The following is an 89,011-nucleotide window of genomic DNA, read 5'->3' as shown; positions in this document are numbered from 1 at the left end:
TGGTTTACCAGAGCCGCGAGTATTGCTGTGGCTTCATTGAAGCCAGCTTCGCGGCTGACGCCGCTCCCACAATACTTCGGGGCTGCCGGTGTAACGCCGCTGCCGAGCATGGCTCGGCACTACCGGTGATGCCACCTGCACGCCTCGGCGTGTAGGATCAGTTCCATGGCAGGCGCACTCTCCCGCATCGATCGCATCCCCAGACTCAGCCGTCTCGGCTGGTTGATGGGCTTGTACGCGGAAAACCACGATCATTTGATGCGTCTGTTTGCACCAGACCGGTTGCAGGTGGGCAGCCACCTCTCCAGCATCGGCGACGGGCTTGATCTACGCCTGGATGTGATCGAATGCCACCGCTATACGGTGGAACTGCGCATGACCTACGACCTGTGCGATCCGGTCACCGGCGAGCCTGATCCATCGGCATTCGTTCGGCTGTACCGCGATGCGCGTCAGGCTGAAACCACGCATTGCTACGTGGGCCGACGCTGGCAGGACGTGATGGGCATGTATCCGCCGCCGGAAGCGCTGATCAGCCACCGCATGCGCATGAACACCTTCCTTGGGAAATGGCTGGAATACCTGGCCGAGCGCGGTCACGGTGTGGCCACGCTGCGTCGGGTTGACGAAACGGTAGTGCCAATCCGGCGCATGGATGTACTGCCCGGCTGAGGCGCGAGCTGCTCATCGGTCATACTGCACGCCCCTTGGTTCCGGTTGTCGCTATGCCGTACACCCCGATTATGGCCACGCTTGGCTATGTGCTGTCTGCCGATGGCAGCAAGGCCTTGATGATTCACCGCAACACCCGGCCCGGTGACATGCACCTGGGCAAGTACAACGGGCTGGGCGGGAAGATGGAGGCCGATGAGGACATCCTCGCCTGCATGCATCGCGAGATCCGCGAAGAAGCTGGCATCGAATGCGGCACGACGCGCCTGCGCGGCAGCATCAGTTGGCCGGGCTTCGGCAAGAACGGTGAGGACTGGTTCGCCTTCATCTTCGTCATCGACGACTACACCGGCACGCCGATGGAGGTTAATCGGGAGGGCACGCTGGAATGGGTTGCAGTGGACCAGCTGGAATCGCTGCCGCTGTGGGAGGGCGATCGCCACTTCCTGCCACTGGTGTTCGACGCGGACCCGCGCCCGTTCCATGGGGTAATGCCGTACCGCGACGGGCGCATGCAGTCATGGAGTTACACGCGCCTGTAATGGCTTGCTGCAGTGGTGTCATGTAGCCCGCTCCGGCGAGCAGCACTGGCTTCGAGGCCGTTGGAGTGATCCGGACACGAACGTGTCCGGGTCCAGCGCTGGCGTGTCGCACATCGGGCACGCTGGCCAGGCGCGGGTACTGTCCACTGTTCAGGTGCTCGCGGTACCCTGTTGCGGTCCATGTACCGTGAGTTCCCATGAAACGCCATTTCTCGATGCTCCGTGAGTTCCAGCTCGCGGACTGGTTCACCCTCGGCAACGCGTTCTGCGGCACCGGCGCGGTGTTCGCGGCGATGCGCTTCCTGCAGGACGGTGAGCGCGGCTTCCTGATGTTCGGCATGGCCTTGATCCCGCTGGCGTTTATCTTCGATGCGCTGGATGGCCGGGTTGCGCGCTGGCGCCAGTCCTCGTCCACGTTGGGGCGCGAGCTGGATTCGCTGGCCGATGTCATTTCCTTCGGCGTAGCGCCGGCTGCCCTGGCTTATGCCTGCGGCATGCAGGGCGGTTGGGACTGGTTGATCCTGAGCTATTTCGTCTGCTGCGGCGTCAGCCGGCTGGCCCGTTACAACGTCACCGCCGTGGAAATCGCCGGCGAGTCGGACAAGGTGCCGTATTTTGAAGGCACGCCGATTCCGACCAGCTTGGCCTTGGTCATTGTGTTGGCCTTGGCGGCCCATTTCAGTGCGATCGGCCCGGCGCTGTGGGGCGGCAGCTGGCAGCTGGGGCCGTGGCAGCTGCATCCGCTGGTGCTGCTGTTTGCGCTGTCCGGCTCACTGATGATCAGCAAGACGCTCCGGATTCCCAAGCCCTGACGCCGATGGGTCGATCGCATTGCTATCATCACCGGGCATCCCGGGAGTAAGGCAATGGCGGCGGCAGGCAACAACGACAACGCGGATTTCGAGGCCAGCATGCGCGGCGCCTGGGAGGCATGGTCACAGGCCATGCAAGGCCCTGGCGCAGCGGCAGGCGGTGATTTCCCCTGGCGTGAAAGCATCGCCCAATGGACCCGCCTGGTCAGTACCGATACGCCGCCGGAAGTGCAGGCGCTGGGCGCGCGCTTCCAGCATCAGGCCGGCGACTGGCTGGGCATGATGCAGCAGGTAGCCGCGCGCTTTGCCGGCCGTGATACCTCGGCGGCGGAAGTGGCCGGGGCGTGGCGCGAAGCGGTGCAGGCGGGGCAGGGTGACGATCTGCTGCAGTGGATGCTGGGCGCTGCACGCGGTGGCAATGCACTGAACGATCAACCCTGGCTGCGCGAGTTCGCCAAGGCAGCACAAAGTGGCTTTGGCGGCGGCGATTGGTTGAATGCGCCGGCATTCGGTCCGGCGCGTGAGCATCAGGCGCGTTGGCAGGCTCTGCTCAAGATCCAGCAGGACTACCAGGCGCGCGCCGAAGCCTATGTGGATACGATCCGCAGTGTTCTGGACGATGCCTTCAAGCGCTTCGAGGCCAAGCTGGCTGAGCACGAAGTGCCCGGCAGTCAGTTGACCAGTGCGCGGGCGATGTTCGACCTGTGGATTGATGCTGCCGAAGAAGCGTATGCCAAGGTGGCGCTATCCGAAGATTTCCAGCGCATCTATGGCGAGTTGGCCAACGCCCAGATGCGTCTACGCGCGGCGTCGCAGAGTGAACTGGAGCGTGCCTGCGATGCGATGGGCGTGCCTACCCGCACGGAGATGGATGCGGCGCATCGGCGCATCGCCGAGTTGGAGCGACAGGTGCGGCGTCTGATCGCGGCGACGCAGCAGAACAGTGCGCCTGCGCAAGCCGCACCTGCGACCAAGCCGGCAAAGCCCTCGGCAGGCAAGGCAGCCGGCAAGCCAGTGAAGCCTCTACCACAGCAAACGGCGACACAGCAGGCGAAGAAAGTCAGCAAGAAAGCTTTGAAGAAGGTCGCACAGAAGACCGCGGTGAAGAAACCTGCTGCAAAGAAGCCCGTTGCCAAGAAAGCAGTTGTTGCCACCAAGTCGAAGCCCGCGCCTGCCCGTCGCAGGAGCGCCAAATGAAGGGGCCGCTTGGTTTTGGCAACGATGACCTGCTGCAGGAAACACTGCAATGGCAGCGCAAGCTGGTAGATGGTTTGAAGCTGCTGCCCGGCGTTGAAGACGTGGACTACGGGGTCACCGAACGCCAGGAAGTGTGGAGCGATGGCAAGGTCAAGTTGTATCGCTTCGTCAACGATCAAGCCGATACCAGCAAGCCGCCGTTGTTGATTGTCTATGCGCTGGTCAACCGGCCATATATGGTCGACCTGCAGGACGGCCGCTCGCTGGTGCAGAAGCTGCTGGCGCTGGGTCAGGACGTGTATGTGCTGGACTGGGGCTACCCGGATCGCTCGGAGCGCTTCCTGACCCTGGAAGACTATCTACTGCGCTACATCGATGGCGCGGTGGATCACCTGCGGGCACAGCGAGATGGCGCGCCGGTCAACCTGCTCGGCATCTGTCAGGGCGGCGTATTCGCGCTGTGTTACAGCGCGCTGCGCCCGCACAAGGTGCAGAACCTGATCAGCATGGTGACGCCGGTCGATTTCCATACTGCGGACAACATGCTCTCGCATTGGGCGCGGCACGTGGATGTGGACCTGTTCGTCGATACGCTGGGTAACATCCCGGCCGATCTGATGAATGCCAGCTACCTCATGCTCAAGCCGTTTCGCTTGAACGTGCAGAAGTACGTGGGCTTGATGGACATCCTCGACGACAAGCAGGCCTTGGAAGACTTCCTGCGCATGGAGAAGTGGATCTTTGATTCGCCGGATCTGGCGGGCGAGACTTTCCGCCAGTTCGTCAAGCAGTTCTATCAGGCAAATGGTCTGATGAATGGCAGTATTCGCATCGGCGACGAGGCGGTGGATCTGGCCAAGGTGCAGATGCCGATCCTGAACATCTATGCCGAGCAGGACCATCTGGTGCCGCCGGCTGCATCCAAGGCGATGCAGGCGCAGGTTGGCAGCACCGATTACACCGAGCTGGGTTTCCGCGGTGGGCACATCGGCATCTATGTATCCGGGCGCGCCCAACGTGAAGTGCCTGGTGCCATCAACGATTGGTTGAGTAAACGCGTATGAAGCTGATCTGCAATTTTTTGCTCGCTGCAAGCTTGGCTGTGGTGGCCTTGCCGGCAAGTGCTGCTCCCAGCGCGGCAACCCAACGCGAGATCACCGGTTTGATGCAGGCGCTGGAAACCTCCGGCTGCCGCTTCCAGCGCAATGGCACTTGGTACGACGCAGTTGCCGCGCGTGGTCATCTGCAGCGCAAGTACGACTATCTGCTCAAGCGGGACATGGTCGACAGCAGCGAACAGTTCATCGAACGCGCCGCCAGCCGCAGCAGCATGAGCGGCAAGGCTTACAAGGTTTCCTGCAGCGGTGCGCCGGAGCAGGATGCCTCTGCGTGGTTCCTGCAGCAGCTGCACCGCCTGCGTACACCGGCTCGCTGATGTCAGCGCTGGCGGCCAGATCGACAGCGCAGGTCTGAGTCTCATGCGGCTCGAGATGGCCCCGATGTGGTTGCGAATCCTGGGCGGGGTCTGGACCTCGCCCAATAGCTTGATCGGTCTGATCGCTGGTTCGCTGGGCAGCCTTGCTGGCGCACGCCCGTATTGGAGCCGCAAGGAGTGCGCACTGGTATTCCGGCGCTGGCCTTGGGGGCCGGGCGGCGCGATCACGTTTGGCATGGTGATCCTGCACACCGGCGAAGATCTGAATGGTTTGTGCCAAACCTACGAGCATCGCGCTGGCCGCTGCGAGCACCCGCGCGTTCGCTTGGGCGATCATGAGCGCGCGCATGTCTTTCAATACCTGGTGCTGGGCCCGCTGTTCCTGCCGGTCTACCTGTTGTGCGGCGGTGTGAGCGTGCGTAATCCGTTTGAACGTGCGGCGGATTACTACGCCATGCATGGCCGGGGTTGGTGGCCTGGTCGCAACTGAGAGTGCAGTCATCGATGTTTATGCGGCGAGTGCTGACATCAAACGACAACCTTTTATGTACATCTCTGTAACGTGACCCCGCGTATCGTTGCACCTGTTACAGATCCAACAGGAGCACGAACCACCATGGCAGTTGTTCTTTATATCGGTGGCAGCAAGGATGGCGATAAGGGTGTGTTGCCGTACGGCTTCAGCAAAACCCGCGCAGATACCGAGCATGGCCCGGAAATTTACGTCGAACGGATGATGAGCGTGACCGGCAGGGGCGCGATGCGGGTCATGGTGCTGGAAGACCTGCGTGACGACATCGCCAGCCAACGGCTGTATCAGCATCTAGCCTGAGTATTCAGGCGCGCGCGCCGGGCGGCAGGTCCGGCGCGTGCTGTCAACGGCTTTCCCCCGGGCCCGCGCATTGCCAGAATGGCAGCTTCCGTCACCGTGGTTACCGCACCGGCAATGCAAGACATCAAGCTCGCGCAGCAGATCGCGCAGACAATCGCCGACGAGATCGGCGCACAAGCCACTCAAGCCAAGGCAGCCATCGCGCTGTTGGATGAAGGTGCCAGTGTTCCGTTCATCGCCCGCTACCGCAAGGAAGTGACCGGTGGCTTGGATGATACCCAGCTGCGCAATCTCGAAAACCGCCTGACCTATCTGCGCGAGCTTGAAGATCGCCGCCGTGCGGTGCTGTCCAGCATCGACGAGCAGGGCAAGCTCAGCGATGCGCTGCGCGAGCAGATCATGGGCGCCGATACCAAGTCGCGACTTGAAGATCTGTACCTGCCCTATAAGCAGAAGCGTCGCACCCGTGCGCAGATTGCCCGCGAGGCGGGGCTGGAGCCACTGGCCGATGGCCTGCTCGGCGATCCAATGCTGGATCCGCAGACTTTCGCTGCAGGCTTTGTCGATGCCGAGAAGGGCATCGCCGATACCAAGGCCGCGCTGGAAGGCGCACGCGCGATCTTGATGGAGCGTTGGGGCGAAGACGCTGCACTGGTTGGCGAACTGCGCAACTGGCTGGCTGGCAACGGCATCATTCGGGCCCGCGTTGCTGAAGGTAAAGAAGCCGAAGGCGCCAAGTACCGCGACTACTTCGAGCATGCCGAAGCATTGGCGAAGATTCCTTCGCATCGCTTGCTGGCCTTGTTCCGCGCGCGTCGCGAAGAATTCCTGTTCCTTGAGCTGGACCCCGGCAATGATGCCGAAGCCGGGCATCAGTATGCGGAAGGCCGTGTCGCGTTTAACGCCGGCATCGCCAACAAGGAGCGGCCGGCTGACCGCTGGCTGCTGGATGCCTGCCGCCTGACCTGGCGCGCCAAGCTGCATATGCATCTGCTGCTGGACCTGTTCAATCAAGCCCGCGAAAAAGCCGAGGCCGAGGCGATTGCGGTGTTTGGCGACAATCTGAAGGATCTGATGCTGGCAGCGCCGGCCGGCCCGAAGGCCGTGCTCGGTCTGGATCCGGGTATCCGCACCGGTTGCAAGATCGCCGTGGTCGATGCCACCGGTAAGCTGCTGGCTACCGATACGGTGTATCCACATGAGCCGCGCCGGCAGTGGGAGCAGTCGCTGCAGACGATCAAGCAACTGTGCATCAAGCACAACGTCGAGTTGATCGCGATCGGCAACGGCACTGCAAGCCGAGAAACCGACAAGCTCGCAGGCGAGGCAATCGCTGCCTGCGCCAATCCCAAGCTGCAGAAAGTGGTGGTCAGCGAGGCCGGTGCGTCGGTGTACTCGGCCTCCGAGTTTGCCGCCAAGGAGTTCCTTGGATTGGATGTATCGCTGCGCGGCGCCGTTTCCATCGCGCGTCGCCTGCAGGACCCATTGGCTGAGCTGGTCAAGATCGAGCCCAAGGCCATTGGCGTGGGCCAGTACCAGCACGACGTGGATCAGTTCCGCCTGGCGAAGGCGCTGGACGCGCGAGTTGAAGACTGCGTGAATGCCGTCGGTGTGTTCGTCAATACCGCCTCGGCAGCGCTGCTGACACGCGTGTCGGGTTTGTCATCGACGGTGGCTGAAAACATCGTTCGCCATCGTGATGAGAACGGGCCGTTCAAGCGCCGCAAAGACCTGCTCAAGGTCGCGCGCTTGGGCGACAAGACCTTTGAACAATGCGCGGGCTTTCTGCGGATTGCTGACGGTGACGAGCCGCTGGATGCCTCCGCCGTTCACCCGGAAGCATACCCGGTGGTGCAGCGCATCGTTGCGGCCGCCGCGCGACCGATCAAGGCGCTGCTGGGTGACGGCAGTTACCTGCGCAGCTTGAAGGCCGAGCAGTTCACCGACGAGAAGTTCGGCGTGCCGACCGTGCGCGACATCCTCAAGGAAATGGAGAAGCCAGGCCGCGATCCGCGTCCCGAGTTCAAGGCGGCCCGTTTCGCCGAGGGCATCGAGGACATCAAGGATCTGCGCGAAGGCATGATTCTGGAAGGCGTGGTCAGCAATGTTGCCGCGTTCGGTGCGTTCGTCGATATCGGTGTGCACCAGGATGGCCTGATCCATATCTCGGCGCTGTCCGACACCTTCGTCAAAGACCCGCGCGACGTGGTCAAGGCCGGCGACATCGTCAAGGTCAAAGTCCTGGAAGTGGATGTGGCGCGCAAGCGCATCGCACTGACCCGGCGCCTGGAAGATGCGCCCGCGCCGGCCAAAAAGCCCGAGCGTGACGAGCGTGGTGCAGGGCAGGGACGTGCTGCTGGCGCTGGGCGCGACAACGGTCAACGAGGCCAGCGCAACAATGCGGGCAATGGTGGCGGCCGACCGGCAGTGTCTGCAGCGCCCGCCAACAACGCCCTGGCCGATGCATTTGCACGGGCAAAGCGCGGCAGCTGAGTCAGCTGCCGCAGGACCGCATCAATCTTGTAGGAGCGGCGTAAGCCGCGAAGCTGACAATGCTGAGGCACCGGGCGCCACATTGCCCGATGACGTTTCTGCTTCGCGGCTTGCGCCGCTCCCACAACGCATGAATACAGAAGGCCAGCTCAAGCCGGAGCAAGCGCTCGTTGCAGTGCCTGGCTGAGATCGCTGCCGGTATAGGGCTTGGACAGCTTCACGCCGGCATCGAACACCGCAGGCAGCTGATCGATATCCATACCGGTGGCTACCAGGAACGGAATACCGCGCTGCCTCAGGCATTCAGCAACCGGGCTGCTGTTCTCGTTGCATGCCAGCCAATAGTCCAGGAACACGAGCTGAGGCTGCAGCTCCTCGATCATCTGCAGAGCAGTGCTGACCGAGGCGGCGACGCCGCCTACCTGCATGCCTTCCATCTCAAGCTGCATCTGCAGCAGCATGGCGTTCAACTCGTCGTTCTCGACGACCAGCACTCTCGTACCTTCGAGCGAGCCCATCGCTTTCCCCTGTATCCGGATCGATCGAAGTATAGCCAGTCGCCGAAACAGGCATTACACAAATATTTTCAGTCAGGGTCTGCCCAAGCGCCGAAAGCTCCGCTATAATTCCGCTCCTGCCAGCCGAAGTGGCGGAATCGGTAGACGCAGCGGATTCAAAATCCGCCGCCCTTAAAAGCGTGGGGGTTCGAGTCCCCCCTTCGGCACCAGAGAAAACAGGCACCCATGGGTGCCTTTTTCTTTGTCTGGAGTTTGTCGGGCATTTCCATTTTCTTGGCGTACGGCACTGTAGTGCCGAGCCGAGCCGAGCCGAGCCGAGCTTGGCGGGGGTTTTGTCAGTAATGCTTGATCCTAGTCGTTGATGTGGGAGCGGCGTAAGCCGCGAACCCCTGCAGTCGTGCGGCTATCCGGGTGTCTCACTGTCACTCGGGTGGATCTGTTGCTTCGCGGATTGTGCGGATCTTACAAAAACCGCGTGGCTGGCCGCGTTGATGCAGTCAGTGCTGACGCTGTCCCCGGCTTCGCTGTAGTGCACCACCCTTGGCGCCCAGCAAGAACAGTAAAATCCCGGCGCCGAGGATCGACCAGTGCTGCATGCGATCGCCGCTGGTGACGTAAACGGTGCGATCCGATCCTTTTACCTTGAACTCAATCACCTCGCCTTTGGCGGGGTTGGGTGATTGCGAGCGCTCGGCAAAGAGATGGTTGGCGTGCAGCGTAGTCCCGGCGAAAGAGAGAAGTGCGCCAGCCAGCAGAATGGCAAGTGCTTTCATGTTCATTGGATGGCCCTTGCCGGTTATCGGCACCGCTCAGCACAGAAGTATGTTGTCCCAGGGGACCGGCTGTCGATGAAGGTTCGACTGCCTACCGACTGCTTTCTCAGCCTTGGCGGGTAGGGCAGCAGTACCGTAAACGCCAGGCAAGAAAAAAGCCCCGATTGCTCGGAGCTTTTTAGAAATGGCGTCCCCACGGGGATTCGAACCCCGGTCGCCACCGTGAAAGGGTGATGTCCTAGGCCTCTAGACGATGGGGACGCGTATTCTTCAAATCTCAAATTGTAGATTCAGGCGGCCTAAGGCCTGAATTGGTGGAGCCAAGCGGGATCGAACCGCTGACCTCCTGCATGCCATGCAGGCGCTCTCCCAGCTGAGCTATGGCCCCACGTTGTTACTAGCCCGCCATTATAGCGGTCTTTTATCGAATTGGAAGCTTTTTCTTCTTCCGTGCAATCTCTTGGGAAGATTGCTTCGATAAAAAAAGACCCGATACGGCTGGGTCCGTTTGTACCTGATGAATGGCGTCCCCACGGGGATTCGAACCCCGGTCGCCACCGTGAAAGGGTGATGTCCTAGGCCTCTAGACGATGGGGACGCGTTATACTCATCAAATTGTCGACAATCCAAACGGCCTAATGTTTGGATTTGGTGGAGCCAAGCGGGATCGAACCGCTGACCTCCTGCATGCCATGCAGGCGCTCTCCCAGCTGAGCTATGGCCCCGGTGTTGCGTTGTTACGTCGTTGCCGAGAAAGAAATAATAGCGGGGCTTCACATTTCCCGCAAGCGATTTGTGAAGAAATTTCTTCATCCAATGAGATTGGGCTGAAAGAGGTTGCGATCTGCTCCCAGCGCTCCCAGCGGACAATGCTGACGCTCGCCAGCGTTGGCGCCCTGCAGCCTTGGCGACGAGGTAGTGCCAACCTGAGGCTGGGAATAAGGCCTGCCAGGGGTGTCGTTGTGCAACTTCTCTCATATGTAGTGCTGGGCTGCCTCTTGAGTGGCAGCGAAGACCCAGTGGTTTACAAGTGCGTTGGTGCAGAGGGGTACTCCTATCAATCGCTGCCGTGCGCGGGCACTGAGCTGAAGCGCTGGAGTGTTGTGTCTGACCCGGCAGATGAACAGACGCTCAGGCGCCGGGCTGAACTGCGTGCTCAGCTGCAGCGGGGCAGGCTGCAGTCGAGCCGCGGTGTCAGGCTCGAACGTAGGCGCGGTGACGTGGCGCCAAAGATGAGCGCCTGCGAGAAAGCACGACAAGGCCGGGATCGTGCCTATGCCAAAGCGGGCCTGAAACGGGATTTTGCGATGTCGAGCTTGTGGGACAACAGGGTTCATCAAGCCTGCAAATAGCTGGTCTGCAATGACGCTGCAGCTGTTCTGCTGTCGATGCGAGGTGCGCGCGCATCTATCAGTCGGCGATGTGGGGTCTGTGCGACGGTATTTAGTTCTGGGAGTTCTGGCGCGATGCGGCAACAGTGCTTGTGGGTCCCCGGTTGCCTGCGGGAAATCGGTTGCACCGCACTGCAGCGGCGGAACATCGATCGCGGATAGGCTCATTCAACGTATTTTTGCCCGCGGATGAGCGCAATGAGGCTGGCCTGAGCTCTCTCCGGCCTTATACCCGCTCATCACGTGTGCTGACGAGAGTCTATTGGCGCCTGCGCTCAAGGGCTGTCCGAGCAGCGGTGTGAAACTCAGCGAGTGCGTCTTCCAGACCGCGCAGAGCTTGTTGCTCCAGAAGTCGCTCCAGTGCGGCAGCCTTCTGCGCAATTTCGGCTTCGTGTATGAAGGCGAATGCGCCGCGAAGAGAGTGCAGGTGCCTCCCGATGACGTCGCTTTGTTGGCTGATGCTGTGTGCTGTCGCGTGTTGAAGAGCTTGTTGGATCGCGAGTATGGAATCTTCCAGTGATGTGATCAGTGGGAGATGCACTTCAGGGGGTAATGCGCCGGTGGCGATGTCACACGGCATCTGCGCGCCTTGCTCGGGAGGGGCGCGTTTGCCGATTGCAGCCAATGTTGTGCGCAGTGCTTCCAGCAGTACTGGCTTGATCAGGATGCTGTTGATGCCCGCCTCTTTGCTACGCGACCTGTCGCGGTCCGAGGCGTGGGCTGTAACCGCGATGATGGGAGTGGCAACCCCGCGCTTGCGCAGGGTGCTTGAGAAGGCGAAGCCATTCATGCCAGGCATGTTCAGATCGGTCAGTATCAAGTCGTAGTTCTGACTATCGAAGGTGGCGATCGCCGCAGCGCAGTCTTCGAACGTACTGGCGCTGCAGCCCAGCGTCTCGAGCTGCAGCTGCAGCAGTTTCCGGTTGGCAGGGTGGTCATCGACCACCAGCACATGCAGCGCGGTGTGTTGCGGTGCCCCCGTAGTGTCTGGGCGCGAGTTTTCATTCAGCCTGACAGGGCCTGCTGCTGGCAGTGGCAGGGTGACAATGAAGGTGCTGCCATTGCCAGGGGTGCTCTTCACTTCGATGCTGCCTTGCATCAGCTCCGCCAGGCGCCTGCAAAGCGCAAGCCCGAGTCCAGTCCCGCCGTAGCGTCGAGCGATCGTGGAGTCTGCCTGCGAGAAGGTAGTGAACAGAGCCGCTTGCTGCGCCACACTCATGCCGATGCCGGTGTCGCTCACCCCGAGCACGATGGCAGAGTCGCTGGCTGAGTCATTCTGCAGATAGACCTCGACCAGAACATCGCCGGATTCAGTGAATTTGATCGCGTTGCTGATGAGGTTGAAGATGACCTGCCGAATGCGTGTTGGGTCACCCATGTAGCGAGGGTGCAGGCCATCATCAACAATGAGTTCGATTCCCAGTCCTTTGGCATGGGCCATGGGTGAGAACATGTCGATACATTGTTGCGCGACTTCATTCAGGTCGAAAGGTATCGACTCAATCGTCATCTGTCCGGACTCGACCTTGGAGAAGTCCAGAATGTCATTGATGATGTTCAGCAAGGCAGAGGAGGATGAGGTGACCGCGTGTAGTCGACTGCTTTGTTCTGTAGTCAACGTAGTGCGCTCCAGCAGCTCAAGGTTGCCCAGGATTGCGTTCAGCGGTGTGCGGATCTCGTGGCTCATGATGGCCAGGAAGGTCGATTTGGCTTCGTTCGCGGCCTCCGATGCGGCCCGGGCGTTCTCCAGCTCCTGCTCAACCTTTTTGCGCAGGGTGATATCAGTGAAGTTGCACAATAGAACATCCATTCCCTGGTACTTGGTGGGGACGATGCTCGCCAGCAATGCGCATTGGTTGCCGTCGCGGGTCTGGATGTCCAGCTCGATGCCCGGCGAAGCTATCGCCTCGGTGTCATGCGTATTGAATGCATCAAGAAAACGCAGGTGCAAAGGCTGTGCTGCATCGCTTATCGCCGATGCATAGGAGACCATGACCGAATTCTTCAGCAACACTTCGCCTGTTGAAAGCGATAGAAGTGCTTGCCCGAAGGGGGCGGTTTCGACCATTGTCCGGTTCAGGTTCTCGCTCTCGATGATACGTTCCGAGCGTAAATAGCCAGGCCGGAAAACCTTGTGTTCAATCAACAACAGCACTGCCCAGACAAAACTTATTGCGAGCAGCATCGCAGCGATGTAGGCCAGCAGGGTGGGCCAGAGCGCGGCGATGATGGTCCTCCATGAAAAGGTGTGAATCAGATGCCAGCCAGCGTTGGCGGAGGAGACTGGGTCGGTTGCGACAAAACGCCCATCCTTCCTCTCGAATCTGCCACGTTTGTCCGCGGGTGCCCCAGCGGCCCAGCGATGGATCGGGAGTTGCGATATCTCGCGGGCATTTGGTTGCTGCGCGCCAAGAAAAAGATCGCCCTGAGGGCTGGCAATCAGCCAGAACTCATCGGTCTGCGTTGAGGCGAGCGATGCGGCCACCAACTCCACAGGGTAGGACGCCACAAACAACGCAAACGGCTGCGTTTCAGAAAAGGCCTGTTGCTGCAGAAACAGCGAAGGCCTGCCAGTAAGTGGGTCATTTGCAATGGGAAGCCACACCGGCCCGGCAGATGTTGGCTGCTGACCGCCTGTTGCGGGGGGGCGCGGCTGATGTGGTGTCAGTCGCTGGATGAGAGTCGCGGTAGGCTCGTTCTCGTGCGTGGCCAGCAGGTTGCCGTCGGGCAGAGGGCCTACCCCGAGGAAGGTTCTGTGCGGGTTGAAAAAGTAGATGGATGCCGTCAGCGCCCGGGCGAAGGTGCCGGCCTGATGGCTGACTTCATCGGCCAACTTCAGATAAGGGGCGAAACTCTCCATTGGTTGCCCTTGATCCGCGTCGCCAAGAACAAGTACTCGCGGTGAATTGGCAGAGCGCTGGATCGTCATGCGGCCGCGGTTGTCGGCGAATCTGCTGACAAGCGCGTCGTCGGGTTCCTGCCGAGACTCCCAGGCGTACTCTTCCTGTGCGGTAGTGATCCGCATTGCCCCTTCGCGTATCGCAAAAACCGATTGCAGCGCGACCAGGCGACTGGTCTGGTCGGCGTGCCTTTCCGCGATGTAGTCCCTGATCTGTGAGTGGATTACCACTGCGGTCACCGCGCCCAGGATCAATGTCGTGACGATGCCGCCGACATAGAGAAGGCCGCGCTGGTGCCGGCTCAGCAGTTTCAAGGCATTTGCTCGGGAGGGCGTATCAGGGCTCGTATGTTCTTTTGCGGCGCCTGTCTCAGAGGCCATTTGAGATCTCACTCGCGTTTGGTTGCTGCCCGTTGATGTAGCGAAAAGCCCAGTTCCAAGGCGTGGTCTGAAGGTTGAGAGGTGAATATTCGGACTGGGCCGATGTAGGCCGGACGGCTGCGCTGGAACAATGACCTCGTCGAAAACAGCCCCTTCCCTGATACCGCCGCTCCTGGCGTGGAGACATCACCCATGAACGCTCTTGCCCAGTTTGTATCACGACGACCGGAAGCCCGGATGATCCAGAATGCGCTGGTGGTTGATGGCAATGAATTGCAGCATCTTCCGATGGTCAAGGTATTGCGTCAATCAGGTGTGTCTGAAGTTGTATCGGCCCTGGATGGGGCCCGTGCCGTGGCTGCACTGCGCGACCGAAGCTGGGATCTGGTCGTGCTCGATCTGGATATCGTCGACCTTACCGGCCTGCAGGTGATCGACCTGCTGGCCGAGCGTTGCCGGACCGCCCGTCTGGCCATCGTGAGCAGCCAGCCGAGCCGGATTTTGAACGCGGCATCGGCCTATGCCGCCCACCGAGGGCTTACCGTGGTTGCTGCGCTGCGCAAGCCGCTGAAGGCGGAGCAGATCAGGAACATCATTGCAGTATCGGTCGAGCAGACGATTACAAGTCAAGACGCTTTGGCACCAGCCAAGCCCGGTACGCAGGAGTTCTCCCGCGACGAGCTGCGGGGCGCGCTGCTGGAGCAGCAGATCCAGGCCTATTACCAGCCGCAGCATTGCGCCATCACCGGCGTTCTGCGCGGTGCTGAAGTATTGGCACGGTGGCACCGGGTCGATGGCTCGGTGTTGGCGCCGGCCGAGTTTCTCCCCGCAATCGAGCGCGAGGGGCTGCTTGAGTCGCTCACCAGCTACATGTTGTCCTGTGCGTTCGACTGCATCGCCGGTGAAGATTCGGGTTCATCGTTGTTGATGGCCGTCAACGTTCCTGCGCGCGTGGCGACCGGTGTGCATTGGGCGCAATCTGTTGCCGACCATGCCTACCATGCAGGTGTTGATCCGAGCCGGGTGGTGATCGAGATCACCGAGGACGGCGGGGAGTTGTGCAACCCGGCATTGGCCGGGGCGGTTACCCAGCTACGCCTGCGTGGTTTCAACTGTGCCATTGATGATTTTGGCAGCGGCGACTCCTCGTTGGACAGATTGTTGCAGGTGCCGTTCAACGAGCTGAAGATCAACCGCAGCATGTTGGTGGAAGCACGCGATCATGCCCATGCCCGCTGTCTGCTTGCCAGCACCATTGCCATGGCCCGGCAGATGGTTGCCACTGTCGTCGTCGAAGGCGTCGAAACCTACATGGATCTGGACATGGTGCGCAGTTTGGGCTGTCACACTACCCAGGGATACCTGCACGGTCGTGCAATGCCCAAGGCCCACTACCTGCACTACATCGGCCTTCAGCACTGAATCGATTGGGGGCGCTGGCACTCGGGTCGGGCACAGCCTGGACGATGCCAAGCGTGAATCCTTGGCTTTGTCAGTAGTTTCTGTGCCCAGCACCGATGCCGATAGCGTGTATTTGCTCCCCCCTGGCCGCACGGCCGGGGTATTGGTATTGAGTCGGTAGTGGTAACGCTGCTTTGTGGGTGATCGCCTTGCTGCGGTTGCATGCCAAGCCGACGCATGCCTTTCGGCCACCTACGACGGAGCTGGATGTTTACGCACTGGCTGCAATGGTGGCTGGGTTCGGGGTGGTAGAGAGGGGTGATCAGTCCCGCCTTCCGTATGGGGCTCAGCGGGTCGCAGCATCCGGGAGGCGCGGTGCTAAGGGGGGGGGGCAGTATCGGGCTGCGGGCAGCGGCTCCGCCGGTCCGAGTGCAGCCGAGCCTCAGCCGTGTGTAGAGTTGGCTAAGTGCTTGGCTGCAAGGAGTTAACCCTCCGTGCAACGAAGGGCTAAATTTTTACTCAGAAGTCTTTGTCTTTGAGCGTGATGTGACATAAATTCTGTCCAGAAGTGCCTCGCAGGGTAGGGGATGCCTCCTCAGCCTGGATTGGCCAGCTGTCAGCGCACTTCACGGAGAGCCTTGCCATGAGTGGTTTCAAGATCAGAGTGATCTTGGCTGACGATCACCCGGGCATGATCGCTGGGGTGAAGTACGAGCTGTCATCGGTCGGCACCCTGGAGCTTGTCGGGACTGCCGCCGATTCGACTGAGTTGATGGCCCTGCTCAGCGGCGTTGCATGCGATGTTGTGGTCTCCGACTACGCAATGCCGGCGGGCGACTTCGGGGACGGGATCGCTCTTTTCGGAATGATCGCCAGGCGCTACCCGCAAGTAAAGCTGGTAGTGCTTACCATGCTTGATAATCCGGCAGTGCTGCACACTTTGCTGACGCAGGGGGTGACGTGCATTGTCAGCAAGTCGGATGCGCTGACGCACCTGGTGCCTGCTGTCCATGCCGCGCAGAGTGGCGGCAAGTACTACTCGCCTACCATTGAGAAGGTAGTTCAGGGCATCGAACTTAACAGGCGCAGCCGCAACCCTGCGGGCATTTTGAGCATCCGGGAGTCCGAGGTAGTGCGGCTCTATGCATCGGGATTGACGGTCAACGAGATTGCCGAGCGCCTGCATCGCAGCAAGAAAACCATCAGCACACAGAAGGCCAGCGCGATGGAGAAGCTGTCCATCGAGAAAGATGTTGATCTGCTGCGTTACGCCATGGAGAACGGGCTGGTCACTTCTTCAGGTGGCAATTCGGCCACGTCCGAGGCAAGTGAAAGCTGAGCGCTTTGGGGTATAGAGCCGCTGCGCAATCCTTATCAAAGCCCGGGCTGGGTCATTCGACGTCCAGCCCGGTTTTGCCGGACTCCCACTGCAGCATGATCTTGCGCCTGCGCTGTGGCGAGGCATACATGAATAAATTGAGTGTCTCCAGGAACTGATTCTTCTGGAGGGTGGATAGTCGGGCGAAGCCGATCAGCAGCCGTTTCACGTCTGCGGTTTTCTTGTCCATCTATGTATGTTCTCAGCCGCAGCTCAAAAGCAAAGCACGCATGCGAGCGCCACATTGGCGCCGCACAGGGAATTTGCTCATGTTGTGTCAAGCGGTCTGGCGCAGCCATAGGACCTGTCCCAATAAGGCGGAGATATCTTGCCTTTTGGTTGGCCCTTAGATTTCGGAATTGACTCCCAAGTTGACTGTGGCGGCTGACTTGTGGCGGTTGTCGGCGTGAGCTCGCGACGAAGAAAACGGCGGCATACGATCTGCTCGGCTCAGGACGCGCGGGCGATTGAAGGGCCAGCTTCGGCGTCGGCCAGGCCGGATTCGATGCCGTACCTCAACAAGTCGACATCACGCTTCAAGCCCAGCTTCAACATTGCGGCGCCTTTTTGGGTGCTGATGGTTTTTTTGCTGCGGCTCAAGCGCTCTGCGATCTCGTTGACCGTCAATCCAGAGACAAAGAAGCGGATGACTTCCAGTTCCCGGGTCGTCAGTGTCTGCACACCCGAGCTTCCAGAGGTGACGGTTCCGGCGATCTCGGTGATGGTTGGAGACAGGTAGCGACCGTTGGCAAATGCGCCATGCACGGCGGGCATAAGGTGATTGAGCGAGTCGGACTTGCTCAGGATGCAGGAAATGCCCAGGGTCAAAAGTGAGTGCACGATGCCGGGATTCTCCAACATGGTGAGCACTACGATCTTTATGGATGGATAACGTTTTTTGACCAGCTTCAACAGCGCTATGCCGTCGCCGTAACGCCCCCCGGGCATGGAATAGTCGGAAATGAGAACGTCACATGGACTGCGCGCAAGCACATCCATAAGCTCGGTCGAGTTTCGTGCCGATCCCGTAACGGAAATGGTGCCAGCCGTTGTAAGCACGTACTGAAGGCCGGCACGCACGGCTGAGTGATCGTCCGCGAGAACAACGCGGAGGCTGAGTGGCTTCATGGCGGATCGGCTTCAGTTGTTGAAGGGGGAGAAACCTCTGCAGAGCAGACAGCTACGCCGCAGATAGCCGGCGCATGGCATGAAGGGGCAAAGAGGTTGTGGGGTGCTATGCGCCTGTTGTTACTTTATTTGCGTAGTGCCCGCAAAGTAAGCACCACGGGTCTTATTCAATGCGCTGGCTTCGTAGGACATGTCTGATCTTTGGGCAATGGTGGGGCAGGTTTGAATTTGCAACCAGCTTGCTCTGGTAGCTGCTTCAGGTGTTGCCGCGGCTAGGTTTGGAGCTTGGTTTCTCGGGGTTTTGTACGCCGACGCGGACGTCGTGGCGTACGCCGGAGACGCGGCCGCACTATGGAATGTGGTGGTTTTGAAACTGTGGTTTCATTGAAGGAAATCACGGCACGTTAGATGAACGTTTCCCGATGATCGCTGAGCAAGAGCGGCTGGTGGCGAAAGTGCGCGCAATAAGTGATGTATCACATTAATATTGAGTGCAATCTTGTAGGGAATGATGATGGTTGATGATCAAAGTACAGTGGAAGACGACGCTCCTGCGCCCGTAAAACGGCGCGGGCGGCCACGTCTTTACGCTGCGCCGCTATCCCAGGCTGAGCGTGCCAAGCGCTATCGCAAAGCCCGGCAGTGGGATGACAGCAGCTTGGATGATTGCCGTGACCCGGTGCTGATGGATCGGCTGAATTGGGCGTTGAAACATAAAGAGACTTCCCAAGATGCCAAGGCAGCGCTGGATATCTATCTGGAAGAGCTGGTGCGTCGGCATCACAGCAAGGGCAAATCGCTGTTGAAGTAGCTGGAGCGAGCCCGGGCATTGCCAAGAAGATGTTGGCTCGGCTGTACTTGCCCGGCTTCGCTGGGGAAAGAGTTCCCGCTTTGAGTGATCCGCGTTGGATTGGATCAGCGGTCATGCCGCTGTTGCCGGTTGTTGGCGAATGTGGGTTTCGGTCATTCCATTCCAGTGAGGCTTGACTACGCTGACTGCATGACCACGTTGACGGAACTGCAGGAAGCAATTGCCCTGCATAGTGATGCCGGCTTTACGCCTACTGCCATTCCACGCCTGGCGCTGATGCGCTCCGACGATGTCAGCGCCGCCTCGGACGCTGTCTACGAAGCTTGGCTGCTGGTGGTCGCGCAGGGGCATGTGCGATTGACGCTCGGCGAGGCATTTCTCGAACTGCCCGCCCAAGGCTATGCGGTGACATCGGTGGACCTGCCGATGTCCGGCGAAATCTGCCAAGCCAGCCGCCCTTTGCCGTTTCTGGGAGTCGCGCTGAGCTTGGACCCCACGATTCTGGCGGCTGTGCTGTTGGACATGGGGGAACAGCTGCATGATCTTCCGCCATCTGTTGGTATGGCCATGGGGGCGCTTGGAGAGGTATTGCTGGATCCACTGACGCGTCTGGTCCGGTTACTGGCCCAGCCGGGCGATATCGCGATGCTCGCCCCCCTTTATGAACGCGAGGTACTTTACCGGCTATTGCTTGGCGAGCAGGGGGCGATGCTGCGGCAGCTCGCACTGTCTGACAGCAGGCTGTCGCGGGTCAGTAGTGCGATCAGCCACATCCGACGTGAGTACACGTGCCCGATGCGGGTAGAGGTGTTGGCCAGGAACGTGGGCATGAGCTTGTCTTCATTGCACCGGCATTTCAAAGCGGTAACCGGAATGAGCCCCTTGCAGTACCAGAAACGATTGCGCCTGCAGGAAGCACGGCGGCGTTTGGCTGCGCAGCAGCAAAGTGCAGCAAGTATTGCGTTTGCTGTTGGTTATGAAAGCCCATCGCAGTTCAGTCGTGAGTACAAGAAGATGTTCGGCGTACCTCCGTCACGCGATGCGGTGGAGTTCCGCGACAGCATTCTGCGGCCAGCTCGCCCGAGTGAAGTGCTGCAAGCGTCGAACCTGGTATTGAGCGGTCACGAGCATTGAGAGGAACAGGCAAGAACTTGCCGATATCTGGCTACCCGGTCGAGTTCGAACGCTCCTAATCTTCCGCGTCATGCGCTGAGCAGATAGTCATCACACCGCGTGTCGTGGGGCTGTGTACCTGCCAATGCGTGGTGCACTGTCGCGATCGTCGTCTTGAAAAATGGACTGTTGGACCAAGGGATGCCCTGGATCAATCGCGTCGTGAGATGGATCTCGCAATGGCGCAGTGATATGGCTGGTGCATGCAGCTTTATGGAAAGTGACTTGGCCAAGAGTTCAGCATTGGTCGCTTTCTTCCACGCTTCCAAGGCAGCCGTTGGCGAATCAATCCGAGCTGCAGCGAGATTTTCCTGGACATTCGCGACATCCACGCCCACCGCGGATCGGGTTTCCCATTTACTACGCAATGCAACACCATCTGGAGGGTATTTCAATGAAGGCATCCGTCGTCAGTTCATTGGGCGGGCGGTTCGATGTGCGGGACATCGAGCTGGATCAACCCCTTGGCAGGGAGGTGCTTATCGATGTCAAGGCCTCGGGCCTGTGTCATAGTGACCTGACAGTCGCCGCTGCGGGCATTGGCTATGCGCCGCCGGTAGTGCTTGGGCATGAGGTCGCCGGGATTGTGGTGGCCATTGGTGATGCTGTGTCCGACGTGAGTGTCGGCGATCATGTCGTCGCCAGCTTGATTCAGTTCTGTGGGAGATGTGTGCAATGCCTTTCCGGACACACCCACGGTTGCCTGCACCCTGAGGCGACACTGCGCGGCGAAGGCGAACCAGCGCGCTTGCGCGCCACGGACGGTAGCGTAATCAATCAAGGCTATGGACTGGGTGGCTTTGCCGCACAGGTGTTGGCGCATGAAAACCAGATAGTTTCAGTACCGAAAACGCTGCCCTTCGAGCAGGCCGCGCTATTGGGGTGCGGGGTGCTGACCGGGGCAGGGGCGGTGCTTAATACGGCCAAGGTGCAGCACGGGCAGACAGTGATCATCATCGGTGCCGGTGGCGTTGGGCTGAGCGGCATTGGCGGTGCGGTACTTGCCGGTGCGTCGCGGATCATCGCCATCGATGTGGCCGAAGGAAAACTCGTGCGCGCCAGTAGTTTTGGTGCGACCGACTTGATCAACTCCAGCGAGGTTGACCCGGTACAGGCGGTGAAAGCGTTGCTTCCAGGTGGCGCTGACTATGTATTTGACTTCGTGGGTATCCGCAGCGTGATCGAGCAGGGATTACGGATGCTGGCCAAAGGCGGTGGGTTGTACCTGGTTGGCGTCGGTAGTGCTACAACCATCGACCTTCATACCCTCGGTCTTCAATTCAATCAGAACCGGATTGAAACGGTCTATATGGGCTCGTCAAACCTGAAGCGTGACATTCCTTTCTACGCGGATATGGCGCTTGCGGGGCGCTTGAGTTTGGAAGGATTGGTGTCGAAGAAGATCGCGCTTTCGCAGATCAACGAAGGTTTTGATTCGCTGAAGGATGGCGCAATTGCCCGTGTTGTCGTAACAGACTTTGAGAACTGATGGCTCGACACACCAGCTATCACCGCTGCAGATACGTTATGTCAGCCCGCTACTCGCAACGCATCCACCACCAGCGCGAACGCAGCCGAATGTTGCCGGCGGCTGGGGTAGTACAGATGGTAGCCAGGGAAGGGCGGGCACCAGTTCTGCAGCACGCGGACCAGTCGGCCTTCTTCAATGTGCGGGCCGAACTCTTCCTCCGGCAGGAAGGCAATGCCCAAGCCATCCAGTGCCGCCTCTACCATTGGTGGGGAGGTGTTGAATACCGCTTGACTCTCAACACGCACATTCACCTGTCTGCCGTTGCGTTCAAACTCCCAGACATACAGGCCGCCTGAAGTGGCGAAGCGGATGTTGATGCAGCGGTGCTGGGTCAGGTCTGCGGGAACCTTCGGGATTGGGTGCTTTTCGAAGTAGGCCGGCGAGGCGGCAGCGGCCATGCGCACCTTCGGGCTGATCGGTAAGGCGATCATGTCCTTGTCGATACTTTCGCCAAGGCGTACGCCGGCATCGAAGCGATCGGCGACGATGTCGCGCAGCGCGTAGCTGACGTCGAACTCGATGCGGATGTCGGGATAGCGGTGCATCAAGGGCAACAGTTTGGGTAGCAGGATGGTTTGCAGCGAATGATCACCACAGGTCAGGCGCAGGGAGCCGGCCGGCTTGTCACGCAGTTCAGTGAGGGCGTCCAGTTCGGCTTCGATTTCATCGAAGCGATTGCCAATGGCCAGCAACAGGCGCTCACCCGCCGGGGTAGGCGAGACGCTGCGGGTGGTGCGGGTGAGCAGGCGGATCTGCAGCCGTTCTTCCAAGGCCTTGATGGCCTGGCTGAGCGCGGACTGCGAGACGCCCAGCAGCGCACCCGCGCGGGTGAAATTCCCTTCACGCGCCACGGTGACAAAGGCCAGCAGATCATTGAGGTTGCGTCGTGCCATGGCTGCAGTGTGGCACGGTTGATTGATTAGTTCAGCTAATAGTGGCTAGAAGCATTGATTACCTTATCAGCCGAGTCATCGCGGTGGACAATGGCCACCTTCCCCAAACACTGCCGGAGTTCCCATGTCTGTCAAAGCCTATGGCGCCTATGCCGCCGACAAGCCGCTCGAGTCGATGGACATCAGCCGCCGCGCGCCGGGGCCGCACGATGTGCAGATCGACATCGCCTATTGCGGCATTTGCCATTCCGACCTGCATCAGGTGCGTGCCGAATGGGCGGGTACCCAGTTCCCCTGCGTGCCTGGTCACGAAATCGTCGGCCGGGTTGCTGCGGTCGGCGCGCACGTGAGTGGCTTCAAGCCTGGCGATCTGGTGGGTATCGGCTGCATCGTCGACAGCTGCAAACAGTGCGAAGACTGCGATGCCGGGCTGGAAAACTATTGTGACGGCATGGTCGGCACCTACAACGGCACTACCGCGGATGCGCCGGGTTGGACGTTGGGAGGCTACTCCCAGGAAATCGTGGTTCATGAGCGCTATGTGCTGCGTATTGGTCACCCCGAAGACCAGCTGGCTGCGGTAGCGCCGCTGCTGTGCGCCGGCATCACCACCTATTCGCCGCTTAAGCACTGGAATGCCGGTCCTGGCAAGACGGTAGGCGTGGTCGGCATTGGCGGTCTGGGCCATATGGGCATCAAGCTGGCCCATGCCATGGGCGCACATGTCATCGCCTTCACCACGTCCGAGTCCAAGCGCGAGGCTGCCCTGGCGCTGGGTGCGGATGAAGTGGTTGTTTCGCGTGATGCTGCAGCGATGGCAGCACAGGGCAAGCGCTTCGATCTGATCGTCAACACGGTTGCCGCGCCACACGACCTGGATGCTTTCCTGGCACTGCTCAAGCGTGACGGTGCGATGGTGCTGGTGGGGGCGCCGGCCACGCCACACCCGTCGCCGAATGTGTTCAACATGATCACCAAGCGCCGCACCCTGGCCGGTTCGATGATTGGTGGCATTCCGGAAACCCAGGAGATGCTGGATTTCTGCGCGAAGCACCAGATCGTGGCGGATATCGAGTTGATCCGTGCCGAGGAGATCAACGAAGCCTACGAGCGCATGCTCAAGGGCGACATCAAGTATCGCTTCGTGATCGACAACGCCACCATGGGCGGCTGAGGCGGTTCGCCGAGTCGGTAGTTGCCTGCAGCGTTGGCCCTGACGGCCAGCGCTGCAGTGAAGGCGCAGCATGGTCTGCTGGCGGCTTTCACTGCTGTTGCCGCCATGTCGCGTCGCCTAGCATGTATTGCTTATCAAGCGGATCAGCTCAGGGCAGCCGTATCTTTCATGGGAAACCAGCCAGCCCATCATCCTGATGGTTGCTGGACGCTTCCCGACCGTCCAAAGCCTTGGGGGGCCGGTCTTTCAAGGAACACCTATGCAGGATTCACTGAAGAGCCTTGGGCTCATTGCGGTGGCTGTGCCGATGGCCGCGATCGCGGAAGTGCCGGTATCCGCAGCTTCAACAACGCAGCATGTTTCGGAAGCTGGCAGTCGGCCATCGCTCGCAGGCGCTGCGGAGTATTTCACCGGGCGCGTACGCGTCGACCCGGTGTGGTCTGCCGACCCAGTGCTCACTGCCTCCGGCGCCTGGGTCACCTTCGAGCCTGGCGCGCGTTCGGCCTGGCATACGCACCCGGCAGGACAGCGTCTGGTGGTGATGTCCGGGGTTGGGCTTACCCAGGAATGGGGCAAGCCTGTGCAGCAGATCCGGCCGGGCGATGTGATCACCTGCCCGGCGGGCGTCAAACACTGGCATGGTGCCGGGCCGACAACGGCCATGACCCATCTGGCGGTCACCGGCGTGCTCGATGGCAGCAATGTCGAGTGGATGGAGCAGGTGAGTGATGAGCAGTATCACGCCGCTCAATAGCCTCACGCCTTTCCTGTCTTCGCATCTTGCTGGGGAAGATCCACAGCGCGCACGAAGGCTGCACGCGTCCTTGTGACCAGGTGGTAGTAGGTAGCTGTGGTTCTCGCGACACGGTGATGCTCCCGCCGTGGTTCTGGACGCAACGAGTCCGCTTCTGTGCCGGCACCGCGGCAACACCGCGCTGCCGATCAATACAAACATCATGAAAGAGGTTTCTCATGTCGACCCCCGTCGTCGGCACGCCCGTGCGTGCCTTTGTGGAGCTGGACGAGGCTGCATCGCACTGGAGTGGCGTATTCGCCATGACCCTGTGCGTGTTCGCCTTGATCGCCTCCGAGTTCCTGCCTGTCAGCCTGCTCACGCCGATGGCTGCCGATCTGGGTGTAAGTGAAGGCCTGGTGGGGCAGGGCATCGCCATCTCGGGTGCGTTCGCGGTGGTCACCAGCCTGTGCATAGCGCGACTGGCAGGCAATGCAGATCGCAGGACCTTGCTGCTCGCATTGACCGCATTGATGGCCGTGTCTGGCAGCGTGGTGGCACTGGCACCAAACTACCCTGTGTATCTGGTCGGGCGCGCGCTTATCGGCGTGGTTGTCGGTGGATTCTGGTCGATGTCTGCGGCCACCGCCATGCGGCTGGTGCCTGCTGCGCAGGTGCCACGCGCTTTGGCCATCTTCAATAGCGGAAACGCTTTGGCGACCGTGATTGCGGCGCCGCTGGGCAGCTATCTCGGCGCCGTCATGGGCTGGCGCAGTGCCTTCTTCTGCCTGGTTCCGATCGCACTGATAGCGTTGGCGTGGCAGTGGTGGAGCCTGCCGTCGATGAAGGCTGAGCGTGTCGATGCAGCCAGTGGCGTGCTTCGTCTGCTCAGTCGCAGGGCCGTGGCGCTTGGCATGGCCGCCTGCGCAGCATTTTTCATGGGGCAGTTCGCACTGTTCACCTACGTGCGACCTTTCCTGGAGACGGTGACGCAGCTCGACGTGTCTGCGCTGTCCTGGGTGTTGCTGGGGATTGGCTTGAGTGGATTCATCGGCACCGCCTTGATTGGTGGCGTACTCAAACAAGGTCTGTATCGGGTGCTGATTGTCATACCGATACTGATGGCAGCGATCGCGCTGGCCTTGATACCGATGGGGCGCTCGCTGACCGCTGTCGCTGTGCTGCTTGGGTTGTGGGGGCTGCTTGCCACCGCTGCGCCGGTGGGCTGGTGGAGCTGGATTGCGCAGACGCTGCCCGGTGAGGCGGAAGCAGGCGGGGGCCTGATGGTGGCGGTGATCCAATTGGCTATCGCGTTGGGGTCTACGCTTGGAGGGCTGTTGTTTGACCACAGCGGCTACCAGAGCACCTTCGTCATGAGTGCAGTAGTACTTGCATCGGCTGCGCTGCTTTCCGTGGTGATTTCACGATTGCCTGCTGAGCCCAGTCTGTAGGCATTCCTCCGTGTAGCGCGCCTCCCGCCAGGATCTGTTCCTGGCGGGACACGCCGACAAACATCGCCGTGACCCGGCAACTCGATGACTTTGCTACCAACGAATCGCTGGCGGTACCGGCGAGTCGTGCGAAGGGAACAGGGGAAGCACGCATTCCGACAGCTCCTGCAGAACGTCCTGTGCCGGACGCTGACTGAACTGGATTCCCAGGGCCGCATGGTTGACGCCTGCACGCTGCCATTCACCGAGCAGGTCGATCAGTCCGTTGCGCCCGGTCCGCAAGGTGTAGCCGCCATCGATAGCCGTTCTGGGATGGCTGGGGTCATCCATCAGATCGATCCACTCGTTGGTGACGTGCGGGCGGAAGCCGCCATCCCCGATCAATCCGCGCCACGCGCGTATCTTCTCGGCCAGACGCTTGGGGCCAGCAGCGTGATGGGTGACATCCGGGTAGGTCAGCCAACCATCGGCATGTTCGGCAACCCATTGCAGCGACTGCCGCGAGGTTCCGGTCACCAACAGTGGCACCGCAGCTGCCACCGGCTTGGGCAGCAGCTCGACGCCTTGCGCACGACCAAGGGGCGAGTTGATGTTCAACATGCCCGGTTGCATCAACTCGCGGACGTAGCTGACCGTATCTGCGAAGCGCTCGGCACGTTGTGCGTGTTCGATGCCATACGCCGGAAACTCAACTGGCCTGTCGCCAGAAGCGATACCCATCACCAGGCGCCCACCAGACAGCTGGTCAATGGTGGCTGCCGACTTGGCCAGGTCGATGGGGTGCCGCAGCGAGAAAATGGCGCTGCCAGTGGCCAAGGCAATGTGCTCGGTCTGTGCAGCAAGGAAAGCCAAATAGGTAAACGGGTCGAAGACCTGCCCCGCATCGCCGAACAAAGGGTCGAACAAGGGAACGTCGCGTACCCAGACTGCAGCAAATCCAGCGCGATCCAGTTGAGCAACCAGCGCGGACTGCCCGGCCAAGACCCGCATGTCGCCGCGATAGAAGCGCAATGGCAGGAAGATGCCAAGGCTCAGTGCGTCTTGGCGGAACATCCGCTGGTAACCACGGTGGTGCGCAAACGCGGGAGCGGACGCACCCTTGAGCGCTGTTTGCATACCGATGCTGTTGTTCAATGCGCTCACTTTCTGGTTCTCTATCATGCGCCGGTCGCCGGTTCGGGGATAAGTACGCCGCGTTGTACGGCGGGTCGTTCGGCGACACGGGCGTGCCAATCGCTCAAGTTCGGATAGGCGCTGAAGTCCAGGTCGATGACACGGGCGATGTGCGTCCAGCCAAAACCGGCGATGTCGGCGATGGAGTATTCGTCTCCGGCCAGCCAAGGCCGATCAGCCAGACGCTGATCCAGGGTCGCGAAGAACTCGTCGCTCAAGCGCCGGTAGCGCTCAATCGCGACCGGGAGTGTTTCGTCGGCAAACATCTCGAAGTGAACGCGCTGGCCAAGGATCGGTCCGACGCTGGCGGCATGGAACATCAGCCACGTGATCGCTTCCCATCGTGCCGTGGCTTGCTGGGGCAGAAGACGGCCGCTCTTTTCAGCCAGGTACAACAGGATGGCAGCCGACTCGAACACAGTGATGCCAGCGGATTCATCCACAAGCACGGGAATGCGCGCGTGTGGGTGCAGTTTCAGGAAGTCCGGATGCCGGTGCTCGCCTTCGGCGATGCGCACGTGATGCAGCTGATAGGGTAGTTCAACTTCTTCTAGCGCAATGCTTATCTTGAAGCCGTTTGGTGAGCTGTCGGTATAGAGGTGAAGTGTTGGGGTTGGCACGAAGTTTTCCTTGTTGAGGACGTGCTAGATGCACGTCATGGAGGCGCACTTCAATTGGCGCGGGTGGAGGAAGAGTCGACGAGCCCTTCGGTTCGCCAGCCGCCACCGAGGCTGCGGATCAGCTGGATCGTCGTGTGGGCGAGGTCCCCATCGACACGCACAACTGCAAGGTGTTGCTTCAATGCAGTGCGTTTTGCATCGATGTGCTCGAGTTGGTGTATTGCGCCTTCCTCATAACGACGCTGACTGAGTTGGGCTGCCCGCGCTGCGCTTTGATGAGCCGCCTGAATTGCAGTTCGTTGCTCACCCAAGGAGCGCCGTTGGATCAGCCTGTCCTCAACCTCCTGGAAGGCTCCAAGCACTACCTGCTGGTATTGCGCGAGTTCCTCTGCATGGCGAGCAGTTGCATACGCAACTCGTGCCTTGCGGCGACCGCCGTCGAGCAGCGGAAGGTCCAGCCCCATGCCAAACAGGAACGTTCGACCTGACCAGCGCAGCAACTCACCTAGCGCGAGCGACTCACTGCCTGCAGCACCAGTGAGCAAAAGGCGAGGAAAGTAGGCTGTGCGGGCGGCGCCGATCCTGGCGTTTGCCGCTGCCAATGCACTTTCTGCAGCAGCAATATCCGGCCGTCGTTGTAGCAGCATTGAGGGAATGCCTGTGGGCACAGTGGGGGGCAGGAACTGCAGCGGATGTGCGGTCAGCTTGAACTCGGCTGGGGTGTAGCCAAGCAAGCCAGCCAGGGCGTGTTCGGCGAGTGCCCTGTTGCGTTGTGCGGTCAATAGTTCTGCTTCGGCGTTGTCGCGTTCGGAACGAACGCGCAGCATCGCCAGCTCGTCATGCTGCCCCATGTCTACGGCAGCCTGGACCAGTGAAAGATCCTGCTGCCACAGTGCGAGCGCGTCAGCGAGTACAGCCACTTCCGCGTCCAGTACCCGGGTCTGGAAGTAACTGTCGGCGACGTTGGCCTGCAAGCTGAGCTGCACATGGTGATAGAGCGCAGCCTGCTCCTCGCTGTCGGCGCTCGCAGCCGTTGATTCAGCAGCAATGCGACCGGATACATCCACCTCGTAGGCAATATTGGCACCCATCTTCCACTGTTGGTTGTACGCCGCAGGGGATACTTCCGAAGCGCGCTCACGGGAGCTACCAACGTTGCCAGCCAGCGAGGGCATGAACGCTGACCGTTGCTCGAGTTGCTGGGCCTGGGCCTGCTGCAGGCGCGCAAGTGCGGCCTGCAGATTGGGGCTGGCGTGCTGCGCCCGTACTTGGTAGCTGTCCAGCAAGGGATCGTTGAAGATCGACCACCAGCTCGCTTGCAGTGCCAGGTAATTCTTCACGTCCGCCGGTTCGGCCGGACTTGCATGGCGATAGTGCTCTGGGATGGATATCGCTGCCGATCCTGATTGCGGGATGCTGGAACAGCCAGTTGCTGTCGCCACCAGCACCACCGCGAAGGACAAGGTTCGCAGGCGTGCAGTAGCCACCGAAGTTGGAGGAATCTTCATGCCAGCTCTCCTGCGCCATTGGTTGCGGGTTCCGCCGCCAGCTGGCGGCCAAACCGCGCATACACAGCTGGTAGAACGAACAGGGTGAATGCCGTTCCAACTATCAGGCCCGACACCAGTACAACGGCAATGGCGCGCTGGCTGCCGGCGCCTGCGCCGGTGGCGAATAGCAGTGGCAGCAAGCCGCCGACCATCGCCGCGGTGGTCATTAGGATCGGGCGCACGCGGGTGCGGGCAGCCACCAGTACTGCTGCGGTGCGGTCCAGGCCCTGGTTACGTTGCTGCGCATTGGCGAACTCAACGATCAGGATGCCGTGCTTGGCGATCAGGCCGATCAATGTCACCAGGCCTATCTGCGTGTAGATGTTCAGGGTGCCGAAACCGAAGAACAACGTGATCAGAGCACCGAAGGCGGCCAGCGGAACTGTGGTCAGGATCAGCAAAGGATCGCGAATGCTCTCGAACTGTGCCGCCAGCACCAGGAAAATGAAGACCAGTGCGAATGCGAACGTGACCGCGAAGCCGCCTTTTTCCTGCAGGTACTGTCGCGATTCACCGAGGAAGTCCACTTGATAGCTGCCTTGCAACGTGCTGGCGGCAAGCTGCAAAACCTCCACCGCATTCCCCAAGGTGACGCCGGGCGCTGGCACCGCTACCAATGTGGCGCTGTTCAACTGGTTGTGCTGGGTCAGTGCATTGGCTTCCACGCCGTGCTCCAGGCTGACCACGGATGAGAGCGGCACCTGGCTGCCTGAGGAACTGCGCACATGGAACAGTGCCAGCATCTCAGGAGTCAAACGCTGCTCACGTGGTGATTGCGGGATGACGTCGTATGCACGGCCCTGTGCACCAAAACGGTTGACATAGGACTCGCCGACCAGCCGCGCCAGCGTATCGCCGATCTCCTTCATGCTTAGACCAAGATCATGTGCGCGTGAGCGGTCGATGCGCACATTGACCGTGGGACTGGCAAAGCTGAGATTTGAATCGACGAAGGCGAACTTGCCGCTGGCGGCGGCGGCAGCTTCAAGTGTCTGTATCGCCGCATGTATGGTTTCGTGGCTGGCTGACGAGGCCAATACCATTTGTACCGGGAACCCGCCTACCGAACCGGGCAGGGGTGCAGGCAGGTAGGCTGATCCAGCGATTCCCTCGACGTTCGCCAGACTCTGCTGCAACGCGTTCATGATTTCGGTGGAAGTGCGATCGCGTTCCCCCCATGGTGTGAGCATCGCGCCGCCCCAGCCCAGGTTGAGGGCGCTGCCGACGCCTTGCACCATGTAGGTGTTCCTGGCTTCCGAGATGTCATTCAAGGCGGTCGACACCCGCGCCGCTTGGCCCTCAAGAAATTCCAGGTTGGCGGACTGTGGGGCTTTCATATCCACCACGATCTCTCCTTGATCCTCGGTAGGTGCCAGCTCGGACTGCAGTCCATTGAACAGCACCGGCAAGCACAGCAGTGCGCCGGCTCCGAGCAGGAGGATCGGTCGGGTGTCGCGCAGTAGTCGCGAAAGCTGGCTGTGATAGGCCGTTACCACACGGGTGGTGGCTCGCTCCACGAACTGGCCAAAACGGCCGGGGTGTTCCTTGCGTAGCAGCTTGGAAGCCACCATTGGCGAGATCGTCAGTGCAACGATGGCCGAGACAACCACTGCCGCCGCCAGCGTGAATGCAAACTCGCGGAACAGCGCTCCAGTCAGGCCGCCGACCAAGCCGAGTGGTGCATAGACAGCGACCAATGTGGCCGCCATGGTCAATACCGGGCCGGCGATTTCGCGCGCACCATTGATTGCAGCGCTCCCTGGTGCCTCGCCATCTTCAATGCGCCGATGTACGTTCTCCACCACTACGATGGCGTCATCCACCACCAGCCCGATCGCCAATACCATGGCTAGCAGCGTCAGCAGGTTGAGGCTGAACCCCAACGCAAACATGATGGCTGCTGCACCAAGCAGCGACAGCGGAATGCTCAACATCGGCACAGCCACGGCGCGTACCGACCCCAGGAACAAAAAGATGACCAGTACGACTTCCAGGCTGGCGATGATCAGCTTGGTCTTTACATTGCCGACGGCGGCATCAATGAACACTGTGACGTCATACGGGATAGCCATTGTGGTGCCGGTAGGCAAGTCGAGATCGTCCAGCACGGCGCGCACTTCGCGCGAGATGGTCAGCGGGTTGCCACCTGGCGTGGCCATCACTTCCAGATAGACCGCAGCGGCGCCATTCATGCCCGCAGTCTGGTTGCGGCTTTGTGCACCAATCTCGACCGACGCCACATCCTGCAGACGTACCAATCCACCACTGGATTTCACTACCAGTTGGCGGAAGCCCTCGACGCTGTCGAGCTGCGTATCGGTGCGCACGTTGGAGACCACCAACACACCTTTGACCTGCCCAGGTGCGGCCTGATAGTTGTTGTCGGCGATGGCGGCATCAATGTCTGCACTGGTGATTCCGTGTGCTGCCATGCGTAGCGGGTCTAGCCAAATCCGCATCGAAAGTGTCTGCCCACCCAATACATTCACCGCGGCGACGCCTTCCACAGTGGTCAGACGAGGACGTGCCACCCGCAAGAGGTAGTCGGTGGTGGCAGTGGCGGCCTGTCCGTCGGGGGCGGTGAAGCCTGCGTAGACCACACCAATTGCGCCCGGTGCCTGGCGCACGACGACCGGATCGTATGCATCTTCGGGCAGCAGGTAGCGGACCTCGTTGACCTTCGCCAGTACTTCGGTAAGCGCCGCATCGGAGTCGGCATTCAGGCGCAGGTGCGCGGTGATGGTGCTGCGACCTTGCTCGGATGACGAGGTGAGGTATTCGACCCCCTGGGTGGTGGCCACGGCTTGAGCCAGCGTGGTTGTGACAAAACCCTGCATCAGGTCGGCTGGAGCCCCTGGGTACTCGGTGGTGACCGTCACCACGGCGCTTTCTATGCGCGGATACTGGCGCAAAGGCAGATCCAGCAGTGCACTCAGGCCAATAAGTACGATCAGCAGGGCGAAGGCGGTGGTGAGTATGGGGCGTCGAATGAAGAAATCGGTAAATGCCACCGTCACTGCTCCTTGCCTGCGGCGGTAATGGCAGCCGCGGTTGTTGCTGCGCGCGTGCTTACCTGTACGCCGTCGCGCAGGTTGATCTGGCCCGAGACGACTACCAGTTCGCCCGCCTGCAGACTGCTGCTGTGCAGTGCTACGCGATCGCCGTGGCGCACGCCGGGTTTTACTCGCAGCAGATGTGCCTGTGGTGTGCCATGCTTGTCGCGTACGACATAGAGCGAGTCTCCAGACAACGAAGCGCTTATCGCGATTGCTGGCACAGTGACTGTCGGTGGATCGGCGGGCAGGGTTACCAGGACGCGCGCGAATGCTCCCGGCCAAAGTTTGCCGCTGTGGGCAGCGCTCACGGTGGCGCGGACATTGACCATGCGATCGTCTTGGTCTACCCGCGGATCGATGGCAGTGATGGTGCCGGTAGTAGTGCTGTTGGCCACACCGTCCGTGCTGAACTGAACCGCCAGCCCCGTACTCAGCTGTGGCAGGAAACGTTCGGATACCTGAAAATCCACGTGCAGACTGCGCAGATCCGTCAGCGTGGCTATTGCGGTGCCCGCTTCAATGAACTGCCCAAGATTGACCTGGCGTACGCCGAGTTCACCTTCGAAAGGCGCCCGCACCCGACGCTGCGCGATCTCCGCCTTGATCTGTGCTACCTGTGCGTGTTCCTGTGCGTGGCTGGCCTGGTGCTGTTCGTACTCCGCGCGCGACAGGATCTGGTCTTTGAGCCGATGTGCGCGTGCCAAGCTGGCGTCAGCCAGGGTCGCAGCAGCAAGGTGACGGTCCAGCTCGCGTTGCATTGGCACGTCATTGAGTTGTACCAGCGGATCCCCGGCTTTGACCGATTGGCCACTGTTGAAATGGATTGCGGTGATACGTCCGGCCACTTCCGCGGCGACCAGTACCTGCTGATCTGCCACCACGGTGCCAATTGCTTCGATCTGCTTGGGCAGAACTTCGCTTCGTGCAGCTTCAACCACGACTGGAACCGTCGTTGGTTCACCTGCTGCTGTGGCCGCATTGGAGGCCATGCGTTTGCGGTAGACATCAAAGAGCAGTAACGCGACGAGCAGAGTGATCACCCCGATGGCAATTGCTATCAGGACGACGCGACGGGTGGGTTGATTACGGAGGTGTGGGTTCATCGCCGCGCCCCCAAGGTTGTTGCAGAATTCATTTCAGCTGATGTCCAAAGACTGGAATTGGCCGCAGTCTAGGCGTCGCTGATCGCCTGGAAAAACGATTTGATCTGGCAGTTAAAAGTAGATCAGCTAAGTTTTAGATCGATCAATGGCATTCGCTCTTGAACAGCCTGGCCTGTGGGAGCGAGCCTTCGTGGGCGAGCAGGGCAGCCTTGCGTTCCAGGCCCGCGCTGTAGCCGGAAAGCGCACCGGTGGCGGCGATGATCCGATGGCAAGGAATGACGATGGAAATGGGATTGAGCGCATTGGCGCGGCCTATGGCACGGGCCGATGACGCCGGCTGAAGCTGCCGCGCCAGCACTCCGTAGGTGGTGGTCGCGGCAAAAGGGACTTTCGCGAGTGCCCGCCAGGCGCGCAGCAGAAATTCGCTGCCGCGTGGTGCCAGACGCAGGTTGAAGGCGCGCTTTGCACCGCTGAAGTAGCTGTCCAGTTCAGCCGCAACTTCAGCAACAGCTTGCGTGTCCAAACGTATCGGTTGCGCCCATTCCAGGCAGTTGGCGGCGCGCTCGTCGTCAACAAAGTCCAGGCGCACCAATGCGCCCGTAGGGTCGAGGATGGCAAGCATCTGTCCCAGCGGTGTCTGGATGTGGCCGCCAATCAATGGCCCCATAGCGGACTCCAATACGGGCTTGGAAAGGTTGCCCATCGATTTAGCTTTCCTTACTTTGGTTGGTGCCCCATGCTGACCTCCTGCCAGCTGCATCAACAGCCATACTTTCTAAACAATAGAATCAGGAAAACTAATCATGGGAGCAGTCCTGCCATTGTTGGCGCTACGCGCGTTTGTAGAGACAGGCCGACACGGCAGCTTGAAGGCAGCTGCCGAGGTCATGGGTGTTACACCGGGCGCAGTGAGCCAGCAGCTGAAACTGTTGAGTGACCGTACTGGTGTCACGCTGTTCATCCGCAATCGGCATGGCGTCGCGCTCAGTCCAGCAGGCGCACAAGTCTATCCGGCCTTGCTTCGCGCCTTCGACACCATCCAGGACAGCATGGCTGTGTTGGAAGCGATCAACGGGCGGCAGACACTGACGATCAGCACGGTTCCCGGCTTTGCTGCGTCCTGGTTGGTGCCTCGACTGGGCCGCTTCACCGAAAAGCATCCGGACATCGAGGTGCGCGTTGAAGCTTCATCGGCCCTGGTTGATCTGCGCCGCGACCGCATCGATATAGCGATTCGTCACGGCTTGGGTGAGTACCCGGGCTTGGTATCGCGTCACCTTGCTTCGCCGGTGTTCCTGCCGGTTGCGAGTCCTGCGCTGCTTGCTGTTGGCAAGCCGATCCGCAAGCCGATGGATTGTCTCAAATACCCATTGCTGCAGGACTCGGATCGCAGCGATTGGCGGCTTTGGTACAAAGCACTGGGCGTGGCGGACGATCCCCGTATCGTGCGAGGTGTCGCGTTCGATGATGATGTGTTGTTGATCCGCGCCGCCGAGGCGGGGCAGGGGATTGCGCTGGTACGTGATGTGTACGTGCAGTCGGAAGTGGCCAGCGGCCGATTGGTGGTCGCCTTGGATCAGCCATGGCCCACCGAGTTTGCTTACTACGCCGTGACCCTTCCCGGGGCAGATGAGAAACCGGCCATCGCAGCGTTTCTGTCATGGTTGCAGAGCGAAGCCAGGCGCGAAGAGGCATAGGCTTGATTCCGGACGGGTGCTTTCAGTAGCACCTACGGTCGCGGCAGCGACCGCATGGATAGCTGAGCTTCCGCCAGGGCAGAACGCGTTGCTCGTGATGTCGCCGGGCAGCCGACAATCGTGGAGCTTGAGCCTTGTTGGTGCGTGCCGCAGAAAGATTGCTGGAGCCCCTTGACCTTCCAATGGCGGCAATCTTTAGACTTCGCGCCTACACAGAGAAACCATGGGCTACGCACAGAGTTCTGCGCGGCTTCGGAACGGAGCCCATTGGTCCGATACACCTGCCGCAGGCCAAGCGCTCCAGCTTCTATTTCAACCCGACGTAGGGCTTGAAAGGACATCACAACAACGATGAGGACGTCGTCATGAGCAACGCTTTCACCCCGCATGTAGTCATCTACACAACACCGACTTGCCCTGACTGCCGGATGCTGAAGGATTGGCTCAACCGTGCAGGAGTTGCGTTTGAAGAACGTGACCTGACTGACCCGGCCATCAGGGACGAGGCGAAGGCTCGTACCGGTGTGCGCGTCGCGCCTATCACCTTGGTCGATGAGCAGGTCTTCTACGGTACGTTCGCCTCGCAGAAACCGGGCCTGGTTGAAGCGCTCGGCCTCTCCAATACTGCCTGAGCAGCTGCCATGACGAACCATGTTGAAATCCTGCAGACCGGCACGATCATTGCGGTGCCGGCAGGTGTCACGATTCTGGATGCTGCACTATCCACACGGATGTCGTTCGGGTCGCTGTGGGTCCTGCAAAGCCCGCCTCGTCAGCGGGGAGGTCGAATCTCTCGAACACAGCCGTTTTGCGTTGACGCAGGAAGAAAAGTCCCAAGGATTGATTCTGGCGTGTCGCGCCATTCCGACAACCAATGGCGTCGTCAGCTGGCTTGATGACAATCAGGTAGTTGCTCATCCGATCCGCCGCCTGAACTGCAAGGTGACGCTGGTAGAGGCGCTTACGCACGACATCAATCGTATCCAGGTCGTCAACGATGAAGGGCCGCCGCTGAGTTTTGCTGCCGGCCAGTATGTTCGCCTTACGTTCTCAGGCTTGCCGAGCCGTGATTACTCTATTGCCAGCCCATCAGGTAGCCAGATGCTGGAGTTCCACGTTCGTCGAGTACCTGGCGGGATTGTGAGTGAGCCCATCCATGCGCAACTGAAGCCTGGTGCACCTGTGCTTGTTGAAGGTCCGTTTGGATCCTCGTTCCTGCGCGAACAGCACGCCGGACCAATGCTATGTATTGCGGGCGGCTCGGGTCTTGCACCCATCAATTGCATCGTTGAGGCTGCAATCGCGCGTGGTATGCGCCAGTCAATACATGTCTACTTCGGCGCCAGAAGCAGTAGAGATCTCTACCTTGTGGAGCACTTCCAGAGTTTGGCGCGGCAGCATTCCAACCTGACATTCACGCCCGTGCTATCCGATGCCTGCGGGGAAAGCACTTGGCGGACCGGGCTGGTAACAGACGCTGTTGGCGAAGATCTGCAGGATCTTGATGGTTGGAAAGCTTATTGCGCTGGTCCACCGGGAATGGTTGAAGCGGCTATCCAGATGACAAAGGCCAATGGTCTGCGGCCGGGTGATCTGCACGCGGATGTGTTTCATACGCCATGATGAGTAGCGCGTGGGCTCCTTGGGAAAAAGGTTGGCCCCTGAGTCCATCACCAGAGGAACACCGCCGCGAGCACAGAAGAGTTGTCGTGAAAAGTTGCGCTGATTATGTCGCCCCGCGCTAGTGGTTCACTACATTCATACGCGCAAAGGCTCGTCGCCACAGCTCGCTGGCGGTCGTAGTCTGCTGCTATTTTCTGGAGGCATAGGGTTGATCCGGTACGGACCAGCGCCACGGCAGATCCACTGCTTTGGATATCCCAACACGAGGACCTATCACCGGAGCGTCAGGGGGAGGTAGGCCATCGGAGACAATCCGGATGCCGCGATCACCGCTCACCAGATCAGCGCCGTCATGTGCGCGGTTGATGCCGAACGCCTGGGAAAGTTTACCGGGGCCATTGGCCAGGTCGATCGGGCGCTTTGCAGCAGGCCTGGCCAGATACATCAGATCCAACCTGTTCAAGGCTTGCGCTGCCCTGAGCAGCACGCCGACACCTTCATCGACTTCGCCGCAGACGGCATTGCTTCCCCAGTGCATGCCATAGGTGAAATAGACATACAGATGCCCCGGAGGGCCGAACATTGTCGCGTTGCGCGCGGTCTTGCCGCGGAACGAGTGCGCCGCGGGATCTTCGCTGCCGGCGTAGGCTTCCACTTCAACGATGCGCGCACAGCGGCCGTCGTCATGTAGCAGGATCTTGTTCAGCAGCTCCGGCGCGACCACAGTGGGATGCCGACGATAGAACTCGCGTGGCAACACCTGCAGGTTTTCCAGGAAAGATGTCATTGCGGTTCGCTCCGGCATTGCCGTGGTTCAACCCGGACCGTCGGGCTGAACCACTGTTTCAATCGGCGTCTGCTATCTCACCAGTCCGTCGGCGCATAGTCCTTCAGGAACTGGCCCCAGACGTGTTCACCGGTGTTGAAGCCATGGATGATCGGGTCGACGATGCGGGCGGCGCCATCAACGATGTCCAACGGCGGGTGGAAACGTTCTTCCTGCACCTTGCGCGCTGCCAGGCCCGCCGGATCTTCGTCGGTCACCCAGCCGGTATCCACGCTGTTCATGTGGATGCCGTCGTTCTGGTAATCGGCCGCCGAGGTGCGCGTCATCATGTTCAACGCGGCCTTGGCCATATTGGTATGCGGATGGCGGGTGGTTTTGAAGTTGCGGTAGAACTGGCCTTCCATCGCCGACACGTTGACGATGTGCTTGTCGCGCTCGGGCGTGGCCAGCATCAGTGGCTTCAGGCGTGCATTGATGATGAACGGTGCGATGGCATTGACCAGCTGGGTTTCCAACAGCTCCACCGACGGCACCTCGGCCATGCGCAGGCGCCAGGAATTGCTGTCGCGCAGGTCCACCTGCTGCAGGTCCTGGTCCAGGCGGCCATCGGGGAATAGATGGCGCTGGCCCAATAGTTCGTCAGCCAGCAGCGGCACCTGCGACAACTCGGCAGCACGGGTCAAACCGTCAGTACCGACAGCTTGCGGCGACGGCAGTGCGGCTGCCGCGACGGGGAGCAGGTCGGCGCTGCGCAGGCCTTCGTAATTGCCGATCAGCTTGCGGATGGTTTCCGGCAGGCTCTGCACGGCAGCGGTTTCGCCGGCCATCATGTGCGCATAGAACTGCGGCGGACGACGCACGGTCTGGCAGGCGTTGTTGATGATGAAGTCGAGGCGCGTGCGCGTGGCCAACAGCTCGCTGCAGAAGGCCTCGACGCTGGGCGTGTGGCGCAGGTCCAGCCCGTACACCTGCAGGCGGTGCCCCCACACGGCGAAATCGGGTTCTTCGGCATAGCGGGCGGCCGAGTCGCGCGGGAAGCGCGTGGTCACGATCAGCTCGGCGCCGGCACGCAGCAGCTTCAGGCCGGCCTGATAGCCGATCTTGACGCGGCCACCGGTCAACAACGCAACGCGTCCGCGCAGGTCGGCGGTCTCAGTGCGCTTGATGTAGTTCAGATCGGCGCATACCGGGCACATCTGGTCGTAGAAGTGATGCAGCTGGGTGAACTTCTGCTTGCACACATAGCAATGGCGCAGCTCGGGCGAGTGGACGGCTTCCTCGGCTGCGGCTGCGCCTTCACCGTTGCTGGCATCGTGCAGGCCAGCGGCATGCGGCGGGAAGTAGTTCGGGGTGCTGAACACCGGCTTGCGGCGTAGGGCGCGGATACCGGTCTGCTCAAGCAGCGCCTCGGATTTGCGCACCTTTTCCTGGTGGCGCTCACGGGCCTGCTTCTTGAGCATCTGCCGGCGCGCCTTGGGTTCGGGGTGGAATACCTTGGCCACGACCTGGTGCAGGCGCACTCGGTCGGCTTCGGGCAACGCATCGAGCATGCCGCGATCGGCTTCAATGGCTTCCAGCAGATCCAGCGCTTCGCGCAGGCGATCCGCCAGAGGCAGGGCAGGGGCAACAGGGGTATCGATGGCGTTCAAATGACGATCCGGGAAGAGCGGCGGCAAGCCGTGAATGGACAGCAGAGCGATGACCGCCTCGATGCGGGTCCATGCTGTAGCGGGCCGGGAGCGTCCGGCCGGTGGCAATTGTCCCAGATATCAGGGGCTTGGCGCCAATGTCGGGATAATGGACGGGCGGCGGCGCCTGCACGGCCGCCTTCCCGGACCGATCTCACCGGAGCTGATGCAGCTTGAACAGCGCCAAGGACCGTTCTCGCCGACCTGGGCCATCAGCGCAATGCGCCATCTCAGCGAGTTTGAGCCGTGGTTTCCCAGGAGATGAAGGCCCAACGCCTGGTGGGTGCCAATCCGAGCCGATTCAGGGGCGAATGCCCATGCCACTCTGCGATCCTGCTGTGCTCGTTCATCTGCAGCTCGCCGAACACCTGTTCTGCCTGGCGGATCAGGTCGTCGGCAGTCTGCGCTTGGTCCAATGCCGAAACCGGCAGATAGTCGAGCCGGGGCTCCCGTCCCAAATCCCAAAGCAGCTCCATCACATAGCGATGGTCCGGCATGGGAATCCATTGCCGACCCAGCAGCGCCGCAAGCTCCAAGACGCCAGTACGCGGCTGTGTGGTACAGGTCACGTAGACGCGCTGCGCTGCGTGCGCATCGAGTTTCATCAGCGCCCGTTCCAGCTCAGGGACCATCAGTGAACGCGAGGCGATGGCGACGTCGCAGACGGGCAGCCTGTTCCAGTCGTCTTCCCATGACAGATGGTGTGGCTCGATGTTGTGGATCTGTTGGGCGCGGATGGCGGCATGCAGGCCATCAAGCATGCCCCGGCTGTAGTCCAGGGCATGGACCTGTTTCACCTGCGCTGCGATTGGCAAACTGAGCAGACCAGGCCCGCAACCAACGTCCAGCACGCTGTTGACGCCACTCAGGTCGAGCCGCGCCAGGAATGCCTCGCTGTAGTCGTCGTGCCGACGCTTCCAACTGGACTGCGCCGCACGCGCATCCCACGCGCTGGCGGGCTTGGCCTGGAAGCCGCAAGCCAGCAGGTGCTGGCGGTAGCGGGCCATGTGATCGATGGGGGCTGGAAGTGTGGTCATCAGGACAGTGACTGCAGGTCAGGAAGGGCAATGGCTATGCGCGAGGCATCGACGTTGTAGAGCTGCGCCAATCGTTCGGGTGTGGCGACCTCGCGGGCGGGGCCGAGCGCGTGCAGGCTTCCGTTGGCCATCAAGGCAATGCGGTCTGCCACCTGCAACGCATGCTGCGGTTGGTGTGTGGACAGCAGCACGCCGATGCCGCGATCGGCGAGGCTCCGCACGGTGTCGAGAATGCGCAGCTGGTTGCCGAAGTCGAGGCTGGCGGTAGGTTCATCCATGATCAGGATCTGTGCACGTTGCGCGAGTGCGCGCGCTATCAACACCAGTTGGCGTTCACCGCCACTGAGGGTGCTGACCACGCGTTGCGCCAATGCGGCGATGCCGAGCTGATCCAGGCAGTCAAGGGCAATTGTTTCGTCCGCACGCGTGGGCGTGGCCAACAAACCAAGATGTGCCGCGCGGCCCATGGCAACGACTTCCAGCACCCGCCAGGCAAAGGCGAACGGCGCCGATTGTGGAACGTACGCCAGCTGCCGGGCGCGTTGGTTGCGGCCAAGCAGATGCAGGGGCTGCCCCTGCAACGCAATCTCGCCAGAAATGGCGGGGAGCAGGCCAAGCAGCGTGCGGAACAGTGTGGTCTTGCCGCAGCCGTTGGGGCCCAGCAGGCACAGCACTTCGCCCGCATGAAGGTGCAGGTCCGAAGGCTCGCCCAAGGGCTGATGGCGATGGCCTACCGTCAGCCCGCGTGCCTGCAGGAGAACGTCGCCCATGATCATGCCCGGCTCTCGCTACGTGCCAGCACCAACAGGAAACACGGCACACCGACGAAGGCAGTGAGAATGCCGAGCGGCAGTTCTATCGGCGCCAAGGTCCGCGCCAGTGTGTCGGCGGCGAGCAGGAAGCTGGCACCCAGCAGCAGGCTGGCCGGCAACAGCCGGCGAAAATCGGCGCCTACCAGCAAACGCGCGATGTGCGGCACCACCAGCCCGACCCAGCCGATGATGCCGGCCAGTGACACAGCAGCCGCTGTGCACAGTGTTGCCGCGGCAATCAGCGTCCAGCGTAGCGGTGTGACCGCTACTCCCAATGCGCTGGCTTCCTCATCACCGAGGCTGAGCAGGTTGATGCGCCAGCGCAGCAACAGCAGCGGTAACAACCCGACCAGCAGCAGCGGTGCGGTGACGCGCAGATCATCAAGGACAACGGCATTCAATCCGCCCAGCAGCCAGAACGTGATTGAAGGAAGCTGGGTGTAAGGGTCTGCAAGCAGCTTCAATAGCGAAATGCCGGCGCCCAGCAGTGCCGACACCGCAACGCCGGCCAGCACCAGCACCAGTATCGGTTCATGCCGACGCACCAGCGCTGCCACCAGACAGACCAGACCGACCGCAGTCAACCCGCCAGCGAAGGCGAAGCCCTGCACCAGCAACAATGGCAGACCGAGGAACAATGCCAGCGACGCACCGAGCCCGGCACCCGCGGAGACACCAAGAATGTCGGGCGAGACCAGAGGATTGCGGAACATCGCTTGATACGCCGCCCCGGCAGCGGACAGCACCGCACCAATCAGCACGGCCGCGATCACGCGCGGCAGACGGATGTTCCATAGCGCCGCATGCACAGCGGGCGGACTTGGCTCGCCAATGCCAAACAGCTGCCAGCCTATCGCCTGCACCACGCGTGTCGGCGATACAGGGAACTGGCCAACCGAGAATGCAAACAGGATCAATGCCGCCAGCAGCACCCAGCCACCGGCATGCCACGCCCAGCGCGGCATCGGGCGCATCGTCATTGGCGACCATCCAGGCTGCGCGCGACGTCTGCTGGTAGCGGCTGATCCCAAAGCAGTTGATGCAGCGCGTTGATGCGCGTGCGCAGTGCTGCCGGTGCAAGCGCCGGCGATGCACCGGGATGCAGCCGCGACAGCAGCCACGGCAAGCCTGGTAGCCGATTGACGCCGGGCGGGCCATCCAGCCAACCGAACGGTAGTGACGGTGCGCAGTGCAAGCGCCCTTCGCGCACCGCACGCAGGCTGCGCCAACGTGCGTCCTGTGCCGCGCTTGCGGCAAATGCGGCGTCCTGGGTAAGGATCACGTCCGGGTCCCAGGCCAGCAGCTGCTCCAGCGAGACACGTGCCAGCCCCCCTTTGCCAGCCGCGGCAGCAACATTGCGGCCACCGCAGAACTCGATGACCTCGGTGTTGATCGAACCGGACAGACCACTCTCCAGCCCATCGCTGCCGCGCCCGTAGTAGACAGTCGGACGCGAGGTAGCAGGGAGGGCGGCAAGCACCTCGCGCACCAACGCCAGCTGTGCCTCCGCTGCCTGCGCCAGCGCCTCGCCACGCGCGGTCACACCAAGCAGCTTGCCGACATGGCGTAGCTGTGCAGGATGATCGGGCAAGCGTCCTGCAACCAGCTCGACCGGAATCCCGGTTTGCTGCCACACGCGCTCGGCGGAATCACGGTAGCTTGCGTCGAAATCACCGGCATCCAGCACCAGATCCGGTTGCAGCTCAAGCAGGCGTTCCAGGCTGACGGTGCTGCCGCGTCCGGCAAGACGGCCAACCATCGGCAGGCCGCGAAGTGCCGTGGGCAGCAGCGCCAACGCGCTTGGCGAAACCCGCATGGGCCAGCCCAGCAAACGCTGCGGCGCGATCGCCGCAACCAGCACCGCTGCTGGCGCACCGGCGGCAAACACGCGCTGCGGCATGCCCTTCGGTTCGCCCAGGCGCAGCAGGCGTTGTGCGGGCATTGCCAATAGTCGACTTCCTGCAAACAGCAGCGGAGCCAGCGCGAAGGCCTGCAACAGGGCGCGACGTTTCATATCGCCTCCTGATCTTGCTGGCGGCAGCTATCCCACCAGTGCTGCAGGGCCGCGTCGGTGGCGGGAAGCTCAACCGCCATGCCACCGGTGAACGCGCGCCAGGCTTCCAGATAGGGAAGCTTCACTGCGGTGAGCAGCGGGATCCCGGCCAGCATCAGCGCCAACAGTTCGTCGGCCATGCCGCCGCCTTGCGACTCGAGCGTGCCGAACCGATTGGCAATTGCCAGCGCCGCCGGTTCCTGCGCGGCACGACGAAGTACCACGCTGGCATCGGCAATGCCGCGCGGATCGAGATTGCAGCCGCAGGCAGCAGCGCCCAGCGCCTGGCTGATGGGGTAGCGGGACTGCGGATCGGTTACGTCCATCAGCACCATGTGCTTGCCCGTGGCTGTTGGCGCATGAGGCAGGTGCACCAGCCCACGGACGCGGTGCCCGGCTGCGAGCTGGCGTGCTGCGAAAGCTGCCAGCAGTCCATCGGGCTCACCGTTGCCGTCGTGCACGATGGCGGCGATGCGTGCGGGCTGCGTGCTGCTCATGCTCAGTACCTCCAGTTGGCGTTGGCAAACCAGGTGCGGCCGGGCATGGGGTAGCCATCGGCCAGTTCGTACCATTTGTCGCCGATATTGCGCACGCCCAGGTCAAAGCCGACGTTGCCGCGCGGTGACCAGCTCGCCTTCAGCCCGCCGATGCCGAAGCCAGGCAGGGCACGCACCGGACGAGTGGTATCGGCATAGCTGACCTTGCGCCCTTGTTCGGCTTCCAGACTGGCCTGCAGACGCAACTGCGGCAGCAGCTGCCAACCAACGGCCATGAACAGGCGCTGGCGCGGGCTGTCGAGCAGGGCCACATCGCGGTTCTCCAGGTTGGTGCGCCGCAACCAGGTGTAGCTTCCCTGCAGGTCCCAGTCCTCACCGATGCGCTGCTGCAAGCCCAGCTCCATGCCGACGTTGCGGGCGCGGCCAATGTTCTGCGCCTGGTTGCAGGTGCGCCCGCCGCACTCAGGCGAGGCAACGACGGCGGTCTGGATCAGGTCATCAATGCGGCTGTGGAACACCGCAGCCTGCAGTTGGCTGCCTTGCCACCAGCTACCGCGCAGGCCCAGTTCGAGATGGGTGGCATGCTCGGGGGCGAGGTCGGGGTTGGGCAGTGCGGCGCCCATACGCGCCGAGTAACGATCCTTGATGGTGGGGAAGCGTGTGCGACGAGCGGCGCTGGCATACCACTGCTGCTCCGGTGCCAATTGCTGCACGTACTCCAGAACGGCATTGGTGGCATCGGCACTGCCGGTCGGCCAGTAGTAGACACGCTTGGCCTCGCGACGGTCATGGCCCAGACCTGCGCGCAGGTGCGCGGTGTCAGTCAGTGCGATACGGTCTTCGATTGCCACCGAGGTGGTGACATCGCGGAAGTCCTTGGTCGGCGAGTGCGGGTTGCGCTCGATGTGTTGGTCTTGCTTGTAATGCAACGCAAGCTGCAGCTGCTGGCGGGGCAGGGCGTTGTTGGCCAGGGTCAGCGAGCCGCCGATTGTCTTGTCGTCGTAGATGCTGGGGAAACTGGTGTTGTCCAGCGCGGTTTGATAGCTGCCGTCGGTGTAGGCCTCAAGCCCATTGCCGTAGGTGTCGCGGTAGAGGCGGGTGCGCAAGGTCGTGTGCTGACCGAGCTGGGTATTGCCGATGAAGTACAGGCTGTCCTTGTCCCACCATGGCCAGCGCCAGTAACGGATGCCGCTGCGTGCGGTTCCCGTGTACACCGGGTTGCCCTTCTCTCCATCCTGGCGCGCGTAGCCGATGGCATATTCATCGCCCTCACGCGGCGTATAGCCGAGCTTGAATGACAGGCGGCGATCTTCGCGGTCTGCGTTGCGGCGGTCATCGCCGGTATCGGTAGGCACCCGCTTGTAATCGACGAACCCATCCGGGAGCGGGAACTCATCGGCCTTCAGGATTGACCAACCGAGCTGGTAGTACCAATCACCTTGGCGTCCGCCGAGGTTGACCGCTGCCTTGCGCTCACCGCCATCGGCGACGCCCAGCCGCAGGTCAGCCTCGAATGGCCGCTCCGGCCGCCGGCTGATCAGGTTGATCGCCCCGCCGAGGATGTTGGGCCCATAGAGCAATGAGGCAGCGCCACTGGCGACGTCGATCCGGGCCAGGTCGAAGGTGGTGAACCGACCGAAGTCGACATAGCCGTCGTACGGCACGTACAGCGGGACGCCGTCGAGGAATACCGGCACCTGGCGGGGATCGAAGCCACGCAGGTAGACCATGTCCTCGTTGCGCGAATTGCGTGCCAGGCTGACGCCCGGCAGCACGCTGACTGCCTCTCCGACAGTGTTGCGGTCCAGCTGCTGGATGCGGTCCGCGTCCAGGTTGCGCTCGGCGACAGTGGGAGAGGTGCCGCGCTCGGCATGGACATCGACACTGCCCAAGGTGAAAACCGGCGGAGCAGTCGCTGTGTCGGCAGCTGCGGCCGACAGGGGAAGCAGAAGGGCTGACAGCGGCAGAACGAAACGGCAGGTGCGCATATTCGCAATCCTCGGGTTCGCTATATCCAAGATGATATAACGGTACGGTGAGGTCAACTTCGTGACCGATGCAGGGATTCTCAGGGGGGAGCGCCGGAGCGTCCTTGATCGATATCAAGCGGGGTGGAGATGGCGCCCGGCTTACACTGACCGCCGCTACCGCAGCAGGGACCAGACCAGATGAGCGAGACCGACCCCATGCTTGAGCTGCAAGGCAGCCTATGGCTGAACGTTGCGGGGCAAAGTCTGGGCGGCCGTGGCCGCTTCGCCTTGCTGGGGTTCATCGATGCCTGCGGTTCGATCAGCCAGGCCGCCAAGCGGATGGGCATGACCTACAAGAACGCCTGGGACGCCGTGGATGCCATGAACACGGCAGCCGGCGAACCCTTGGTGGCACGCAGCGTCGGCGGGCGTGGCGGCGGCGGTGCTCAGTTGACCGAACGCGGGCGCCAACTGGTCGCGCGCTTCGAGCAGCTTGAACGTGCGCACCGCGCCTTCCTGCAGTCCCAGCAGATTCCCGCCGGATTGGATGAGGACATGGCTTTGATACGGAGGATCGGAATGATCACGAGTGCGCGCAATCAGTTCTACGGCCGAATCAGCGCCGTGGCCGCCGGTGCAGTGAACGATGAAGTGCAGATTGAAGTCGCGCCTGGGCTCACGGTCGTGGCGACCATCACCCACGGCAGCATGGAGTCGTTGGGGCTGGAGGTTGGCATGCCAGCCTATGCATTGATCAAGGCATCGTCGGTGCTGCTGGCGCAGGGCCAAGGCACGCGGTGTTCGGCACGCAACCAGTTCAGCGGCACGGTGGCGCGCATCACCGAAGGCGCCGTCAACGACGAAGTGGTGGTGGATATCGGCCACGGCTGTAGTGTGGTTGCCGTCATCACCCGGGCCGGGACAGCCGCATTGGAGCTGGAGGAAGGCGGCCCGGTGGTGGTGCTGTTCAATGCATCCAGCGTGATCGTCGGCGTATCGATGTGATGCAACAACAAGGTCGTAAGCGGGCCTGCCTTGTCGCGCCGACCAAGGAACCCGAACCTGCCCGCGGTGGCAGGTGCAACCTTGGGCATTCACTGGCTGCGCAGGAGCACGTCGAGTAGGGCCAGCACTACGCCCGGCTGATGTGCACCGGCACTGATTTGTAGGAAGGCGTGCCACTGGCAGGGTCGATGTAGCTCAATGGGATAAGGCAGTTCCCTTCCGGGTAATACGTCGCTACCGAGCCACGGGAAATCTGGTAGCTGACCGCAATGACGTTTTCCAGAACCCTGTCGTCCTCGTTGTCCAGCGCTGTCCTGATACGGATCCGATCCCCCTGCTGGATTCCGCGCTCGCTCATGTCCGCTTCGTTCATGAACACGACATCGCGACGGCCGAAGACGCCCCGGTAACGATCATCCAGGCTGTAGATCGTGGTGTTGTACTGGTCGTGGCTGCGGATGGTGGCCAGCTTCAGCACCGCCTTGTCGATGGGTTTTGGGTCTTCAGCCAGTCCCGGGAAGCGGAGGAACTCGGCCTTGCCCGATGCGGTGCGCCAGATGCGTTCGGTAGGTGGCAAAGGCAGGCGGAAGCCACCGGGAATCCGGATCCTGGCGTTGTAGTCCGAAAAATCGGGGAACACCGCTTCGATGGCTTCACGTATCAGGTCATAGTCGGCCACCATTTCCATCCACTGCACGCGACTCGATGGCAGGGTTGCGCTGGCGATGCCAGCAACGATTGCCGGCTCTGAACGCAACTGCTCAGAGGCGGGTTTCAGCTTGCCCCGCGATGCATGCACCATCGACATCGAATCTTCCACGGTGACCGCCTGCGGCCCGGTGGTTTGAATGTCCAGCTCGGTTCGGCCGAGGCAGGGCAGGATGAAAGTGTTCTTGCAGACCAGCAGATGACTACGATTGAGCTTGGTCGCAACGTGTACCGACATCTCCAGGCTACGCATGCCAGCGAAACAGGCGTCGCCATCAGGTAGCGCGACTGCAAGATTTCCGCCGAGGCAGATCAGTACGGTCGAGCGGCCTTCGATGATGGCCTGCATGGCAGCAACGGCATCGTGGCCATGCTCGCCTGGCGCGCGGAAGCCGAACCGCTTTTCGATTCGGTCGATCATCGCGACGCTGGGCTTTTCGGTGATGCCGACGCTGCGGTCCCCCTGCACATTTGAGTGCCCACGTAATGGACAGATACCCGCGCCGGGCTTGCCGAAGTTGCCACGCAGGAGCAGCAAGTTGGCAATCTGCTGGACATTCCTGGTGCCCGTGCTGTGCTGGGTAATCCCCATGCCGTAGGTGATGATGGTGGCGTTGGACTTGGCATAGGCCTGCGCGACCTTGCGCAGGTCGTCCTCAAGCAAGCCTGATTCGGACACGATTCCGTCCCAACTCGCCGCCTGAAGGTCTTTGGCGAGGGCGTCGAATCCCCGGGTGTGTTCTTCAATGAACGCGCGATCCAGAACCCTGGCGTCTCCGCCCTCGGCAGCGTCCATCTCCAGCAGGGCCTTCATGATGCCTTTCAGTGCTGCGGCATCGCCGCCTATGCGCGGCTGCAGATAGGAAGAGGCGATCTCCGTTGCCCCGAGCGTCGCCATCTCCAGCGGGTCCTGCGGATCGGCGAAGCGCTCCAGGGCGCGTTCGCGCAGTGGATTGAGCACGATGATGGGAGCGCCGCGGCGTGCAACCTCATGCAGCGTACCCATCATGCGGGGGTGGTTGGTCCCAGGATTGTGCCCGATGGAAATGATCAGCTCGCAGGCGTCGAAATCATCCAGGGAGACGGTGCCCTTGCCGATCCCAATCGATGACGGCAGGCCAACACTCGTGGCCTCGTGGCACATGTTGGAACAGTCGGGGAAGTTGTTGGTTCCGTATTCGCGGGCAAAGATCTGGTACAGGAAAGCAGCCTCGTTGGAGGCGCGCCCGGAAGTGTAGAACTCGACCATGTTCGGGTCTGGCTGTTCGCGCAGGATCTGCCCGATACGGGTGAGCGCCTCATCCCATTCCACCGCCTCATAGATGTCCTTATCCGGGTTATAGGCCAAGGGATGGGTCAGGCGCCCTTGGTCCTCCAGCTGGAAATCTGTCATTTCCAGAAGAGCAGAAACGGTATTTGCCGCGAAGAACTCCGGGGTGACCCGCTTCTTGGTGGCTTCCCAGGTCACTGCCTTCGCGCCGTTCTCGCAGAACTGGAAGGTCGAGGTGTGCTTGCGGTCAGGCCACGCGCAGCCGGGGCAATCGAAGCCTTCCGGCTTGTTGGTCCGGAACAGCGTGATCGCAGCTTCCGGGGCGGCCATCTGATCACTGATCGCCTTGGCCGTTGCCCGCAGCGCCCCCCAGCCGCCTGCCGGAGCATCATATTTGCGAATACCGGGGACGTCCTTCTCGCTCATGGTGATGTCTCACTCTTGTATTGGCACATCAAGGAAGGGGAGGGACAGCCTGAATCCGTGGCCCGGCCAGCAGGATCCGATCTGGTCACTTGCGATGCGAGCCTGGAAAGGCTGCTTTTTGCCAGCAACGCAGAATCAAGTCGAGACGAAGTGATCATCAAGCGGACTTCCCGGGTGGTGGCAGCCGCACTTCATCCCGGTCAATGCGGCACTCCCAGCCATGGCTGCAACACTGAGCGTCTGAATGTTGGTTCCATGTGATTTCCAGAACGTGCTTCTCTGGCATTGGCCTGTTCGCTGCCTCCTGTGCCTCGGCATTCCCTAGTCAAATCCAAGCAATCGCTCTGGATGTGAGTACACGTTGAATCGGTCACGGCGGGCGAAACCGATCAGGCAGATACCGGCCGCGCTCGCCAGGTCGATCGCAAGTGCCGTCGGCGCGGAAACGGCGGCAACAACGGCCATGCCAGCGTGCGCTGCCTTGCTCACCATTTCATAGCTGGCCCGGCTCGATAGGAGGACCAGACCTGCTTCGGTCGATACGGAACCGCGACGCAGGCCGCCAACCAGCTTGTCCAGTGCGTTGTGCCGTCCCACATCCTCTCGAACGTGCGTGATCCGACCGTCTGGCTCCACCCAGGCAGCGGCATGGGTGGAACCGGTTGCCACGTTCATGGGCTGCATTCTGGGAAGCGACGACAGGGCCAATCGCAATGAGGCCACAGGGAATGTCGAGCGGCTCCCAATCGGTGGTGTCAGGCGCATGACGTCCTCCAGCAGCCGTGCACCGCACAAACCGCACCCGCTGCGCCCGGGGAGCGTACGGCCAGCTGTTGGCAGGGAAGCCGCAGGGGCCAAACTCGTCACCTGCATATGAATCTCGATGCCTTCGATGCAGGGGCTCACTTCGACCCCGATCAACTCGGAGGCATCGGTGACGAGGCCTTCGGTCAGGGAGAAGCCCAGCGCCAGATCTTCAAGATCTGACGGTGTGGCCATCATTACCGAGAACGGCACATCGTTGTAACGCATCGCAACGGGCACTTCCTCGGCGACGCTGTCGAAGATGGTGCTCCGTTCCCCCATCCACCAGCGGACCGTTCGCCTGGCGGCAACGCCCGGGGGCATTTCGTCAACAGAAGTTGGATCGACTCTGGACATGCGGGCGGCGACCTGGCGGCTTGGCTGAGCGATGCGGAGTGCTGGAGCGCGCTTCTTGGGTCGAAGAATAGCTCAACCATGTGATGAGCAAGCTCAGGCGGGGGCATCAACACGGAGATCCCCGTTCGGCGGTCGAGATCGGGCCCGTTGCCTATGGGATGCTGGCCAAGGCAATCTTGGAGTGAAAGCCGCCAGGGATCTCGTTTGGGCTATGGTCGGCGTAGTCGCATCCGCCAATTCACACTTTCGTACCTGCCTCATAGCCAGACATCCCACCATGGTGACCGCAATAAGCTCCGCAATCTTCGTTTGCCTTGGTGCCTGTGCCGCGCTGGTCGTCTGTGAGTTCCGCGGCTGGAAGATCGGCAAGGGCCTGCTGAAAATCGTCGCCAGTACAGCATTCCTGGCTTTGGCGCTTAAGCTTGGGGCGACAGCATCGGGCTATGGTCAATTGATCCTGATGGGGCTCGGGCTTGGTTGGGTGGGGGACGTCTTGCTGTTGTCCCAGAAAAGCCGTCTCTTCCTCCTTGGCCTGGCCAGCTTCCTGCTTGCGCATGTGGCTTACGCGGTGGCGTTTGCATCCCTGCCCATTTCCAGCACGGCATTGGTGGCAGGGCTGGCCCTCATGACCTGTCTCGGAATCGCAGTTCTTGCATGGCTTTGGAGCCACCTGAAAGCGATATATCGCGTCGCGGTTACGGCATACGTGACAGCTATTGTTGCCATGTGCGCCTTGGCGATTGCCGCAAGCGCGGCCTCCGGAATGTGGCTGCTTGCAGTTGGCGCGGTGATGTTTGCGACCTCGGACGTCGCTGTTGCCCGTAACCGTTTCGTGGCACCGGGTGCCAGCAACAAGCTTTGGGGGCTGCCGCTCTACTATGTTGCCCAGATCATCCTGGCCACGTCAGTTACCGGGGGCATGCAAGTGTTGGCTGATCACGGCATGGAGACAACCACTGTGCTGCAATGCGCCCGCCCACAAGCGACAATCCAATGGAACGTCCAACTCTGAGCAAGCTCGCATGGGACTTCTAACCTTCAGCCTGAACATCACGCTGGATGGCTGTGTTGACCACCAGGAAGGTATCGCCGACGAGGAGACGCATGCCTTCTTCAGTCGCCTTATGGATGAGGCTGGAGCGATGCTCTGGGGCCGCGTGACCTACGAGATGATGGAGGGCTACTGGCCGGCGGTCGCTCGCGGCGAAGAAGACGCCACTCAGGCGATGCGTGACTGGGCCATCAAGCTGGAGGCCAAGCCAAAGTACGTGGTGTCGTCGGTGCGAATGGACTTCCCATGGACTAATAGCCACCACATCGTCGGCGACTTACGCTCAAGCGTGCAAGAACTCAAGAATGCAACGCCCAACGGCGTGCTCCTCGGTAGCGGCATGCTCGCTACCGAGCTGGATCGGCTGGACCTGATCGACGAGTACAAGTTCCTCGTCCACCCAAGGATTGCCGGGCACGGCCCGACGCTTTACCAGCGCGGGCTGACCAGTACACGTCATCTGGAGCTGGTTTCAGCGATGCCGCTGCACAACGGCGTAGTTGTCATGCACTACCGGCGTGCGCGCGGCTGACCGTGGCTTGCAACCCAAGGCACGGTCTATGCGATTTGGTGGATACCCAGCGCTGGCGTGGAGGCTAGCTTCTTGAGGCCGTCAAATCCTTGTCCCGGGTTCGCTGCGCTTACCCGGGCTGCATAAGTCAGGCCAATAGTTCGCGACGAACGATCTCTGCACCGGCACTGAGCGCATGCAATTTGCCTCTGGCCACGTGGCGGGGCAGCGGCGCCATGCCGCAATTGGTGGATGGATAGAGTTTGTCCGCATCAACGAACCGCAGTGCCTTGCGCAGGGTGCTGGCCACATCCTCGGCGGTTTCAATGATGTCGCTAGCCACGTCGATGGCGCCTACCATTACCTTCTTGCCACGTACCAGCTCGATCAGGTCAATGGGAACATGCGAGTTCTGGCATTCCAGCGAGATGATGTCGATGTTGGACTGCTGCAGCTTCGGGAAGGATTCCTCGTACTGGCGCCACTCCGAGCCCAGGGTCTTCTTCCAGTCGGTATTGGCCTTGATGCCGTAGCCGTAGCAGATGTGTACGGCAGTCTCGCATTTGAGCCCTTCGATCGCGCGCTCAAGTGCGGCAACACCCCAGTCATTGACTTCATCGAAGAAGACATTGAAGGCGGGTTCGTCGAACTGGATGATGTCGACGCCTGCTGCTTCCAGCTCCCTGGCTTCCTGATTGAGGATCCTGGCGAACTCCCAGGCAAGCTTCTCGCGACTCTTGTAGTGATTATCGTAGAGCGTGTCGATCATCGTCATCGGGCCGGGCAAGGCCCATTTGATCGGCTGTCTGGTCTGCTGGCGCAGGAACCTGGCATCCTCGACGAAGACTGGCTTCTGCCGACTGACCGCGCCGACGACGGTTGGCACGCTGGCGTCGTAGCGGTTGCGGATCCTGACCGTCTCGCGCTTCTCGAAGTCAACGCCGTCGAGGTGTTCGATGAAGGTGGTGACGAAGTGTTGGCGTGTCTGCTCACCATCACTGACGATGTCGATACCTGCCTGCAACTGTTCGTGCAGCGAGAGACGCAGGGCATCCTGTTTGCCTTCAAGCAATTCCTCGTCCTGCAGCTTCCACGGTGACCAGAGTTTCTCGGGTTGGGCAAGCCAGGCGGATTTTGGCAGGCTGCCAGCGGTAGAGGTGGGCAACAAATTCTTCATGGCGATTTGTTTCGAGTTCCTTTGGAATGATCAGAGCGGGCAGGCAGCGGCCCATTGTTCCAGCGTCTGCCGGTGCGGCTTGATGAAGTGCTCTTCGGTGAAGCGTCCTTGCTTGATCGCCAGCTGACTGCGTTCTTCACGGTCATAGACAATCTTTGTCATGGAGTAGTCCTGGTGCTTCAGGCTGGGCTGGTAAACACTTCCTGCCGCGGAGTTGGCGTTGTAGATCTCAGGCCGATAGATCTTCTGGAAGGTCTCCATTGTGCTGATGGTGCCAATCAGTTCCAGGTCGGTGTAGTCGCCGAGGAGGTCGCCGAAGAAATAGAACGCCAATGGCGCAACACTGTCCGGCGGCATGAAGAAGCGGACCTGCATTCCCATCTTTGCGAAGTATTGATCGGTTGAAGACAGCTCGTTCTGCAGGTACTCCACACCGAGTGCCGGGTGCTGATTGGCGGTGCGGTGATAGATCTTGCTGCTGGACGCACTGATGCAGATCACTGGAAGCTTGTTGAAGCTTTCCTTGTAGGCAAGCGAGTTCACGAAGTGCTTGAACAGCTTTCCGTGCAGGTCACCAAAGTCATCCGGTGTGGAAAAGACGGTGCGGTTGCTGTTGTAGTCCGGCAACAACACGCTGAAATCATAGTCACGCACATAGGAAGAGAAGTTGTTCCCTACGATTCCTTCGATGCGTGTCTTGGTCTGGCGGTCAACGATGCTTGTCTGCAATATCTCGATCAGCGGAAATGCATCGGTCTGGTCTACGCCCGATACGTCCATTTCGGCCGAGATGATTTCAAGTTCGACTGCGTAGCGATCTCCCATCGGGTTGTCCCAATCGGCGAGGCTGTTGAATCGGTTGTCTATCATCTTCAGCGTATTACGCAGATTTTCCTGGCGGCTGGTGCCCCTGGCCAGATTGGCGAAGTTGGTTGTCAGCCGGGTACTGTCCAATGGCTGGTAGTTTTCATCGAAGCAGATGCGCTTGATGCTGAATTCAAAGTTGTCTTTCATTGTGGTGCGCTACCGTAGGTTCTGCGGATAGTGGCCAGCACAGCGTCATGCTGATTCGGCGGGGGAGTTCGCTTTCAGGCTGCGGCGATGACTCTGGTGGCGCTTGTTGCCGTGCGACGGGTCAGCTCAAGAACCGGCAATGCGCGTTCGACCGCCAGCTTGGCGCGCAGGATCAGGTCTTTGTTCTCCAGTTCGTGGCCCGCGAAGTCCCTGTCGGTCGCGTACACGCCCAGCGGCAAGGTGCGAGCCTGGAAGAAACTGAAAAGTGGTCGCAACTGGTGGTCGATCATCAGCGCATGGCGCTCACTGCCGCCCGTGGCGGCCAACAGAACAGGCGTGTCGATCAGCGCATCCTGGTCAACAAAATCGAAGAAATGCTTGAACAGCCCCGTGTACGAGCCACGGTAGACCGGCGTGGCCACCACCAGAACATCAGCCTGCTCGACTGCCGACAGACCGAGCTCCACCGTATCGGGCAGCTCACTGCGCCTGACCGTACCGGCAAGGTGAGGGGCGAGTTGGCCCAGCTCGACGAGTTGGGTTTCGCAGTAGACCTCGGCAGCAATCAGGTTGGACAGATGTTCGACCAGAGCCACGGCCTTGGAGGGACGCTGCAGGCCGCCGGAAACCGCTACGACGCGAAGTGGGGGAGGGTGGGTCATGTCTGCCTTCAAGAGGTCTGGATCGTCAGCCAGCTGAATGGAGCGGCTGGTGAGGTTCGATCCTAGTTGCGGTTCTTCATGACGTAAAATGGTTTAATTTCACAATTCCATGAAGAAAATTCATTCATATGCTTGAGCGCATCCATCTGAGCATCGTCCAGCAGGTCGAAAAGCAGGGATCGTTGACTGCCGCAGCGGGCGTGCTGAACCTGACCCAGTCAGCCTTGAGCCACAGCATCCGCAAGCTCGAACAGCAGCTGGGTACCGACATCTGGCTGCGCGAAGGTCGCAGCCTGCGGCTCACCCAATCCGGGCAATATCTGTTGGCGGTGGCCAACCGGGTGTTGCCGCAACTGGACCTGGCCGAAGAGCGCCTGGGTCAGTTCGCACAGGGTGAGCGCGGTGCACTGCGTATCGGCATGGAATGCCACCCCTGTTACCAATGGCTGCTCAAGGTGGTGTCGCCCTATCTGGCTGATTGGCCGGACGTGGACGTGGACGTCAGGCAGAAGTTCCAGTTCGGCGGTATCGGTGCGCTGTTTGGCTACGAGATTGACCTGCTGGTCACGCCCGACCCCTTGTTCAAGCCGGGCCTGAAGTTCGAGCCTGTGTTCGACTACGAGCAGGTGCTGGTCGTGGCCAAGGACCATCCATTGGCGTCGGCGGCTTACGTGAAGCCGCAGCAGCTGGCCCGCGAGGTCCTGATCAGTTATCCGGTGGACATCGAGCGCCTGGATATCTACAGCCAGTTCCTGTTGCCTGCGGGCATCACGCCCCGGCGGCACAAAGCTATCGAAACCACCGACATCATGGTGCAGATGGTGGCCAGTGGCCGTGGGGTGGCTGCGTTGCCGCGCTGGCTGGTGGAGGAATATGCAAGCAGGATGGATGTGGTGCCGGTGCGGCTGGGTGCACGCGGGATCGCCAAACAGATCTTCCTCGGCGCGCGTGAAACGGACACCAGCATCGATTACGTGCGCGCTTTCATCGAACTGGCCCGGCATTCAACCGCGGTGGCTGCCTCGACCATTGGGCAAGGGTCGGCAGATAAGCCGCTTCGTTGAATCCCGATTGCCCCTATCCAATCTTCCGCTCCTTGCCTCAAACGTTCGATCAGAAAGAGTGGGGCCGGGCGCTCACTTGAAATGCATCACGGTAAGACCCTTGAATCATCACGATATGCCAATGTCCACGCACAACATCACCGCTGACTATTCCTTGGAAGTGAGTGGCAAAGCTATTCCAGCGCTTACTGCAGCCGCTGCCCGGATAGCAACCGGCTCAACCGTCTTCATTCCCTACCTGACGAGTGAAGACAATGGCGCACGACTGGCTGCTGCTGCGGCAATTCGTGGATTGGGCTTTGAACCCATGTTGCATATCCCGGCGCGGCGAATTGCTTCACTGGCCGAGCTGGAGTCATTCATCACTCGTGCGGTCGATGAGGCCGGTGTCGAGCGTTGCTTCGTGATTGCCGGGGATTCGCCCGGCCCCAAGGGGCCTTTTGCGGATAGCGCGTCATTGATTGAAACGGGCGTGCTTGAACGCTCAGGCATCAAGCTCGTTGGCGTGGCTGGGCATCCTGAAGGACACCCGGTGATGAGTGAAAGCGAGCGCTGGGAGATGGTTGAACGCAAATGCCGCAGCATCGAAAGTCGGGGCATGGCGCCGGTGATCGTCACCCAGTTCGGGTTTGATGCCGACATCGTATTGACCTGGCTGACAGCATTGCGCGAGCGGGGCATCGATTACCCGGTGCGCGTGGGGGTGCCAGGTCCAGCAGGCGTTGCGGTGCTCGCGCGCTATGCGGCGATGTGCGGTGTCGGTGCGAGCGCAGCGATCTGGTCCAAGTACGGCATCTCGATCGGCAGGCTGTTTGGAACGGCCGGGCCGGATCGGTTTGTTGATCGCCTGGCCAGCGGGCTGACGGAAGCACATGGAACAGTGAGCCTGCATATTTTCCCGTTCGGCGGCATCGCACAGTCCGTGGAATGGGTTGAGCATTACCACGCTGGTAGGTGACTAAGGTGCGCGTCATCAGGCAGTTGCCTAATCAAAGACTTCCGGGACCAAACAGTCGGGAAGCCCGGCCATGATTCAATGAGAACCAGCTAGTGAAGGCGAGGGGGTAGATGCAAGAGCTTGTACTTGAGTTAGCTGGAAGCTTTGGTTACGGAACGGCCGGCGGGATCATTTTCGTTCTGATCGGTTTTTTTTCTCAATTTTCAAAGTTCTCTGTATGCTCGACAGTGACCGAGCCAACGCTAGGCAGGAATTCTTGCAGCTTTGGGACGTTGAGCGAGCGAAGCGCGATCCTCTCTGGTGCGAGGTAATCATCCGCCACTACTGCCGCGAATTCCTGCCAGCTACGAAGTGAATCTGCAGCAGCGAATCCTGTCCAAGCAGGCATGACGACAAGAGGGCTGCGTCATGCCAGCGTACTTTTTCCGTACATGGCAACGGCTTATCAAACCCGGCCCGATCTCAGCCCGGCGCGGCCCACGCCGGTGTCCATGGCAGCCTAGGCGAAGCCTGCCGTGCCAACGGACAGCGCTATCAGGCGATTGCCAGTTACCCGAAGGCCATTGAACTTGCACCGGGCGAAGCCCGCACGCGCGAGGCTCTGAAAGAGCTTGAGCGCCGATGAGACCACGTATACGCGTCTATCTCTGGAAGGCAGAAGGATGTCGAATCGACTGACAGGCGCTATCGTGGTTGCGCGAACAACAGTCTCCAATTAGCACGAATCGATATCCCAGTGGTCGGGGACTGCTCGATCCTCGACTGATGCTTCTTCGGTGCGGGTGGGGAACCTCTCAATGACTGAGAGCAACAGCTAGCAAGGGTGAGCGTGGAAAGTGATGGATCCGCCTTCATCCAATAGCCAAGTGCTCTTTCGGCACAAAAAAGAAGGGGCTGCTTCTGGCCATCAGCTGTGCCGATTCAAGCACTACGAAACAAGCGGCCGCTGATTGTTCAGACCTTCCTTTACCGCATGATCTGATCAGAATCATATGGGCATTGAATCTTACGTTCTATTTTTCAAGAAAAAAGTTGCGCAGCAGTATAGTCTCGCCCCTGGCGCAAATCGCCCGTACCCCAACTGCCGCCGACCTTGGCTGTTCCGCGTTGTGGATGCCAGGCAGCAATCACCGCTAATCTTGGAGAAGTAGGCCTTGAATCACGTTTACCGTCTGGTATGGAACCGCGCCATGCGCATGTGGCAGCCCGTGTCGGAACTTGCAGGGCAGCCGCGCGGCGGGGCGACGCGATCAGCGGTTTACGTGTCGGTGCGATTGCGCTCGCAGGCGATGGCCGCGGCCATTGGGTTGGGGCTGGCCGCTTGGGGGCCAGTCGCCATGGCGGCCTGCACCATTTCTGGTGTGACTGTGACCTGTAACACGCCCGCCAATCCGTTGGCGCCCAACTTCATCAACTCGAATGACAGCCTCAGCGTGACGGTAGGGCCCAACGGCACGGTGGGTGTGCTGCTGGGTGTCGGCGGCACGGCGATGCTGCTGCAGGGAAATAATGGATCGGTGACGAACAATGGTGTTGTCGACGCATTTGCGCTGGGCAGCGGCCTGAGCGTGGTGTCGTCGGGCCTGGTTCTGGGCAAGCCGGAAGGGAGCACGCCCACGGTCGGCACGTACACCGTCCAGAACGGGGCCTCCGGTCTCATCGGCGGCTCGGGCCGAGATACTTACGAAGCGCAACTGGCCAACCTGACCGGGATGGCGCTGTCCATCCACAACGGCACGGGCGGTGTGACCAACGTCACCAACAACGGCATCATCCGCGCCGCGCCGGTGGCCCTCGGCAACCGGTCCGGCGCGGACATCGCGGCCGTGGCGATCTATGGCGGCGGTGTGACCAGTTTCACCAACAGCAGCACCGGCACCATTGTCGGCCGGGTGGCTTTCGAGTCGGCCGGCTCCGTTCTTGGCAACTACTTCAGGAACGGCGGCGTCATCAACGGCAGCGTGTCGCTGGGGGCAAATGGCAAGAATACGTTCGTCGCCGAGTCCGGCTCCTCGGTCAGCGCGGCGGGCCAGACGACCGGAACAATCGGCGTTACGTCCGTGGCGGGCCTGCTGTTCGCCGCGCCGGGCACGGTGGATGGCGGCGCCGGCGGCACCAATTCCCTGATGTTCGCCGACACCTTCAGCCGTGGCATCGCCACCAACGTCACGGCCGGAACCTACCTGAATTTCAACAGCCTGACCGTCACCGGGGGCACCTGGGCGCTGTCGGGCGGTGCGTTAATGCCCACGGGCAGTAGCATCGCGCTCAATGGCGGCACGGTGCGCGTCGACGGCAGCGGCGCGCTGGGCACCGGTGCGATCGATGCGGCGGGGGGCGCCATCGGCGCGACCACGGCGGGCGTGTCGGTGGGCAACACCTTCCGGCTGGGTTCGGGCGGCCTGACGCTGGACGGCACCCAGGCGTTCACGGTGTCTGGCCTGTTGACGGGCACCGGGGGGGTGCGGGTGGCTGGCACCGAGGCGGTCACCTTGACGGGCGCCAATGACTACACTGGCAGCACGGTCGTCAATGTGGGGGCCTCGCTCACGGGCAATGCCACCAGCCTGCAAGGCAATGTCGTCAACAACGGCACGGTGACCTTTTCCGGCGCGGCCAATGGCAGCTACGGCGGCACCATGTCGGGCAGCGGCAACCTGGTCAAGGAAGGCAGCGGCACACTGACGGTCAACAGCCTGCTGGGCCATCAAGGCAACACAGCCATCCAGGCCGGCACCCTGCGACTGGGCGCGGGCGCAACGCTGAACCCAGCGACGACGGTGAACTTGAGCGCCGGCACCGCGCTGGACCTTTCGGGAGGCGTGAACCAGAGCATCAACGGGCTGGCCGGCACGGGCGGCACGGTCGTGTTGGGCGCGAATACGCTGAGCCTGTTCAACACAAGCGCCACCACATTCACTGGCGTGATTGAAGGTAGCGGCGGTCTGGTCAAAGGCGGACTTCAGACGCAGACCTTGACGGGCACCAATACTTTTACCGGTGGCGTCAACATCACGGGCGGCAAGTTGGCGCTGGGGGCCGGGGGCAGCCTGGCCTCGGGCTCGGTGGTGACGGTAGGCGCAACGGGCGCGTTCGATGTTTCGGCAGCCTCCAACACAACATTGGCAGCGCTCAACGGTGCAGGCGGCAACGTTGCGTTGGGCGCCAACACCCTTACGCTGGGGGCGGGCACCTATGACGGCGTGATCGGCGGCACCGGCGGCATCACCAAGAACACGGCGGGCAGCTTGACGCTCAATGGCGTCAATACCTACACAGGAGCGACCCAGGTGAGTGCCGGCGAGTTGCTGGTGGGCGGTGCGGCCACCAATACCGGCGCCCGTTTGAACAGCGCTGTAACGGTGGCCAACGGCGGCTCGATCGGCGGATTCGGCCAGGTGAACGGCAACGTGGCCGTGCAGGCGGGTGGCCGCCTGGCCCCCGGTGCGCCAGGTGGCGTCTTCACCGTCAATGGCAACCTGGGGCTGGCGCAGGGCAGCCAGATGGACTTTTTCTTCGGCGCGCCCGGCAGCTCGGGCGGCCTGGGCGCAGGCCACAGCGTGCAGATCAACGGCGACCTGACGCTGAGCGGCGCGCAGCTCAACGTCAACGATGCGGGGGGCTTCGGCCTTGGCCTGTACCGGCTGTTCGACTACACCGGTTCGCTGACGACGCACAACGGTGGCATCACTGGATTGGCGGCCGGACAGACCTTGCAGGTACTGAGCGGGTCCAAGCAGATCAACCTGATCAACGCGACGGGCCTGACGCTCAATCTCTGGAACGCTGATCGCAGCGCGACGCCTAATCAGTTGGGCGGCGGTTCCGGCGTCTGGTCCAGGACCAGTGCCAACTGGACGGACGCTGGCGCCTCCGTAACGTCGGCGTTTTCGCCTGTCAATGCGTTCGCCATCTTCGGCGGCACGGCGGGCACGGTCACGGTGGATGGCGGTGCGGGCAATGTCAGCGCCAGCGGCGTGCAGTTCGCCAGCGATGGCTACCGTTTGAACGGTGACGCGCTCAATCTGTTGGCGCCGTCGGCCGGTGTCCTGAGCGAATTGCGCGTGGGTGACGGCAGCGCCGCGTCGGCCGGCTGGAGCGCCACGCTGGACAACGTCTTGGCCGGCAACGGTGTCAACAAGACGGGGTTGGGCACCTTGGCACTGACGGGCGCCAACCTCCACGCCCAGACGCGTCTTTCCGCTGGCACGCTGTCGGTGTCGTCCGACGCCAACCTGGGCGTGGCCCCGGGCTACCTGGACTTCCAGGGTGGCACGCTGCAGGTCACCGGCACCGCCTTCCAAGGCACGGCGCGCACGATCACGCTGGGCGCCGCGGGCGGCGGATTGGACATCGTCGATGCCGCCAATACCTTCACTGTGACGCAATCCCTGTCCGGCAACGGCGGTCTGGTCAAACTGGGCGCAGGCACCCTCGTGCTGAGTGGTGCCAACACCTACCGCGGCACCACCAGGGTGGCTGGCGGCAAGCTGGTGCTGGGCGCGGGGGGCAGTTTGGCCACCGGCTCGCTGATGACGGTCGACACGCAGGGCACGTTCGATATCTCGGCGGCATCCAACACGACATTGGCTGCGCTCAATGGCGCGGGCGGCAACGTAGCGTTGGGCGCCAACACCCTTACGCTGGGGGCGGGCACCTATGACGGTGTGGTCGGCGGCACCGGCGGTATCACCAAGAACACGACAGGCAGCTTGACGCTCAATGGCGTCAATACCTACACAGGGGCGACCCAGGTGAGTGCCGGCGAGTTGCTGGTGGGCGGCTCCGCCGCCAATGCGGGCGCGCGCTTGAACAGTGCGGTGACGGTGGCCAGCGGCGGCTCTATCGGCGGTTTCGGCCAGGTGAACGGCAACGTGGCCGTGCAGGCGGGTGGCCGCCTGGCCCCCGGTGCGCCAGGTGGCGTCTTCACCGTCAATGGCAACCTGGGGCTGGCGCAGGGCAGCCAGATGGACTTTTTCTTCGGCGCGCCCGGCAGCTCGGGCGGCGTGGGCGCAGGCCACAGCGTGCAGGTCAACGGCGACCTGACGCTAAGCGGCGCGCAGCTCAACGTCAACGATGCGGGGGGCTTCGGCGTTGGCCTGTACCGGTTGTTCGACTACACCGGTTCGCTGACGACGAACAACGGCGGCATCACTGGATTGGCGGCCGGACAGAACTTGCAGGTACTGAGCGGGTCCAAGCAGATCAACCTGATCAACGCGGCGGGATTGACGCTCAATCTCTGGAACGCTGATCGCAGCGCGACGCCTAATCAACTGGGCGGCGGTTCCGGCGTCTGGTCCAGGACCAGTGCCAACTGGACGGACGCTGGCGCCGCCGTGACGTCGACGTTTTCGCCTGTCGATGCGTACGCCATCTTCGGCGGCGCGCCGGGCACGGTCTCGGTGGATGGCGGTGCGGGTAATGTCAGTGCCAGCGGCGTGCAGTTCGCCAGCGATGGCTACCGTTTGAACGGCGACACACTCAACCTGGTGGCGCCGTCGGGTGGTGAACTGAGCGAACTGCGCGTGGGCGACGGCAGCGCCGTGTCGGCCGACTGGGTCGCCACGCTGGACAACGTCTTGGCCGGCAACGGTGTCAACAAGACCGGCTTGGGCACCTTGGTGCTGACGGGCGCCAATGCGTTTGCGCAGACGCGCCTTTCCGCGGGCGCGCTGTCGGTGTCGTCCGACACCAATCTGGGCGCAACCGCGGGTGGTCTGGACTTCCAGGGCGGCACGCTGCGGGTCACGGGCACTGCCTTCCAGAGCACGGCCCGCACGATCACGCTGGGCGCTGCGGGCGGCGGGTTTGACATCGTCGATGCCGCCAATAGCTTCACTGTGGGGCAATCCCTGTCCGGCAACGGCGGCCTGGCCAAACTAGGCTCAGGTGCCCTGGTGCTGAGCGGCGGCAACACCTACCTGGGCACCACGACGGTAGCTGGTGGCAAGTTGCAGGTGGGCGATGGCGCCACGGGTGGCAGCATCGCCGGCAACGCCGACATCCAGGCCGGTGCAACGTTGGCGTTCAAGCGCAGCGACCAAGTGGTCTACGGTGGCGCGATATCCGGTTCGGGCAACCTGCGCCAAGAAGGCAGTGGCACGCTGGCGCTGACGACCGATAGCAGCGGCTTCACCGGCATGACATCCATATCAAGCGGCAACCTGCAAGTGGATGGCAAGCTGGGCGGAACGGTGCAGGCGATGGCGGGCAGCACGGTCTCGGGCGTTGGCACCCTGAACCAGTTGACCGTGGGCTCGGGCGCGACCTTGTCACCAGGCAACAGCGTCACGCCATTCGGCCGTCTGAATGTTCTGGGTGACTTGAATCTGTTGCAGGGCGCGTCGTATCGCGTCGCGGCGGCGGCCGATGGTGGGCACAGCAGCGTCAACGTCAGCGGTGTCGCCAATCTGGCGGGCTCGGTACTGCACATGGGCCAGAACGGCGTCTATGCGCCTTCCACGACTTACACCATCCTGGCCGCGGGCAGTGGCGTGCAGGGCCGGTTTGATGAGGTCACCAGCAACCTCGCATTCCTGACGCCGTCGTTGACGTACGGCAGCAATCAAGTGGACCTGATCGTAAAGCTAAAGGACGTGCCCGATGACGGTAACGGCGGTTCGCGGCCGATAGAATTCGTCGACGCCGCCGTCACGGGCAATCAGCGCTCGGTCGCTGGTGCGCTGCAAAGCCTGCCTGCCGACAGTCCACTGTATCGCCGCGTGTTGAACCTGCCTGAGGGTGCACCGGCCGAGGTGTTCAATGGCTTGTCTGGCGAAATGCACGCTACTACGGTATCGCTGACGCAAAGCGTGGCTAACAGCTTTGTGCAAGTCCCAATGAACCGCTTGCGCGCAAATCTTGCGGCGGACATGTTGACCGGCGTGTCGACGGCAGAGCCGGGCACATGCAATGCCGTCGTGCCGCAATCGGACGAGCAACTCTTGTGGGTACAAGTCTTCGGCAACCGGAGCTCGCTGGGCGGTAACGGCAATGCCGCCCGCAGCACGCAGAGCAACAGCGACGTGGCCGTGGGCGGTGACACGCTCGTGAGCGGCGACTGGCGAATTGGTGCTGCGGTCGGCTATTCCAACAGCCGCAATCGCATCAACGCACGCGCGTCGAGCGGTCAGGCCGACAGCTACAGCCTGACAGGCTATGGCGGCAAGGCGTTCGACGCGGGCAGCGGCACGCTCAACCTGAGCTTGGGCGCGTCCTATACATGGCACGACATCACGACGCAGCGCTACGCCGACGCGGCGGGGCTGCCGCAGAAGCTGGAGGCCGACTACGGCGGCAATACCACCCAGGTGTTTGGTGAGCTCGGATATGCCATGGCGTTGACCGATAGCCTCACGCTGGAGCCTTTTGTCGGTGCCGGCTTCAGCAGCCTGCGTACGCACGCGTTCACCGAGTCTGGCGGCGACGCCGCGTTGCGCGGCGATGTCGGCCGCAACAACGTCACCACCTCCGCGCTCGGCCTGCACGCCCGCAGCGCCTTCAACAGCACCCGCGTCCAGGGGCAGTTGATTGGCACGCTGGGGTGGCGGCATGCCTTTGGCGATGTCGATCCGGTCAGCACGATGTCGTTCGTGCAGGGCGGCGAGTCCTTCACTACCCGTGGCGTGCCGATCGCGCGTGACGCCGCGCTGGTCGAGCTGGGAGTGAATATCGCGGTCAGCAAACGCACCACGGTAGGCGTGATCTACGGCGGACAGTTCGGCGATGGTAGTCACCAGCACTCAGGCGCACTGGATGTGCGCTATCGATTCTGATCGCAGACAGCATTGCGGTCCGAACAGTCTCCATGAAAACGCAGCACAACACGTGTGTTGTGCTGCGTGATCGAGTTTGCAGGGAGGTAGCCCGGAATGGTGAGCCATATAACCTGTTCAAGGCTCCCGGCATGCCGCGACAACGGCCCAGGCAGTGCCTAATGGGGCAGGGGGGCAGGGGGCAGGTGTTGATCCATGGCCCGTTTAGACAAAGAGCGCTGTTCCGGTGATGCCGAACTGAAGTGCACGCTTGGCCAGCTCATTGGCTGTCACCATGCAGCGTGACGGCATCCAATATGCCGCGATAGGCTTCCCGGAACGCTGGCCCGCTTCCATGCCGTTTGTACGATGCATGCAGGCGCATCCACTGTTCGGTTGAAAGCCCCCGTGTGCTGAACCCCTGATCAGATGGCCTGGATGAAAGATGCCAAGACTGCGCCGATTGCGAAGCACAACATGGCGGTTTATCGCGGAAGGGTTCGTGCAGCGATCATGGTGCTGGCTCCGTTCGGGTCCAGCGGCATGGTGCCAAACACGGAGTTAAGCGCTCGACCGCGACAGCCTCCGTTCTGCGACGATTTCTTCACAAGCCGCGATCGCCCACGAAGGAATGGGTGAAGGTTAACGCTGGAATTTCACCCGTTCAGGCCTATGCAGACCAAAACCTTGGGCGTAGTCCACGCCCAAGGAACGCGCTGCATCGCGCAGGTGCCCGGTACTTACACCTTCGGCCACGACCTTTAGGCCGCGCTGGTGCCCAATCTTGGTGATGGCGCTGATGATGGTGTGGCTGATCGGATCGGCATCCAGATCAACAATGAAGCTGCGGTCGATCTTGATCAGGTCCAAGGGAATATTCTTGAGATAGCCGAAAGACGACATGCCAGCACCAAAATCATCGAGGGCGATGCTGCATCCGGCACAACGCAGGCGCTCAACGATGCTCACCATTTTAGCCAGGTTGCGGACTGCGACGGTCTCGGTGACCTCGAAGCAAAGCTGCTGTGGCGGTACCCCGTGTTCTGCGATGCAGCCAAGGATGAAGTCTGCCAAGCCCTCGTCCTCGATACTGGCACCAGACAGATTGATCGCACAGCTGCCAAGTGTCTGCGCCGTAGGGTGGAGGTTGCTGAAGTTTGACAGGGCTTTGCGAATCACCCAGCGGTCAATGGCCGGCATCAAGCCATAGCGCTCGGCTGCAGGTAAAAAGACGCCAGGCAGCACAATGCTGCCATCTTCATCACGTAGGCGCAGCAGCAGTTCGATGTTGGTAGCGGTGTCCTTGCCGGTGAGAGAGATGATCTCCTGGTAGTCAAGCAGCAGGCGGTCCTGATCCATCGCCCAGCGCAGCCGGTTGACCCATTCCATCTCCCCCTGGCGCCGGCTGGTCTCGTCGTCCTCACGGTACACGTGGACGCGGTTGCGTCCGTTCTCCTTGGCCAGGTAACAGGCCGTGTCTGCCCAAGCCAATAGATTCTTCAGGGTTGGAAACTGCTGGTCGATCACGACCATGCCGATGCTGCAGCTGACCTTGTAGCTGCGCTCCTGCCACGCGAACAGCAGGGTTTCGATGCTCCTTCGGATCTGTTCCGCAAGCTGCAGTGCACCGCCGGCATCTGCGTGGAAGGTCAGCAACCCGAACTCATCCCCGCCCAGACGTGCGAGGATGTCGCCGCTGCGCAGCTGCTGGCGCATGATCAACGCGAGTTGCTCCAGCAGCTGGTCGCCGGCCATATGGCCGGACACATCGTTGATCAGCTTGAACTGGTCAAGGTCGATGTACAGCAAGGCCCACATGCCGTTGATCGCCGTTGTGGACCGGTCCTTCAGTATCTCTTCCAGACGCCGCTCGAACTCACGGCGGTTGTAGAGGCCCGTCAGCGCATCATGCGCGGCCTGGTAGCTCAGGCGATCAGTCAGTTCGCGCTGTTCGGAATTGTCGGTTGCGACCAGCAATAAATGCGGGGTCCCATCCACATCCACTTCGGCCATGGATGCATTTGCCCAGAAGCTGGTGCCATCTGCCCCTCGCAGCTCGGTCTCAAGCCGGTTCCAGCCGCTGCGCAGGTCCGCCGGATCACGGGACCTGGCCTGCAGTGGGTGATCAGGAAACAGCGAAGACAGCTGCAAGCCGGTGGGGTCACCCAGACGCTTGCGCGCTGCCTGGTTGGCGTACACGATCTTCCAGCCGCGGGCGTCGACGAGCAGCACCAGCGCCGGCAACAGTTCATTCAGTGCACGGAAGCGCAGCTCGCTCTCGCGGTAGCGGAAACTCATCTGCGCCCCCAAGGCCAATGCCTTGCGCCGGGTTACCGCCAGCGACCACAGCAATGCCGATAGCAGCAGGCTGATGATGGACCCGGCGATGACGATGGTATCCAATCGGCCAACGGCAAAGGGCTGCGGGCGGGGCTGCATCTCCAGATGCCAGTGCCTGCCGCCAAAATCCAGTTGACGGTGCTGCGCAGGCAACCCGGCAGCTACCATCGTGCCGGAATCGTAGAATGGCTGTGCGTTCACATCCGTATCGCGGATTCTTACCCGGAAGCCATCCAGAATGGGCGATGCCAGCGCGCTTTCGATCAATGGCTGCAAACGGATGCCGATGGCCAGCGCGCCAATCTCCCGAGCTTGGCGCTCGCTCGCTGACGCCGGCGTTGGCCCTTTGGAATACACCGGTAGGCGGAGTGTGACGCCCAGCGGACTCTGTCCTGGAGACGCCTTTTGGCGCAGGGCAAACGGGGCTGAAACAGTGACAGTGTCGGTATCCCTGGCGCGTAGCAGGGCCGCCAGGTTGGCCGGCTGGGTGACCATGTCAAAACCCAACAGGCTGGTATTGCTCTGGTAGGGCGACACAAACTCGTAGCGGTAAGCCGCGTTGTCGGTTTGTGGTCGGTCGACCTGGGCACGCCGCGCAAAGGCGATGGAAGTGTAGGCCTCGTTACCATCGTGTAAACGCGCGTAGTACTGACTGAAGCCAGTCTGATCCATCCGGTCGTTGGCCAGAAAGACGGTCTGCATCGCACGCAGGATGGATGCTGCATGCTCAAGCGGTACCCGCAGCTGCGCAACGCTGGTGTCAGCCAGGGCCCGGCGCGCGTCTGCAGCCCGATGCTGCAGGTCAGACCATTCGCGGTACGCGATGATCGCTGTGCAGGCCAGCCCGAACAACAGGCCTGCAACCGCCCAGGCAAGTGGTGGCAAGCTGCCACCACGAGCGGGCAAGGCGTGCGCGGATTCTTCAAGCTCTGGCTGGATGAAAGTCACTTACCCGTTCGGCTCCTGCGCAATGTTGTGCCATGAGGAACATGCAGCCTGCCGTATACAGGCCAGCTGTAGAAACAGTCAAAACAACGCGAAAACTACCGTGACGAAGCCCCCAGCCGTTCCGGGCCGAGTATGGATATCGGCGTGGGTACGCCAATCTTGATGGAGCGGCGGATACGTTTGCGACCGGGGCGGCGGCAAGAAGTCAGGGAACAAGGTAACGCATTCGGCTGACAGGCCGTCATTGTGCAGACACCTGATTTCGCGCCACCGTAGCCACTCCTACACGAGAGGCGTAGATTGCCCATCAAAGCATCCATGCACCGGTGTGGATCCGACACCGCCTGGAGCGGCCCTTGAGCGATGACAAGGACACGTTTGCATCATCAGTTGGAGGCAGGCCCGTCTCAATCGCGTTGATAGTGTCAAGCCAAGGCGTAGCTCATTGGATTCCAGCTTCATGCAACTGCATGCATTAGTCGAGGCATCAATGTTTTGTGCTGTTGCAGTGCAGCGGCGCCAGCCGGGAGAGGGAGGCGTCGCCCGCAAGAGTTTGGTCGACTACCGTCGCAAGCGCCACTTTGGGCATTGCGTGGACCTGAAACGGGCGAGCCGTTGCCCAGGATGCTTTGGAGGCGAGTCTCTTTCCGGCCATTGCTGCAGCAATCTCGTTCGTCGGGCTGGTTGTGGTCGCAGCTGGCTATGCCGCTGCTGTCCGTGTGGTCTATCAGACATTGGACTTTGCTCTATTGGAAATGAAAGCAAAGCTTGCGCACGGCCCCTGATGCCAGAACGCTGCTCAGGTTGTCGATTGCTTGGTGAGTGACCCACCCCTTGAAGAAGGAAAAGAAAGTCATGTGGAAACCGTGCATGCGCGTCCTGGTCTGCGCACTGATGGTCTGGGCTGGCGACATGGCTGTTGCTTCGCCCGCCCACGAACTGCCGCTGCCCAACGAGGCCGAATACACCGCCGAGATCAACGCCTGGCTGGACCAGCAGAATGCTGGGAGAGCTGCTGATCAGCTCAGGTGGCAACGGATAGTGGCAGGTGGCTCGACAGGGTTGATTCTGGGCTTTGCGGTCTTCGTCTGGCACACATGGCGCCTGCGTAAACCCTTGGCCTTCCGCATCAGCCGCTTGCTGCTGTGGACACCCTGTTTCTTGCTGGCAGGTGCATGGTTTGTTTCGCCCCTGCTGCTGGCCGCGACGGCGCTGGCGCCCGCGATACTGGGGATATGGTGGAAGCGGGTTCTGTCATGGTGGGAACTGGGACTGGGTACCATCCTATGTCTGGCAATGTTGGCCGGGGTATGGATGGTGTTCAGCGTGCTGGCAGGCTTGGGGACCGGGTTATGAAGTCGTATCGGCGTGTCGTCACAGGTTGACTACCTGCATGCCAAGCAGATGCCGCTGGAGGCGTACAAGCGGAATGCTGGAACGTGGATTGCGGGATTGAATGAATCTCTCTTCCGAGCACCTTTGCTCAGTTTTTCATTCGAGAGGTTGCAGAGGTTGTGAAAGCGCGGTTCAAGGAAGTTTGCCGGGGGTAGGGAAGGGCCCGCTCTTCCGCGGTGCCTTGTTCCAGCTGCCTGCAGGGGCGGGCGCATGCCATCAGACGGAGCAGGCATCGGCCCGCTCACGAAAGCAGCTTCCGCGACAGCCGCTTGTACCCAGCGCCAAAACCACCTGGAGCACGGCCGGTGATCCGCAGGTTGATCGGCGGTCTGTCGCTGGCGAGCCCGCTTAGGTTCTGCAGGGGGCAAACGCATCCAGGGCCGGCTGGTAGACCTGGCTCTGGACGTCGAACAGCCCCAGCATCGAGTGGTAGACGTTGTCATGGCTGTATGCGTTGCGTCGCGCGTTCCTACGCATGCAGGCATGGTCCAGAGCCGTGTTCTGCAGGAACTGCGGCGAGAACCACATGATCAACGGTACATGGGTTTGCTCGCGGGGTGCGATTGCATATGGCGTGCCATGCAGGTACATGCCTCGCTCGCCCAATGACTCCCCGTGGTCGGACACGTAGACCAGCGCCACGTCACGCTCACCGGAATAGTGCTGCAGCAGCGCCAGGGTCCGGCCGAGCATCTCGTCCGTCTGCAGCAGCGTATTGTCGTAGGTGTTCACAAGCTCTTCCTTGCTGCACCTGTGGATCTGGTTGCTGTCGCAGGTCGGAGTGAAGAACCGGTTGTGCTGCGGATAGCGTTCGAAGTAGGTTGGCCCGTGGCTTCCGAGCTGATGCAGCACCACCAGAGCGTCTCCTTGCATGGTGTCGATCTGCGTCCGGAGGCCATGGAGCAGCACGCTGTCGTGGCAAGTTCCATCCTTGTTCGGGCAATCGCCGGCAATCTTCATGCGCGGCATATCCTCGGTGACGATGCGCTCACATACCCCCTTGCAACCACCGTTGTTGTTGTTGCGCCACAGGATCTGGATGCCTGTGCGTTGCAGGATGTCGAGTAGGTTCTCCTCGGACGTGGCACGTGCGGCATCGTAGTCCGCACGGCCCATGCGCGAGAACATGCAGGGAACGGAGATGGCCGTGGCTGTCCCGCAAGACGAGACATTCCTGAAGCTGATGATGTCCGGATACCGGGACAGCGAGGGATTGGTCGGGCGTGAGTAGCCATTGAGCTGGAAGTTCTTTGCCCGCGCGGTCTCGCCGACCACAAAAATGACCAGCTTTGGCCGGGCGGCAGGCGAACGCGGGGCACGAATGGCGTCTTCGCCTACGCGTTGCAGCGGCTGCCGCTTTGCTTCATGGTGGCTGGTCAGATAGCCATGCGCATGGCGCACAACATTCAATGGAAGCACCAGATCCCGGATATGGCGATTGTTGCGAAACAGGGACGCATAGTCCTTGTAGAATCCAAGCGAAATGGTGGCAAGCACGATCGCGGAAAGGACGATGTTCCCGGTCCACCAAAGTGCGGTCCGCGGCACGTTGGCGCTCCTGGTCCTGCACAGGCCGATCATTGTTGCGGGTAATATGCCCAGCCCGATGATTGTCAGCAGTAACGAAATCGAAAAGTAGGATGCCAGTTCTGCCTGGTTCGTCTCGAAGAAGTTCTGAACCATGCTGCGGTCGATCAGTACGTTATAGTGCAGCATGAAGTAGCTGCAGCTGGCACTGATGATGATCAACAGTGCCAGCAACGGCTTGCGCAGGTAGGGAAGGATCAGTATCGGCGCCAACAGAAGGTTGAAGGCGAAGAAAAGAAAGACCGGAACGCTCAGGAAGAAGAAAAAACTATGCGGGTCATGGATCTCAATCGTGACCGCGAGCGTTTTCCAAAGGGCAGGGTTGCCGATACTGGCGAAGAAGAGTGCGGCTATCCAACCAAGTTGGATGGGATGTAAGCGCAGGGATGTCAGACGATGAAGCACGCACGGTTCCAATGAATAGAAAGTCCGCGCAGTCTCAGAAAGTCGTTGTCAGGAAGTTGTCAGCCGATACCGCCGTGACGCGTTTGCTTGTCATTGAGGACAATCCGGAGCTGGTGGCGAATTTGTACGCCTTCTTCGAGCCCCTGGGGTACGTGCTGGACGATGCACGCGATGGCGCGACTGGCTTGAGAATGGCAACGCAGAATGACTATGACGCCATCCTGCTGGACCTCATGCTGCCGCGACTGGACGGTATGGCGTTGTGCCGCAGGCTACGCCAGGAATTCCAGAACCCCGTACCAGTCCTGATGCTCACAGCCAGGGACCCGGTGGACGACCGGATACAGGGGCTGGAGATGGGCGCTGACGACTATCTGATCAAACCGTTCTCGCTCAAGGAGCTTGATGCACGCATCAAGGCCTTGGTACGGCGTGCACAGGGCAGGCAGGTGCAGGGTTCTCTTACCTGGGCTGACTTGCAGGTTGACAGCCGGTTGCCCACGGCGATGCGGGAGGGGCGCGTCGTCACCTTGACGCCGAGCATGCACAAGCTGTTGCTGTGCCTGATACGGGCAGCACCGGCTGTCGTCAGGAAGAAGGAGATGGAGTACTTGCTCTGGGGTGATGATCCGCCCGACAGCGGTGCGCTGCGCACACATATCCATGAACTTCGCCAGTGCATCGACAAGTCATTCTCGAGCGCGCTCATTGAAACCGTGCACGGGGTCGGTTGGCGTCTGCAGGCCCCTGCGGAAGTGGGGCAGTAGAGATGGGCCGGCTGAAGATGATCATCGGCTCCTTTGTCCGCAGGATGACGCTCAAAACGCGCATCACCATCACATTCGTGCTGCTGATGGTGGGGGTGATGGGGGTGGTGATCGCTGCCGAGCAGTTGGACTACGACGATCTGCGGGCGTACGTGATTTCCAAAGGGTTGCAAGAACAGGCGCAACAGTTGGAGAAGGGCCTGGCCAAGGGGAGTCAGCCGAGCTTGCGCGAAGGCAGTCGGTTGTATGACTCCACGTCGGTCCCGGTTGGGTTGCGTCGGTTTGGTCCGGGCTACCACAGCGTCGAGGAAGCCGATGCCTGGCATATGCTCGTGTTCGATCTGGACGGCGAGCGCTATTACCTCCTGCAGGATGCGCAGATGTATGCGTACCTGGAGCACCTGATCGATGGGTATGCAGCAGTTGTCATACTTTTCTGCATCTTCTGCGGGTTCTGGATTGGCCGCGTAACTGCCGCGCGAGTAATCTCCCCGATCACCCGGCTGGCAGAGGCGGTTCAGACCAAGCAAATGCCCTTTCCGTTCCAGGACGCACGCGATGAGATCGGCGTGCTGGCCCGAGCATTCGCACAGCACAGCGACGAAGCCGAGCATTTCCTCCAGCGTGAGCGGTGCTTTGTCGGTGATGCGAGCCATGAACTCCGCACGCCCTTGGCGATCATTGCCGGTGCCGCGGAGACGATCGAGCAACAGCTCCCTGCGCATAGCCACCTGGTCGCGAGTAGCCAGCGGATCCTGCGTACCACGCAGGAGATGCAGCGTCAGCTGACCTGCCTGCTGCTGCTCTCGCGTGACCCGCAGGGCCTTGCCCGCACGGAGGTCTCGCTGTTGTCGTTGATAGAGGAGTGCATGGCGCGTTGTGAGCCTTGGCTGGGGGACAAACCGGTAGGACTGGCGTTCGATGTGGTCATGGAAACCAGGCTGCATACCAATGCAGAGCTTGCCCGCAGCGTCATCTGGAACCTGATGCGCAACGCCTGCCAGTACACGGATCAAGGCGAGGTACGCATTGTCCTGGATAGGACGCGGCTCACCATTTCCGACACGGGACCAGGCCTCCCCCCGAGCATCGACCCGCGTCAGTTTCAGCGCTTCGTTCCGGGCACGCCCCATAGTGGGGAAGGCCTTGGCTTATCGATCGTGCAGCGCATCGTCGAGCACCTGGGCTGGCAGATGACGGTGGAAAGCTCGGATACAGGTTGTTGCTTCACGCTCGATATGTACGGCTCGACTTAAGCGGCGAAGGTATTGTGTCGGAGGTGTTCAGTTCGGCTTCCGTGCAACTCAAAGGAGAGCCATCCAGGGAAACTGGCCCGATAGCGACAGTTCCTGTAGTCGACGTTCCCCAGCCGGTTCATGGCGGCCACTCGGAACGAACGCAAATTCGCGCCCCGGAGGGCCCTTGGACATCCCTGCACTTGGGTTGAAGGTCTGACAGAGTCCTGACACTGAGCGCCGCACACTGTGCCCTCGTCAGTGGAAAGGAGAAGGTCCTGTGGAGTCCTCGGGGTCTGCGAAAGAAGGCAAGTTTGATCATGGGAGATCGGGAGTCAGGCGAATCATTTGCACAGCTCTCTACTCGCGGGATGGGTTTGTCGCTGCCTTCAGGAGTGAGGCGGCTTTCCGCCAGCTTCTAGTCCTGCATGGAGCATTGGTTCTCGTTGCATGCGTACTGGACGTCAATGCCACCGAGCGGGCGATCCTGCTGGCGGTGTGCCTTATCAGCTTGCTGGTGGAGCTGCTGAACTCCGCCATAGAAGCTGTCGTCGACCGCATTTCGCTGGAGATTCGTCCACTCTCAAAACGTGCAAAAGATATGGGTAGCGCAGCGCAGGCGATTGCCTTGCTTATGGTTTCTGCGGTTTGGGTTGTGGTTTTGTTTGATTGATGGGCATTGAACGGTGAGCGCCATCCAGAACATTCGTTGGCGTTCTCTGATGCGCGTGGAAAAACCACATCAAATCCTGCGTTTGGTGAGCAGCGGGTTGTTGCATTTCATGGCAGGGGATTGATTGGGCTTGCGCGAATGCCGGCACGGCCGATAAAGTTTCATATGAAGTGGTTGCGTTCCGCTCCAACTATGGAACTGGCCCCCGGGTGATCGCAGATCAAGCCAAGTACGAAGATGCTTTGCAGACGACATACTCCGTAAACTTTGATGCGGCAGCGACTGCCAACGCAGGCCAAACACTCCACGCTTGTGTCGTGATTTATCGTGGGAGACCTGTGGTGAGTTCCACCTCGCCACGCCCAGAAGAGTACTGATATGCGAAGATTTTGCTGCTAAGCAATCATTATTGGAATGGCGACCAGTTGCCGGACAACACCCGAAGTTCCCTTGGGAGTTTCGGGTGAGGGCGTGAACTACATAGAAATATCGCGCAGCATGGGAATCGTTCATGTCAAAACCCATATGTATCTCCCTGGGCGCGAAGGACACAGTGCGCAAGGGTCTAAGTACAGGTGCTTGGATCATCATGGCAAAGACATCACTCTGATCGCCCATGCTCCCTTGCGAATACCCATTCAATCCTATTGCGGGGCGGTGGCCGATGCCTTGTCATATGTCTCGTTGATGTACCCGGATAGGCCTGCTTCAATCGAGTTGCACCTCGTCCCGCATGGAATTGGACTCCGTTCCACCCGAAGTTCGTGGCGCATATCAACGCCGAGGCTCAGTCTTGTGGCGCCGGAGTTCATGGAAGAACACAGAACACTGGCGAACATCATTGATCTTGTCGCGCACGAGACGTTTCACCTCGCGGGCGCGTTGTCAGGCGACAAACTTGCAGAATCTGAGTCCGCCGCCTATATGACGGGGCTGTGTGCGCAGCTTGCCACGTTGGGAAGTATCAGTGCTGCGAATCTTCCTGGTACACAGTTGATGGCCAAAGATGAAGCAATAGCTGAATCGTCACGCGCCGCCAGCGAAGTTCGCGACATTGTTGCCCCCATGATGGAAGGTGATCGAATCGAGTTGAAATCCAACGAAGGTGGCCGCTTTATGGAGATCTGCCAATCAAAAGTGACGAAGCATCGTGAATGACGGCATTCCCACACTTCCCTTCGGGTTCGAATCTCGACTTTTGCATCATCGAAATCAAGGCGCTGTAGAAAAGCCGGCGAAAGCTAGCTCTTCCGTATATGTGTTGCTGGCTGCTTCTACTAGGCTTGGCGATTTCATTGGAGGCGAACAATGTCCGAGCGAGCCATGCATAGCCATGCGCGGTTGTAGCGTTCGATGTAGGCGTTCTGTTATGACTTGGGGCTGGGCGTGTTCGATCCGGATAGGTCATCCTGCTATTCACCGTGCTACGGCTGCTGGATTGCGTGCTGGCGCCTAGCAAGGATAGGGTGCCAACCGAACACAAGAAGAACCGATGCCGACGTCAACCTAGATACGTTCCTGCGCCGCATGTGGTTGGGACGGAGTTCTACAACGTCTCGCTAATGGACCTGCCGAAACTGCTTGGAGCCTAGGACTAAATGATCGAGAAGAGCGCCGCCATCGTGGGATTCCTTGCCAATCTGATGCCTCTTTACACCTCTGAGGATCGGGATGAAGTCTGGTGTGCTCGCTCCCTGCACGACGGCACCCTGATCCTGCCCGTCGACGAATCTGAGTGGGACGAGGAGCGCGGCACCGTCCGCGTCCACTGGCAGGGCGATGCACAGCGCGAAACGCTCGTCGACGGCGACCAGATCGCCGCGCTAGCGCTAGAGCGTTACGTCCGCCTGCATGGCGTCGGAGCTAGCGAGGAGGCAATCGCCTCTGAGCTATGGTTCATGGCCGGGCATTTCCACGTCAAGACCGGCTGCCATGCATATTTTCCGCAGCTGCGAGAGCCCGCGCATCCCGTTGTTCGCACGGCCAAGCGCATGGGGGAGGGTGTGCTGGTGAATCTAGTTTCCAAGATAATGCAGATATGAGCGCAGGTATGAGAGATGCTTCCGACTTCGTTCGTGATAGGCATAACCCAGCGCGGGACCTGGAACAGCGTCTGCGGTAACCACGGGCGAACTGTACAAAGCTTCAACGTTGGCCTTCGGCAGGAGTGCCTGAATGAGCATTGGTTCTTGTCACTGGCCGGCGCCCGCCAGAAGATCGAAAACTGGAGAACCGACTACAATCATTTCCGTCCGCATTCGTCCCTGGGAAATGCCGCGCCAGCGCAGTTCGCCGAGGCATTTCTGACAACCCCAAACAAGCCGATTTTTCTACCTTAGATCGGCTCAAGATTTGGGAGGCCGTCAGTGGAACCGCATGCGGCTGTCAAATCCTAAGGCACAGAGTTGAGCCGCGGGCCAGGAGAGGCAGCGTCTCGAAGGGGGAGCATCGCCCATTCATATATCCATGAGAAATTCATGTTTACAATCCGCGCCATGCCCATAGATGCGGCGTCGGACGAAAGCGGGGAGTCGCGAGAACGGAGTCTGGCGATAGCCATCTCTGTAGTACTTCACGCCTTAATGTTTCTGTTGATCTGGGGAGGCAGTGCGGCCGGCGGATTGGGGGAATCGGATATCGTTGGGGAAGGGGAAGGGCCGGGCATGTCCGTTGACTTCCTGAAAAGTGGCGAATTTCGACAGAGGATCGACTTGGTCGCCGAGCCCAAGGACTCTCCTGCAGAATCCGACGAAACCTCTGCTATTGCCCAAGTAGCAGTACCGTTGCCGCTTGAGGACCACATCGAATCTGTTGATGATCAGAGTATTAAGAATTTTGCAGACGCCCGCCCGACAGCGGTGGAGCAAGGTGATCATCCAAACGTTCCCAGTTCAACCGAACATTCGGAAAGTCCCGGCTCTTCAAGCGCAGGCGGCAGTGGAGAAGAGGGGCTACGAGCCGCATACCTGGCAGCCTTGAGGGCTGCAGTAAACAAGCAGTGGGTTCGCAGTGGAAGCAAAGGAAAATGCAGTTTAGTTCTTAAACAAACGATTGGCGGGGCTGTGCAAAGCGCCATTTCCGCTGATTGTGAGCTTGATGCAGGGGCGCAACGAACACTAGAGGCTGCGGCTTTGATGGCGCAACCGCTTCCCTATCTGGGTTTTGAATCGGTTTTTTCGAGTGAATTGCAATTGGATATCTATCCGGGAGAATGAGTCTGTCGCACATTTTTCGCGCTTCTGAATTTGCGATGCAGTAGGGGACACACCCCGCACTCGGCATCCGAGTATGCGATCAGAAAGCGTTATTTCGATGTGCGATAGGCACTTCTACCTCCTTGAGGCTTTATCACGGATGTGATCTTTGAGGGATGATCATGAGGCTTGCTTTTTGCGTGGGTGCACTTGTTGCAGTCTCGTCAACAACTGTGGCAGCTCAAACGGTTACGTCGGAAGACGAGTATGCGAAACGATTAGGGAATTCGTCGGCCATTGAGCCACTATCGAATTCATTGGCGGGCGAAGAGGTTTCGCTGTACACGGGGGCCACTGCATTTTCGATCGTGGATGTGGCCATCCCGGGAAACGATGCCCTGCCAGTAGAGCTACGGCGACGTTTGACGATCGAAGATCCTGGTGTCTACAAGGGGGCGCTCGGTGGAGTAGGCGAGTGGAGTCTGGATGTTCCATACATCCACGGTATCTTTGCGGAAGGGCAAGGCTGGAAGGTAATTGGATCCAATCCAGACGCGCGTTGCACCAGTCCAGCCATCCCCAATACGTCATTTGAAGGCAGCACAGCTGGTGCCTACAGCAATCTGGTGTGGGATGGGTACTACGTCAACATCCCTGGCCAAGGCGACAACGAGCTGCTAAAAAACAACCGGGGTGCAGTGCCAGTTTCGGAAACCTCCTTTCCATGGGTCACCACGGCAAGACAGATCGTGAGTTGCCTAGCGTCAACCCGTAACTATCCTGGCGAGGGATTCGTCGTCAGGGGGCCCGATGGAACGTCCTATACGTTCGACTACGTCATAAGCCGCCAAGCCAGCAGCGTATCGGATATATCTCGTGTTCGCTTGGGCTTTGGCGGTGGCGCTACGTTTTCAACGATCATTCCCCGCGTCCATATGTACATGATGGCAACAAAGGTTGAGGATCGATTCGGAAACACGGTTGGCTACGAATATGTTGGTACAGAACTCAGGCGGATATATGCCTCAGATGGCAGGGAGATCGTTCTAAACTGGACCGCTGGAAACCTATCTTCGATAGTGGCCAATGGCAGAACTTGGTCCTATTCATATCGAAATGGCTTGATACCATATGGTACCTCTTCGGCATTGGATACGGTCGCTTTGCCTGATGGGAGTAGTTGGCGTTACTCAGTTGCCGGCGAGTTAAGAAAAGGGGCGATATTCAGGGATGATGGCCCCGCACCGACCAATCTGTGCCAGTTTGACGTCGACAGAGCCCCAAGCACTGAGTTTACATACACAGTTGTTTCGCCCAGTGGTGCAAAGGTCGACTACCTGTTCAGCTACGCGGCGCGGTCGCGGACTCGGGTTCCAACCACGTGCCAGGAGACCGTTGGAGCACCGCGCTATCCAGATGTGAATGCCGTGTTCTATCAGTGGGCACTTATCAAAAAAACCTTAGCAGGCCCCGGCCTTACGCCCGCCGAGTGGACCTATGGCTATGGTGGTACGGCGTCTGGAACTTACTATCGCGCACCTTGGCCGAAGCCTGACTTCAGCACCCTGGAAACATACATTCCTGGTGGGGACTGCGCTAACTGCTCTGTCTCTGGGGTCTTGAGGGTGAGCGAACCTGGACGCGTTGTGGACTACGAATACGGCGCGCAGTACGCGGTCAATGAAGGACGGCTTCTATCAAAGACGGTACGTCAGAAAGGAACCCTCGCCGTGGTTTCAAAAGAGACATATCAGTATCTCTCGGATAGTAATATTTCCGCACAGCCTTTCGCTGACAACATCGGTCGTTCGCTTTTGCCGATATGGGAGCGACCGATGGCAGCCCGCCAGCGGCCGATAGTCGCTACATACATCAGCCAAGACGGAGTGACCTTCTCCAAAACTACCAATGCATTCGACTCGTATGTGCGGCCGGTGAGCGTCACCGAATCAAGTACATCGACACCATGAGGATGCGGACAATGAGTAAACAAAGGACCTGTTTTCGTTCGCTTCTTGCGATATGGACGGCGTTATTTGGCGTTCTTGCGCACTCAGGGGGGCAGGCGCTCGCCAGTTCGCGGACCGAGACCATTAGCTACCATGACAACGCAACGAAGTGGGTGCTAGGGCAAGTTGCCGGCAAGGCCATTGATGGCGTCATTGTGGAGCAAACCTCATACGATGCCGCTACCGCCATGCCTTTACAGACATGGTCTTTTGGAAAGCTGAAGCAGACGTTGTCCTATAACGCCAACGGCACGGTCGCGTCGGTAAGTGATGGGAAAAATAATCTAACGACGCTATCCGCTTGGAAGCGCGGGGTTCCGCAGTCCATTGGTTATGCTGATGGAACGGCGCAATCAGCAACTGTCAACGACAGCGGCTGGATAATGCAAGTTATCGATCAGGCCGGCTTTGCCACAAGCTATGGCTACGATGCGATGGGGCGTCTGGCGGATACGACATTTCCTGCCAATGACTCAGTTGCTTGGAGTGCGGAGCGGCGGTCTTTCACGCGCAGCGCAAGCGCCGAGTATGGGCTAGCACCAGGCTTCTGGCGGCAGGTGATCACGGCAGGAAATTTCAAGAAGATCGTGTACTACGACGCGCTTTGGCGCCCTGTTATCACCCAGGACGAGGACGTCTCGAACTCGTCAGCAACGCTTCGTCAGACACGAATCAATTACGACCAGCAGGGTCTTAAGGTATATGAGTCGTATCCGATAAACCCGTTTGCCACTGGCTGGCAGAACTTCGATTCCCCTCTCCCTGGCGTCTGGACCGAGCACGATGCTTTGGGGCGCACGACCGCTGTGGCACAAGACAGCGAGCATGGCCTGCTGATCACCACGACGACCTACCTGAATGATGTGCTTGGCGCTTACACATTGGTCAAGAACCCGCGCGGCGGAGAGACTCGTACCTGGTATCAAATGTTCGGCAGCCCGTCCTATGACGCCCCGACGAGAATTATCCAAGCAGAAGGTGCGCAAACAAGTATTGCGCGTGATGCCTTTGGCAAAGCTACCTCTATCGTTAGAGGCAACAGCGATTGGTCGACGCAAATCACACGGACATATCGCTATAACAGCCATCAGGAGCTTTGCGCGAGCGTCGAGCCCGAGGTCGGCGCGACGCTGATGGGGTATGACGCTGCCGGCAATCTTGCCTGGAGTGCGTCTGGCCTTCCTGCTGCAACCGCCTGTGAGAATGACGGCAGTTCGGGAGTTGTTGCAGCGCGCCGCGTACAGCGGACGTATAACAATCGCAACATGTTGACTGCACTGACATTTCCGGATGGGAACGGCAACCAGGCATGGACGTATACACCAGACGGAAAGCCGAGTCAGATCATCACTGGGGATATAGCGAGCTCCACTCAGGCGATCAATACCTACACATACAACAAGCGTCGCCTTCTGACGGCAGAAACTATCGGGCAGGTAGGAGGTTACAACTGGTCTCTTGGGTACGGCTATGACGTTAACGGCGCACTGGCCGGGGTGCAGTACCCTAGCGGCCTGTATGTGGACTACGCCCCAAATGCTCTAGGCCAACCTACACGAGCAGGTAGTTTTGCTACCGGGGTCTCTTACTATCCTAATGGCGGCATGAGCCAGTTCGTGTACGGCAACGGGATTTCTCACACCTTGCAACAGAACAGCCGCCAACTGCCGACACGTATCAAGGATGGCGTCGTGCTAGACACTACCTATAGCTACGATACCAATGGCAACGTGACGCAGATTTCCGATGCCCTTGATTCAAGTCGTACTCGTTCGATGACATATGACGGCCTCGATCGCCTAGCGCAAGCAAGTTCCATCTCTTTTGGGGGAGGTGGCCAGATTGCCTATAGCTATGATGCGCTGGACAACTTGCGCACGACGAAGTTGACCGGCGTGAAGCAGTACAACTACTGGTATGACGCATCTAATCGACTAAGCAACATTGTGGACGATGCTGGTGCCACTATCATGGGTTTTTCCTATGACGCTCAAGGCAACCTTGCCAATAAAAATGGTCAAGCGTTCCAGTTCGACTATGGCAATCGGCTGCGCAGCGCCGTTGGCAAGGAAACCTATCGCTACGATGGGTATGGTCGGAGAGCCGTTTCATGGAGTTCCAGTCAAGGCAACATCATCTCGATGTACGGTCAAGATGGCGTACTGCGCCGACAGGACAACGACCGCAAGGGGGAGATATCTGAATTCGTCCATTTGAACGGAAGTCTTCTGGCTAAAGTGACGACTTCCACTGCGCCAGCGGTTCCCGTGGTGACAGCACCTTCGTACAGCGACAACGGTTCTTACGCGGTAAGTTGGAACGCAATTCAATCAACAACCAGCTATGAGCTGCAGCAGCAGTTTGGTGGTGGCGCTTGGCAGGTAACCTACACCGGAAGCAACTTGAGCTGGCCTGCTGCCGGAAAGCCCGGTGGTACTTACGGATATCGTGCACGCGCTTGTAGAGGAGCGATCTGCGGCGGCTGGAGTGGAACGGTCAATGTCTCGGTCCAATCCCCCCCCGCTGGAGCACCGACCCTTAGTGCCCCGAGCTTCTCAGCAACGGGGAACTATTCGTTGACTTGGAACGCGGTGTCCGGGGCGACCACCTACAAGCTTGAGGAAAGTTCGAACGGAGGCACATGGACGCAGGTCCAAAATGCAGCTGGCACCTCCAAGGCCTTTACGGGCAAGCCGGACGGCAACCACGCCTATCGAATCGCAGCCTGCAACGCGGCAGGTTGCGGGGGATTCCCAGCGGCCGTCACAGTTCAAGTTCAACACGCTCCTGGCAATGCTCCAACTGCTTCAGCCCCTGGCTTGTCGTCCGATGGTAACTACAGCGTGAGTTGGACCGGAATCTCCGGTGCTGCAACTTATCAGCTTGAGGAGAGCGCAAACGGCGCAGCTTGGAACAATGTCCAGAGCTCAGCAGCTACCACGGCGGGCTTCGGTGGAAAGGCGGATGGCTCTTATGCCTATCGCGCGAAGGCTTGTAACCCTGGCGGCTGCAGCCCGGCGGGAAATGTTGTGGTTGTCACCGTCTTGCGTCCGCCTGCAGGCGCGCCGGCTGTCAATGTGCCAAGCACATCTGGGAATGGCGACTACGTGGTTAGTTGGAATGGCGTTGCGAGTGCGTCATCCTATCGGCTCGAGGAAAGTGTGAACGGTGGCGGATGGGGTCACCTGCAAACCTCAGGTGACACAACAAGAGCCTTCACAGCGAGAGATGGTGGTACGTATTCCTATCGCGTAGCAGCGTGCAACATCTCTGGTTGCGGAAGCTATAGCAATATCGCTGCAGTGGCGGTTGCCGGCATTCCGACTGTCCCCACGATACTGATGTCACACAAGTCGGTGTCTCGTGTTAATGGCCTTGGGAGGGTCTACACCCAGGCAGAATGGACTGCTGTTCAGTATGCGACGCGGTACGAACTGGTAAACACAAATACTGGCGGCATCCAATACTCTGGCCCCAACACCAAGGTTGGAGCCCCTAGTACCGCATATGGCGCGCCAGCGCATATTGTTCGCGCATGCAATGACCGCGGATGTTCGGCTTACTCCTCGCCGCCATTCGTCCAAACCTTTGAGAATCTCGGTAACCCCTATGAGTAAGAGGGAATGGAGATGAGCATGTCTTGGAAGAGATATCTTGCTGGGATTGTGGGGTTTGCTTTGACTTTTTCATCGCTTGCGCAGACCAGGGTGGAGTACATCCATACAGATGCGCTCGGATCACCTGTGGCCGTAACAGATGCGTCCGGAAACGTTATCGAGCGCGAGGTGTACGAGCCTTATGGTTCACCGATCACTCGGCCGGCTTCTGATCAGCCAGGTTTCACCGGGCACGTTGCAGATTCGCAGACCAATCTGACGTATATGCAACAGCGCTATTACGATCCTCAGATAGGGAGGTTCCTATCAGTGGATCCTGTAACGGCCTACAGCAATCCTGTTTTAGCGTTTAATCGCTATTGGTATGGAAATAACAATCCATACCGTTTTACCGACCCGGACGGAAGGTGTGCTGCATCGACAACGGGAAGTCATATCTGTGGGGGAGGAGGGAGCTCTGCGGTTCGCACGATCTATGTTAATGCTAACGAGCGCAGTGGCAGCGGAAGTGGTGAAAAACTAAATGCGGGGATAAATTATACAAGTGGATCTAGCAACTATTCTTCGGCGCCTGACTCCAATGATCAGTTGTCCGGTGAGGGCGAGCAAGATGTCGTCGACCTAACAGGAATTCTCGTTGCAGCTGATAAATATAAGCCTAAGCCAAATCCAAACAAGAGGCCCCCCCCTCCACATAGAACTCCATCTGGAGATAGAGAGAGAAACGTAAAACACCCGAATGGCGAGGAGCACTCCAGGAGACCCAAGGGCGGCTTCAGGGCTAGAGTTCCATTAATTATTTGCGTATTGTGCGAGCAATTGGAGCAGCAAATGGAGGAGAGGGAAAGAAGCCCAATACCAGAGGTTAAAGAAGCATGAGCGACAATTTTGATCTTGTTTATAAACTAGAAAAATCCGGGGCCCATCTCAATGTGTTGCGCGAATTGATTTCTGATGCTGGCAGGATTAGAAAGAAATACTCAAGCGATTTAAATCATTCTTGGTATATTGTTGGTGATTCTCGCTTTTGTCTGGGCGATTACCTTGGTGCACTGAAGGCCTTTAAAAGAGCATTGCTGCATGATAGAAATGATGCTTTTTCTCTAATGGCAATTGCTAATTGTTACTCCTCTATCGGGAGTCCGCGGATGGCAGCCGTCTATTTGGAGAAGGCTATTTGCTTGATGCCGAAAAATCCTGATCTTCATTATAATCTGGGGAATGCATTTTTTGATTCCGGAAAGTATGAAGAGGCGATCTCGGAGTATTCTGCCGCGATGGCTGGCGGCGCTAAGATTGCGACAAAAGCTCGCGCCAATCGAAATAGGGCGATTGCGCATCTTGAGGGGAAGTAGTTTGTGAGGTGTCGACTCCCCGTATTTCAATGCCAGGCTAAATTAGAGGTTTCCGGTTCGTGGTACTGGCGGAATTCGGCGGGCGTGAGCCCGCCAAGGCTGTCGTGAGGTATCTCGGTGTTGTAATCGGCCAGCCACTGCTCCGCCTGTTCGCGTACTTCTCCGAGATTGCGGAAGACGTGCATATCTAGCACGCCACGTCGGAAGCTGCCATTGAAGCGTTCGATGAAGCCGTTCTGCATCGGCCGTCCTGGCTCGATGAGATCCAGCGCGATGTTCTTGCGCTCAGCCCATTCCGCCAACGCCAAGGCGATGAATTCGGGGCCATAGTACATCTGGAGGCATGAGTTCTTTGCGGGATAGCCGCGCCACGCCGCAATTCGTTCCAAAGTGCGAATCACACGCGTAGCCGGTAAATTCAGATCAACTTCGATGGCCAAAGCCTCGCGACTGAAGGTGTCGGTTTGGAATACGCTCCTTTCCTCGCCGACGCTGATTGAGTTTCATCAGGCAGTACACACGCCAGACACGCTTGTGATTCCAGACCAAACCGCGGCGACGAATCAGTTGAAACAGGTTGCCGAAGCCGCGCTCCGGAAAACGCTCAGAGAGCCCGGCCAATCACGCCACCCAGTGTCAGCATTGAGGGTAAGGACTGGCAGCGTAAAGAAGGTCACCAACAGCGCAGGAACCAGTCCTCATGATCGGTGGCACTGCCGCGATATCACTTCTCACCGGCTTGCCGGGTGCTAGCAAGTCATTGCGCATGGCCGAGGCGATCTGCCAGCTGTTGGAGAAAGGGGAGCATGTGTTCGCCTGCAGCATCGATGGGCTGAAAGTGCCAGGCGTTACGCTCTGGGAGGATGCACGTAAATGGCGTGATCTGCTTTCCGGATCAATACTTTTCGTTGATGAGGCGCAGGCTTTTTTCCTGAGCGGCGCGGTGGCGATGCTCCCGATTACGTCCGTATGAACAAGATCCGCGATGACGGCATTCGCTTGGTTCTGGCTACGCAGCAGCCGAACTATTTGGATACATACCTGCGAGGTTTGGTCGGCTATCACGAGCACTTGGTGCGCCGTGCAGGTAGACAAGAGAGCTTCCTGTTCCGCGAGAATCAGGTCATGGATGTGGTGCGGCAGAAGCTCTGCATCGATCAAGCGAAACTATGACTACGAGGTCTACAAGTTCAAGCCGAAGTTCTTCGCTTGCTACGACTCAGCCCAGACCCACACGGTGAAGTATCAAATGCCGGCGTTGGTGAAGAAGGCCCTGATATTTGGGCCTATTGCAGCGCTGCTTATGTGAGGCGTGTGGTACGCCATTTTCCGCGATTCCAGCTTCGCGCCGGGCTCAGGGTCTGCCGAAAAGACGGCTGCTACGCAGCACATTGCGAACCTTCAACCTCTTGTCCAGGACGTGCCGTGGTCGGCACCGGCTTATGTGGGTCGGCCGGTGGTGTCCGATCCTCACGTCTACTGCATGAGCACCGACAACAGCTGTAGATGCGTTACAGAGCAAAACACCCGCGTGGTGCACCGTGACGATGTTTGTCGGGATATCGCCCGCAATGGTGAGCCGTACAATCCGTTCAAGGCCCCACAGAACGGCACGCGAGCGCAGGACGTGCCATATGGGGCAGGGGAGCAACGTCAGCCACAGGGTGGCAATGGCGGGGTCCAACAGCGCGGCCCAGCCGTGGCTAGCGGTCAGGTCATCGGTCATGCACCTGGTCAGCGGGGAGACGTGTTCCCGCAGAACCTGGCCCGGACCATCGGTAGTTATACGCCTCCCACGACCACGCTATGATTCGGCTTCGCGTCCAACAGGGAGTGCCGGATGTACAGGGGAGTTTTGTTCGCGGTAATGCTGTCGCTTGCTGGTTCGGTTTCAGCCCAGCAAGTCCGGCACGCAGCGGGACGGGGTGTTGACCGTTCTACTGCAACAACCTGGACTACGACCTACAGCGAGGAATGTCATCGCATATGGGGCGGCCAATGCCATCCAGAACGGTGATCGAAGTTCCTGCGCTTGGTACTCCTGAGGCGAAGGCGTCGGGAGTTTCTTGCTCAGAAGGTCGCGTCATTGCTCGCGTTGGAAATGGCTGGATTCAAGCGCTTGACCGTGAGCGCAACTATCTACGTTGCCGTCCATCTGTCGAGCTGCCTGCTATCTCGATTGGCAGGTAATTTGTGATTCGTCACTAAATTAGGGGTGTAGGGGCCAAGCCCCTACGAATACGCCGTTACCCTGCGCTGGTTCTGAAGTGGCGTTCCCGCCACTCGCCCAGGTCCACGACAACGACCTTGACCATCGACTGCTGACGCGCTTTTCGTGCAGCATTCCTTTTACGTGTCGCGTCACGTAAATCAGCAGCATTGGCGTGCCATAGCAGGCCGCGTAGCCTGCGTTCTGGGATCCTTTCGCCGCTTGGGGCGACCAGATCTCGTCCTGCCAGTCGCCTGCCAGCCCATGGACCTGTCAGGGCGACGTGGTTGTCGATCACGCGGCGCTAGTGATCACTGGCGCAGCTGTTCGGGCATTGCGTTCCCGGTTCCCAGCACGGTGGACGGCTGTCCAGGTTGTAGGTGTCGCTCATGCCTTAATTTCCCCCGAATCCTTAGGAGGCCGGGATGGTAGGTGAGAACTGATCCGCAGCCAGATCCAGCTGATCCGGCGATATGCCATTTCGCATAATGTATACGTTGCTTGAATCCTGCGCATGAATTTGAGCCTGTGAAACATGGTCAAAATTCGATGCCTTTGCAGGCAGGCCGATTGCGCTTCCGATGAATAGCAGGATTGCCGCCGTCATTCCGGCGAGCTTTCGCCATACGGCTTTTTCCTCGCGGCTAATCGCCCGCGCTTCTCCGACGATTCCCAACACCTTTGCGAGCGGCAACCCGGATAGGCCGGCAATAGTCGCGCATACAACGGGGTCAGGGAGGCGTGCGCCTTTCCTGTAGCTGGACATGGCTTGTTTCGATACCCCAAGCCGCTTGGCTAATTCGCCGTCTGTGCTGGCGCCGGTTTCGTCTTTGCACCGGTCCAGCAAAAAATTTACGTCCATTCAGTCCTCACCCTGTTGACTTGGGTCCTCACCCAGAGTACAACGCATCCAGTCCTCGGGTTGAGGACTGCCGCCCGCCGGTCATCCCCCGGCCGGGTGCATCTGACGGGATGCACAGGGCGGCTTCTCGCAGGGGGAGAGGGGCATCGGAATGAACGTCGAACAGCACGCGGCATTGCAGGCACGGCTTTTTGAAGTCCAGCGGCTTGCGCTGGAACTGTGCGAAATGGGGCATTCGAAAGTGGGCATTGCGCTGGGCGCGGTTGCGTTCAAGGCGCTTCGCATCAAGCCGACCGCAGAAGCGGCACCTGCCGCCAAGTCGTCCCGCAAAGCGAAAACTGTGGAGTCGAAAGGAGAGGGCGCATGAGCGCCCTTTCCTCGTTCGCCGTCCTCGCGTGGGATGAGCGGGTAGGGGAGTGGCAGGTGGTCAAGCGTGGCCTGTCCACCTATGCCGCTGCCAGTCGCTGGGCCGTGCAGTTCCAGACGCGATCCGTGCGCGCGTGCGTGCGCCGTGAACCGGTGGTGTTCCCTGCTGCTCCGCAGGTGGCCGCATGAACGCTCGCACGGTGGCAATCAAGGCTTTCGCGGTCATTGTTCTCTTGACCTGTTCGACGGTGTTGTTCCTTTCGTTCTGTGGCGCCGTTGCTTCCATGGGGTCCGGCGATTACTCGATGTGGGAGATCGCGGCGTTCTTGCTTCTCGCCATCGTGTACGTCGTTTGCGCGCTTCTCGTTGTGGCCACTGTCCTTTTCGGCTTGTGTTGGTCGTATGGCGTTCTGTTCGGCGGGGGGCGGGAATGATCTTTTCCCTTATCCTTGTTTCCGTCTCGACGCTCGCCTACGGCGTTGCCGGTCTGTTCGCGTGGTGGCTGGACCGCAATGACGCGCGCGTATACGCCGACTTCCGCGCGCAGCAGCTGGTCGCCTGGGCGCAGCTGGAAGCGGATGTGATCGCTGCTGAGCGTGCCTTGGGGGTGCGCTATGGCTGACCGTCTCCGCGTCTTGGTTGCATGCGAATACTCGGGCACGGTCCGTGACGCGTTTATCGCGCGCGGGCATGACGCCATGTCCTGCGACCTGCTGCCCACTGAGCGTCCGGGGCCGCACTATCAGGGCGATGTTTTCGACGTGATCGGCGATGGTTGGGATTTGATGGTTGCCCATCCGCCTTGTACGCATCTCGCTACTTCCGGCGCGCGTTGGTTCAAGGCAAAACAGGCAGAACAGGCAGAGGCCTTGGAATTTGTTCGCCGTCTGCTGTCTGCCCCGATCCCCCGTATCGCCCTGGAGAATCCGCGCTCAATCATTTCCAGTCGCATCTGCCGCGCTACGCAGATGATTCAACCGTGGCAGTTCGGTCATGGCGAGCAAAAGGCAACTTGCTTGTGGCTGAAAAACCTTCCACTTCTGTTGCCAACCAACGTTGTTGAGGGTAGGGAACAGCGTATCCATCGTCTTGTGCCTGGCCCAGATCGTTGGAAGGAGCGCTCGCGTACCTTCCAGGGCATTGCTGATGCAATGGCGGATCAATGGGGCTCGGCGGCTCTGCTTCCCGTTCTCCTGGATGAGGTCGTCCATGGCTGACGGCAGGCTCCTTGGCGTAGATCGTCGTGTGCTGCATGCGCGCTTCGCAGAGCCCGTTCCGGGCGTCCATCCGCTGGATGCGGATGTGGAAGCGGTCAGGGCCACGCCAGTGGCCGAGTACTGGATTCAGCAGCGCATCGTCGGCGTCCTCGGCTGGACGCTGAAATGCCGCTACGGCCAGGACGTGGCATGGGCGGTTGAGCGCGTGAAGTGGTGGAACGCGCTCCTGCGTGGTCGCCGTCAGTACCGCGTTGTCTCGGTGCTGGGCGACACCTGCACCGTGGTTTTCGGGGAGGGCGCCGGCCATGGTTGAGGCCGCAGCTTCTGCACTCCCCGCGTCTAACAGGGGAGTCAGTGAACCTGAACGGATCGGGGTAGTGATCGACTGGATGGCCTGCTCTTTCGATCTGTTCGCCGTTCTGGACGCCTACGCGTTCCATCACGTGCCGGAGGACCGCGAGGCGGTCTGCTCCGATCTGAACGGCGTGGTGGGCTCCTGCGCCCCGGCTGTCGCCCAGGCACTGGCGGATCATTTCTTCCCGGGCCTGTATGAACTTGGCGCCCCGTCGCGCGGCCGGTTCTATAACTGGCGCGTGGCGTTGCGTGTCGGGGGCGAGCATGTTGGCCTGCTGGAGTTCGGCGGCCTGAATACCATTCGACGGGATGGCACGTATACCGCCCGACTGGAATTGACCGGCGACGGCTGCCGCGTGTTTGAAGCAAGCGCCGGGGATGACCATGCGAAGCGGTGGTCGTCCCTCGCTACGGCGCTTGGCATTGTCGA

At 60.3% G+C, this 89,011-nt stretch carries 75 protein-coding genes, 5 tRNA genes and 2 pseudogenes (1 of these 82 running past the window's edge); 48 read left to right on the top strand and 34 right to left on the bottom strand.

The genetic code is table 11. From position 1 onward, the window contains the following. Positions 1 to 165: 165 nt before the first annotated feature. The 9 genes from ACVOLL_RS05785 (at position 166) to ACVOLL_RS05745 (ending at position 7,983) form a co-directional block, all read left to right on the top strand. A complete protein-coding gene (locus tag ACVOLL_RS05785; protein WP_481512023.1) occupies positions 166 to 672 on the top strand; it encodes a DUF1249 domain-containing protein in 507 nt (168 codons plus the stop codon). 53 nt (positions 673 to 725) lie between these two features. Beyond that, positions 726 to 1,214, top strand: a complete 489-nt coding sequence (locus tag ACVOLL_RS05780; RefSeq protein WP_282266280.1) for an NUDIX hydrolase — start codon at positions 726 to 728, stop codon at positions 1,212 to 1,214. Positions 1,215 to 1,411: 197 nt separating this feature from the next. Continuing rightward, complete coding sequence (locus ACVOLL_RS05775) at positions 1,412 to 2,026, top strand: CDP-alcohol phosphatidyltransferase family protein (protein WP_481512022.1); 615 nt, start codon at positions 1,412 to 1,414, stop codon at positions 2,024 to 2,026. A 54-nt stretch (positions 2,027 to 2,080) separates the two neighbouring features. Further along, entirely contained in the window at positions 2,081 to 3,223 is a 1,143-nt protein-coding gene (gene phaE / locus ACVOLL_RS05770) for a class III poly(R)-hydroxyalkanoic acid synthase subunit PhaE (protein WP_481512021.1), read from the top strand. Then, positions 3,220 to 4,287: a class III poly(R)-hydroxyalkanoic acid synthase subunit PhaC gene (locus ACVOLL_RS05765; RefSeq protein WP_481512020.1), complete on the top strand. Its 1,068-nt coding sequence runs from the start codon at positions 3,220 to 3,222 to the stop codon at positions 4,285 to 4,287. The genes phaE and ACVOLL_RS05765 overlap by 4 nt, the downstream gene beginning before the upstream one ends. Continuing rightward, positions 4,284 to 4,658 (top strand): YfeK family protein, encoded by a 375-nt coding sequence (locus ACVOLL_RS05760; protein WP_481512019.1) that lies wholly within the window; start codon positions 4,284 to 4,286, stop codon positions 4,656 to 4,658. The genes ACVOLL_RS05765 and ACVOLL_RS05760 overlap by 4 nt, the downstream gene beginning before the upstream one ends. Before the next feature lie 55 nt (positions 4,659 to 4,713). Next, on the top strand, positions 4,714 to 5,148 hold the full coding sequence (locus ACVOLL_RS05755) for a hypothetical protein (protein ID WP_481512030.1): 435 nt from the start codon (positions 4,714 to 4,716) through the stop codon (positions 5,146 to 5,148). A 126-nt stretch (positions 5,149 to 5,274) separates the two neighbouring features. Then, positions 5,275 to 5,490, top strand: a complete 216-nt coding sequence (locus tag ACVOLL_RS05750; RefSeq protein ID WP_481512018.1) for a hypothetical protein — start codon at positions 5,275 to 5,277, stop codon at positions 5,488 to 5,490. 114 nt (positions 5,491 to 5,604) lie between these two features. After that, complete coding sequence (locus ACVOLL_RS05745; RefSeq protein WP_481512029.1) at positions 5,605 to 7,983, top strand: Tex family protein; 2,379 nt, start codon at positions 5,605 to 5,607, stop codon at positions 7,981 to 7,983. Between the two features lie 149 nt (positions 7,984 to 8,132). On the opposite strand, the gene ACVOLL_RS05740 is transcribed toward ACVOLL_RS05745, so the two are convergent. Further along, the gene (locus tag ACVOLL_RS05740; RefSeq protein WP_481512017.1) at positions 8,133 to 8,501 is read right to left on the bottom strand and encodes a response regulator; all 369 of its coding nucleotides are present in this window, start codon (positions 8,499 to 8,501) and stop codon (positions 8,133 to 8,135) included. Positions 8,502 to 8,623: 122 nt separating this feature from the next. Here ACVOLL_RS05740 and ACVOLL_RS05735 point away from each other — a divergent pair. Next, positions 8,624 to 8,710: transfer RNA gene (locus tag ACVOLL_RS05735), tRNA-Leu, on the top strand. 288 nt (positions 8,711 to 8,998) lie between these two features. On the opposite strand, the gene ACVOLL_RS05730 is transcribed toward ACVOLL_RS05735, so the two are convergent. The 6 genes from ACVOLL_RS05730 to ACVOLL_RS05705 form a co-directional block, all read right to left on the bottom strand. Further along, a complete protein-coding gene (locus tag ACVOLL_RS05730) occupies positions 8,999 to 9,274 on the bottom strand; it encodes a hypothetical protein (RefSeq protein ID WP_481512016.1) in 276 nt (91 codons plus the stop codon). Between the two features lie 185 nt (positions 9,275 to 9,459). Continuing rightward, a tRNA-Glu gene (locus tag ACVOLL_RS05725) sits at positions 9,460 to 9,535 on the bottom strand. A gap of 51 nt (positions 9,536 to 9,586) precedes the next feature. Continuing rightward, a tRNA-Ala gene (locus ACVOLL_RS05720) sits at positions 9,587 to 9,662 on the bottom strand. A gap of 134 nt (positions 9,663 to 9,796) precedes the next feature. Continuing rightward, positions 9,797 to 9,872 (bottom strand) — tRNA-Glu (locus ACVOLL_RS05715). A gap of 51 nt (positions 9,873 to 9,923) precedes the next feature. Continuing rightward, positions 9,924 to 9,999 (bottom strand) — tRNA-Ala (locus ACVOLL_RS05710). 925 nt (positions 10,000 to 10,924) lie between these two features. Continuing rightward, entirely contained in the window at positions 10,925 to 13,879 is a 2,955-nt protein-coding gene (locus ACVOLL_RS05705) for a hybrid sensor histidine kinase/response regulator (protein ID WP_481512015.1), read from the bottom strand. Positions 13,880 to 14,137: 258 nt separating this feature from the next. On the opposite strand from ACVOLL_RS05705, the gene ACVOLL_RS05700 reads away from it, so the two are divergent. Beyond that, positions 14,138 to 15,367 carry an EAL domain-containing response regulator gene (locus ACVOLL_RS05700; RefSeq protein ID WP_481512014.1) on the top strand — a complete coding sequence of 410 codons (1,230 nt, stop codon included), beginning with the start codon at positions 14,138 to 14,140 and terminating at the stop codon, positions 15,365 to 15,367. 622 nt (positions 15,368 to 15,989) lie between these two features. Continuing rightward, positions 15,990 to 16,685, top strand: coding sequence for a response regulator (locus tag ACVOLL_RS05695; RefSeq protein WP_481512013.1), 696 nt, complete (start codon positions 15,990 to 15,992; stop codon positions 16,683 to 16,685). Between the two features lie 52 nt (positions 16,686 to 16,737). On the opposite strand, the gene ACVOLL_RS05690 is transcribed toward ACVOLL_RS05695, so the two are convergent. Both ACVOLL_RS05690 and ACVOLL_RS05685 read right to left on the bottom strand, forming a co-directional pair. Next, positions 16,738 to 16,914, bottom strand: a complete 177-nt coding sequence (locus ACVOLL_RS05690) for a hypothetical protein (RefSeq protein WP_481512012.1) — start codon at positions 16,912 to 16,914, stop codon at positions 16,738 to 16,740. Positions 16,915 to 17,174: 260 nt separating this feature from the next. After that, positions 17,175 to 17,852, bottom strand: coding sequence for a response regulator (locus tag ACVOLL_RS05685; RefSeq protein ID WP_481512011.1), 678 nt, complete (start codon positions 17,850 to 17,852; stop codon positions 17,175 to 17,177). 508 nt (positions 17,853 to 18,360) lie between these two features. Between ACVOLL_RS05685 and ACVOLL_RS05680 the strand changes: the two genes are divergently transcribed. Together ACVOLL_RS05680 and ACVOLL_RS05675 are read left to right on the top strand one after the other, a co-directional pair. Further along, entirely contained in the window at positions 18,361 to 18,663 is a 303-nt protein-coding gene (locus ACVOLL_RS05680; protein WP_481512010.1) for a hypothetical protein, read from the top strand. A gap of 189 nt (positions 18,664 to 18,852) precedes the next feature. Next, positions 18,853 to 19,797 carry an AraC family transcriptional regulator gene (locus ACVOLL_RS05675; RefSeq protein ID WP_481512009.1) on the top strand — a complete coding sequence of 315 codons (945 nt, stop codon included), beginning with the start codon at positions 18,853 to 18,855 and terminating at the stop codon, positions 19,795 to 19,797. 68 nt (positions 19,798 to 19,865) lie between these two features. Here the strand turns inward: ACVOLL_RS05675 and ACVOLL_RS05670 are convergent, their stop codons facing one another. Next, positions 19,866 to 20,231: a hypothetical protein gene (locus tag ACVOLL_RS05670; protein ID WP_481512008.1), complete on the bottom strand. Its 366-nt coding sequence runs from the start codon at positions 20,229 to 20,231 to the stop codon at positions 19,866 to 19,868. Between ACVOLL_RS05670 and ACVOLL_RS05665 the strand changes: the two genes are divergently transcribed. Then, complete coding sequence (locus ACVOLL_RS05665) at positions 20,231 to 21,325, top strand: alcohol dehydrogenase catalytic domain-containing protein (protein ID WP_481512007.1); 1,095 nt, start codon at positions 20,231 to 20,233, stop codon at positions 21,323 to 21,325. The genes ACVOLL_RS05670 and ACVOLL_RS05665 overlap by 1 nt on opposite strands. Before the next feature lie 41 nt (positions 21,326 to 21,366). Here ACVOLL_RS05665 and ACVOLL_RS05660 read toward each other — a convergent pair whose 3' ends face one another. Further along, positions 21,367 to 22,260, bottom strand: coding sequence for a LysR family transcriptional regulator (locus tag ACVOLL_RS05660; RefSeq protein WP_481512006.1), 894 nt, complete (start codon positions 22,258 to 22,260; stop codon positions 21,367 to 21,369). A gap of 124 nt (positions 22,261 to 22,384) precedes the next feature. On the opposite strand from ACVOLL_RS05660, the gene ACVOLL_RS05655 reads away from it, so the two are divergent. The 3 genes from ACVOLL_RS05655 to ACVOLL_RS05645 all read left to right on the top strand — a co-directional run bounded on the left by ACVOLL_RS05655 (position 22,385) and on the right by ACVOLL_RS05645 (position 25,618). Then, a complete protein-coding gene (locus tag ACVOLL_RS05655; RefSeq protein ID WP_481512005.1) occupies positions 22,385 to 23,434 on the top strand; it encodes an NAD(P)-dependent alcohol dehydrogenase in 1,050 nt (349 codons plus the stop codon). A gap of 259 nt (positions 23,435 to 23,693) precedes the next feature. Continuing rightward, positions 23,694 to 24,188, top strand: a complete 495-nt coding sequence (locus ACVOLL_RS05650) for a (R)-mandelonitrile lyase (RefSeq protein WP_481512004.1) — start codon at positions 23,694 to 23,696, stop codon at positions 24,186 to 24,188. 218 nt (positions 24,189 to 24,406) lie between these two features. Then, entirely contained in the window at positions 24,407 to 25,618 is a 1,212-nt protein-coding gene (locus tag ACVOLL_RS05645; protein WP_481512003.1) for an MFS transporter, read from the top strand. A gap of 93 nt (positions 25,619 to 25,711) precedes the next feature. Here ACVOLL_RS05645 and ACVOLL_RS05640 read toward each other — a convergent pair whose 3' ends face one another. From ACVOLL_RS05640 to ACVOLL_RS05615, 6 genes are all read right to left on the bottom strand, one after another. Next, positions 25,712 to 26,779, bottom strand: a complete 1,068-nt coding sequence (locus ACVOLL_RS05640) for an LLM class oxidoreductase (protein WP_481512002.1) — start codon at positions 26,777 to 26,779, stop codon at positions 25,712 to 25,714. After that, on the bottom strand, positions 26,776 to 27,411 hold the full coding sequence (locus ACVOLL_RS05635) for a glutathione S-transferase family protein (RefSeq protein WP_481512001.1): 636 nt from the start codon (positions 27,409 to 27,411) through the stop codon (positions 26,776 to 26,778). The genes ACVOLL_RS05640 and ACVOLL_RS05635 overlap by 4 nt, the downstream gene beginning before the upstream one ends. Positions 27,412 to 27,461: 50 nt before the next feature. Further along, positions 27,462 to 28,862 carry an efflux transporter outer membrane subunit gene (locus ACVOLL_RS05630; RefSeq protein WP_481512000.1) on the bottom strand — a complete coding sequence of 467 codons (1,401 nt, stop codon included), beginning with the start codon at positions 28,860 to 28,862 and terminating at the stop codon, positions 27,462 to 27,464. Positions 28,863 to 28,915: 53 nt separating this feature from the next. Beyond that, on the bottom strand, positions 28,916 to 31,972 hold the full coding sequence (locus ACVOLL_RS05625) for an efflux RND transporter permease subunit (RefSeq protein WP_481511999.1): 3,057 nt from the start codon (positions 31,970 to 31,972) through the stop codon (positions 28,916 to 28,918). Between the two features lie 2 nt (positions 31,973 to 31,974). After that, positions 31,975 to 33,120: an efflux RND transporter periplasmic adaptor subunit gene (locus ACVOLL_RS05620; protein ID WP_481511998.1), complete on the bottom strand. Its 1,146-nt coding sequence runs from the start codon at positions 33,118 to 33,120 to the stop codon at positions 31,975 to 31,977. A 142-nt stretch (positions 33,121 to 33,262) separates the two neighbouring features. Further along, positions 33,263 to 33,880 carry a methylated-DNA--[protein]-cysteine S-methyltransferase gene (locus ACVOLL_RS05615; RefSeq protein WP_481512028.1) on the bottom strand — a complete coding sequence of 206 codons (618 nt, stop codon included), beginning with the start codon at positions 33,878 to 33,880 and terminating at the stop codon, positions 33,263 to 33,265. A gap of 43 nt (positions 33,881 to 33,923) precedes the next feature. On the opposite strand from ACVOLL_RS05615, the gene ACVOLL_RS05610 reads away from it, so the two are divergent. The 3 genes from ACVOLL_RS05610 (at position 33,924) to ACVOLL_RS05600 (ending at position 36,440) form a co-directional block, all read left to right on the top strand. After that, positions 33,924 to 34,817, top strand: coding sequence for a LysR substrate-binding domain-containing protein (locus ACVOLL_RS05610; protein ID WP_481511997.1), 894 nt, complete (start codon positions 33,924 to 33,926; stop codon positions 34,815 to 34,817). A gap of 365 nt (positions 34,818 to 35,182) precedes the next feature. After that, complete coding sequence (locus ACVOLL_RS05605; RefSeq protein ID WP_481511996.1) at positions 35,183 to 35,449, top strand: glutaredoxin family protein; 267 nt, start codon at positions 35,183 to 35,185, stop codon at positions 35,447 to 35,449. A 19-nt stretch (positions 35,450 to 35,468) separates the two neighbouring features. Next, positions 35,469 to 36,440 (top strand): 2Fe-2S iron-sulfur cluster-binding protein, encoded by a 972-nt coding sequence (locus ACVOLL_RS05600; protein WP_481511995.1) that lies wholly within the window; start codon positions 35,469 to 35,471, stop codon positions 36,438 to 36,440. A 187-nt stretch (positions 36,441 to 36,627) separates the two neighbouring features. Here ACVOLL_RS05600 and ACVOLL_RS05595 read toward each other — a convergent pair whose 3' ends face one another. The 8 genes from ACVOLL_RS05595 to ACVOLL_RS05560 all read right to left on the bottom strand — a co-directional run bounded on the left by ACVOLL_RS05595 (position 36,628) and on the right by ACVOLL_RS05560 (position 45,302). Then, entirely contained in the window at positions 36,628 to 37,227 is a 600-nt protein-coding gene (locus tag ACVOLL_RS05595) for a DNA-3-methyladenine glycosylase (protein ID WP_481511994.1), read from the bottom strand. Between the two features lie 77 nt (positions 37,228 to 37,304). Beyond that, positions 37,305 to 38,876, bottom strand: a complete 1,572-nt coding sequence (locus ACVOLL_RS05590; RefSeq protein WP_481511993.1) for an SDR family NAD(P)-dependent oxidoreductase — start codon at positions 38,874 to 38,876, stop codon at positions 37,305 to 37,307. A gap of 269 nt (positions 38,877 to 39,145) precedes the next feature. After that, on the bottom strand, positions 39,146 to 39,952 hold the full coding sequence (locus tag ACVOLL_RS05585) for a class I SAM-dependent methyltransferase (protein ID WP_481511992.1): 807 nt from the start codon (positions 39,950 to 39,952) through the stop codon (positions 39,146 to 39,148). After that, the gene (locus ACVOLL_RS05580) at positions 39,952 to 40,722 is read right to left on the bottom strand and encodes an ABC transporter ATP-binding protein (RefSeq protein WP_481511991.1); all 771 of its coding nucleotides are present in this window, start codon (positions 40,720 to 40,722) and stop codon (positions 39,952 to 39,954) included. Before ACVOLL_RS05580 ends, ACVOLL_RS05585 begins: the two co-directional genes overlap by 1 nt. A 2-nt stretch (positions 40,723 to 40,724) precedes the next feature. After that, positions 40,725 to 41,744: a FecCD family ABC transporter permease gene (locus ACVOLL_RS05575; protein ID WP_481511990.1), complete on the bottom strand. Its 1,020-nt coding sequence runs from the start codon at positions 41,742 to 41,744 to the stop codon at positions 40,725 to 40,727. Further along, entirely contained in the window at positions 41,741 to 42,778 is a 1,038-nt protein-coding gene (locus ACVOLL_RS05570) for an ABC transporter substrate-binding protein (protein ID WP_481511989.1), read from the bottom strand. Before ACVOLL_RS05570 ends, ACVOLL_RS05575 begins: the two co-directional genes overlap by 4 nt. Continuing rightward, positions 42,775 to 43,314 carry a DUF2478 domain-containing protein gene (locus ACVOLL_RS05565; protein WP_481511988.1) on the bottom strand — a complete coding sequence of 180 codons (540 nt, stop codon included), beginning with the start codon at positions 43,312 to 43,314 and terminating at the stop codon, positions 42,775 to 42,777. Before ACVOLL_RS05565 ends, ACVOLL_RS05570 begins: the two co-directional genes overlap by 4 nt. Before the next feature lie 2 nt (positions 43,315 to 43,316). Continuing rightward, on the bottom strand, positions 43,317 to 45,302 hold the full coding sequence (locus ACVOLL_RS05560) for a TonB-dependent receptor plug domain-containing protein (protein ID WP_481511987.1): 1,986 nt from the start codon (positions 45,300 to 45,302) through the stop codon (positions 43,317 to 43,319). A gap of 180 nt (positions 45,303 to 45,482) precedes the next feature. On the opposite strand from ACVOLL_RS05560, the gene ACVOLL_RS05555 reads away from it, so the two are divergent. After that, positions 45,483 to 46,289, top strand: a complete 807-nt coding sequence (locus ACVOLL_RS05555; RefSeq protein WP_481511986.1) for a TOBE domain-containing protein — start codon at positions 45,483 to 45,485, stop codon at positions 46,287 to 46,289. 127 nt (positions 46,290 to 46,416) lie between these two features. On the opposite strand, the gene ACVOLL_RS05550 is transcribed toward ACVOLL_RS05555, so the two are convergent. Both ACVOLL_RS05550 and fdhD read right to left on the bottom strand, forming a co-directional pair. Beyond that, positions 46,417 to 48,693 (bottom strand): FdhF/YdeP family oxidoreductase, encoded by a 2,277-nt coding sequence (locus ACVOLL_RS05550; protein ID WP_481511985.1) that lies wholly within the window; start codon positions 48,691 to 48,693, stop codon positions 46,417 to 46,419. A 321-nt stretch (positions 48,694 to 49,014) separates the two neighbouring features. Then, the gene (fdhD, locus tag ACVOLL_RS05545; RefSeq protein ID WP_481511984.1) at positions 49,015 to 49,854 is read right to left on the bottom strand and encodes a formate dehydrogenase accessory sulfurtransferase FdhD; all 840 of its coding nucleotides are present in this window, start codon (positions 49,852 to 49,854) and stop codon (positions 49,015 to 49,017) included. Between the two features lie 277 nt (positions 49,855 to 50,131). On the opposite strand from fdhD, the gene ACVOLL_RS05540 reads away from it, so the two are divergent. Further along, positions 50,132 to 50,866 (top strand): lysoplasmalogenase, encoded by a 735-nt coding sequence (locus ACVOLL_RS05540; protein ID WP_481511983.1) that lies wholly within the window; start codon positions 50,132 to 50,134, stop codon positions 50,864 to 50,866. Positions 50,867 to 50,876: 10 nt separating this feature from the next. Further along, on the top strand, positions 50,877 to 51,437 hold the full coding sequence (locus ACVOLL_RS05535; protein WP_481511982.1) for a dihydrofolate reductase family protein: 561 nt from the start codon (positions 50,877 to 50,879) through the stop codon (positions 51,435 to 51,437). Between the two features lie 127 nt (positions 51,438 to 51,564). Here ACVOLL_RS05535 and ACVOLL_RS05530 read toward each other — a convergent pair whose 3' ends face one another. From ACVOLL_RS05530 to msuE, 3 genes are all read right to left on the bottom strand, one after another. Beyond that, positions 51,565 to 52,593, bottom strand: coding sequence for a methionine synthase (locus tag ACVOLL_RS05530; protein WP_481511981.1), 1,029 nt, complete (start codon positions 52,591 to 52,593; stop codon positions 51,565 to 51,567). 30 nt (positions 52,594 to 52,623) lie between these two features. Continuing rightward, positions 52,624 to 53,607 (bottom strand): DUF1852 domain-containing protein, encoded by a 984-nt coding sequence (locus ACVOLL_RS05525; protein ID WP_481511980.1) that lies wholly within the window; start codon positions 53,605 to 53,607, stop codon positions 52,624 to 52,626. A gap of 74 nt (positions 53,608 to 53,681) precedes the next feature. Next, positions 53,682 to 54,269 (bottom strand): FMN reductase, encoded by a 588-nt coding sequence (msuE, locus tag ACVOLL_RS05520; protein ID WP_481511979.1) that lies wholly within the window; start codon positions 54,267 to 54,269, stop codon positions 53,682 to 53,684. A gap of 128 nt (positions 54,270 to 54,397) precedes the next feature. Here msuE and ACVOLL_RS05515 point away from each other — a divergent pair, with 128 nt between their 5' ends. The 3 genes from ACVOLL_RS05515 to ACVOLL_RS05505 all read left to right on the top strand — a co-directional run bounded on the left by ACVOLL_RS05515 (position 54,398) and on the right by ACVOLL_RS05505 (position 64,069). Continuing rightward, on the top strand, positions 54,398 to 55,333 hold the full coding sequence (locus tag ACVOLL_RS05515) for a LysR family transcriptional regulator (protein WP_481511978.1): 936 nt from the start codon (positions 54,398 to 54,400) through the stop codon (positions 55,331 to 55,333). Positions 55,334 to 55,448: 115 nt separating this feature from the next. Further along, positions 55,449 to 56,291 carry a methylenetetrahydrofolate reductase gene (locus ACVOLL_RS05510; RefSeq protein WP_481512027.1) on the top strand — a complete coding sequence of 281 codons (843 nt, stop codon included), beginning with the start codon at positions 55,449 to 55,451 and terminating at the stop codon, positions 56,289 to 56,291. A 1,154-nt stretch (positions 56,292 to 57,445) separates the two neighbouring features. Beyond that, entirely contained in the window at positions 57,446 to 64,069 is a 6,624-nt protein-coding gene (locus ACVOLL_RS05505) for an autotransporter domain-containing protein (protein ID WP_481511977.1), read from the top strand. Positions 64,070 to 64,690: 621 nt separating this feature from the next. Here the strand turns inward: ACVOLL_RS05505 and ACVOLL_RS05500 are convergent. Then, positions 64,691 to 67,336 (bottom strand): bifunctional diguanylate cyclase/phosphodiesterase, encoded by a 2,646-nt coding sequence (locus ACVOLL_RS05500; RefSeq protein ID WP_481511976.1) that lies wholly within the window; start codon positions 67,334 to 67,336, stop codon positions 64,691 to 64,693. 870 nt (positions 67,337 to 68,206) lie between these two features. Here ACVOLL_RS05500 and ACVOLL_RS05495 point away from each other — a divergent pair. Continuing rightward, positions 68,207 to 68,692, top strand: coding sequence for a hypothetical protein (locus tag ACVOLL_RS05495; protein ID WP_481511975.1), 486 nt, complete (start codon positions 68,207 to 68,209; stop codon positions 68,690 to 68,692). A gap of 387 nt (positions 68,693 to 69,079) precedes the next feature. Here the strand turns inward: ACVOLL_RS05495 and ACVOLL_RS05490 are convergent, their stop codons facing one another. Further along, positions 69,080 to 70,723 carry a phosphoethanolamine transferase gene (locus ACVOLL_RS05490; RefSeq protein ID WP_481511974.1) on the bottom strand — a complete coding sequence of 548 codons (1,644 nt, stop codon included), beginning with the start codon at positions 70,721 to 70,723 and terminating at the stop codon, positions 69,080 to 69,082. Positions 70,724 to 70,797: 74 nt separating this feature from the next. Here ACVOLL_RS05490 and ACVOLL_RS05485 point away from each other — a divergent pair, with 74 nt between their 5' ends. The 11 genes and pseudogenes from ACVOLL_RS05485 to ACVOLL_RS05435 all read left to right on the top strand — a co-directional run bounded on the left by ACVOLL_RS05485 (position 70,798) and on the right by ACVOLL_RS05435 (position 83,573). Continuing rightward, entirely contained in the window at positions 70,798 to 71,490 is a 693-nt protein-coding gene (locus tag ACVOLL_RS05485; protein ID WP_481511973.1) for a response regulator transcription factor, read from the top strand. 17 nt (positions 71,491 to 71,507) lie between these two features. Beyond that, positions 71,508 to 72,746: a sensor histidine kinase gene (locus ACVOLL_RS05480; RefSeq protein WP_481512026.1), complete on the top strand. Its 1,239-nt coding sequence runs from the start codon at positions 71,508 to 71,510 to the stop codon at positions 72,744 to 72,746. A gap of 259 nt (positions 72,747 to 73,005) precedes the next feature. After that, positions 73,006 to 73,398, top strand: a complete 393-nt coding sequence (locus ACVOLL_RS05475; protein WP_481511972.1) for a diacylglycerol kinase — start codon at positions 73,006 to 73,008, stop codon at positions 73,396 to 73,398. A gap of 810 nt (positions 73,399 to 74,208) precedes the next feature. Then, a complete protein-coding gene (locus ACVOLL_RS05470; RefSeq protein ID WP_481511971.1) occupies positions 74,209 to 74,556 on the top strand; it encodes a hypothetical protein in 348 nt (115 codons plus the stop codon). 440 nt (positions 74,557 to 74,996) lie between these two features. Further along, positions 74,997 to 75,440 (top strand): hypothetical protein, encoded by a 444-nt coding sequence (locus ACVOLL_RS05465; protein ID WP_481511970.1) that lies wholly within the window; start codon positions 74,997 to 74,999, stop codon positions 75,438 to 75,440. A gap of 93 nt (positions 75,441 to 75,533) precedes the next feature. Then, positions 75,534 to 75,737 (top strand): annotated as a pseudogene (locus tag ACVOLL_RS05460) (integrase core domain-containing protein); the annotation flags it as partial. 138 nt (positions 75,738 to 75,875) lie between these two features. Then, the gene (locus ACVOLL_RS05455) at positions 75,876 to 76,613 is read left to right on the top strand and encodes a hypothetical protein (protein WP_481511969.1); all 738 of its coding nucleotides are present in this window, start codon (positions 75,876 to 75,878) and stop codon (positions 76,611 to 76,613) included. Between the two features lie 161 nt (positions 76,614 to 76,774). Then, on the top strand, positions 76,775 to 78,562 hold the full coding sequence (locus ACVOLL_RS05450; RefSeq protein WP_481511968.1) for a hypothetical protein: 1,788 nt from the start codon (positions 76,775 to 76,777) through the stop codon (positions 78,560 to 78,562). A gap of 11 nt (positions 78,563 to 78,573) precedes the next feature. Further along, a complete protein-coding gene (locus ACVOLL_RS05445) occupies positions 78,574 to 82,218 on the top strand; it encodes a wall-associated protein (RefSeq protein WP_481511967.1) in 3,645 nt (1,214 codons plus the stop codon). Between the two features lie 18 nt (positions 82,219 to 82,236). After that, a complete protein-coding gene (locus ACVOLL_RS05440) occupies positions 82,237 to 83,097 on the top strand; it encodes an RHS repeat domain-containing protein (RefSeq protein WP_481511966.1) in 861 nt (286 codons plus the stop codon). Next, positions 83,094 to 83,573: a tetratricopeptide repeat protein gene (locus ACVOLL_RS05435; protein WP_481511965.1), complete on the top strand. Its 480-nt coding sequence runs from the start codon at positions 83,094 to 83,096 to the stop codon at positions 83,571 to 83,573. Before ACVOLL_RS05440 ends, ACVOLL_RS05435 begins: the two co-directional genes overlap by 4 nt. Before the next feature lie 26 nt (positions 83,574 to 83,599). Here ACVOLL_RS05435 and ACVOLL_RS05430 read toward each other — a convergent pair. Continuing rightward, a pseudogene (locus tag ACVOLL_RS05430) lies at positions 83,600 to 84,194 on the bottom strand (integrase core domain-containing protein); the annotation flags it as partial. A 79-nt stretch (positions 84,195 to 84,273) separates the two neighbouring features. Between ACVOLL_RS05430 and ACVOLL_RS05425 the strand changes: the two are divergent. After that, positions 84,274 to 84,546, top strand: a complete 273-nt coding sequence (locus ACVOLL_RS05425) for a P-loop NTPase family protein (protein ID WP_481511964.1) — start codon at positions 84,274 to 84,276, stop codon at positions 84,544 to 84,546. After that, positions 84,543 to 84,746, top strand: coding sequence for a hypothetical protein (locus ACVOLL_RS05420; protein WP_481511963.1), 204 nt, complete (start codon positions 84,543 to 84,545; stop codon positions 84,744 to 84,746). Before ACVOLL_RS05425 ends, ACVOLL_RS05420 begins: the two co-directional genes overlap by 4 nt. 1,448 nt (positions 84,747 to 86,194) lie before the next feature. Here the strand turns inward: ACVOLL_RS05420 and ACVOLL_RS05415 are convergent. Next, entirely contained in the window at positions 86,195 to 86,644 is a 450-nt protein-coding gene (locus ACVOLL_RS05415; RefSeq protein WP_481511962.1) for a DUF3693 domain-containing protein, read from the bottom strand. A gap of 151 nt (positions 86,645 to 86,795) precedes the next feature. Here ACVOLL_RS05415 and ACVOLL_RS05410 point away from each other — a divergent pair, with 151 nt between their 5' ends. The 7 genes from ACVOLL_RS05410 to ACVOLL_RS05380 all read left to right on the top strand — a co-directional run. Continuing rightward, positions 86,796 to 87,011 (top strand): hypothetical protein, encoded by a 216-nt coding sequence (locus ACVOLL_RS05410; RefSeq protein WP_481511961.1) that lies wholly within the window; start codon positions 86,796 to 86,798, stop codon positions 87,009 to 87,011. After that, positions 87,008 to 87,199, top strand: a complete 192-nt coding sequence (locus ACVOLL_RS05405; protein ID WP_481511960.1) for a hypothetical protein — start codon at positions 87,008 to 87,010, stop codon at positions 87,197 to 87,199. The genes ACVOLL_RS05410 and ACVOLL_RS05405 overlap by 4 nt, the downstream gene beginning before the upstream one ends. Beyond that, on the top strand, positions 87,196 to 87,444 hold the full coding sequence (locus tag ACVOLL_RS05400) for a hypothetical protein (RefSeq protein ID WP_481511959.1): 249 nt from the start codon (positions 87,196 to 87,198) through the stop codon (positions 87,442 to 87,444). The genes ACVOLL_RS05405 and ACVOLL_RS05400 overlap by 4 nt, the downstream gene beginning before the upstream one ends. Further along, positions 87,441 to 87,632, top strand: a complete 192-nt coding sequence (locus tag ACVOLL_RS05395; protein ID WP_481511958.1) for a hypothetical protein — start codon at positions 87,441 to 87,443, stop codon at positions 87,630 to 87,632. Before ACVOLL_RS05400 ends, ACVOLL_RS05395 begins: the two co-directional genes overlap by 4 nt. Positions 87,633 to 87,708: 76 nt before the next feature. Continuing rightward, a complete protein-coding gene (locus ACVOLL_RS05390; protein ID WP_481511957.1) occupies positions 87,709 to 88,227 on the top strand; it encodes a hypothetical protein in 519 nt (172 codons plus the stop codon). 85 nt (positions 88,228 to 88,312) lie between these two features. Continuing rightward, a complete protein-coding gene (locus ACVOLL_RS05385; RefSeq protein ID WP_481511956.1) occupies positions 88,313 to 88,540 on the top strand; it encodes a hypothetical protein in 228 nt (75 codons plus the stop codon). Between the two features lie 64 nt (positions 88,541 to 88,604). After that, positions 88,605 to 89,011, top strand: partial view of a replication initiation factor domain-containing protein gene (locus ACVOLL_RS05380; RefSeq protein ID WP_481511955.1) — the start only. Its footprint extends 643 nt past the window's final position; the window shows 407 of its 1,050 coding nt (coding positions 1-407); the start codon lies at positions 88,605 to 88,607; the stop codon falls past the right edge of the window.

The sequence above is a fragment of the Stenotrophomonas sp. STEN035 genome (assembly GCF_056759935.1).
The sequence above is the reverse complement of the archived record's forward strand: the minus strand, read 5'-3'. Positions and strand labels throughout refer to the sequence as shown.

What these genes read in the sequence shown, in the direction of transcription:
- ACVOLL_RS05415 (WP_481511962.1), bottom strand. Translation starts at nt 86,644, where the DNA reads ATGGACGTAAATTTTTTGCTGGACCGGTGCAAAGACGAAACCGGCGCC.
- ACVOLL_RS05395 (WP_481511958.1), top strand. Translation starts at nt 87,441, where the DNA reads ATGATCTTTTCCCTTATCCTTGTTTCCGTCTCGACGCTCGCCTACGGC.
- ACVOLL_RS05645 (WP_481512003.1), top strand. Translation starts at nt 24,407, where the DNA reads ATGTCGACCCCCGTCGTCGGCACGCCCGTGCGTGCCTTTGTGGAGCTG.
- ACVOLL_RS05615 (WP_481512028.1), bottom strand. Translation starts at nt 33,880, where the DNA reads ATGCAGCTGGCAGGAGGTCAGCATGGGGCACCAACCAAAGTAAGGAAA.
- ACVOLL_RS05525 (WP_481511980.1), bottom strand. Translation starts at nt 53,607, where the DNA reads ATGAAAGACAACTTTGAATTCAGCATCAAGCGCATCTGCTTCGATGAA.
- ACVOLL_RS05495 (WP_481511975.1), top strand. Translation starts at nt 68,207, where the DNA reads ATGCGCGTCCTGGTCTGCGCACTGATGGTCTGGGCTGGCGACATGGCT.
- ACVOLL_RS05780 (WP_282266280.1), top strand. Translation starts at nt 726, where the DNA reads ATGCCGTACACCCCGATTATGGCCACGCTTGGCTATGTGCTGTCTGCC.
- ACVOLL_RS05470 (WP_481511971.1), top strand. Translation starts at nt 74,209, where the DNA reads ATGGAAGAACACAGAACACTGGCGAACATCATTGATCTTGTCGCGCAC.
- ACVOLL_RS05530 (WP_481511981.1), bottom strand. Translation starts at nt 52,593, where the DNA reads ATGAAGAATTTGTTGCCCACCTCTACCGCTGGCAGCCTGCCAAAATCC.
- ACVOLL_RS05620 (WP_481511998.1), bottom strand. Translation starts at nt 33,120, where the DNA reads ATGAACCCACACCTCCGTAATCAACCCACCCGTCGCGTCGTCCTGATA.
- ACVOLL_RS05550 (WP_481511985.1), bottom strand. Translation starts at nt 48,693, where the DNA reads ATGAGCGAGAAGGACGTCCCCGGTATTCGCAAATATGATGCTCCGGCA.
- ACVOLL_RS05570 (WP_481511989.1), bottom strand. Translation starts at nt 42,778, where the DNA reads ATGAAACGTCGCGCCCTGTTGCAGGCCTTCGCGCTGGCTCCGCTGCTG.
- ACVOLL_RS05575 (WP_481511990.1), bottom strand. Translation starts at nt 41,744, where the DNA reads ATGACGATGCGCCCGATGCCGCGCTGGGCGTGGCATGCCGGTGGCTGG.
- ACVOLL_RS05600 (WP_481511995.1), top strand. Translation starts at nt 35,469, where the DNA reads ATGTTGAAATCCTGCAGACCGGCACGATCATTGCGGTGCCGGCAGGTG.
- ACVOLL_RS05555 (WP_481511986.1), top strand. Translation starts at nt 45,483, where the DNA reads ATGAGCGAGACCGACCCCATGCTTGAGCTGCAAGGCAGCCTATGGCTG.
- msuE (WP_481511979.1), bottom strand. Translation starts at nt 54,269, where the DNA reads ATGACCCACCCTCCCCCACTTCGCGTCGTAGCGGTTTCCGGCGGCCTG.
- ACVOLL_RS05700 (WP_481512014.1), top strand. Translation starts at nt 14,138, where the DNA reads ATGAACGCTCTTGCCCAGTTTGTATCACGACGACCGGAAGCCCGGATG.
- ACVOLL_RS05740 (WP_481512017.1), bottom strand. Translation starts at nt 8,501, where the DNA reads ATGGGCTCGCTCGAAGGTACGAGAGTGCTGGTCGTCGAGAACGACGAG.
- ACVOLL_RS05685 (WP_481512011.1), bottom strand. Translation starts at nt 17,852, where the DNA reads ATGAAGCCACTCAGCCTCCGCGTTGTTCTCGCGGACGATCACTCAGCC.
- ACVOLL_RS05610 (WP_481511997.1), top strand. Translation starts at nt 33,924, where the DNA reads ATGGGAGCAGTCCTGCCATTGTTGGCGCTACGCGCGTTTGTAGAGACA.
- ACVOLL_RS05775 (WP_481512022.1), top strand. Translation starts at nt 1,412, where the DNA reads ATGAAACGCCATTTCTCGATGCTCCGTGAGTTCCAGCTCGCGGACTGG.
- ACVOLL_RS05565 (WP_481511988.1), bottom strand. Translation starts at nt 43,314, where the DNA reads ATGAGCAGCACGCAGCCCGCACGCATCGCCGCCATCGTGCACGACGGC.
- ACVOLL_RS05660 (WP_481512006.1), bottom strand. Translation starts at nt 22,260, where the DNA reads ATGGCACGACGCAACCTCAATGATCTGCTGGCCTTTGTCACCGTGGCG.
- ACVOLL_RS05390 (WP_481511957.1), top strand. Translation starts at nt 87,709, where the DNA reads ATGTCCTGCGACCTGCTGCCCACTGAGCGTCCGGGGCCGCACTATCAG.
- ACVOLL_RS05450 (WP_481511968.1), top strand. Translation starts at nt 76,775, where the DNA reads ATGAGGCTTGCTTTTTGCGTGGGTGCACTTGTTGCAGTCTCGTCAACA.
- ACVOLL_RS05690 (WP_481512012.1), bottom strand. Translation starts at nt 16,914, where the DNA reads ATGGACAAGAAAACCGCAGACGTGAAACGGCTGCTGATCGGCTTCGCC.
- ACVOLL_RS05405 (WP_481511960.1), top strand. Translation starts at nt 87,008, where the DNA reads ATGAGCGCCCTTTCCTCGTTCGCCGTCCTCGCGTGGGATGAGCGGGTA.
- ACVOLL_RS05440 (WP_481511966.1), top strand. Translation starts at nt 82,237, where the DNA reads ATGTCTTGGAAGAGATATCTTGCTGGGATTGTGGGGTTTGCTTTGACT.
- ACVOLL_RS05640 (WP_481512002.1), bottom strand. Translation starts at nt 26,779, where the DNA reads ATGATAGAGAACCAGAAAGTGAGCGCATTGAACAACAGCATCGGTATG.
- ACVOLL_RS05465 (WP_481511970.1), top strand. Translation starts at nt 74,997, where the DNA reads ATGATCGAGAAGAGCGCCGCCATCGTGGGATTCCTTGCCAATCTGATG.
- ACVOLL_RS05605 (WP_481511996.1), top strand. Translation starts at nt 35,183, where the DNA reads ATGAGCAACGCTTTCACCCCGCATGTAGTCATCTACACAACACCGACT.
- ACVOLL_RS05750 (WP_481512018.1), top strand. Translation starts at nt 5,275, where the DNA reads ATGGCAGTTGTTCTTTATATCGGTGGCAGCAAGGATGGCGATAAGGGT.
- ACVOLL_RS05585 (WP_481511992.1), bottom strand. Translation starts at nt 39,952, where the DNA reads ATGACCACACTTCCAGCCCCCATCGATCACATGGCCCGCTACCGCCAG.
- ACVOLL_RS05410 (WP_481511961.1), top strand. Translation starts at nt 86,796, where the DNA reads ATGAACGTCGAACAGCACGCGGCATTGCAGGCACGGCTTTTTGAAGTC.
- ACVOLL_RS05420 (WP_481511963.1), top strand. Translation starts at nt 84,543, where the DNA reads ATGAACAAGATCCGCGATGACGGCATTCGCTTGGTTCTGGCTACGCAG.
- ACVOLL_RS05445 (WP_481511967.1), top strand. Translation starts at nt 78,574, where the DNA reads ATGAGTAAACAAAGGACCTGTTTTCGTTCGCTTCTTGCGATATGGACG.
- ACVOLL_RS05650 (WP_481512004.1), top strand. Translation starts at nt 23,694, where the DNA reads ATGCAGGATTCACTGAAGAGCCTTGGGCTCATTGCGGTGGCTGTGCCG.
- ACVOLL_RS05560 (WP_481511987.1), bottom strand. Translation starts at nt 45,302, where the DNA reads ATGCGCACCTGCCGTTTCGTTCTGCCGCTGTCAGCCCTTCTGCTTCCC.
- ACVOLL_RS05745 (WP_481512029.1), top strand. Translation starts at nt 5,605, where the DNA reads ATGCAAGACATCAAGCTCGCGCAGCAGATCGCGCAGACAATCGCCGAC.
- ACVOLL_RS05680 (WP_481512010.1), top strand. Translation starts at nt 18,361, where the DNA reads ATGATGATGGTTGATGATCAAAGTACAGTGGAAGACGACGCTCCTGCG.
- ACVOLL_RS05655 (WP_481512005.1), top strand. Translation starts at nt 22,385, where the DNA reads ATGTCTGTCAAAGCCTATGGCGCCTATGCCGCCGACAAGCCGCTCGAG.
- fdhD (WP_481511984.1), bottom strand. Translation starts at nt 49,854, where the DNA reads ATGTCCAGAGTCGATCCAACTTCTGTTGACGAAATGCCCCCGGGCGTT.
- ACVOLL_RS05455 (WP_481511969.1), top strand. Translation starts at nt 75,876, where the DNA reads ATGTTTACAATCCGCGCCATGCCCATAGATGCGGCGTCGGACGAAAGC.
- ACVOLL_RS05480 (WP_481512026.1), top strand. Translation starts at nt 71,508, where the DNA reads ATGATCATCGGCTCCTTTGTCCGCAGGATGACGCTCAAAACGCGCATC.
- ACVOLL_RS05425 (WP_481511964.1), top strand. Translation starts at nt 84,274, where the DNA reads ATGATCGGTGGCACTGCCGCGATATCACTTCTCACCGGCTTGCCGGGT.
- ACVOLL_RS05785 (WP_481512023.1), top strand. Translation starts at nt 166, where the DNA reads ATGGCAGGCGCACTCTCCCGCATCGATCGCATCCCCAGACTCAGCCGT.
- ACVOLL_RS05435 (WP_481511965.1), top strand. Translation starts at nt 83,094, where the DNA reads ATGAGCGACAATTTTGATCTTGTTTATAAACTAGAAAAATCCGGGGCC.
- ACVOLL_RS05595 (WP_481511994.1), bottom strand. Translation starts at nt 37,227, where the DNA reads ATGACATCTTTCCTGGAAAACCTGCAGGTGTTGCCACGCGAGTTCTAT.
- ACVOLL_RS05580 (WP_481511991.1), bottom strand. Translation starts at nt 40,722, where the DNA reads ATGGGCGACGTTCTCCTGCAGGCACGCGGGCTGACGGTAGGCCATCGC.
- ACVOLL_RS05540 (WP_481511983.1), top strand. Translation starts at nt 50,132, where the DNA reads ATGGTGACCGCAATAAGCTCCGCAATCTTCGTTTGCCTTGGTGCCTGT.
- ACVOLL_RS05515 (WP_481511978.1), top strand. Translation starts at nt 54,398, where the DNA reads ATGCTTGAGCGCATCCATCTGAGCATCGTCCAGCAGGTCGAAAAGCAG.
- ACVOLL_RS05675 (WP_481512009.1), top strand. Translation starts at nt 18,853, where the DNA reads ATGACCACGTTGACGGAACTGCAGGAAGCAATTGCCCTGCATAGTGAT.
- ACVOLL_RS05535 (WP_481511982.1), top strand. Translation starts at nt 50,877, where the DNA reads ATGGGACTTCTAACCTTCAGCCTGAACATCACGCTGGATGGCTGTGTT.
- ACVOLL_RS05730 (WP_481512016.1), bottom strand. Translation starts at nt 9,274, where the DNA reads ATGAAAGCACTTGCCATTCTGCTGGCTGGCGCACTTCTCTCTTTCGCC.
- phaE (WP_481512021.1), top strand. Translation starts at nt 2,081, where the DNA reads ATGGCGGCGGCAGGCAACAACGACAACGCGGATTTCGAGGCCAGCATG.
- ACVOLL_RS05760 (WP_481512019.1), top strand. Translation starts at nt 4,284, where the DNA reads ATGAAGCTGATCTGCAATTTTTTGCTCGCTGCAAGCTTGGCTGTGGTG.
- ACVOLL_RS05400 (WP_481511959.1), top strand. Translation starts at nt 87,196, where the DNA reads ATGAACGCTCGCACGGTGGCAATCAAGGCTTTCGCGGTCATTGTTCTC.
- ACVOLL_RS05665 (WP_481512007.1), top strand. Translation starts at nt 20,231, where the DNA reads ATGAAGGCATCCGTCGTCAGTTCATTGGGCGGGCGGTTCGATGTGCGG.
- ACVOLL_RS05755 (WP_481512030.1), top strand. Translation starts at nt 4,714, where the DNA reads ATGGCCCCGATGTGGTTGCGAATCCTGGGCGGGGTCTGGACCTCGCCC.
- ACVOLL_RS05695 (WP_481512013.1), top strand. Translation starts at nt 15,990, where the DNA reads ATGAGTGGTTTCAAGATCAGAGTGATCTTGGCTGACGATCACCCGGGC.
- ACVOLL_RS05765 (WP_481512020.1), top strand. Translation starts at nt 3,220, where the DNA reads ATGAAGGGGCCGCTTGGTTTTGGCAACGATGACCTGCTGCAGGAAACA.
- ACVOLL_RS05510 (WP_481512027.1), top strand. Translation starts at nt 55,449, where the DNA reads ATGCCAATGTCCACGCACAACATCACCGCTGACTATTCCTTGGAAGTG.